The organism is Pseudarthrobacter sp. O4 (genome assembly GCF_050157025.1).
Taxonomy (GTDB): domain Bacteria; phylum Actinomycetota; class Actinomycetes; order Actinomycetales; family Micrococcaceae; genus Arthrobacter.
On sequence record NZ_CP189591.1, the window covers coordinates 3,622,697 to 3,736,243 of the forward strand.

At 66.1% G+C, this 113,547-nt stretch carries 101 protein-coding genes, 3 rRNA genes, 7 pseudogenes and 1 riboswitch (2 of these 112 only partly in view); of the genes and pseudogenes, 60 read left to right on the top strand and 51 right to left on the bottom strand.

Translation table 11 applies throughout. The features are described 5' to 3' along the window. From ACQCSU_RS16835 to ACQCSU_RS16855, 5 genes are all read left to right on the top strand, one after another. Positions 1-458: ribosomal RNA gene (locus tag ACQCSU_RS16835) — 16S ribosomal RNA — on the top strand; it begins 1,068 nt to the left of the window's first position. Between the two features lie 526 nt (positions 459-984). Further along, positions 985-4,130: ribosomal RNA gene (locus ACQCSU_RS16840) — 23S ribosomal RNA — on the top strand. A gap of 214 nt (positions 4,131-4,344) precedes the next feature. Beyond that, a 5S ribosomal RNA gene (rrf, locus tag ACQCSU_RS16845) occupies positions 4,345-4,461 on the top strand. Together the 16S, 23S and 5S rRNA genes form the textbook arrangement of a ribosomal RNA operon. Before the next feature lie 252 nt (positions 4,462-4,713). Further along, on the top strand, positions 4,714-6,216 hold the full coding sequence (locus tag ACQCSU_RS16850; protein WP_426976405.1) for a DUF7594 domain-containing protein: 1,503 nt from the start codon (positions 4,714-4,716) through the stop codon (positions 6,214-6,216). 154 nt (positions 6,217-6,370) lie between these two features. Further along, positions 6,371-7,216, top strand: a complete 846-nt coding sequence (locus tag ACQCSU_RS16855; RefSeq protein WP_426976406.1) for an SDR family NAD(P)-dependent oxidoreductase — start codon at positions 6,371-6,373, stop codon at positions 7,214-7,216. A gap of 20 nt (positions 7,217-7,236) precedes the next feature. Here ACQCSU_RS16855 and ACQCSU_RS16860 read toward each other — a convergent pair whose 3' ends face one another. From ACQCSU_RS16860 to ACQCSU_RS16885, 6 genes are all read right to left on the bottom strand, one after another. Then, positions 7,237-9,102: a putative bifunctional diguanylate cyclase/phosphodiesterase gene (locus ACQCSU_RS16860; RefSeq protein WP_426976407.1), complete on the bottom strand. Its 1,866-nt coding sequence runs from the start codon at positions 9,100-9,102 to the stop codon at positions 7,237-7,239. A 116-nt stretch (positions 9,103-9,218) separates the two neighbouring features. Then, positions 9,219-11,354 (bottom strand): putative bifunctional diguanylate cyclase/phosphodiesterase, encoded by a 2,136-nt coding sequence (locus ACQCSU_RS16865; protein ID WP_426976408.1) that lies wholly within the window; start codon positions 11,352-11,354, stop codon positions 9,219-9,221. 162 nt (positions 11,355-11,516) lie between these two features. Then, complete coding sequence (locus ACQCSU_RS16870) at positions 11,517-13,769, bottom strand: EAL domain-containing protein (RefSeq protein WP_426979822.1); 2,253 nt, start codon at positions 13,767-13,769, stop codon at positions 11,517-11,519. Positions 13,770-13,966: 197 nt separating this feature from the next. Beyond that, positions 13,967-15,361, bottom strand: coding sequence for a UDP-glucose dehydrogenase family protein (locus ACQCSU_RS16875; protein WP_426976409.1), 1,395 nt, complete (start codon positions 15,359-15,361; stop codon positions 13,967-13,969). Then, entirely contained in the window at positions 15,358-16,545 is a 1,188-nt protein-coding gene (locus ACQCSU_RS16880; RefSeq protein WP_426976410.1) for a glycosyltransferase family 4 protein, read from the bottom strand. The genes ACQCSU_RS16875 and ACQCSU_RS16880 overlap by 4 nt, the downstream gene beginning before the upstream one ends. A gap of 196 nt (positions 16,546-16,741) precedes the next feature. Then, the gene (locus ACQCSU_RS16885; RefSeq protein ID WP_426976411.1) at positions 16,742-17,479 is read right to left on the bottom strand and encodes a hypothetical protein; all 738 of its coding nucleotides are present in this window, start codon (positions 17,477-17,479) and stop codon (positions 16,742-16,744) included. 521 nt (positions 17,480-18,000) lie between these two features. Here ACQCSU_RS16885 and ACQCSU_RS16890 point away from each other — a divergent pair. Further along, the gene (locus tag ACQCSU_RS16890) at positions 18,001-18,309 is read left to right on the top strand and encodes a hypothetical protein (RefSeq protein ID WP_426976412.1); all 309 of its coding nucleotides are present in this window, start codon (positions 18,001-18,003) and stop codon (positions 18,307-18,309) included. A gap of 45 nt (positions 18,310-18,354) precedes the next feature. On the opposite strand, the gene ACQCSU_RS16895 is transcribed toward ACQCSU_RS16890, so the two are convergent. From ACQCSU_RS16895 to ACQCSU_RS16905, 3 genes are all read right to left on the bottom strand, one after another. Beyond that, complete coding sequence (locus tag ACQCSU_RS16895) at positions 18,355-18,603, bottom strand: hypothetical protein (RefSeq protein ID WP_426976413.1); 249 nt, start codon at positions 18,601-18,603, stop codon at positions 18,355-18,357. Then, positions 18,596-20,032, bottom strand: coding sequence for a flotillin family protein (locus tag ACQCSU_RS16900; RefSeq protein ID WP_426976414.1), 1,437 nt, complete (start codon positions 20,030-20,032; stop codon positions 18,596-18,598). Before ACQCSU_RS16900 ends, ACQCSU_RS16895 begins: the two co-directional genes overlap by 8 nt. Positions 20,033-20,235: 203 nt before the next feature. Then, the gene (locus ACQCSU_RS16905; protein WP_426976415.1) at positions 20,236-21,123 is read right to left on the bottom strand and encodes an HNH endonuclease; all 888 of its coding nucleotides are present in this window, start codon (positions 21,121-21,123) and stop codon (positions 20,236-20,238) included. A gap of 54 nt (positions 21,124-21,177) precedes the next feature. Between ACQCSU_RS16905 and ACQCSU_RS16910 the strand changes: the two genes are divergently transcribed. Next, on the top strand, positions 21,178-21,357 hold the full coding sequence (locus ACQCSU_RS16910) for a hypothetical protein (RefSeq protein WP_426976416.1): 180 nt from the start codon (positions 21,178-21,180) through the stop codon (positions 21,355-21,357). An 891-nt stretch (positions 21,358-22,248) separates the two neighbouring features. Here ACQCSU_RS16910 and ACQCSU_RS16915 read toward each other — a convergent pair. After that, positions 22,249-22,716: a DUF4383 domain-containing protein gene (locus tag ACQCSU_RS16915; RefSeq protein ID WP_426976417.1), complete on the bottom strand. Its 468-nt coding sequence runs from the start codon at positions 22,714-22,716 to the stop codon at positions 22,249-22,251. A 144-nt stretch (positions 22,717-22,860) separates the two neighbouring features. Here ACQCSU_RS16915 and ACQCSU_RS16920 point away from each other — a divergent pair, with 144 nt between their 5' ends. Next, complete coding sequence (locus ACQCSU_RS16920) at positions 22,861-24,177, top strand: DUF6350 family protein (RefSeq protein WP_426976418.1); 1,317 nt, start codon at positions 22,861-22,863, stop codon at positions 24,175-24,177. A 48-nt stretch (positions 24,178-24,225) separates the two neighbouring features. Here ACQCSU_RS16920 and ACQCSU_RS16925 read toward each other — a convergent pair whose 3' ends face one another. Then, positions 24,226-24,666 (bottom strand): hypothetical protein, encoded by a 441-nt coding sequence (locus tag ACQCSU_RS16925; RefSeq protein ID WP_426976419.1) that lies wholly within the window; start codon positions 24,664-24,666, stop codon positions 24,226-24,228. A gap of 39 nt (positions 24,667-24,705) precedes the next feature. Between ACQCSU_RS16925 and purN the strand changes: the two genes are divergently transcribed. The 3 genes from purN (at position 24,706) to ACQCSU_RS16940 (ending at position 27,074) form a co-directional block, all read left to right on the top strand. Next, a complete protein-coding gene (gene purN / locus ACQCSU_RS16930; protein WP_426976420.1) occupies positions 24,706-25,287 on the top strand; it encodes a phosphoribosylglycinamide formyltransferase in 582 nt (193 codons plus the stop codon). Between the two features lie 132 nt (positions 25,288-25,419). After that, on the top strand, positions 25,420-26,379 hold the full coding sequence (locus tag ACQCSU_RS16935) for a hypothetical protein (RefSeq protein WP_426976421.1): 960 nt from the start codon (positions 25,420-25,422) through the stop codon (positions 26,377-26,379). Beyond that, complete coding sequence (locus ACQCSU_RS16940) at positions 26,379-27,074, top strand: hypothetical protein (RefSeq protein WP_426976422.1); 696 nt, start codon at positions 26,379-26,381, stop codon at positions 27,072-27,074. Before ACQCSU_RS16935 ends, ACQCSU_RS16940 begins: the two co-directional genes overlap by 1 nt. A gap of 163 nt (positions 27,075-27,237) precedes the next feature. Here the strand turns inward: ACQCSU_RS16940 and ACQCSU_RS16945 are convergent, their stop codons facing one another. Continuing rightward, positions 27,238-28,590, bottom strand: coding sequence for an MFS transporter (locus tag ACQCSU_RS16945; RefSeq protein ID WP_426976423.1), 1,353 nt, complete (start codon positions 28,588-28,590; stop codon positions 27,238-27,240). A 151-nt stretch (positions 28,591-28,741) separates the two neighbouring features. Between ACQCSU_RS16945 and purH the strand changes: the two genes are divergently transcribed. After that, positions 28,742-30,436 carry a bifunctional phosphoribosylaminoimidazolecarboxamide formyltransferase/IMP cyclohydrolase gene (gene purH / locus ACQCSU_RS16950; protein WP_426976424.1) on the top strand — a complete coding sequence of 565 codons (1,695 nt, stop codon included), beginning with the start codon at positions 28,742-28,744 and terminating at the stop codon, positions 30,434-30,436. Between the two features lie 714 nt (positions 30,437-31,150). Beyond that, positions 31,151-33,370, top strand: coding sequence for an NADP-dependent isocitrate dehydrogenase (locus ACQCSU_RS16955; RefSeq protein WP_426976425.1), 2,220 nt, complete (start codon positions 31,151-31,153; stop codon positions 33,368-33,370). A 188-nt stretch (positions 33,371-33,558) separates the two neighbouring features. On the opposite strand, the gene ACQCSU_RS16960 is transcribed toward ACQCSU_RS16955, so the two are convergent. The 10 genes from ACQCSU_RS16960 to ACQCSU_RS17005 all read right to left on the bottom strand — a co-directional run bounded on the left by ACQCSU_RS16960 (position 33,559) and on the right by ACQCSU_RS17005 (position 46,228). After that, a complete protein-coding gene (locus ACQCSU_RS16960; protein ID WP_426976426.1) occupies positions 33,559-34,041 on the bottom strand; it encodes a mucin-associated surface protein in 483 nt (160 codons plus the stop codon). Continuing rightward, on the bottom strand, positions 34,038-35,249 hold the full coding sequence (locus ACQCSU_RS16965; RefSeq protein ID WP_426976427.1) for a serine/threonine-protein kinase: 1,212 nt from the start codon (positions 35,247-35,249) through the stop codon (positions 34,038-34,040). The genes ACQCSU_RS16960 and ACQCSU_RS16965 overlap by 4 nt, the downstream gene beginning before the upstream one ends. A gap of 206 nt (positions 35,250-35,455) precedes the next feature. After that, positions 35,456-35,674 carry a hypothetical protein gene (locus ACQCSU_RS16970; RefSeq protein WP_426976428.1) on the bottom strand — a complete coding sequence of 73 codons (219 nt, stop codon included), beginning with the start codon at positions 35,672-35,674 and terminating at the stop codon, positions 35,456-35,458. Positions 35,675-37,230: 1,556 nt separating this feature from the next. Then, positions 37,231-38,301 (bottom strand): Gfo/Idh/MocA family protein, encoded by a 1,071-nt coding sequence (locus ACQCSU_RS16975; protein WP_426976429.1) that lies wholly within the window; start codon positions 38,299-38,301, stop codon positions 37,231-37,233. A gap of 185 nt (positions 38,302-38,486) precedes the next feature. Continuing rightward, the gene (locus tag ACQCSU_RS16980) at positions 38,487-39,194 is read right to left on the bottom strand and encodes an ABC transporter ATP-binding protein (protein WP_426976430.1); all 708 of its coding nucleotides are present in this window, start codon (positions 39,192-39,194) and stop codon (positions 38,487-38,489) included. A gap of 2 nt (positions 39,195-39,196) precedes the next feature. Further along, the gene (locus ACQCSU_RS16985; protein WP_426976431.1) at positions 39,197-40,639 is read right to left on the bottom strand and encodes an ABC transporter permease; all 1,443 of its coding nucleotides are present in this window, start codon (positions 40,637-40,639) and stop codon (positions 39,197-39,199) included. 220 nt (positions 40,640-40,859) lie between these two features. After that, entirely contained in the window at positions 40,860-41,960 is a 1,101-nt protein-coding gene (locus ACQCSU_RS16990; protein ID WP_426976432.1) for a substrate-binding domain-containing protein, read from the bottom strand. A 66-nt stretch (positions 41,961-42,026) separates the two neighbouring features. Then, a complete protein-coding gene (mmsB, locus tag ACQCSU_RS16995) occupies positions 42,027-43,295 on the bottom strand; it encodes a multiple monosaccharide ABC transporter permease (protein ID WP_426976433.1) in 1,269 nt (422 codons plus the stop codon). A gap of 55 nt (positions 43,296-43,350) precedes the next feature. Continuing rightward, positions 43,351-44,907, bottom strand: a complete 1,557-nt coding sequence (gene mmsA, locus ACQCSU_RS17000) for a multiple monosaccharide ABC transporter ATP-binding protein (RefSeq protein WP_426976434.1) — start codon at positions 44,905-44,907, stop codon at positions 43,351-43,353. 130 nt (positions 44,908-45,037) lie between these two features. Beyond that, positions 45,038-46,228, bottom strand: coding sequence for an ROK family transcriptional regulator (locus ACQCSU_RS17005; RefSeq protein ID WP_426976435.1), 1,191 nt, complete (start codon positions 46,226-46,228; stop codon positions 45,038-45,040). 208 nt (positions 46,229-46,436) lie between these two features. Between ACQCSU_RS17005 and ACQCSU_RS17010 the strand changes: the two genes are divergently transcribed. After that, positions 46,437-47,228, top strand: a complete 792-nt coding sequence (locus tag ACQCSU_RS17010) for a nitrilase-related carbon-nitrogen hydrolase (RefSeq protein WP_426979823.1) — start codon at positions 46,437-46,439, stop codon at positions 47,226-47,228. Here ACQCSU_RS17010 and ACQCSU_RS17015 read toward each other — a convergent pair. Then, entirely contained in the window at positions 47,207-48,814 is a 1,608-nt protein-coding gene (locus ACQCSU_RS17015; RefSeq protein WP_426976436.1) for a PucR family transcriptional regulator ligand-binding domain-containing protein, read from the bottom strand. The two genes, ACQCSU_RS17010 and ACQCSU_RS17015, sit on opposite strands and share 22 nt — an antisense overlap. A 173-nt stretch (positions 48,815-48,987) precedes the next feature. Between ACQCSU_RS17015 and ACQCSU_RS17020 the strand changes: the two genes are divergently transcribed. Continuing rightward, on the top strand, positions 48,988-50,532 hold the full coding sequence (locus tag ACQCSU_RS17020) for an amino acid permease (protein ID WP_426976437.1): 1,545 nt from the start codon (positions 48,988-48,990) through the stop codon (positions 50,530-50,532). After that, the gene (locus tag ACQCSU_RS17025; protein WP_426976438.1) at positions 50,529-52,232 is read left to right on the top strand and encodes a flavin monoamine oxidase family protein; all 1,704 of its coding nucleotides are present in this window, start codon (positions 50,529-50,531) and stop codon (positions 52,230-52,232) included. Before ACQCSU_RS17020 ends, ACQCSU_RS17025 begins: the two co-directional genes overlap by 4 nt. Before the next feature lie 21 nt (positions 52,233-52,253). Here the strand turns inward: ACQCSU_RS17025 and ACQCSU_RS17030 are convergent, their stop codons facing one another. The 3 genes from ACQCSU_RS17030 to purU all read right to left on the bottom strand — a co-directional run bounded on the left by ACQCSU_RS17030 (position 52,254) and on the right by purU (position 54,178). Next, positions 52,254-52,775 (bottom strand): gamma carbonic anhydrase family protein, encoded by a 522-nt coding sequence (locus tag ACQCSU_RS17030; RefSeq protein WP_426976439.1) that lies wholly within the window; start codon positions 52,773-52,775, stop codon positions 52,254-52,256. A 107-nt stretch (positions 52,776-52,882) separates the two neighbouring features. Continuing rightward, on the bottom strand, positions 52,883-53,296 hold the full coding sequence (locus tag ACQCSU_RS17035) for a class I SAM-dependent methyltransferase (RefSeq protein WP_426976440.1): 414 nt from the start codon (positions 53,294-53,296) through the stop codon (positions 52,883-52,885). A 21-nt stretch (positions 53,297-53,317) separates the two neighbouring features. Continuing rightward, on the bottom strand, positions 53,318-54,178 hold the full coding sequence (purU, locus tag ACQCSU_RS17040) for a formyltetrahydrofolate deformylase (protein ID WP_426976441.1): 861 nt from the start codon (positions 54,176-54,178) through the stop codon (positions 53,318-53,320). Positions 54,179-54,241: 63 nt separating this feature from the next. Beyond that, positions 54,242-54,327: riboswitch (ZMP/ZTP riboswitch) on the top strand. 172 nt (positions 54,328-54,499) lie between these two features. Between purU and glyA the strand changes: the two genes are divergently transcribed. The 7 genes and pseudogenes from glyA to ACQCSU_RS17075 form a co-directional block, all read left to right on the top strand. Beyond that, a complete protein-coding gene (gene glyA, locus ACQCSU_RS17045) occupies positions 54,500-55,801 on the top strand; it encodes a serine hydroxymethyltransferase (RefSeq protein WP_426976442.1) in 1,302 nt (433 codons plus the stop codon). 4 nt (positions 55,802-55,805) lie between these two features. Beyond that, positions 55,806-56,741, top strand: coding sequence for a bifunctional methylenetetrahydrofolate dehydrogenase/methenyltetrahydrofolate cyclohydrolase (locus tag ACQCSU_RS17050; protein WP_426976443.1), 936 nt, complete (start codon positions 55,806-55,808; stop codon positions 56,739-56,741). A 137-nt stretch (positions 56,742-56,878) separates the two neighbouring features. Continuing rightward, positions 56,879-58,018, top strand: coding sequence for a sensor histidine kinase (locus tag ACQCSU_RS17055; protein ID WP_426976444.1), 1,140 nt, complete (start codon positions 56,879-56,881; stop codon positions 58,016-58,018). Next, positions 58,015-58,692: a response regulator gene (locus ACQCSU_RS17060; RefSeq protein WP_426976445.1), complete on the top strand. Its 678-nt coding sequence runs from the start codon at positions 58,015-58,017 to the stop codon at positions 58,690-58,692. The genes ACQCSU_RS17055 and ACQCSU_RS17060 overlap by 4 nt, the downstream gene beginning before the upstream one ends. 175 nt (positions 58,693-58,867) lie before the next feature. After that, positions 58,868-59,155: an SHOCT domain-containing protein gene (locus ACQCSU_RS17065; RefSeq protein WP_426976446.1), complete on the top strand. Its 288-nt coding sequence runs from the start codon at positions 58,868-58,870 to the stop codon at positions 59,153-59,155. Positions 59,156-59,380: 225 nt separating this feature from the next. Next, positions 59,381-60,331, top strand: a complete 951-nt coding sequence (locus tag ACQCSU_RS17070) for an ABC transporter ATP-binding protein (RefSeq protein WP_426976447.1) — start codon at positions 59,381-59,383, stop codon at positions 60,329-60,331. A gap of 28 nt (positions 60,332-60,359) precedes the next feature. Continuing rightward, a pseudogene (locus ACQCSU_RS17075) lies at positions 60,360-60,983 on the top strand (ABC transporter permease); the annotation flags it as partial. 62 nt (positions 60,984-61,045) lie between these two features. Here ACQCSU_RS17075 and ACQCSU_RS17080 read toward each other — a convergent pair. The 5 genes and pseudogenes from ACQCSU_RS17080 to ACQCSU_RS17100 all read right to left on the bottom strand — a co-directional run. Further along, positions 61,046-61,219, bottom strand: a pseudogene (locus ACQCSU_RS17080) (YunG family protein); the annotation flags it as partial. Positions 61,220-61,590: 371 nt separating this feature from the next. Continuing rightward, positions 61,591-61,869: a hypothetical protein gene (locus ACQCSU_RS17085; protein ID WP_426976448.1), complete on the bottom strand. Its 279-nt coding sequence runs from the start codon at positions 61,867-61,869 to the stop codon at positions 61,591-61,593. A gap of 619 nt (positions 61,870-62,488) precedes the next feature. Continuing rightward, positions 62,489-63,112, bottom strand: a complete 624-nt coding sequence (locus tag ACQCSU_RS17090) for a DinB family protein (RefSeq protein WP_426976449.1) — start codon at positions 63,110-63,112, stop codon at positions 62,489-62,491. 90 nt (positions 63,113-63,202) lie between these two features. After that, a complete protein-coding gene (locus tag ACQCSU_RS17095) occupies positions 63,203-63,511 on the bottom strand; it encodes a hypothetical protein (RefSeq protein ID WP_426979931.1) in 309 nt (102 codons plus the stop codon). Between the two features lie 112 nt (positions 63,512-63,623). Beyond that, positions 63,624-63,833, bottom strand: a complete 210-nt coding sequence (locus ACQCSU_RS17100; protein ID WP_426976450.1) for a maltokinase N-terminal cap-like domain-containing protein — start codon at positions 63,831-63,833, stop codon at positions 63,624-63,626. A 184-nt stretch (positions 63,834-64,017) separates the two neighbouring features. Here ACQCSU_RS17100 and ACQCSU_RS17105 point away from each other — a divergent pair, with 184 nt between their 5' ends. Beyond that, positions 64,018-64,311 carry a GNAT family N-acetyltransferase gene (locus tag ACQCSU_RS17105; RefSeq protein WP_426976451.1) on the top strand — a complete coding sequence of 98 codons (294 nt, stop codon included), beginning with the start codon at positions 64,018-64,020 and terminating at the stop codon, positions 64,309-64,311. 213 nt (positions 64,312-64,524) lie between these two features. Here the strand turns inward: ACQCSU_RS17105 and ACQCSU_RS17110 are convergent, their stop codons facing one another. After that, on the bottom strand, positions 64,525-65,919 hold the full coding sequence (locus ACQCSU_RS17110) for an IS1380 family transposase (RefSeq protein ID WP_426976452.1): 1,395 nt from the start codon (positions 65,917-65,919) through the stop codon (positions 64,525-64,527). 400 nt (positions 65,920-66,319) lie between these two features. Here ACQCSU_RS17110 and ACQCSU_RS17115 point away from each other — a divergent pair. Continuing rightward, positions 66,320-67,159: pseudogene (locus ACQCSU_RS17115) on the top strand (IS5 family transposase). A gap of 253 nt (positions 67,160-67,412) precedes the next feature. On the opposite strand, the gene ACQCSU_RS17120 reads toward ACQCSU_RS17115, so the two are convergent. From ACQCSU_RS17120 to ACQCSU_RS17135, 4 genes are all read right to left on the bottom strand, one after another. Next, positions 67,413-68,459 (bottom strand): LLM class flavin-dependent oxidoreductase, encoded by a 1,047-nt coding sequence (locus ACQCSU_RS17120; protein WP_426976453.1) that lies wholly within the window; start codon positions 68,457-68,459, stop codon positions 67,413-67,415. 35 nt (positions 68,460-68,494) lie between these two features. Next, positions 68,495-69,160 carry an NADPH-dependent F420 reductase gene (locus ACQCSU_RS17125; RefSeq protein WP_426976454.1) on the bottom strand — a complete coding sequence of 222 codons (666 nt, stop codon included), beginning with the start codon at positions 69,158-69,160 and terminating at the stop codon, positions 68,495-68,497. A 31-nt stretch (positions 69,161-69,191) separates the two neighbouring features. Then, complete coding sequence (locus ACQCSU_RS17130; RefSeq protein WP_426976455.1) at positions 69,192-69,536, bottom strand: DoxX family protein; 345 nt, start codon at positions 69,534-69,536, stop codon at positions 69,192-69,194. Between the two features lie 107 nt (positions 69,537-69,643). Next, positions 69,644-70,687 (bottom strand): Atu2307/SP_0267 family LLM class monooxygenase, encoded by a 1,044-nt coding sequence (locus ACQCSU_RS17135; protein ID WP_426976456.1) that lies wholly within the window; start codon positions 70,685-70,687, stop codon positions 69,644-69,646. Between the two features lie 99 nt (positions 70,688-70,786). On the opposite strand from ACQCSU_RS17135, the gene ACQCSU_RS17140 reads away from it, so the two are divergent. The 10 genes from ACQCSU_RS17140 to ACQCSU_RS17185 all read left to right on the top strand — a co-directional run bounded on the left by ACQCSU_RS17140 (position 70,787) and on the right by ACQCSU_RS17185 (position 78,557). After that, positions 70,787-71,485, top strand: a complete 699-nt coding sequence (locus ACQCSU_RS17140) for a TetR/AcrR family transcriptional regulator (RefSeq protein WP_426976457.1) — start codon at positions 70,787-70,789, stop codon at positions 71,483-71,485. Positions 71,486-72,388: 903 nt separating this feature from the next. Continuing rightward, entirely contained in the window at positions 72,389-72,925 is a 537-nt protein-coding gene (locus ACQCSU_RS17145; RefSeq protein WP_426976458.1) for a TQO small subunit DoxD, read from the top strand. Further along, a complete protein-coding gene (locus ACQCSU_RS17150) occupies positions 72,922-73,317 on the top strand; it encodes an Rv1678 family membrane protein (protein WP_426976459.1) in 396 nt (131 codons plus the stop codon). The genes ACQCSU_RS17145 and ACQCSU_RS17150 overlap by 4 nt, the downstream gene beginning before the upstream one ends. Further along, positions 73,295-74,446, top strand: coding sequence for an Rv1679 family acyl-CoA dehydrogenase (fadE16, locus tag ACQCSU_RS17155; RefSeq protein ID WP_426976460.1), 1,152 nt, complete (start codon positions 73,295-73,297; stop codon positions 74,444-74,446). Before ACQCSU_RS17150 ends, fadE16 begins: the two co-directional genes overlap by 23 nt. Further along, on the top strand, positions 74,443-75,255 hold the full coding sequence (locus ACQCSU_RS17160; RefSeq protein WP_426976461.1) for an Rv1680 family SBP-like protein: 813 nt from the start codon (positions 74,443-74,445) through the stop codon (positions 75,253-75,255). The genes fadE16 and ACQCSU_RS17160 overlap by 4 nt, the downstream gene beginning before the upstream one ends. Further along, on the top strand, positions 75,249-76,253 hold the full coding sequence (locus tag ACQCSU_RS17165; protein ID WP_426976462.1) for an Rv1681 family radical SAM protein: 1,005 nt from the start codon (positions 75,249-75,251) through the stop codon (positions 76,251-76,253). The genes ACQCSU_RS17160 and ACQCSU_RS17165 overlap by 7 nt, the downstream gene beginning before the upstream one ends. Before the next feature lie 103 nt (positions 76,254-76,356). Next, a complete protein-coding gene (locus ACQCSU_RS17170; protein WP_426976463.1) occupies positions 76,357-77,022 on the top strand; it encodes a glycosyltransferase family 2 protein in 666 nt (221 codons plus the stop codon). Then, positions 77,022-77,684, top strand: coding sequence for a TIGR04282 family arsenosugar biosynthesis glycosyltransferase (locus tag ACQCSU_RS17175; RefSeq protein ID WP_426976464.1), 663 nt, complete (start codon positions 77,022-77,024; stop codon positions 77,682-77,684). Before ACQCSU_RS17170 ends, ACQCSU_RS17175 begins: the two co-directional genes overlap by 1 nt. A gap of 264 nt (positions 77,685-77,948) precedes the next feature. After that, positions 77,949-78,116, top strand: a complete 168-nt coding sequence (locus ACQCSU_RS17180) for a hypothetical protein (RefSeq protein ID WP_426976465.1) — start codon at positions 77,949-77,951, stop codon at positions 78,114-78,116. A gap of 78 nt (positions 78,117-78,194) precedes the next feature. Then, positions 78,195-78,557, top strand: coding sequence for a hypothetical protein (locus tag ACQCSU_RS17185; protein WP_426976466.1), 363 nt, complete (start codon positions 78,195-78,197; stop codon positions 78,555-78,557). A gap of 243 nt (positions 78,558-78,800) precedes the next feature. Here the strand turns inward: ACQCSU_RS17185 and ACQCSU_RS17190 are convergent. Further along, positions 78,801-79,292: pseudogene (locus ACQCSU_RS17190) on the bottom strand (recombinase family protein); the annotation flags it as partial. Here ACQCSU_RS17190 and ACQCSU_RS17195 point away from each other — a divergent pair. Further along, positions 79,291-79,473: pseudogene (locus ACQCSU_RS17195) on the top strand (IS1595 family transposase); the annotation flags it as partial. The pseudogenes ACQCSU_RS17190 and ACQCSU_RS17195 overlap by 2 nt on opposite strands. A 690-nt stretch (positions 79,474-80,163) precedes the next feature. Here ACQCSU_RS17195 and ACQCSU_RS17200 read toward each other — a convergent pair. Further along, complete coding sequence (locus tag ACQCSU_RS17200; protein ID WP_426976467.1) at positions 80,164-80,478, bottom strand: hypothetical protein; 315 nt, start codon at positions 80,476-80,478, stop codon at positions 80,164-80,166. Between ACQCSU_RS17200 and ACQCSU_RS17205 the strand changes: the two genes are divergently transcribed. Continuing rightward, positions 80,464-80,613, top strand: coding sequence for a hypothetical protein (locus tag ACQCSU_RS17205; protein WP_426976468.1), 150 nt, complete (start codon positions 80,464-80,466; stop codon positions 80,611-80,613). The two genes, ACQCSU_RS17200 and ACQCSU_RS17205, sit on opposite strands and share 15 nt — an antisense overlap. A gap of 323 nt (positions 80,614-80,936) precedes the next feature. Here the strand turns inward: ACQCSU_RS17205 and ACQCSU_RS17210 are convergent, their stop codons facing one another. The 3 genes from ACQCSU_RS17210 to ACQCSU_RS17220 form a co-directional block, all read right to left on the bottom strand. Further along, on the bottom strand, positions 80,937-81,284 hold the full coding sequence (locus tag ACQCSU_RS17210; protein WP_426976469.1) for a Rieske (2Fe-2S) protein: 348 nt from the start codon (positions 81,282-81,284) through the stop codon (positions 80,937-80,939). After that, positions 81,281-83,716 carry a nitrite reductase large subunit NirB gene (gene nirB / locus ACQCSU_RS17215; RefSeq protein WP_426979824.1) on the bottom strand — a complete coding sequence of 812 codons (2,436 nt, stop codon included), beginning with the start codon at positions 83,714-83,716 and terminating at the stop codon, positions 81,281-81,283. Before nirB ends, ACQCSU_RS17210 begins: the two co-directional genes overlap by 4 nt. A 92-nt stretch (positions 83,717-83,808) precedes the next feature. Further along, positions 83,809-84,156, bottom strand: a complete 348-nt coding sequence (locus tag ACQCSU_RS17220) for a molybdopterin oxidoreductase (protein ID WP_426976470.1) — start codon at positions 84,154-84,156, stop codon at positions 83,809-83,811. A gap of 331 nt (positions 84,157-84,487) precedes the next feature. Here ACQCSU_RS17220 and ACQCSU_RS17225 point away from each other — a divergent pair, with 331 nt between their 5' ends. Continuing rightward, positions 84,488-84,913, top strand: coding sequence for a hypothetical protein (locus ACQCSU_RS17225; RefSeq protein WP_426976471.1), 426 nt, complete (start codon positions 84,488-84,490; stop codon positions 84,911-84,913). Between the two features lie 224 nt (positions 84,914-85,137). Here ACQCSU_RS17225 and ACQCSU_RS17230 read toward each other — a convergent pair whose 3' ends face one another. Continuing rightward, positions 85,138-85,569: a DUF309 domain-containing protein gene (locus tag ACQCSU_RS17230; RefSeq protein ID WP_426976472.1), complete on the bottom strand. Its 432-nt coding sequence runs from the start codon at positions 85,567-85,569 to the stop codon at positions 85,138-85,140. Positions 85,570-85,699: 130 nt separating this feature from the next. Beyond that, on the bottom strand, positions 85,700-86,095 hold the full coding sequence (locus ACQCSU_RS17235; protein WP_426976473.1) for a VOC family protein: 396 nt from the start codon (positions 86,093-86,095) through the stop codon (positions 85,700-85,702). 723 nt (positions 86,096-86,818) lie between these two features. On the opposite strand from ACQCSU_RS17235, the gene ACQCSU_RS17240 reads away from it, so the two are divergent. Next, on the top strand, positions 86,819-87,034 hold the full coding sequence (locus ACQCSU_RS17240) for a hypothetical protein (RefSeq protein WP_426976474.1): 216 nt from the start codon (positions 86,819-86,821) through the stop codon (positions 87,032-87,034). 102 nt (positions 87,035-87,136) lie between these two features. On the opposite strand, the gene ACQCSU_RS17245 is transcribed toward ACQCSU_RS17240, so the two are convergent. Then, positions 87,137-87,922, bottom strand: coding sequence for an oxygenase MpaB family protein (locus ACQCSU_RS17245; protein WP_426976475.1), 786 nt, complete (start codon positions 87,920-87,922; stop codon positions 87,137-87,139). A gap of 364 nt (positions 87,923-88,286) precedes the next feature. Between ACQCSU_RS17245 and ACQCSU_RS17250 the strand changes: the two genes are divergently transcribed. Then, positions 88,287-88,859: a recombinase family protein gene (locus ACQCSU_RS17250; RefSeq protein ID WP_426976476.1), complete on the top strand. Its 573-nt coding sequence runs from the start codon at positions 88,287-88,289 to the stop codon at positions 88,857-88,859. Positions 88,860-89,256: 397 nt separating this feature from the next. On the opposite strand, the gene ACQCSU_RS17255 is transcribed toward ACQCSU_RS17250, so the two are convergent. Continuing rightward, the gene (locus ACQCSU_RS17255; RefSeq protein WP_426976477.1) at positions 89,257-90,045 is read right to left on the bottom strand and encodes an SDR family oxidoreductase; all 789 of its coding nucleotides are present in this window, start codon (positions 90,043-90,045) and stop codon (positions 89,257-89,259) included. After that, complete coding sequence (locus ACQCSU_RS17260) at positions 90,042-90,923, bottom strand: helix-turn-helix transcriptional regulator (RefSeq protein ID WP_426976478.1); 882 nt, start codon at positions 90,921-90,923, stop codon at positions 90,042-90,044. Before ACQCSU_RS17260 ends, ACQCSU_RS17255 begins: the two co-directional genes overlap by 4 nt. A gap of 93 nt (positions 90,924-91,016) precedes the next feature. Here ACQCSU_RS17260 and ACQCSU_RS17265 point away from each other — a divergent pair, with 93 nt between their 5' ends. The 13 genes and pseudogenes from ACQCSU_RS17265 (at position 91,017) to ACQCSU_RS17325 (ending at position 102,077) form a co-directional block, all read left to right on the top strand. Continuing rightward, a complete protein-coding gene (locus ACQCSU_RS17265; RefSeq protein ID WP_426976479.1) occupies positions 91,017-92,477 on the top strand; it encodes an MFS transporter in 1,461 nt (486 codons plus the stop codon). A gap of 122 nt (positions 92,478-92,599) precedes the next feature. Beyond that, complete coding sequence (locus ACQCSU_RS17270) at positions 92,600-93,595, top strand: aldo/keto reductase (protein ID WP_426976480.1); 996 nt, start codon at positions 92,600-92,602, stop codon at positions 93,593-93,595. Positions 93,596-93,784: 189 nt separating this feature from the next. Beyond that, positions 93,785-94,816 carry a zinc-dependent alcohol dehydrogenase family protein gene (locus ACQCSU_RS17275; protein WP_426976481.1) on the top strand — a complete coding sequence of 344 codons (1,032 nt, stop codon included), beginning with the start codon at positions 93,785-93,787 and terminating at the stop codon, positions 94,814-94,816. 18 nt (positions 94,817-94,834) lie between these two features. Continuing rightward, positions 94,835-95,716: an aldo/keto reductase gene (locus tag ACQCSU_RS17280; protein ID WP_426976482.1), complete on the top strand. Its 882-nt coding sequence runs from the start codon at positions 94,835-94,837 to the stop codon at positions 95,714-95,716. A 35-nt stretch (positions 95,717-95,751) separates the two neighbouring features. Then, positions 95,752-96,780 (top strand): aldo/keto reductase, encoded by a 1,029-nt coding sequence (locus ACQCSU_RS17285; RefSeq protein WP_426976483.1) that lies wholly within the window; start codon positions 95,752-95,754, stop codon positions 96,778-96,780. Further along, positions 96,777-97,139 carry a nuclear transport factor 2 family protein gene (locus tag ACQCSU_RS17290; protein WP_426976484.1) on the top strand — a complete coding sequence of 121 codons (363 nt, stop codon included), beginning with the start codon at positions 96,777-96,779 and terminating at the stop codon, positions 97,137-97,139. The genes ACQCSU_RS17285 and ACQCSU_RS17290 overlap by 4 nt, the downstream gene beginning before the upstream one ends. 32 nt (positions 97,140-97,171) lie before the next feature. Further along, positions 97,172-97,423, top strand: a pseudogene (locus tag ACQCSU_RS17295) (ABC transporter permease); the annotation flags it as partial. After that, positions 97,420-97,653 (top strand): annotated as a pseudogene (locus tag ACQCSU_RS17300) (ABC transporter permease); the annotation flags it as partial. The pseudogenes ACQCSU_RS17295 and ACQCSU_RS17300, both read left to right, overlap by 4 nt. 84 nt (positions 97,654-97,737) lie before the next feature. Beyond that, a complete protein-coding gene (locus ACQCSU_RS17305; RefSeq protein ID WP_426979825.1) occupies positions 97,738-98,313 on the top strand; it encodes a hypothetical protein in 576 nt (191 codons plus the stop codon). Between the two features lie 10 nt (positions 98,314-98,323). Next, positions 98,324-99,157: an exodeoxyribonuclease III gene (locus ACQCSU_RS17310; protein WP_426976485.1), complete on the top strand. Its 834-nt coding sequence runs from the start codon at positions 98,324-98,326 to the stop codon at positions 99,155-99,157. A 17-nt stretch (positions 99,158-99,174) separates the two neighbouring features. Continuing rightward, a complete protein-coding gene (gene trpS / locus ACQCSU_RS17315; protein ID WP_426976486.1) occupies positions 99,175-100,314 on the top strand; it encodes a tryptophan--tRNA ligase in 1,140 nt (379 codons plus the stop codon). A gap of 4 nt (positions 100,315-100,318) precedes the next feature. Further along, on the top strand, positions 100,319-100,921 hold the full coding sequence (locus ACQCSU_RS17320; protein WP_426976487.1) for a 2'-5' RNA ligase family protein: 603 nt from the start codon (positions 100,319-100,321) through the stop codon (positions 100,919-100,921). Continuing rightward, on the top strand, positions 100,899-102,077 hold the full coding sequence (locus ACQCSU_RS17325) for a YihY/virulence factor BrkB family protein (RefSeq protein WP_426979826.1): 1,179 nt from the start codon (positions 100,899-100,901) through the stop codon (positions 102,075-102,077). Before ACQCSU_RS17320 ends, ACQCSU_RS17325 begins: the two co-directional genes overlap by 23 nt. Here the strand turns inward: ACQCSU_RS17325 and ACQCSU_RS17330 are convergent. The 5 genes from ACQCSU_RS17330 to sdhC all read right to left on the bottom strand — a co-directional run bounded on the left by ACQCSU_RS17330 (position 102,034) and on the right by sdhC (position 106,477). Then, positions 102,034-102,804 carry an alpha/beta hydrolase family protein gene (locus ACQCSU_RS17330; protein ID WP_426976488.1) on the bottom strand — a complete coding sequence of 257 codons (771 nt, stop codon included), beginning with the start codon at positions 102,802-102,804 and terminating at the stop codon, positions 102,034-102,036. The two genes, ACQCSU_RS17325 and ACQCSU_RS17330, sit on opposite strands and share 44 nt — an antisense overlap. 102 nt (positions 102,805-102,906) lie before the next feature. After that, a complete protein-coding gene (locus tag ACQCSU_RS17335; RefSeq protein WP_426976489.1) occupies positions 102,907-103,689 on the bottom strand; it encodes a succinate dehydrogenase iron-sulfur subunit in 783 nt (260 codons plus the stop codon). Position 103,690: 1 nt separating this feature from the next. After that, the gene (gene sdhA, locus ACQCSU_RS17340) at positions 103,691-105,499 is read right to left on the bottom strand and encodes a succinate dehydrogenase flavoprotein subunit (protein ID WP_426976490.1); all 1,809 of its coding nucleotides are present in this window, start codon (positions 105,497-105,499) and stop codon (positions 103,691-103,693) included. Between the two features lie 126 nt (positions 105,500-105,625). Further along, a complete protein-coding gene (locus ACQCSU_RS17345; protein WP_426976491.1) occupies positions 105,626-106,138 on the bottom strand; it encodes a succinate dehydrogenase hydrophobic membrane anchor subunit in 513 nt (170 codons plus the stop codon). A gap of 3 nt (positions 106,139-106,141) precedes the next feature. Next, complete coding sequence (sdhC, locus tag ACQCSU_RS17350) at positions 106,142-106,477, bottom strand: succinate dehydrogenase, cytochrome b556 subunit (protein WP_426979827.1); 336 nt, start codon at positions 106,475-106,477, stop codon at positions 106,142-106,144. Between the two features lie 338 nt (positions 106,478-106,815). On the opposite strand from sdhC, the gene ACQCSU_RS17355 reads away from it, so the two are divergent. From ACQCSU_RS17355 to ACQCSU_RS17385, 7 genes are all read left to right on the top strand, one after another. Next, positions 106,816-107,961, top strand: coding sequence for a mannose-1-phosphate guanylyltransferase (locus ACQCSU_RS17355; protein ID WP_426976492.1), 1,146 nt, complete (start codon positions 106,816-106,818; stop codon positions 107,959-107,961). 99 nt (positions 107,962-108,060) lie between these two features. After that, positions 108,061-109,260 carry an amidohydrolase gene (locus ACQCSU_RS17360; protein ID WP_426976493.1) on the top strand — a complete coding sequence of 400 codons (1,200 nt, stop codon included), beginning with the start codon at positions 108,061-108,063 and terminating at the stop codon, positions 109,258-109,260. A gap of 171 nt (positions 109,261-109,431) precedes the next feature. Next, complete coding sequence (locus ACQCSU_RS17365) at positions 109,432-109,881, top strand: MarR family winged helix-turn-helix transcriptional regulator (RefSeq protein WP_426976494.1); 450 nt, start codon at positions 109,432-109,434, stop codon at positions 109,879-109,881. Between the two features lie 28 nt (positions 109,882-109,909). Beyond that, positions 109,910-110,341 carry an organic hydroperoxide resistance protein gene (locus ACQCSU_RS17370; RefSeq protein WP_426976495.1) on the top strand — a complete coding sequence of 144 codons (432 nt, stop codon included), beginning with the start codon at positions 109,910-109,912 and terminating at the stop codon, positions 110,339-110,341. Continuing rightward, the gene (locus ACQCSU_RS17375) at positions 110,338-111,387 is read left to right on the top strand and encodes an NADP-dependent oxidoreductase (protein ID WP_426976496.1); all 1,050 of its coding nucleotides are present in this window, start codon (positions 110,338-110,340) and stop codon (positions 111,385-111,387) included. Before ACQCSU_RS17370 ends, ACQCSU_RS17375 begins: the two co-directional genes overlap by 4 nt. A gap of 307 nt (positions 111,388-111,694) precedes the next feature. After that, positions 111,695-112,804 (top strand): BMP family lipoprotein, encoded by a 1,110-nt coding sequence (locus ACQCSU_RS17380; protein WP_426976497.1) that lies wholly within the window; start codon positions 111,695-111,697, stop codon positions 112,802-112,804. 168 nt (positions 112,805-112,972) lie between these two features. Next, positions 112,973-113,547: the 5' end (the start) of an ABC transporter ATP-binding protein gene (locus ACQCSU_RS17385; RefSeq protein ID WP_426976498.1), read on the top strand. 1,045 nt of this gene lie beyond the right edge of the window; only the first 575 of its 1,620 coding nucleotides appear in the window; its start codon is at positions 112,973-112,975; its stop codon lies beyond the right edge, outside the window.

A 113,547-nucleotide genomic window follows, 5' to 3' on the forward strand; every position in this document is an offset into this window, starting at 1 on the left:
TTAAGTCCCGCAACGAGCGCAACCCTCGTTCTATGTTGCCAGCGCGTGATGGCGGGGACTCATAGGAGACTGCCGGGGTCAACTCGGAGGAAGGTGGGGACGACGTCAAATCATCATGCCCCTTATGTCTTGGGCTTCACGCATGCTACAATGGCCGGTACAAAGGGTTGCGATACTGTGAGGTGGAGCTAATCCCAAAAAGCCGGTCTCAGTTCGGATTGGGGTCTGCAACTCGACCCCATGAAGTCGGAGTCGCTAGTAATCGCAGATCAGCAACGCTGCGGTGAATACGTTCCCGGGCCTTGTACACACCGCCCGTCAAGTCACGAAAGTTGGTAACACCCGAAGCCGGTGGCCTAACCCCTTGTGGGAGGGAGCTGTCGAAGGTGGGACTGGCGATTGGGACTAAGTCGTAACAAGGTAGCCGTACCGGAAGGTGCGGCTGGATCACCTCCTTTCTAAGGAGCACCTACAAACGTTCCGCCCGTGTATGCGGGGTGTGGGGTTTGTCAGGAGTACGCCCGTTGCGCAGACGCTAGTTCTGCGGCGGGTGCTCACGGGTGGAATATCAGCAGATAGCGGCCGCGTGTTCTTCTCCTTACCCAGTACGGATCCTCTCTTGAGGGGTTCCTGGAACGGTGCGGGGGCGGGTTGCATGCGGTTTAGTGTTTGGCACACTGTTGGGTCCTGAGGCAACAGGACCATGGCACGGCCGGGTTTCCTTACGGGGAGGCTTGGTTGTGGTGTGGGTTTTGTTTGTTTCTGGTTTCCTGGCTGCACCGATCATACGGTTGTGCCCCTTATGCGGGGGTTCGTGTGGGGTGTGTGGTACGGGGTTGTTGTTTGAGAACTACATAGTGGACGCGAGCATCTTTTATAAGAAGCAATTTCCAAGAATATGAACCTGGATCTGTTGTTCTGCCTTTCTTAGGTGGAGTGATGGTTTTCATGGTTCTCTCGTGAATTAGTTTTTTGATCTTTTGTGGTCAAGTTTTTAAGAGCACACGGTGGATGCCTTGGCATTAGGAGCCGAAGAAGGACGTAGGAATCTGCGATAAGCCTGGGGGAGTCGATAACCGGACTGTGATCCCAGGGTGTCCGAATGGGGAAACCCCGCCGGGGGCGCGAGCTGCCCGGTGACCCGCATCTGAACACATAGGGTGTGTGGGGGGAACGCGGGGAAGTGAAACATCTCAGTACCCGCAGGAAGAGAAAACAATAGTGATTCCGTCAGTAGTGGCGAGCGAACGCGGATCAGGCTAAACCGTTCCATGTGTGATAGCCGGCGGGCGTTGCATGGTCGGGGTTGTGGGACTTCCCGTTCTGTCTCTGCCGGGACAGTGGGGTGAGTAGTACAGGCATAGGTGAACGGTCTTGAAAGGCCGGCCAGAGAGGGTGTGAGCCCCGTAACCGAAATGTTGTGTACCGCCTGGTGAAGTATCCCAAGTAGCACGGGGCCCGAGAAATCCCGTGTGAATCTGTCAGGACCACCTGATAAGCCTAAATACTCCCTAATGACCGATAGCGGACCAGTACCGTGAGGGAAAGGTGAAAAGTACCCCGGGAGGGGAGTGAAACAGTACCTGAAACCGTGTGCTTACAATCCGTCGGAGCAACCGCAGCTTGCTGTGTAGTTGTGACGGCGTGCCTTTTGAAGAATGAGCCTGCGAGTTAGTGTTACGTCGCGAGGTTAACCCGTGTGGGGAAGCCGTAGCGAAAGCGAGTCTGAACAGGGCGTTGCAGTGGCGTGATCTAGACCCGAAGCGAAGTGATCTACCCATGGCCAGGTTGAAGCGACGGTAAGACGTCGTGGAGGACCGAACCCACTTCAGTTGAAAATGGAGGGGATGAGCTGTGGGTAGGGGTGAAAGGCCAATCAAACTTCGTGATAGCTGGTTCTCCCCGAAATGCATTTAGGTGCAGCGTTGCGTGTTTCTTACCGGAGGTAGAGCTACTGGATGGCTAATGGGCCCTACAAGGTTACTGACGTCAGCCAAACTCCGAATGCCGGTAAGTGAGAGCGCAGCAGTGAGACTGTGGGGGATAAGCTTCATAGTCGAGAGGGAAACAGCCCAGACCACCAACTAAGGCCCCTAAGCGTGTGCTAAGTGGGAAAGGATGTGGAGTTGCGAAGACAACCAGGAGGTTGGCTTAGAAGCAGCCATCCTTAAAAGAGTGCGTAATAGCTCACTGGTCAAGTGATTCCGCGCCGACAATGTAGCGGGGCTCAAGTACACCGCCGAAGTTGTGGATTTCAGATGATAGCCAAGCCGCCCCCTCGTGGGGTTGGTTCAGGCGTCTGGAGTGGTAGGGGAGCGTCGTGTGGGCAGTGAAGTCGCGGTGTAAACCAGCGGTGGAGCCTACACGAGTGAGAATGCAGGCATGAGTAGCGAAAGACGGGTGAGAAACCCGTCCGCCGAATGATCAAGGGTTCCAGGGTCAAGCTAATCTGCCCTGGGTAAGTCGGGACCTAAGGCGAGGCCGACAGGCGTAGTCGATGGACAACGGGTTGATATTCCCGTACCGGTGAAGAACCGCCCATGCTGAACGGGGGACACTAACCGCCCGAAACCTGCCTGACCGCCCTTCGGGGCGGGAGGGTTTTGGTGGAGCGCGGGACCTGATCCCGGGAGGCAAGCGTATTAACAGGTGTGACGCAGGAAGGTAGCCGAGCCGGGCGATGGTTGTCCCGGTCTAAGGAGGTAGGGCGAACGGTAGGCAAATCCGCCGTTCATGATGCCTGAGATCTGATGGGACCCCCTCACGGGGGATTCGGTGATCCTATGCTGCCGAGAAAAGCATCGACGCGAGGTTCCAGCCGCCCGTACCCCAAACCGACACAGGTGATCAGGTAGAGAATACTAAGGCGATCGAGAGAATTATGGTTAAGGAACTCGGCAAAATGCCCCCGTAACTTCGGGAGAAGGGGGCCCCCATCGTGATGGACACTAGCTGTCCGGAGCGTGCAGGGGCCGCAGAGACCAGGGGGAAGCGACTGTTTACTAAAAACACAGGTCCGTGCGAAGTCGCAAGACGATGTATACGGACTGACTCCTGCCCGGTGCTGGAAGGTTAAGAGGACCGGTTAGCCGCAAGGCGAAGCTGAGAATTCAAGCCCCAGTAAACGGCGGTGGTAACTATAACCATCCTAAGGTAGCGAAATTCCTTGTCGGGTAAGTTCCGACCTGCACGAATGGAGTAACGACTTCCCCGCTGTCTCAACCATAAACTCGGCGAAATTGCAGTACGAGTAAAGATGCTCGTTACGCGCAGCAGGACGGAAAGACCCCGAGACCTTTACTATAGTTTGGTATTGGTGTTCGGAGTGGCTTGTGTAGGATAGGTGGGAGACGTTGAAGCCCGGACGCCAGTCCGGGTGGAGTCATCGTTGAAATACCACTCTGGTCACTTTGGACATCTAACTTCGGCCCGTAATCCGGGTCAGGGACAGTGCCTGATGGGTAGTTTAACTGGGGCGGTTGCCTCCTAAAAAGTAACGGAGGCGCCCAAAGGTTCCCTCAGCCTGGTTGGCAATCAGGTGTCGAGTGTAAGTGCACAAGGGAGCTTGACTGTGAGAGAGACATCTCGAGCAGGGACGAAAGTCGGGACTAGTGATCCGGCGGTACATTGTGGAATGGCCGTCGCTCAACGGATAAAAGGTACCTCGGGGATAACAGGCTGATCTTGCCCAAGAGTCCATATCGACGGCATGGTTTGGCACCTCGATGTCGGCTCGTCGCATCCTGGGGCTGGAGTAGGTCCCAAGGGTTGGGCTGTTCGCCCATTAAAGCGGTACGCGAGCTGGGTTTAGAACGTCGTGAGACAGTTCGGTCCCTATCCGCTGCGCGCGCAGGAAATTTGAGAAGGGCTGTCCTTAGTACGAGAGGACCGGGACGGACGAACCTCTGGTGTGTCAGTTGTACTGCCAAGTGCACCGCTGATTAGCTACGTTCGGATGGGATAACCGCTGAAAGCATCTAAGCGGGAAGCTCGCTTCGAGATGAGATTTCCATACACCTTGTGTGTGAGAGGCCCCCAGCCAGACCACTGGGTTGATAGGCCGGATGTGGAAGCGAGGACTAACGACTCGTGAAGCTGACCGGTACTAATAGGCCGATAACTTACACCACACACTCTCTTCGTGAACGGATTCAAAAGACGTTCACACCATGGGGAGGGTACAAAGAAACAAGACTGCTTGCGTCCACTATGTGGTTCCCAGACAACAAACCCGTTCACACGGCATGTTGTCCCAGGAACCGACAACTGAATAACAACACCACAGTTGTAACACCAGATTTCCCACCCCCACAGGCCACGGCCAGGAGGGTCGGGAGCAAGGGTTACGGCGGTCATAGCGTGGGGGAAACGCCCGGTCCCATTCCGAACCCGGAAGCTAAGACCCACAGCGCCGATGGTACTGCACCCGGGAGGGTGTGGGAGAGTAGGTCACCGCCGGACAACCATTAAACACGGTCGAGAGCCTCCAGACACTTCTCTGGAGGCTCTCCCGCATTTAACCCCCAAAACCGCTGATGAATCGGGTGAGCAGTTCTGGCACATGCGAATGGTCGATAGGCACCTTGGGAATACCTTTAAATGGCCATCTATTTTGGGCATGAGCATTGTGAGGCTCTATTTGGCAGGCTAGGGTTTGGAACTCCTACCGCCCACCAGGGCGTAGGGTGCGTGGACCTACCTAGGAGCCCCACGATGAGCCTTGAATCTGACGTCGCCCCAAGGAAGATCAGCACCAAGAGACACCGGCTGAACCGCACCACATCGCGGCACCGATGGATATCCGTGGCATCAATCTTTTTCCTCGTGGCCTCCACAGTTTCCCTCATGGCGGGCCCCGCGGAGGCCGCCACGTTGACCTTTTCCACTTCGGCGGATGCCGTAGTGAAGCGCGACAGTCCCACCATCAACTTCCGGACGGCAACAAGCCTTAAAGCTGACAATTCGCCGGTCGAGATGATCTATCTCAAGTTCACGGTAACTGGCACCGCGGGCAGCACCGTGACCGGCGCAAAGCTCAGGCTATTCGCTACGGATCCGTCCAACTCGGGCGGCCAATTCCGACGGGTCCTTAGCAACTCCTGGAGTGAAAACACGATCACATTCAACAACGCGCCCGTCGCGGAATCGCCAGTAGTGGCCTCGCGCGGCGCCGTTGGCGACAACACGTTTGTGGAGTTTGATCTCTTCAGCGTGATCAAGCGTGACGGGACGTACTCATTCCGCATCAGCAGCACCTCCTCCGACGGTGTCATCTACAGCTCCAAGGAGACTTCGGTCGCCACCCAGCGGCCTCGATTGACGATCACCACGAACGCCACGCCGCCACCACCTCCGCCTCCGCCCCCGCCACCGCCCCCGCCACCGCCCCCGAACCCCTGCGGCAAGACCTCGACGCCGCCGGCAAAATACGACCACGTCATCTGGATTCTCTTCGAGAATAAGACCTACTCGCAGGTCATCGGGAGCGCCAACGCGCCGTACATGACGCAAACTGCCAGGCAGTGCGGCTCAGTGTCCACGTGGAGCGATGCCGGGGCTGGCTTGCCATCGCTGCCGAGCTACCTGGCCATGACGTCCGGGAGCACACAGGGCGTCACGTCCGATTCGAGCCCGAGCGGTCTGCCGCCGATTACGGCCGACAACATATTCCGCCAGGTGAGAGCCTCGGGCCAGTCGCAGAAGAGCTATCTGGAAGACATGCCCTCGAATTGCCGGCTGAGCGCGTCGGGCCTGTATGCGGAGCGGCACAACCCGGAAGTGTATTACCAGGGGCCAGGAGACAGAGCAGCTTGCGCCACCAACAACGTGCCGATGGGAACTCCGGCGTCGGGAAACTTTGCACGGGACCTGGCCAACAACACGCTGCCGAATTTCTCCTTCATCGTGCCGAATGTCTGCAATGACATGCACGATTGCAGCATTGCGACGGGTGACGCCTGGCTTTCCCAGTGGTTGCCGGTCATCCTGGCCAGCCAAAGTTATCAAGCGGGGAAAACCGCGATATTCGTGCTTTTCGACGAAGATACCCCGGTGCCCAATTTCGTGGTGGCTCCGTCCGTGGTGCCGGGCACGGTTATCCAGGGTTCCTATAGCCACTACTCGCTACTGCGGACAACCGAAGAGATGCTGGGCATCGGTTTTAGATTGCTCAATGCCGGCACGGCGCTGAGTTTCCGGTCGCCGCTGCGTATCTAGCGGGTTCGTATTTAACGGCTGCGTATTTAGCCCGCTGCATCATTAGCCGCCCAGGAATTCAGGTCAATACCGGGGTCACGCCCCCGGCCGGGGAACATTACCCGGCCGGGGGCCGTTGTATGAGCGCCACCCTCCGCCATTCGAAGGACATTTCATGACCGCACGGACCATTGTCATCACCGGAGCCAGCGACGGCATCGGCGCGTCCGCGGCGCGGACCCTCAGCAAACAGGGCGAGCAGGTGGTCGTCGTCGGGCGTTCCGCGGAGAAGACCGCGAAGGTCGCGAAGGAGATCGGGGCGGACCATTACGTCGCCGACTTCGCGGAGTTGGCACAGGTTCGGCTGCTCGCCGAGCAGCTGAAGGACAAGTACCCGCGGATCGACGTCCTCGCCAACAACGCCGGCGGGATCATGGGCCGCCGCGAGCTCACCCTGGACGGCCACGAGAAGACGTTCCAGATCAACCACTTGGCACCGTTCCTGCTGACCACCGAGCTGATGGACGTGCTCACCGCCAGCAACGCCACTGTCATCAACACCTCCAGCGCCGCCAACGGCTTCGGCAGGCTGGATCTCGAGGACCTTGACTCCGCGCAGAACTACTCCATCAACCGCGCCTACGGCACCGGCAAGCTCGCGAACATCCTCTTCACCACCGAGCTGAACCACCGCTTCGGCGCCGAGGGCATCACGACGGCAGCCTTCCACCCCGGCGTCGTCGCCACCAACTTTGCGGCCGAGTCCACGAGTCCCATGCGGCACGCGTACAAGACCTTCCTGAACCGGTTCCTGCTGAGCCCGGAGCAGGGCGCAGACACGCTGGTATGGCTCGCCACCGCGATGCCGGGGCACGACTGGATCTCGGGTGCCTATTACGCCAAACGGGCGCTGGCGAAGGCCAACAGGCATGCGTACGACGCCGAGCTGGCGCGCCAGCTCTGGGAGCGCAGCGAGGCGATGCTGGCACAGGATCTCGACAAGCTCGATCACCGGGCGTAAACGTGGCGTAACCACTGGACTCAGCGCGCGGCGTCGACCTTGTCGATCGCGGTCAGCGCGCTTTCCATGGTCCCGGCCAGTTCGCTGGCCGGGGCCGGCTTGGCGAAGAGATAGCCCTGCAGGGAGTCGCAGCCGCGGTCCATCAGGTACTTGGCCTGCGCCGGGGTTTCGATGCCCTCGGCCGTGACGTGCAGGCCCAGGGCATGGGCGGCGTTGACCATGGTGTTGAAGAAGGGCAGCTGCTCCTGGCCGGTCTTGATCATCGCCACGAAGGAACGGTCGATCTTGACCTTGTCCAGCGGCAGTTCCTTGAGCCGGCCCAGCGACGAATAGCCGGTGCCGAAGTCGTCCATCGCGATCTGCACGCCGGCCTCCCGGAGCTGGCGAAGCTGCCGCAGCACGTCCGAATCGGCGTCGAAGAACACGCTCTCCGTCAGTTCCAGCATCAGCTGGCGCGGATCCACGCCGGTGGACCGCACAATGGCGAGCACATCCGTGCCGAAATCCCGGTTCTGGAACTGCAGGCCGGAGACGTTCACGGCGACGCTGTACGCGGCATCGCCGGCCAGCCAGGGGCGGATCTCGGCGCAGGCACGGCGCAGGACCTCGTCGCCGATCTCCCGGATCAGGCCGCTCTGCTCCGCCACCGGCAGGAACTGGTTGGGCGGAATCACGACGCCGCGCCGTTCCCAGCGCGCAAACGCCTCGAACTGCACCACGGCACCAAGCCCGGGGGAGACCACCGGCTGGTAGTGGACCGAGATCTGGCCCAGCTCGACGGCCCGCCGGAGCCCCTTTCCGCCGTCGGCCCGGTGTGCCGCCGTGGTCAGCATCTCCGGCCGGAACCTGAGCCAGCTGTGCTGGCCGCCTGTCTTTGCCGCCGTCATTGCCGTTTCGGCCTGCCGCAGCAGCTCCGCGCCGTCTTGCGTGTGTGGCGTCTTGGACGCAAGGCCCATGCTCAAGCCTGGCCGCACCCTGGAACCGCCCACGCGCAGCGGCTCAAGCAGGGACTCGGCAATCCGCGCGGCCACCGCGTCCGCGTTGAGGCATTCGGTCAGCAGCACCACGAACTCCTCGCCGCCGAGCCGGGCCACGGTGTCGTGCGGCCGGACGCAGTTGCGCAGCCGGCTTGCCACCTCCACGAGGAGCTCATCCGCGGACGAACGGCCCAGCATGCCGTTGAGGCTCTTCAAGTCATCGAGGTTCAGCAGCAGCACGTCCACGGGGTCCGGGCGGCGCATCGCGGCGGCCAGGCGCTCGTTGAACAGGGTCCCGTTGGGCAGCGCGGTCAATGGATCCCGCAACACTCCGGCCTTGAGCTGGTCATCGTGCTCGGCAACCGCCGCGGGAACCGCCGGTGAAGCAGCAGCAGTACGACGGCGTTGCGTCGCGGCATCTGCCGCAGCGGCGGCGTAGCCCTGGCGCTTGTCGGATGACGCAGCAACCGTGCGGTGGCCGGCGCCGCGGACCGACAGCGCAACAGACCGCGCGGGCTGCGCCCCGGCGCCATTGGAATCAGAGCCGGTGTTTTGGGCGATTGCCCCGCCGGTGGTCTCGGCAGTGGTCCCTGCAGTGGTCTCGAGGGGGAGCAGGGAACAGGTGATTTCGACCGGGAGCTCGGTCCCGTCCGCGCGGCGGCCGGAGCCGGCGAACGGCTCTCGGGAGCGGCGCCCGGTGACGCCCAGGCCGGCGAGCACGCCGTGGAAATCCTCCCGCGAGGCCTCGGCCAGCAGCAGGCTGGAATCGGCTCCCAGCAGCTGGGCGCGGGGGTAGCCGAAGAGCTCCTCCGCGGCAGCATTCAGGAACGAAATGGATCCGTCCGGAGCAAGGAGCAGCAGCGCATCCGGAGTGTGCTCCAGCAGTATGTGTGCGAATCCAGATTCCAAGATGTTGCCTGCCCCCAAGTGACGGATGCGGTTGCAGGCACCGGGCGGGAACACGGTGGGGCTGCGCTTCCTGAATCATATGTGGTGGAGCCCGCTGCCACGCTATCCGGGGTTCGCTACCTGGGGTTCGCTACCAGGGGGAGCGGGACGCCCTCGAGTGCCGCGATGGCCGCAACGGAGTTCCGTACCGCGAGTTGCCGCTGGGATTCAGGCACCGGGCGGGAGAACAGGAAGCCCTGCAGGGCGTCGCATCCGTGGTCCATCAGGTACCGCGCCTGCGCCGGCGTCTCGATGCCCTCCGCCGTGACCTTGAGCCCCAGGCTCCGGGCCATGTGGATCATCGAGGTCAGGATGGGAAGCTTCTCCACCCCGGTCTGCAGCATGGACACAAAAGACTTGTCGATCTTGACGACGTCCACCGGGAGCTCCTGCAGCCGGCCCAGGGAGGAGTAGCCGGTGCCGAAGTCGTCCAGCGCCACCCGGATGCCGGCCGCGCGCAGGCTGGAGAGCTGGGCGATGACGTGGGTGTCGGCGTCGAAAAATACGCTCTCCGTCACTTCCAGCACCAGCTGGTGCGGATCCACGCCGCTCCAGGCCGCAATGTCCAACGCCCGTTCCGCGAAATCTCGGTGCTGCAGCTGCACGCCGGAGACGTTCACGGCGAGGGTCCGGAAGGAGTCCTCCGCCAGCCACGGCTGCAGTTCGCTGCAGCTGCGCCGCAGCACCTCGGCGCCGATGTCCCTGATCAGGCCGCTGCGTTCCGCCGTCTGGATGAACTCGTCCGGGGCCATCAGCTGCCCGCCCCGCTCCCAGCGGGCCAGCGCCTCGAACTGCACCACCTCGAGCCGGTCGGTGGAGATGACGGGCTGGTAGTGCACGGTGATCTGCCCGAGTTCCACTGCCCGGCGCAGGCCGGCGGTCAGCTGGGTGCGCTCCAGGAGCGCCTCGAGCATCTCCGGCCGGAAGTGCACGTAGCAGTTCTTGCCGGCTTCCTTGGCCGCGTACATCGCCAGGTCCGCCTGCCGGAGCAGCTCCGAGGATGTCATTGCGTCGTCGTTCCTCGAGGCCACGCCCAGGCTCAGGGCCGGCCGCATCAGTGTGCCCTCGATGGACACCGGGGCGTTCAGCTGACTCACGACGCGCTGCGCGACGGCGTCGGCGTCCCGGCAGCCGACCAGCAGGACCACGAACTCGTCGCCGCCCAGCCGTGCGACGGTTCCGTGCGGACCCACACAGTTCTGCAGCCGCCGGGCGACCTCCACCAGCATCTCGTCGCCGGCGTGGTGGCCCAGCACATCATTGATTTCCTTGAAATCGTCCAGGTCCAGCAGCAGCACGTGCACCGGTTCCGGCGTCAGCAGTGCCGCCGCGGCCCGTTCGTTGAACAGTATCCGGTTGGCCAGGCCGGTCAGCGGATCCTGGAAGGCCAGCTCCTTGAGCTTGTCCGCCTGCTCGGCGAGTTCCTCCATCGCGCGCCGGGCTTGGTCCTGGGCGCGCTGCCGCGAGCTGATGTCCCGGAAGTTCCAGATCCGGCCGACGACCGCGTCCGCGACCCTCTGCGGACGCGAGTAGAGCTCCACGGTACGGCCGTCCTTGAACTCCAGCACGTCCTGGCTCTGCATGAGCGGGTCCGCATGGAGCGCCGAGACTTTCTGCAGGAAGTACTCCGGGTGGACCAGCTGATCGGCGATGAACGAGACCAGGGCCAGCGGGTCCTCGGCCGCCACCAGCTCCGCCGGCATGCCCCACAGCTTGAGGCACTGGTCATTGATCCCGGTGATCTGCCCTTCACAGGACACCACCACAATCCCGTCGGCGGTGGTTTCCAGCGTGGCGTCCAGCAGCGAGACGGCAAGACGCCGGCCGGAATCGGTGTCCAGCCGGTGGCGCGCATCCCGGACCGCGACCGCCATGGCCGTGCCGGCGTCGAACGTCACGAGCGAGCAGGTGATCTCCAGGGCGATTTCGGTGCCATCCCGACGGCGGCCTGCCGCCGCGAACGGCCGCTTTCCGGCCAGGCTTCCACGGCCGAGCCGGCCAAAGACCCGCAGGAATCCTCCGCGCCCGTCCCCGGAGAGCAGGATATGGTGCGGGACTCCCAGCAGCTGTTCGCGGCTGTAGCCAAACAGGCACTCCGCGGCGGCATTCACGTACGTGATGGTTCCGTCCGCGGTCAGCAGCAAGAAGGCGTCTGGACCCTGCTCAAGCAGGGTCTCTTGGAACCCAGTTCCCACGGCGATACCGGCTCCCATAGCGATGGTTGGTGACGAACTAATGTTGACGGACTCATGATGACGGGTGCCCGCAGGGATGCCGTGGACAATGCGTATCACTGATCTTAGGGTTACCGGGCGCCGAGTCCAGCACCAGGGCACCTGGTTTTTCTTGCGGCGTCCGGACGGACGCCTGGCGGTCTACCGGTTTCCGGGCACCCGGTCCCCGCGGAGCGAGGCGAAAGCCTCTGCCGATCGGCTGATGGCAGGCTCCAGTCCGGACCCCGGTTCCGGGGCGGAAAAGAAGAACCCCTGCAGCGAATCGCACTCCAGCCTGATCAGGTATTCGGCCTGGGCCGCGGTCTCCACGCCCTCCGCCGTGACCGTCAGGCCCAGTCCGTGGGCCATGCTGATCATGGACGTGAGGATGGGAAGCTTCTCTGCGCCGGTGTGGATCATCGCGACAAAGGACTGGTCGATCTTCAGGGTGTCCACCGGAAGCTCCTGGAGCCGGCCAAGCGAGGAGTAGCCGGTGCCGAAGTCGTCCAGTGCCACCCGCACGCCGGCCTTCCGGAGGGCCACAAGCTGCCGGATCACGTGGCAGTCGTCGCCGAAGAAGACGCTTTCGGTGACCTCCAGGACCAGCTGCCGCGGATCCACGCCGCAGGACTCAGTGACGGCCAGGACCAGCTCGGCGAAGTCGCCGTGCTGCAATTGCACCCCGGAAACATTGACGGCCAGGAACCGCGAGGAATCCTCCGCGAGCCAGGACTTCATTTCCGTGCAGCCGCGCAGCAGTACCTCCGTGCCGATCTCGACGATCAGGCCGCTGCGCTCGGCCGCGGGAATGAACTGCTGCGGCGGCACGATTTCGCCGTCCCGTTCCCAGCGGGCCAAGGCCTCGACCTTGACGACGACGCCGCGCTCCGCCGAGAGGATGGGTTGGTAATACACGGCGATCTGGCCGCTGTCCACGGCCAGCCGCAGCCCGGCTTCCATCTCGGTGCGCCGCACGAGGGCCGTCATCATCTCCGGCCGGAAGCGCAGGTACCGGTTCTTGCCTGCGGCCTTCGCCGCGTACATGGCGACGTCCGCGCGACGCAGCAGCTCGGAGGCGTCCACGGCGTCCTCGCTGATCGAGGCCAGTCCCAGGCTGAGGCTGGGCCGCAGCATGGTTCCGTCGATCCACAGCGGCACCTTCAAGGATTCGACGATCCGCGCGGCGGCGGCCTCGGGATCGAGTGAGCCGACGAGCAGGACGACAAATTCGTCGCCGCCCAGCCGTGCTACGACGTCGTGCGGCCGGACGCAGGCGCGCAGCCGCCGGCCCACCTCGATCAGCATCTGGTCACCGGCGTGGTGGCCCAGGATGTCATTGACTTCCTTGAAGTCGTCCAGGTCAAGCAGCAGGACGTCGACGGCGGTTCCGCGCGGCCCCAGCAGCGCGCTGACGAGGCGGTCATTGAAGAGCTGCCGGTTGGACAGCCCGGTCAGCGGGTCCTGGAACGCGAGGGACTTAAGCAGCGCGGCCTGCTCGGCGAGATCGGCCATGGCCTGGGTGATCTGGTCCTGCGCGATTCTGGCCGGAGTGACGTCACGAAAACTCCAGACCCGCCCCACCACCTCCTCCGCCACGAGCTGCGGCCGGGAGTAGCGTTCAAAGGTCCGGCCGTCGCGGAAGTCCAGGACGTCATGGCTTTCCGCGGCGGGATCGGCGTAGAGCGCGGTGACTTTCTCGATGAACTGGGCCGGGTCCACGAGCTGGTCCATGACGAAGCCCAGCACGGCATCATCATCCCGGGTTGCCAGCAGCTCCCGGGATATACCCCACATGGACAGGAACTGGTTATTGACGCCCGCTATCTGCCCCTCGCCGCTGACCACGAGGATGCCGTCCGCGGTGGATTCGAGCGTGGCCGTCAACAGCGACATCGCGGCGCGCAGACCCGCGTCCGCTGCCTGCCGGTGCGAGATATCCCGGACCATGACGGCCATGCAGACGGCGTCTGCACCGGCGGCCGCATCCGCGGCTGCGTCTGCGGGGGCGTCCGGGTGTCCCTCCGGGTGGTCCTCCGGGGCGACGAGCGAGCAGGCGATTTCGCCCTGGAATTCCGAGCCGTCCCGCCGCAGGCCGTAGGCCTCGACCGGCGGGAGGGCGGCGGCGTCGGCATCCCGGCGGAGGGCGAAGAACAGCCGCTGGAAACCGCTGCGGAAGCCCTCGGCCAGCAGCATGCGGTGGTCCTGGCCCACCAACTCGGCGCGGGAATAGCCGAACATGCGTTCCGTGGCCGCGTTGACCATGCGGATGGCGCCGTCCGCGGCAACCACCAGGAGGGCGTCCGGGCTGGATTCGAGGACGGCCCTGGAAGAAGGGGCGGCGCTGGACCCCGCGGGAGACGCGGGTGCGCCCAGGAACTCGGCGGCGTGGTGCGCGTCCGGGCGCCGTGACGCCATCACGCGGCCGCCCGAGCGTGCATTTGAGACCGATATGCCATTGACTGTCCTCCCCACAGGAAATCATAGGGGTGCCGTGCGGCTGCCCAGTGCTACGACTCAGTGCAACGGCCCAGTGCTACGACGCAGCGCAACGGCTCGTAGGGACACTGTTAGTGGTTCCCGCAAGGCGTGATCACGCGGGCGTGGCCGCTGGTTCAGGCGGTGGCTGAGCTTGCCGCAACCATCCGGCGCCCGGCTGCGGCGGTGGCGTCGGCAGCCACGCTGCTGCCCGCCCCGCGCCCGGGTACCCGCCCGAGGCTGCGGACGGTCCAGCCTTCCGCCTCCCACGCGGATGGATCGAGCGCGTTGCGGGCGTCCAGCAGCGTCCGGCGTCGAACGAGCGCTCCGGCGGAGGCGGGGGAGAGCGCGACGTACTCGTCCCATTCGGTCAACAGCAACACCAGTTCGGCGCCGTCCAGCGCCTGGGCGGTGGAGGGCTCGAAGCGCAGCTGCGGGTAGCGCTGCCAGGCGTTGTTGATGGCGGCAGGATCCGTGGCCGTGACGTGCGCGCCGGCAGCGGCGAGCTGCTGGGCGACGTCGAGGGCCGGGGAGTCGCGGATGTCGTTGGTGTCCGGCTTGAAGGCGGCGCCGAGCACGGTGATCCGGCGGCCGCCGAGCTGGCCTCCGCACAGTTCGCGGGCCAGGTCCACGGTGCGGGAGCGCTGGTCCTGGTTGACGGAGTCCACCACGTCCATCCAGCGGTCCACCGACGGCACGCCGAGGGCCTGTGCCTGGACCCGGAGGGAGCGGATGTCCTTGGGCAGGCAGCCGCCGCCGAAGCCCAGGCCGGCGTGGAGATACCGGCTCCCGATCCTCGGGTCCAGGCCCATTGCTCCGGCCAGCTGGGTCACGTCCGCGCCGGAGGCGTCGCAGAGCTCGGCCATGGCGTTGACGAAGCTGAGCTTGGTCGCCAGATACGCGTTCGACGCCGACTTGATCAGTTCCGCCGTGGCGAAGTTGCACACGATCCGCGGGATCCCGGCCGCCAGCAGGGGCTCGTAGACGGCGTCAAGGGCGGCGGTGACGGCGACGGCGTTGTCCTCGGGGACGCCGTAGACGAGACGGTCCGGCACGAGGGAATCCTTGACCGCCGTGCCCTGGCGCAGGAATTCCGGGTTCCAGCCAAGCAGCACGTCCGGCCGCGTGGACAGCTCCCCGCGGAGCATGTCCACTGTGCCCACGGGAACGGTGGACTTGCCCACGACGGCGGCACCCGGCAGCAGGTACGGGAGGAGCGCCCGGGTGGCGGCGACGAGGTAGCTGAGGTCGGCACCGTCGGACGTCTTGGACTGCGGCGTGCCGACGCAGAGGAAATGCAGCGTCGCGCCGGCCGCGTCGGCAATGTCCGCCGAGAAGCTGAGCCGTCCGGTGGCGCGGCCGTGCTGCAGGAGCTCGTCCAGCCCGGGCTCGAAGAAGGGGGCAACACCCCTGCCGAGCTGCTCCACCTTGGAGGGGTCGACGTCGATCCCCACCACAGTGTGTCCCATCGAAGCCAGGGTGGCGGCGTGCACGGCACCAAGGTAGCCGCAACCGATCACGGAAATTTTCACAGGGTTGCTCCTGAAATGGGTATGGACTGAGTGGTTGTGGGTTCGGAGTCTCGATGAGCTCGATCACCGGCGGTTTCGGAAATGACGGCTTTGTAGTGCTGGACAAGCTCGGCGCCCAGGGCGGACCAGGTCCGGCCCTGGACCGAAGCGTGGGCCGCCGCGGCGAACGCTCGGCGCTTGGCGTCGTCGCCCATCAGGTCCGCCACCCTCGCCCGCAGTGCCTTGAGATCGCCCGGCTCGTAGAGCCAGCCGGTCCGGGAGTTCTCCACCAGGTCCAGCGGTCCGCCGCGTCCCGTGGCGACCACCGGCACGCCCGAGGCCATGGCCTCCTGGATGGTCTGGCAGAAGGTCTCCAACTCGCCCGGATGCACAAAGAGGTCGAAGGAGGCCACGACGCGTGCCAGGTCCTCGCCGCCGAGGAAGCCGGTGAACACCGCCTGCGGCAAAACCGCCTGCAGGGCCTGCCGTTGCGGTCCGTCGCCCACAACCACCAGCCGCGTTCCGGGAATATCGGCCAGCACCGCGAGGTCTTCCACCTGCTTCTCGACGGCGAGCCGGCCCACGTAGCCGATGATGCGCTCGCCGTCCGGGGCCACGGAAGCGCGCCAGCCGCCGTCGCGCTTGTCCGGGCTGAACCGCCGGGTGTCGACGCCGCGGCGCCACATGTCCACGCGCGGAATGCCACGGCCGCGGAGCTGGTTGAATGCGAAGGTCGAGGGGACCAAGGTGCGGGTGGCCAGCAGGTGGATGTCCTCCACCCGGTTCCAGGCCCAGTTCTCCAGGAAGGGAACGCCGTAACGTGCCGCGTAGCTGGGGACCTCGGTCTGGTAGATGGCCACGCTGGGGATGCCGATCTGGTGCGCGGCCTGCGCCGCACGCCAGCCGAGCACGAACGGGGACGCCAGGTGGACCACGTCCGGCGCGTAGTCGGCAAGGATTCGCTTGACCCGATAGACACCGCCCAACGCCACCCGCACATTCGCGTAGCCAGCCAGCGGAACTGAGGGCAGCCGATGGACATGCGCACCGCAGACCTCCGCAGGAACGTCAGCGTCCTGCGTGGACGGTGCGATCACCAGCACCTCGTCCCCGCGCTCCTGCAGATGCTCCAGGACCCGCAGAATGGAATGCGTAACGCCGTTCATGAGCGGCAGGAATGATTCGGCCACGATTGCGATCCTCACCCCTCCACGGTGGGGGCGCGTGCTGTCCGGCCGGGGGAGTGGGCGTGACGCGTGGGGGAAGAGTGGGTTAACAGGAGGGCGCGGCAGCCCCGCACCACCCTTCCGGTGGTGCGGGTGGCCCGGCTTCCGTCAGTGGAACTTGCTGGGGAAGGCACCGCGGCGACGGGGTCAGTGGCCCGTCAGCGGAATCGTTCCGTCAGTGGAACTTGCTGGGGAAGGCGCCGATGAGTCCGGCGCTGAGAGCGTCCGCCATCATCATCATGTGTGCCTCGGCCTGGTCGTAAACGGCAATGCCGTGGGCGTACCTCCCGGTCAATTCGTTGCCGCCATACACGATGGTCTGGTCAATATGCCCCTTCATCATGTCCCGCATCGCCTTCTGCGGCCAGAACTTCGGGTTGGCCTTGGCGAGGAAGTCGGCGATCTCCTGGGCGTTCGCATAGACGGCGGTGGTTGCCGATTTGAGGGCTGCTGGGTCATTGGCCTTCGCCGCTTGGAACAGGGCCACGAAGTCCGTGATGTGGCCCTTCAGCAGGGTGGTCAGTTGCCCGCCGGCAGCGCTGCCGTAGAACGGCTTGATCGCGTTGCCGATGTCCACCTGGTTCTGCAGCAGCCGCGAGGCGGTAGTGGGGAAGCCCGCGGAGCCGGAGGCGAAGTCGACGACGGCGAGCCGCGTCCACTCCATATGCTGCGCCCACAGCGTGCGCATGCTCTGGCGGAGGGCGGTCTGCGAAGCGGGAATGTGGCCGGAATTGGCGTCAGTGCTGGCGGAGTGATCGTGGGCGAGGGCAAGAACAGGCACCTCCTGGGCGCCAGCGGCGGGTTGGAGGCCCTGCGCCGGGGAGTAGGCGATCAGCAGACCGGTCAGCAAGGCCAGCACGGCCAGCGGCGCGGCACTCCAGAGGCGCCGCGGACGCGAAGTGAAGTAACTCATGACATGTCTTCCTGTCTTTGCGTTGGGGAAACACCGGCGCCTCCGGAGGGCCAGGGAATGGCTGACGCTGCTGAAGTGTGCCGGTTGGGCGAAGACGTCCATGGCAAGTTAGTAGCGGCTCGACGGCGGATCTTACCGGAGAGGGGCCGCCGGATCTTGGGGGCGGGGGGATCCGGGTACGGGCTGCACGGAATGCCTTCAGTTTTCCGGGTAAGACGGCCGACGCCTCAGACACTAACTGGATATGAGAAACCATCACTCTGTCCCCCCGGCCGCCGGTGCGGCCGATGGGAATATCCACTCACCGGAAGCCGGTGGCAGGGACCAGGACAGTACCGTCGCCTGGCGCCGAAGGCTACTGCGGTCGGCAGGATTTCCTGATAGTCCGGCGCACCTGCTGGCAGCAACGCCCGGGACGGACATTCATGCCCTGCTCAATCTGGTGGACCGCGGCTGCCCGCCGGAACTGGCTGCCCGAATTCTCGGGCCGCGCCCTGACCCCGGATGGCGGGAGTGAGCCGATGGCTTCGTTGGATGGCCCCGAGCTGGCGGATGCGGATCCTGTGCGGACGGAACGAGTCCGGGACACTTGGGTGGAGCTGCTCAGCTCGCCGGGACCGGGCCGCGACGAGGCGTTGGCCAGGCGGCACGGACTCCTGCTGAAGGCCGCCCGCCATCAGGTGTCGCAGATGCTGTCCCGGCTGCCGGCTATCGGCCAGGCGCGCTGGGATGATTTGGTCAACCAGGCGGCGGACGAAGCCATGGTTGCGGTGCTGGCAAAGCTACCCAGCTTCCCTGCTGCTTCTTGTGGCGGAGGACGAGGGCATTGATCCAGGCCGCGGACTACGCCTCCTCACCTACCGGTGACATTTTTCTCAACCGCCCGGGCCCTTCTTGAGGACGTCCGGCAGTTCATCAACGTAGAGGGTTTGCGGCGGCTCGTAGTAGATGACCAGGACCTCCTCGCCGACTGCGAAGACACTGGTCTTGTCGAAGGGGTGGGCGTGGAACGCGCTGGTGCCGCCCCGGAACGGCAGCATGACTTCTCCGATGGTGCCCGGCCCGATGCGTCCGGTAACCCGTCCGATCCTGCCGGTGAGGCTGCGGTCAACGTCTTTATGCATCGGGGCTTTTCGGGGGCTGTTTGGTTGCTTCCTTGCCGTTCCGGAGCGCGGATCGGAGGGCCGGAAGGTAATCCCCCACCTGGGCCAGGATCCCGCCGATCATGCGGTTGATGCCTTCGCCGCCGTTGAGGACGGTGAGCTGCCCGACATGGGCAAACGGTTCGGCTGCGGCCGCGACGATGGCGGGCATGTTCTCGGCGAGCTGCTGGGAGATGACGGCCTCCTGGTTGGTACCAAGGGCTTCGGCGCGTGCCTTGATGCCGTCCGCCTCGGCCAAGGCCTTGGCTTTGATGGCGGAGGCAGCGGCATCACCGCGTGCTTTCGTGGCCGCCGCCTCCGCTTCGCCGGTGACCCGGGTGGCTCCGGCCGCGGCTGCCGCCGCCGTGGCGTTGGCCTGGGCCTGCAGTTCCGTACGCCTGGCGTTGACCTGTGCTTCGAGTTCCGTGCGCCGGGCCAGCGCTTCGGCCGCGCTGATGTCGGCCGACTTCTGGCCTTCGGCATCGGTGCGCTTGGCATAGGCCTTGGCATCGGCGGGCTTGCGGACGGTGGTCTGCAGCTTTTGCTCCTCACGGTCCGCCTCGAGCTTGGCCACTTCAGTCTCCTGGACCACCACCTGCTGGCGGGCTGTCGCATCGGCGAGCGGCCCGGCCTGGGCGGCATTTGCCTTGGCCCGTTCGGCGTTGGCCTGTGCCACGGACTGCCGGATCGCCGAGATACTCTGTGCGTCGGCGATCAGGGCCTCCGCTTCGGCTTCCTTTTCCGCTGCCTCACGGTTCCTGGTGGCCTCGGCGATGCGAGCCTCCATCTTGACCTGGGCAATATGCGGTTTGGCGATGTTCTGGATGTAGCCCGTTGGATCCTGGAGGTCCTTGATCTGCAGCGAATCGACCACCAGCCCGAGCTTTTCCATTTCAACACCGCTGGCGCCGCGGACTTGCGATGCCAGTTTGTCTCGCTCGCGGATGATTTCTTCCATCGTCATACTGCCGATGATGGAGCGCAGGTGCCCTTCAAAGACGTTGTACACCTGACTTTCCATTTTGGGCTGCTGGCCGAGGAACCGGCGTGCGGCGTTGGCAATGAAAGGCGGGGCGTCGCCGATCTTGTAGATGACCACGCCTTCGACGATCACCTGGATGCCCTGGGACGTCACGCAGGAGACTTTGAGTTCGGTTTCGTTCAGCGTCAGGGACAAGGTCCGAACGGTCTGCAGCCCCGGCAATACGAGTGCCCCCTTGCCGGTGACGATCTTGAAGTCCATGCCCTCCCTGGTGTCCAGGGTTCCCCGGGTCAGCCCCGAAATGATGAGGGCCTCATTCGGCTCGGCCACCTTCCACATCAGTTTTGTTGCAATCCAAATAACGCCGACGACGACGATCGCTCCAATGAGCGTGGAGACAAGCGGAAGGAATGCTGACACATCCGGCATATCCGGTCCTTTCACGATGCTGGAAAAGGTATCCGGCCAAGCCCCCCCCCCACGACGCCGCTGACAGAACCCGGCCGGACTTGAATGCGCAAGGCGGGGCCGCCAAGTCAGCTGTTGTAGACAGTCTGTGTGGCTCTTCGTCGGGAAGTCCATAGTGCGGTGCCGGTTTTTTGCTGTCGGCACGGGCTGCAAGGGACAAGCCGCTAGTCTCCCAGCATCTTCCGTGCTGCCTGCTGGGCCTCGAGTTCCCCGGGCGAGACGGTGCCTCCGCTCAGGAACCCGGCGCCGCCGATGATCCGGCGCAGCTCGGCCACCGTGCGCGGGGTGCCGACGCCGAGGTGTGCCATGGCGTGGCAGTTGGCGCAGAGCGGCACCAGGTCCGTGACCGGATCCAGTTGATAGCCGCTGCCCAGCTGGGATGCCGGCACGAGGTGGTGGACGTGGCTGAAGTCTTTGCCGATCTCTCCGTATGCGACTTCGAAGGAGAACCCGCAGGCCGCGCAGCTGGTGCCATGATGCGCCATGCAGGCGCGCCGGGCCTCCGGGCTTCTCTCGTAGCGGTTCACGAGGACCCGGGTGACCGCGGCTTCCGGGTAGGTGCCGGGGACGGGCTGCGTGGGATCGGGGCCATGCGGCGGCCCGAAGTCGCTCCAGACCGCCCGGATCGCCGCCTCGTCGCTGGGCCCGAGGGATTCGCCGGAACCGGGGACCGCATCCCACGGCACTTTGGGCACGGCCTCTTTGAGGACTGCTGCGGGAACCTGTTCGCCGAGGGGGAGGAGGGCATCGAAAGTCACCAGCACGGACAGCTCCCCGGTCCCGGTCTCCGCCTGCTCCGGCAGCTCGGCCTGCTCAGGCAGCTCGGGTGCGGGTTCGGGATGCTCCGAGACGACCACGCCGTGGCCGATCATTCCGCCGGCGTGGCCACCCTGGAGGACCAGCCAGGCATCGGCGCCGGCGGGGATGTTCCGGTGCTGGCCCACGCCCCAACGCTCCACGCGCAGGCCGGTCAACCCGATCTGGGCTACCGCTGCCGGGTAGTTCCAGCGGTCCCAGTTTTCAGGGTTCCACCCCAGAATGATGGCTGTCATCTGGCCATTCTCGCAGTAGTCAACGGCGGTAAAATTAACCTAGAGGTGTTGGACATGACTGGATCCATTGCAGTCTTTCTGATCATCCTGGCAGCGGTCGTCCTGCTCGCGGTCGTTGGCACGGTGGTGGTTGTCATCCGCGACGGCCGTGGCCAGGTTCCGGCGGAAAAATCGGAGCGCCCGTGGACCGCGGGAAACCTGCCGAGCCTGCCGTACTCCCTCATCCGCTTTTAGTTGCGGCGATCCGTGCGGGCACGGTGTGCCCTCCGGCGTGGGCGATCCTCGGGCGTGGGCGGTTTGCCACAATCGGCCGCTAAGCAGTGCCGCTTAGCGGCCGATTGCGGCAAACCGCAGTTCACTCGGCAGACCAAGGCCGCACCCGGCTTCACCCGGTAAAACCCCGGTCTGCTCGGCCCGGGCAGGCCACTTCGCCCAAGCCCCGGCCCGAGGCGGCAAAGGCGTCCGTAGCGGTCGGCCAGTTCTTCCGGCGTCGGCCCGCCGTCGAGCCGGCACCACGCCGGTACACATGGTTGTGACCGCCCGATTGCCCTCCCATGGGTGGGGCGTGTCGGACAGCAATGTGCTCCGCTCGTGCCGATCCGTCGAGGCCTCGGATCTCGCTGAGGGCGACAATGGCGGGCTCGCCGCGGTGGGCGTGGAACAGCGTGAGGCAACGGATGAGCCGGTCGAAGAGGTCCAGCGCCGGCTGCGGACCGTCGGCCTGGGCTGCCGTGCTCCGATCCCAGAGCCTGATACCGCCGTTGCGCGCCCAGGCGGGCAGGGCCGGGCAGGGCGGGGCAGCGGCGAGTCCTCGAGTCGCCGGAGATGGCCGCTAAGCGAGGGTACTTAGCGGCCGTTTGCGGCGAATGGCGGGGTCTGGGGGCGGGGAGGCCTCGGAACTCACAGGGTCGATCATCGCTCAGGCTCATCGACGGGAGACCTTGACCGCCCACCCGCGGAACCGTCCGCCCACCCGGCCCATCCACGGAACCGTCCGCCGTCGTCCGCTGGACATAGGGAAGCTGGTGCAGCCACCGCGAGGCGCCTGCACCAGCAGGTAGTACGAATTTTCAGATTGCTATGAAACGTTACTCATTCGCGGCTCCCTTTTTCCCGGTTGTTCACTTACCGGGTTTGTGCGTCGTCAGCCAGATGCCTCGACATCAGCCAACCGGCGCCAACCATTGCTACGCCCAGCACCATGTGGGTCCAGTTGTCCATGGTGTTCAGCGACAGGAAGTTGGCCGCCGACCCCACGCCGACGATAAGCCCATAAACGCTAAGGACGATGTACAGCAGACCGAAGCCCATGAGGAAATTCCGGGCGCCCATGGCGTTCCGGGACATGACCCAGCCTGTGGCGCCGATCGCGAGCTGAACGATATTCAGCAACATCGACACCTGGAACAGGTTCAGGAACATGGCCCTGGAATCGGGCCCGAAGAACCTTAGTTCGCTGTACTGCGTCGTGATGCCCGGGATGAACCCGAGGACACCTACGACAATGAGGACGATACCTACACCCATGCCGACATTCTGAACATCTGTCCGTCCGAAGTGAATGCCATGTGCATGTGGAGATGCGGTAGTCATTTTCTGCCTCCAACCACTGATTGCGGACACTCCAATTTTACGGCGGGCCTCTGGAAAAAGCTCGCTCAGTCCCGGCGCCGAATTCGGGTTTCTTGAGCCTGTCGCGACCGTTCCGGAGGCCCGTGCATGGCACCATGGAACACGATGAAACTGCGCGCTGATCAGACCGGAGAACGTGGACTTCCGATGCCCTTGTGGCTGCAGGGAGCCCTCGAATCCGCACAGGCCGCGGTTATCTCCGCCCTGGTGGTGGCAGCCCCGATCATCGCGGTGTGGGCCACGGCCGGTTTCCAGCACGGCGGTGCCGATGTCCTCGCGCGGCTCGCCGGCCAGGCCTGGCTGCTGATCCACGGCGTTCCGCTGATGCTGGACACCGTGGGAGCCGGCGCCGCAGCCCGGCCGGAACCGGGGGCCCTCTCGCTGATCCCGCTGGGATTGACCCTCATCCCGTTCCTGTTCGCCTGGCGTGCCGGCCGCCGGCTGGCCCGGGCCTCCTACACGGACCAGCTCTGGCAGGCGCTGCTGGGATCCTGGCTCGTCTACGCCGGCTTCGGGCTGGCCACGGGCTTCATCTGCCGCACTTCCGACGTCGGCATCAGCCTCTGGGCCGCCGCGCTGGCCCCGCTGGTGCCGTTTGCGCTGGGCATGGTGATCGGCGCCCGCCGGGAGGCCGGTTCCTGGAGCCGGCTGATCGGCGTCGACGCGGTGGCCTGGCTGTCCAAAACCAGCCAGCACTCGCGCTGGGCCGGCTCCTACCTCGGCTCCGCGATCAAGGCCGGCTCCGTGGCGCTGATGGCGAGCCTGGCGATGTCCGGCGTGCTGCTTGCCGTCGACCTGTTCATCCACTGGAACCTGGTCGTCGCCGTCTATGAAGCGCTCGACGCCGGAGCCATGGGAGGAGCGGTGCTCACCATCGCGCAGCTCGGCTTCCTGCCCAACCTTGCGGTGTTCGCGCTCGCCTGGATTTCCGGCTCCGGGTTCGCGCTGGGCGTCGGATCGCAGGCCGGGGCGCTCGGCACCGCCGTCGGGCCGCTGCCCTCCATCCCGGTGTTCGCGGCCCTGCCCGCCGGTTCGCTGGACTACGGCTTCGCCGCCCTGGTGGTGCCGGTGCTCGCGGGGACCCTGGCCGGCTGGTGGTTCCTGCGCGAAGGCGAAAACCACTTCGACGAATGGCTGTCAATCAAGATCCGCGCCCGCTGGTTCACCGCCGCGGCCTCCACCCTGGTCCTGGGCGTCATGATCGGCAGCGTTGCCGGGCTGTTCGCCGCGGGGCTGGCCTGGCTGGCCCGCGGCTCCGCCGGCGTGGGGCGGCTCACGGACATCGGCCCGGACCCGTTCCGGACGGCGCTGTTCGTGGCCGCGGAGGTGGGGATCGGCGTCGTGATCGGCTACGCGGCGGGACCCTGGCTGGAACGCCAGCAGAAGCTGCGCGAAGCGGACCTGGAAACCGCCGCCAACTGACGCGGCGGCGCCCTTTTCGGTGCTCGGCGCCGGATGTGGGGCGCTGCGCTAGCGTAGCTGCACCGGCATCGACTTCTCCAGCTGCGTCCTGCACCCGGAGGCGGCCTGCTCGGTGAGGGCGTGGCGGACGCACTGCTGGTAGTCCCGGACCTGGGTGAAGAACAGCGCCGAGGTCAGCACCAGCAGCACCTGCACCGCCGCGACCACCAGCCCGGAAATCGCCCCGAAAAGCACGAGCTTGGACTCCTTGAGCTTCGCGGCCCGGACGAGGACCATGATGCCAAGCACGATGGCGGCTGCGGTGAGGATCGCGCTCAGCCACAGGTAGTTGATGTCCAGCTGGTACACGAAGAACGATCCCAGGACCACCACGACGAAGGTGCGGAACAGAATGTGCGTCTTCAGCAGGGAGGCCTTGGCCGCGTCGCTGAGCGGCTGCTGGCTCCGCCGGCTGTCCTGCCTGTCGGCGGGGTCGTTCGGGGGTTTCATGTTTTCCAGCCTACGCGAGCGGCCCCATAAGCTAGGACCATGCGCATAGTTGTCCTCGTTTCCGGCACCGGCTCCAACCTCCAGGCTCTCATCGACGCCGTGACGGAGGGCAGGCTCGACGTCGAGATCGCCGCCGTCGGCGCCGACCGGCCTGGGACCTACGGCGTCGAGCGCTCCGCCGCGGCCGGAATCCCGACCTTCGTGGTGGACTTCAAGGCCTACCCGGACCGGGCGGCCTGGAACGGGGCGCTCACCGAAGCCGTGGCCGCCTACCAGCCGGACGTCGTGGTCTCCTCGGGGTTCATGCGGATCGTCAGCGCCGACTTCATCGATGCCTTCGGCGGCAAGTACCTGAACACCCACCCGGCGCTGCTGCCGTCCTTCCCCGGTGCCCATGGGGTGCGCGACGCCCTCGCCTACGGCGTGAAGGTCACCGGCTGCACGGTGCACTGGGCCGACACGGGCGTGGACACGGGCCCCATCATCGCGCAGGAGGCCGTGGCGGTCGGGGAGGGCGAGGGCGAGGAGTCCCTGCACGAGCGCATCAAGGTCGTGGAGCGCCGGCTGCTCGTGTCCACGCTGGCCGCGCTCGCCGCGGAGCAGTTCCTGAGGTACAAGTAGGCCGCTTCTAAAAGACGGGTGCCCCCCCACGGAAGACGGGTAGCGGAACAGCCGCAAGCCGCTGGTTGCAGTGTGATTTAGGCCATAGTCTGGCGCCCTCGAAACCATTTTTTCCTGACCAGGGGGGATTCCATGTCTTCAATCAGCTTTGTCAAAACCAGTCCGAAAATTCTTTGTCTTACAGCGGCGCTCGTGCTCGGCACGGGTGCCGTGGTCTATGCAGCGGGGACAACGACCGCCGTCAGCGGTGAGATTAAGGGGTGTTACAACAACAACGGCGGCGGACTCCGGGTGCTTTCCGCCGGCGCGGGCTGCGACCTCAAAAAGGAGACTCCGATCACCTGGAACAGCCAGGGCGTGCCGGGCTTGCAGGGCCTCACCGGCGTAACTGGCGCTGCTGGGCCGGCTGGGGCGATTGGTGCCATGGGCCCGGCCGGCGCTGATGGCGCGATTGGTGTGATGGGTCCAATGGGTCCGGCCGGTGCTGATGGCGCGATTGGTGCCATCGGTTCCCAGGGCGTTCCGGGCGACGCTGGTGCGGCTGGTGCGCAGGGCGAGAAGGGCGACGTAGGTGCGCAGGGCGAGAAGGGCGACGTGGGTGCGCAGGGCGAGACTGGTGCGGCTGGTGCTGATGGCGCGATTGGTGCGACAGGTGCGCAGGGTGAGACTGGTGCGGCTGGTGCTGATGGCGCGGCTGGTGCTGATGGCGCGATTGGTGCGACAGGTGCGCAGGGTGAGACTGGTGCGGCTGGTGCTGATGGCGCGATTGGTGCCACAGGTGCGCAGGGTGAGAAGGGCAACGTCGGCGAGACCGGCGCAACGGGTTCCCAGGGTTTGATGGGGCTCCTGGGTCTCACGGGTGCAACCGGTGAGACCGGTGCTATGGGTCCGATGGGCCTCCAGGGCGACAAGGGCGACAAGGGTGACGTCGGCGAGACCGGCGCGACGGGCTCCCAGGGTTTGATGGGGCTCCTTGGCCTCACGGGTGCAACCGGTGAGACCGGTGCTATGGGTCCGATGGGCCTCCAGGGCGACAAGGGCGGCGACAGGGTGACGTCGGCGAGACCGGCGCGACGGGCTCCCAGGGTTTGATGGGGCTCCTTGGCCTCACGGGTGCAACCGGTGAGACCGGTGCCATGGGCCCGACGGGCCTCCAAGGCGACAAGGGCGACAAGGGCGACAAGGGTGACGTCGGCGAGACCGGCGCGACGGGCTCCCAGGGTTTGATGGGGCTCCTTGGCCTCACGGGTGCAACCGGTGAGACCGGTGCCATGGGCCCGATGGGCCTCCAAGGCGACAAGGGCGACAAGGGCGACAAGGGTGACGTCGGCGAGACCGGCGCAACGGGTTCCCAGGGTTTGATGGGGCTCCTGGGTCTCACGGGTGCAACCGGTGAAACCGGTGCCATGGGTCCGATGGGCCCCGTGGGCCTCAAGGGCGACACCGGTGCGCAGGGAGCAGCCGGAGCAGTTGGTCCGGCTGGTGCAACGGGCGCTGTTGGTGCCACAGGTGCAATCGGCGCGACAGGGGCCACCGGAGCGGCAGCTTCGACTAGCGTGACCGTGGTGACTGTCAGCGGTACCGGAAGCAACACGTCGGCCACGGCCACGTGCCCGGCCGGCCGTGTCGCGGTGGCCGGAGGCTTCACCATCACCGAGAGTAGCCAAAACGCGGTGAGTTCAAGCAAGCCGGTACCAACCACAGGGGTGCCCACAGGCTGGACAGTGACCCAGTCCAAGGCAGCGAACGCGTCGGCCTTCACGGTCTACGTGACCTGCATCCAGTAGTTCACAACCGACACAAGCGCGACGGCGCCCCCAGCAGCGAAGCTGAGGGGCGCCGTCGTACGTTCTGCTCAGCTACGCTCCAGTCCCCATGTAGCTAGCAGTTGTTGTCGTTCAGGGCGCTCCAAACGACAACAACTGCGAGCCAGTTGGGGAGAGCCCACCGTTACTCGAGCCGGCGCTGCTTGGTCTCGGGGGAGAAGAAGGCCATCCACAGCACGGAGAGAAGCACCAGCCCGCCGGCCAGGGCGAACGATGTCGCGAGCCCCAGTTCGGGCCACAGGAAGGCCGCGAAGACCAGCGGGCCGAAGCCGGCGCCAAGCCGGGAGAACGTCGAGGCCCAGCCGAAGCCGGAGCCGCGGAGCTCGGTCGGGTACAGCTCGGAGACGTAGGCGTAGAGCACGGGGATGGCCACCTGGACCACGAAGCCGAACACCAGCAGCCAGAACACGGCCGCCGTCGGGATGTCCACCACGATCGCCACGATCACCAGGGTCAGCGCGGACAGCGGGCCGGTGACGGCCAGGATCCATTTCCGGCCCACCCGCTCCACCAGCAGTGCGGCCACCACCACGCCCAGGAGCCCGACGGCGGCCATGGACGCCGTCGTGAGGAAGGCCTTGTACTCCTCGAAGCCGGCACCGATCAGGATCCGCGGCATCCAGGTCAGGGACAGGTAGTAGACCAGCAGGATGCTGAAGAACAGCAACCAGGCCGCCGTCGTGATCTTCCAGCTGAACTTCCACAGCAGGCTCAGCTGGGTCCACGCGCTCCCGGCGGAAAGCCGCGGGGCGTCCAGGGCCTCGGGCAGGCTGTAGGCGCGGGGCTCGGCGCCGGTGGCGTCGACGAGGTCGTCGATGACCTTGGCGGCCTCCTCGCGGCGGCCCTTGCGGATCAGGAACAAGGGGGACTCGGGGACGCTGCGCCGGACCCAGAACACCAGCAGCGCGGGAAGCACCATCACGAGCATGGTCAGGCGCCAGTCGGCGAAGGCCGCGATGAGGCCGGCGGAGACGAAACCACAGAGTGCTGCGCCGATCGGCCACCAGCCGTCCATCGCCGTGAGGACCCGGCCGCGCTGCTTGCGGGGCGTGAATTCGCCCACCAGGGCGTAGTCCACAGGGATGCAGCCGCCCAGGCCGAACCCGGCCATGAACCGGAATGCGCAGAACCAGAGGAAGTCGGGGGAGAAGGCGCCCAGCACGGTGAAGAGCGAGAAGATCAGCAAGGTGGCGGTGAAGGCCTTCTTGCGTCCGATGGTGTCGGCGATGGTGCCCCAGATGAAGGCGCCGAGTGCCATGCCGATCAGGTTCGAGGCCCCGATCCAGGCGGCCTCGCCCGGGCTGAGCTGCCAGTGCTTCGAAAGCAGCGGGATCAGGATGCCGTTGAGCGTGACGTCCCAGGCGTCGAACATGAAGCCCAGTCCGCCGATCAGGAAAATCCGTCCCTGCACTTTCCAGCGCCACGGCAGTTCCTGGACCACCTGTTCGCCGCTCGGCACAGTGGTGTATGTATTCATCTCAGCCTCCTGTGAAAACTCTACGTTGCGGCGCTCGTCCGGGCATGTGCTTCACACTCCGGCGCGCGGGAAGCACCCAGGTCGTGACGCGATAAACTGGGCCCATCCCCACCACCCGCGGCCGCGCCGCGATATAAGACGGAGACTTTTTGTGAGCTTTACGCCGCTTGACCGTGTATCCATCGACCGTGTTCCCATCCGCCGGGCGCTCATCTCGGTCTACGACAAGACCGGTCTGGAGGAGCTCGCCAGGGGCCTGCACGCCGCCGGCGTCAAGATCGTCTCCACCGGCTCCACCGCCAAGAAGATCGCCGCCGCGGGGATCCCGGTGCAGGAAGTCGAGGAAGTCACCGGCTCACCGGAAATGCTCGACGGCCGCGTCAAGACCCTGCACCCGCGCGTCCACGGCGGCATCCTCGCGGACCGCCGCGTCCCGGCGCACATGGAAACCCTCCAGTCCATGGGCATCGAGCCGTTCGACCTCGTCGTCGTGAACCTCTACCCCTTCGTGGAGACCGTGAAATCCGGCGCCGCGCAGGACGACGTCGTCGAGCAGATCGACATCGGCGGCCCCGCGATGGTCCGCTCGGCCGCGAAGAACCACGCCGCCGTCGCGATCGTGGTGGACCCGTCCTCCTACGGTGCCGTGGTGGCGGCAGCCGCCGCTGGCGGTTTTGACCTGAAGACCCGGCGCCGGCTCGCCGCCAAGGCCTTCGCGCACACCGCTAGCTATGACAACGCCGTGGCGACCTGGACCGCGAGCCAGTTCCTCGATGAGGACGGCGACGGCGTGATCGACTGGCCCGCCTACGCCGGCCTCGCGCTGGAGCGCTCCGAGGTGCTCCGCTACGGCGAAAACCCGCACCAGCAGGCCGCGCTCTACGTCGACAGGGCAGCCCCGGCCGGCATCGCCCAGGCCGACCAGCTGCACGGCAAGGCGATGAGCTACAACAACTTCGTCGACGCCGACGCCGCCCTCCGCGCCGCCTTCGACTTCGCCGGACCCGCCGTGGCGATCATCAAGCACGCCAACCCCTGCGGCGTGGCCGTTGGCTCCGCCTCAGCCGCGGATCCGATCGCCGACGCCCACGCCAAGGCCCACGCCTGCGACCCGGTCTCCGCGTTCGGCGGCGTGATCGCGGCCAACCGCACCGTGACCGCCGGCATGGCCAGGACCGTGGCGGACATCTTCACCGAGGTTGTCATTGCGCCGGGCTTCGAGGACGAGGCCGTGGAGATCCTGTCCAAGAAGAAGAACATCCGGCTCCTGGCGTTGCCCGAGGGCTATGGCCGCTACCCGTCCGAGATCCGCCAGGTCTCCGGAGGCGTGCTGGTGCAGATGTCAGACCGGGTCGACGCCGAGGGCGACAACCCCGCCAACTGGACCCTCGCCGCCGGCGAGGCAGCGGACGCTGCCACCCTGGCCGACCTCGCGTTCGCGTGGACCGCCTGCCGCGCCGCCAAGTCCAACGCCATCCTGCTCGCTGCTGATGGCGCCGCCGTGGGCATCGGCATGGGCCAGGTCAACCGGCTGGATTCCTGCAAGCTTGCTGTCGAGCGGGCCAACTCCCTGGGCGTCACCGTCACGTCCGACGTCGATGCCGCCGGCGGCGCGGCTGGTGCCTCAAATGCAGATGCGAGCGGGGCCCCCGAGCGCGCCCGCGGTGCCGTGGCGGCGTCGGACGCGTTCTTTCCGTTCGCGGACGGGCTGCAGATCCTGATCGACGCCGGCGTCCGCGCCGTCGTCCAGCCCGGCGGATCCGTCCGGGACGAGGAAGTCATCGCCGCGGCCAACGCCGCCGGCATCACGATGTACTTCACCGGAGCCCGCCACTTCTTCCACTAGGACCTTCGCGGTTCCGTGGTCCCCCAGCTTCATGGTTCCCGGTTCCCGGTTCCCCGCGCCGCCAAGAATGGACATGCCCTCCCTTCCCGGAGGACATGTCCATTTTTCGTGACCAGGGCTGCGCATATTGGGATTGTGTCCACGCCCCGTCCCGGGGGGAGGGCATGTCCAGTGGTGGCGCGGGTGCGGATGGGAGCCCGGGCGGGGGACATGCTAATTGTTTGCGCCAGAGGCTGGGCGCATCGGGTCTGTGTCCCCGCCCCGTCCCGGGGGGAGGGCATGTCCAGTGGTGGCGCGGGTGCGGATGGGAGCCCGGGCGGGGGACATGCTCATTGTTTGCGCCAGCGGCTGGGCGCATCGGGTCTGTGTCCACGCCCCGTCCCGGGGGGAGGGCATGTCCAGTGGTGGCGCGGGTGCGGATGGGAGCCCGGGCGGGGGACATGCTCATTGTTTGCGCCAGCGGCTGGGCACATCGGGTCTGTGTCCACGCCCCGTCCCGGGGGAGGGCATGTCCAGTGGTGGCGCGGGTGCGGATGCGAACCCGGGCGGGGGACATGAGGAACTGTCAATTCTTGTCACAGCGCGTTGCGATGGTCATGGAGGGACAGGCCCACGACGCCGGTAGGCGGCAATCCGGCGACCTCGGGTAAGTTAGAGCTGTCGAAATACACAAGATTCCGGAAATACCCAGACCTTCAGGGAGACGCCCGAGCAATGGCCAAGATTATCTATACCCACACCGACGAAGCGCCGATGCTGGCCACCTATTCGTTCTTGCCGATTGTCGGGGCGTTCGCCTCGACGGCCGGTGTGGAAGTGGAGACCCGCGACATTTCGCTGGCCGGCCGCATCATCGCCGCGTTCGGCGACTACCTCACCGAAGAGCAGCGCGTCAGCGATGCTTTGGCTGAACTGGGCCAGCTCGTCAAGAAGCCCGAAGCCAACATCATCAAGCTGCCGAACATCAGCGCTTCGACACCGCAGCTGAAGGCCGCCGTCGCGGAACTCCAGGGCCAGGGCTACGCCCTCCCGGATTACCCGGACAACCCCTCCTCGGACGAAGAGACGGACATCCGGTCCCGCTACGACAAGATCAAGGGTTCCGCCGTGAACCCGGTGCTGCGCGAAGGCAACTCCGACCGGCGGGCGCCGCTCTCGGTCAAGGCGTACGCCCGCCAGAACCCGCACAGCATGGGCGCCTGGACCCCCGAGTCCAAGACCAACGTCGCCACGATGGGCGCCGATGACTTCCGCTCCAACGAAAAGTCCGTCGTCATCGAGTCGGCCACGAACATCAAGATCCAGCTGGTCAAGGAAGACGGCACGGTCAAGGTCCTCAAGCGCGCCTTCCCCGTCCTCGCCGGCGAGATCATCGACGGCACCGTCATGCGCGCCGCCGCGCTGGATACGTTCCTCGCCGCACAGGTTGCCCGCGCCAAGGAAGAAGGCGTCCTCTTCTCCGCCCACCTCAAGGCCACCATGATGAAGGTCTCCGACCCGATCATCTTCGGCCACGTCGTCAAGGCCTACTTCTCCGAACTTTTCGACACCTACGGCGCCCAGATTGCCGCCGCCGGCCTGAGCCCCAACAACGGCCTGGCCTCCATCCTCAACGGCCTTGCGGACCTCCCCGAGGAGATCCGCGGCGAGGTCGAGGCGGCCATCAAGCAGGGCCTGAATGAGGGCCCGGAGTTGGCCATGGTGGATTCGGACAAGGGCATCACCAACCTGCACGTGCCGTCCGACGTGATCGTGGACGCCTCCATGCCGGCCATGATCCGCAGCTCCGGCCACATGTGGGGCCGGGACGGACAGGAAGCCGACACCCTCGCCGTCCTGCCGGACAGCAGCTACGCCGGCATCTACCAGGTGGTCATCGATGACTGCCGCGCCCACGGCGCCTTCGATCCGACCACCATGGGCACCGTCCCGAACGTCGGCCTGATGGCCCAGGCAGCCGAGGAATACGGCAGCCACGACAAGACCTTCGAGATCCAGTCCGCCGGCACCGTCCAGATCATCGACGACGCCGGCACCGTGCTGATCGAACACCAGGTCGCCCCCGGCGACGTCTGGCGCGCCTGCCAGACCAGGGACGTGCCGATCCGCGACTGGGTCAAGCTGGCCGTCACCCGCGCCCGCGCCTCCGCCGTGCCGGCCGTCTTCTGGCTGGACAAGGGCCGCGCCCACGACGCCCAGATGATCGCCAAGGTCGAGGAATACCTCAAGGACCACGACACCGAGGGCCTGCAACTCGAGATCATGTCCCCGGACGAAGCCACGGCCTTCACCCTGGAGCGCGTCCGCAAGGGCGAGGACACCATCTCGGTGACCGGCAACGTACTGCGCGACTACCTCACGGACCTGTTCCCGATCCTGGAACTCGGCACCAGCGCCAAGATGCTCTCGGTCGTTCCGCTGATCAACGGCGGCGGGCTCTTCGAGACCGGTGCCGGCGGTTCCGCCCCGAAGCACGTCCAGCAGCTGCTCAAGGAAAACCACCTCCGGTGGGACAGCCTGGGTGAGTTCCTGGCCCTGGCCGTGAGCTTTGAACACCTCGCCAGCAGCACCGGCAACGCCCGCGCCCAGATCCTCGCGGACACCCTGGACCGTGCCACCGGCACCTTCCTGCTGGAGGACAAGTCCCCCAAGCGCAAGGCCGGCGAGCTGGACAACCGCGGCAGCCACTTCTACCTGGCCAAGTTCTGGGCCCAGGAGCTCTCCCGCCAGGGCGACGACGCCGAGCTGGCCGCCGCTTTCGCTGCGGTCTCCGGCGCGCTGGACTCCAACGAGGACACCATCGTCGGCGAGCTTCTCGCCGTACAGGGCTCCCCGGTCGACATCGGGGGCTACTACCGCCCCGACGAGGCCAAGGTCTCCGCAGTGATGCGCCCCTCGGCCAAGTTCGGCGAAGTGTTGTCCATGCTGGGCTAAGCACCACGCCAGCACGCAGCGCCTGATGAGCGCACCGCCTGAACGGCGCACCGGGAGTTCCCGGTGCGCCGTTCAGGCGTTTAACGGTTCCCTGCCACCGGGGCCTGATCCCGCGAACTCCGTGTAGCCGGAAAACCGGCAGGGAAAACCTCAGGGGTTCCTCCCTGGCGCCCGTCCGGGGGAGGGCGTCAGCCGTTTCCCTTGCCCTTGTTCTTCGGCTTGTCGCCCTTGTCCGAGTTACCCGGCGCCGGCGCCACCACAGGCGCCTGGGCTGCGGCTGCCTGCGCTGCCGCCTCCCGTTCGGCCGCGACCCTGGCCGCTTCGGCGGCGGCCTGCTGGGCCGTGAGGTCCGTCCGGACAGCGTCGATGGACGTCCTGACACTCTGGCGGCGTTTGAAGGACACAGCGCCGCGGTCGGCGGCCTCATCCAGCTGTGTCACCAAGTCATCCAGCAGCTTGAGGGAGGTTGACGGATCATTGGCGGCGGCGGCCTGCGTCACGGCGAGCACCTTGGACTGAAGCTGGGAGGCCGCATCGCGGTCCAGCTCAGGCGCCGGAACGCCGCAGCCGGCCAGCGCACCAGTCAGTAAAGCCGTGCTGAGCAGGCATCCCGCGAGCACCATGCCCGGCGTGCGTCGGCCCGGGCCTGTCCCGGGTGTGCGCGGCTTCATGGCTGCACGCCCTTCTGCAGCTGCTCCAGATGTTCGCCCAGGCTGCCCGTGACGGCCGGATAAGGCACGACGGCGGGCGCTTCCGGCGTCGTGAAGGCGACGGCCGCGGCAGCGGCCACCGCCAGCACGGCCAGCATGGCGAGGAGTACGACGCTCCGGGTGCGACGGCGGGCCTGCCGGAAGCGGGAGACGGTGCGGGACGCGAAGGAATCCGCTCCCGTCCGCCGCGGTGCCGCAGCATCCGGGTCCAGCACGCGCAGGGCGCGCGTTCCGGCGTCGTTCTGCGGCAACCGCGGAAGCCTGCCGGGCGGCGCCGGCAGCACCCGGGTGCGCTCCTCGGCCAGCGGCCCGGGCAGCGACTGCGGCGAGATCAGGGCCTGCCGCAGTGCCGCTTCCAGATCCGCGGCGGCCGGACGGTCCATCGGGTCTAAGGCCGTCATGACCCGGATCAATTGCGCCCACTCGGCCGGAACGGTGTCTGGGATGGCGGGGGCCCGGTGCAACCGGGCGACGGCCGATTCCACGGCGCTGCCGGGGTACTCGACCTCGCCCTTCAGGCATTCGAGCATCACCAGGCCCAGCGAGTAGATATCGCTCGCCCGTCCCAGATCGGCGCCCCGGGCCTGTTCCGGACTCAGATAGGCGGCGGTACCCACTATGGTGCCGGTCGCCGTGAGCCTGGTCCCATTCATGATCCGGGCGATTCCGAAGTCGGTGAGTTTTGGCCGCAGCGGCTCGCCTGGGCGGACCGGAACCAGCAGGATGTTGGCTGGCTTGATGTCGCGGTGGATGATGCCGAGCGCGTGCACATAGGCCAGAGCGTCAGCCACACCGGCACCGACGACGGCCAGTTCGGTGAGGGACAGCGTGCGGTGCCGGATCCTGGTCCGGAGGTCCTGGCCGTCCACCAGCTCCATGGTCAGGAACGTCCGCGGCTCGTCGGGGATACGGCTGTCTGTCCCGGCGTCGAAGAGCGTGACGAGGCTTGGGTGGTTCAGCGTCGCGAGGAGTTCAATCTCGGCCTCGTGGCGCCTGAGTTCGTCAGGATCGGCCGACTGTGGAGCGAAGAGCTTGAGTGCCACATCGCGGCCCAGGTTCTCGTCCTTGGCGGTATAGACGGATGCCATGCCGCCCCGGCCGATCACTTCCCCCAGCCGGTAGCGGCCGCTCACTAGGTCAACCGCGACGCTGTCGGGTGAAATGCCCACACTATCCCCGTCCTTCCCCGGGCGCCTCGGCGGCGCTACTCAAGACTAGTACGGGGACGGGTGTGCGCCGCCCCGCCGCGGCCGCGTCAAGCGGCCGCGGTGGGGGCGGAACTCCGCCGCAGCGAGTGAATGCCGTTGAGTCCCCCAGCGGACCCAACGACTTCGCTCCGGCGGTCACGGAACCTCCACGCGAGCGGTTAGTTGCGCTAGGGCGGATGTTCGTCCTGCTGCGGAGATGGTTTTCGTTGCCGCAGCAGCGGGGCCGTCCAGGCCCGGCGGGGCTTTCGGAGCGTGGCCGAGCGGCGCGCGTACGGGGCGGACGCCGGGTGCGGCGAAACCGTGAGCCGCACCGGAAGAGGGGTGCCGGAAAAGGGAGGGACGGAAAAAGGGGTGCCGGAAATCCGGGCGGGGACGAGGGCGTCCATTGGAAATCTCCTGAATGACTGTTGGCGGGCGCCTCAAGGCAACCCGATTGGCCGTGCTCTGTGGAGGGCAGAGACGGCTAGCTAGTCAGGAGATGAACCGGGGTCAGCAGCGAACGCTGAGTGTTCGTTCTGAAGCGGGCCCCGGATTGGATCTGCGTCGGCAATGGGGATGAACAAGTACAGGCTTGGAAGCCAGGCTGCCGCACCGGCGGGTCCGTTGGACGGGTGGGCGTTGCCCGAGCCCGAGCCGGGGGCCGCCGGAAGGGCGTCAGGTGCGGGTAGTCCGGGCGCACCGTGCCACGGGCCGGGCCCATCATCGCCAGGAGGGCCCGGGTCGCCGGGGGCGGCCGGTGGATCCGCCGCGCCGGAAGGAGGCGGTGGGGCTGCGACAGGGACTTCACTCGAGGCTCGCGGCGGGACGTAAACGGTACGGATGGCGCGGGCGGGTTCAGCCCGGGCTGTCATCACTTCCCGCGGGGATGAGCCGGTTTGTGGCTTGACGCTGCACTTTGGCCGCGACCCGTAGGCGGCCGGCGACGCGGCAACCGGCTGCGACACAACCACAGAGTCCGTCGCGGGTACGGGGACGCCGGACGGCGCCGGGGTAACGGAACCCGGAAGGTTGGGGTCCTTAACGGGGCCGCCGGGGAGGGGACCGGCCGGGTCAGGAAGCGGCTTCGTGGGGTCCGCGACGGGCGGTTTACCGCCGGGGGGCGGTGTGTCGTGGTCTGTGGCCGGCGTTGTGGGCTCCGGCGCAGGCTTAGTGAGGTCCGGAGCGGGCTTCGTTGGATCTGAGACCGGGACGCCGGGGACCGCGGGGCCCGTGGCAGGAGTAGTGGGGACAGTCGCCGGAAGCGTGGGCTTCGGTGCCGGGACAGTAGGCGTAGCAGCCGTAGCGGTCGGAACGGGAGCCGGCACGCTCGGACTCGGACTCGGAGGCGTCGGCGACGGTGCGGCGGCTCGTTCGGACACCCTCGGGGACGGTGCGGGCTTTGACGGTGCCGGTGTCGTGGCGGGAGGGGACGGTGCTCCGCTGGGCGCGGGATGGCTGGGTGCCGAGCCTGCCCGCCCCGTGCCCGGAACAGGGGCGCTGGGGCTCGGGACGGCGGCATGCGCGGGAGCCGTGGGTACGGCAGGCGCCGGCCCGGGCTGCAGGGTGGGCGCCGGATACGGAGCGGTTGGCCAGGGGGTCTGCGTCGCGGAGCCGGATGGAATCTCGGGCGTTCCGGCAATGTCGGACGGGACGGCAACCGCCGTCGTGACAGTGACACCGGAGAGGCCCGTCATGGCAACCGAAGTGGCGGCGTCGTCGGCGTTTGCGGCCGTCGCGGAAAGCGCCAGCCAGGCGAATCCGGCGACGCCAGCCAGAATCACCCGCCGGATTGGGTGGCGCGCGCGCATCAGGACTGACACTGAGTCCATGCGCACACCCCATTCCCCGAAGCTCGACGATTGCCTACAGGGTAAGTCCGCGCGCCCCGGTGAGTCCAGAGTGCGCCGAACAAACGGCGGATCCACACGGAATAATAGGCGGATTCACGCCGCTCGGGGCACCGTCAGCGAGCGTCGTTCGCGTAGCTCACACCTAGTTGGGCGCGGACCCCGTCGAAGAGCCGCATGGTGTTCAGCGAGTCCTCCAGCGGCATGACCGGGCTCTCGGTCAGCCCCTGCTGGATGCAGCGTGTCACTTCGCGCAGTTCGTAGCAGTAGCCCCTTCCGACGACGTCGAACCGTTCGCTGCGCACGTCGTCGAATCCGACCCGGACCTGAAGTTCCTTGGGGTTGTTGATCGAGCCGATGGCCTGCAGGAAACCTGCGCTGCCGGCCACGGTGGCGGTGCGGGGACCGTGCGCCAGCAGCGACGAGGTCAGCTGGGCCTGGCCTCCGTGGTGGTAGCCCAGGGTGAGGGCATTCTGGGCGTCCACGCCGTCGTCGTTGACCCAGCCGGTGGCACTCACGGTCTGCGGGAATCCCAGCGTGCCGAGCGCCCACAGCAGCGGATAGACGGTGATGTCCAGGAGGGCGCCGCCGCCGTCCTTGCGAGCCCACAGCCTGGACGTGGGCGAATAGGGCGCCGGGAAGCCGAGATCGGCCCCCACCCACTTGACCTCGCCGATTTCGCCGGAGGCGGCGATCTCGAAGGCCCGCTGCATGCTCGGCAGGAAGCGGCTCCACATGGCCTCCATCAGGAACAGCCCCCGGGCGCGGGCCAGTTCCACCAGTTCACCGGCCTCCCGGGCGTTCACGGTGAGCGCCTTCTCGCACAGCACATGCTTACCGGCGTTCAGGGCCGCCAGGGCAATCTCATGGTGATGGGCGTGCGGAGTCGCCACATACACGACGTCCACAGCGTCGTTGGCGAGCAGCCGCTGGTAGCCGGGCTGCCCGCCGTCGTCCCCGTACGCCCGGGCAAAGCCGTAGTCGGCGGCGAACGCGTCGGCTGCCGCCTGGGTCCGGGAGCTCACGGCGTAGAGCTCGGCGTCGGGCAGGAGCTCCAGGTCCCGGGTGACCGAGGCGGCGATGCCGCCGGTGGCGATGACGCCCCAGCGCAACCTGGCGCCGGTGGCCGTTCGGGGGTCCTGGTCCGGCTGGCCGGAGAGCCAGGGCGTCGCGATGAGGGCAGTCATGGTGCCATCCTCTCACCCTGGAGAGGGATGGTTTCGGATTCGACGGCGGGAAGTCGGGGAGGGCCGGCGGAGGGGCGGAAGGAGCGGGGTCGGGGGAGACCCGCCCCCGACTTCCGGCCCCCGCGCCCGGCTTCCCGCCCCCGGCGTCCGGTCCCCGCGCCTGTCCGGCGCCCGCGCCTGTCCGGCTACCCGGCTACACCTGCCCCGGCCCGGCTGCGCGCGGCTTCCTCGGTGAGCAGGCCCTGCTGCAGCCGGAACCGCCGCTCGGTCTTGTCGGCCAGCGAGCGGTCATGGGTCACTACGAGGATGGTGGTGTTGTGGTCCCGGCTCAGCGAGCTGAGCAGCTCGATGATGTGCCCGCCGGTCTGTTCGTCCAGGTTGCCGGTGGGTTCGTCGGCCAGGATCAGTTTCGGTTCGTTGGCGAGGGCGCGGGCGATCGCCACCCGCTGCTGCTCGCCGCCGGAGAGTCGGTTGATGCGGCGGGCGTGCTTCTCCGAATCAAGCTGCACCTGCTCGAGCAGCTCCCGGGCGCGCTGCAGGCGGGCGGCCCTGCGGATCCCGGCGAACTCCATCGGCAGCATGACGTTGTCCACGGCGGAGAGGTTGGGGATCAGGTTGAACTGCTGGAACACAAAGCCGATGTCCCGCCGGCGGTACTCGGTCAGTTTGCCGTCCGGCATGCCGGCCAGGCTCACGCCGTTGACCAGCACGTCGCCGCTGGTGGGCTTGTCGAGCGCGCCCAGCAGGGACAGCAGCGTGCTTTTGCCGCTGCCGCTCTTGCCCACGATCGAGGCGAGCGTTCCCTGCTCGAGCTGGAAGCTGACATCGTTGACCGGCTTGATGGTCCGGTCGCCGGACTTGAACGTGCGGACCAGGTTCTTGACTTCGATCATGGCTACTCTCCTCGGAGGACTTCGATGGGACGGATGCGGGCGGTCAGCAGGGCTGGAACCAGGGCGCCGATGATGGCGACGCCGAACACCGCGGCGATGCCGGCGCCAATTACGCCGGGGGAGGCGCTCGCCGTCACGGACGTCAGCAGCTGGGAGGCACCGCCGAAGGGCCCGCCGGCGGGGAGGCCTGCGCCGCCGCCGGGGAATCCGCCGGCCGCTACGCCTGGGAGGCCTCGCTGGCCGGCTGCGCCGCTGGCCGCGGTGGTGCTGTTGGTACTGATCAGCGCCGAGGCGATGCCGCCGCTGGCGAACGAGGCGACGGCGGCACCCACCACGCTGCCCAGCGCCACAAGGACCAGCGCCTCCAGCACGAATTGCAGCCCGATGATGCGGTTGGGGGCGCCAATTGCCTTGAGCACGCCGATTTCCCGGCGGCGCTCGCGGACCAGCGTGACCATGATCAGCAGGATGATCAGCCCGGCGGTCGCCAGGGCGGCGACAAAGGCGGTGAACGAGATGTTCTTGACGCTGCCGAGCGAGCTGACGGCGGTCTCAAGGTTGCGCTGGCCCTGGCTGACGTCGGCGGCGTCGGTGCCCAGCGCGTCCTGCAGGGCGGTCTTCGCGGCGTCAACGTTGTCCAGGCTGTTCACGGTGACGATCATCGTGGACAGTTCCCCGGGCAGTTCCGCCAGGCTCTGGGCCGTCGGCAGCGTGAGGTACAGGGCGTTGTTGCCGAAGGCGGTGCCGGCGTCGAACAGGCCGGCCACGGTGAAGGCCTGGTCCTTGATGGTGAAGGTGGAGCCCACCGCCAGACCGTTTTTCTCGGCCAGGGTGGTGCCCAGCAGGGCGCCGGTGGAGGCGGCGTTGTAGTCGCCGAGGCCCGCGCCGCCGGTCAGCTGCAGGGCTTTGCCGGTCGCGTCGACTTCGGCCCCGATGCCGGTTGCCGTGACGGGCAGCGAGAACGCCGGCGCTGCCGGCGTCGTTCCGGTGCCTGTGGTCCCGGTGGCTGCCTGATTGCGGGAGCCGAGCGTGCCGGCGTCGACGGCGGCCGTGAGGCTTGTGGTCACGGTGGTGGCCGCTTGCCCGCCGGGACCGCCTCCCCCGGGGCCGCACTGGCCCGTCTGGGCAGCGGCGGCGTCGGCGTTCCGCAGTCGCAGCGCCTTGGTGCCAATGACGGCGCTGACGTTCGGTACCGCGGCCGCCGTCGCGGCCTGTACTGCGGTGAGCGGTTCGCCGCCGCCCTCGAAGCCTTGGCCGCCGGCCGGGTTGACGGTGAGCACGGTGCCGACCGAGGCATTCAGCTCCGCGACCTTGGCGGCGACGGCCTGGTTGGCGACGAGCATGGCAAGGGCGAGGCCGATGGCTACGGCCAGCACGGCCACCACCGCCGCGGTCCTGACCTTGTTTCTAAAGGCGTTGCCTACACTCCGGGCAAGGACGCTCACGGGACTCCTAGGATCAGGCCGGCTCGAATGGCCGGCGGCTGCTCCCACACTGGTACGGGCTGCTGTGCGGAGATCACAGCCAAGCTATGGATGGGCTGTGAAGGCGTCTGGAAGGGGTCTGGCAGGGCACACAAAAGCCCCGGCCCTCCCTTTCCGGGGGAGCCGGGGCTCTGGTGTTGCCTGCGGCTCAGCGCCTCACGCTGTGGCGACTACACGGGCACTACTTCGTCAGCGGTCCGAGTACCGGATCGTCGGCGTAGGCCGTCTTGACGTTTTCCTTGGTCACGATGACCGGCTCCAGCAGGTACGCCGGAACGGTCTTGACCTTGTTGTTGTAGGACTTGTCATCGTTGATCTCGGGCTTCTTGCCGGCCTGGAGGTCCTTGACCATGGTGATCGCGTGCTCAACGAGCTTGCGGGTGTCCTTGTTGATGGTGGAGTACTGCTCCCCGGCGAGGATGGACTTGACGGACTCAACCTCGGAGTCCTGGCCGGTGATGATCGGAAGCGGCTTCCCGGCGGCCTTGACGGAGGTCAGGACTGCGCGGGCCAAGAGGTCGTTCGGGGACAGGACGCCGTCAAGCGTGGCGCTGCCGTAGCTGCCGCTCAGCAGGGTGTCGGCACGACGCTGCGCGTTCTCAGCCTTCCAGCCCTGCGTGACGGCCTGCTCGAAGGACATCTGGCCGGAGAGGACCTTGAGGGTGCCGTCGTCGATCTTCGGCTTCAGGACGCTCATGGCGCCGTCGAAGAAGACCTTCGCGTTGGCATCATCCGGGGAGCCGGCGAACAGCTCGATGTTGTACGGACCGCTCGCCTTCTTGGCCTTCATCCCGTCCAGCAGCGCCTGTCCCTGGAGGACACCGACCTTGAAGTTGTCGTAGGCCACGTAGTAGTCCACGTTCTCGGTGTTCAGGAGCAGACGGTCATACGCGATGATCGTGGCGCCGGAGTCCTTGGCCTGCTTGAGCTGGGTGCCCAGCTGCGCACCGTCGATGGCGCCCACGATGAGCACTTTGGCGCCCTTGGTGACCATGGCGCTGATCTGGTTCTGCTGCTCCGAAACGCCGCCGTTGGCGAACTGCACATCCGCCTTGAAGCCGGCACCGCTGAGGCCGTCGTTGAACAGCTTCTCCGCCAGGACCCAGTTTTCGCTGGTCTTCTGCGGGAGCGCGACGCCGATCGAGGAGTTCTTCGGGAATGCCTCGCCGCCGGCAGTCGAGCCGCCGGAAGTTCCGGTGTCGGAACGGCCGCAGGCTGTCAGCGCCAGTGCCGCAATAGCAGCGATTGCTGCTGCCTTTCCTGCTTTACCAATCAGTTGCATTGCTTGGTTCACTTTCTTTAGGTGGTGTGCGGAGAATCTGGGGGAAATGGGACCAGAGGGAGCCGCTCAGGCTTCCTTCGAGATGACCTCTTTGACAGACGTGGTCTCGTCGGGCTTGATCTCGCTGCTGCGGCCGAAGTTCTTCATCATCAGGCCGATGATGGACCGCTTGCCCTGGCTCTTGTTGTAGACGTCGAACGCGACGGCGATCAGGAGCACCAGGCCCTTGATGATCTGGGTCAGGTCGGCGCCGACGCCCAGGAGCTGCAGACCGTTGTTCAGCACGGCCATCACGAGGCCACCGACGATCGAGCCGATCACGGTGCCCACGCCGCCTGTCACAGCGGCGCCGCCGATGAACACGGCCGCGATGGCGTCCAGTTCCCAGCCGACGCCGTCGAACGGGCCCGAGGCGGTGGAGCGGCCGACGAAGATCATGCCGGCGAGGCCGGCCAGGATCGACATGTTCATCATGACCAGGAAGTTGACCTTCTTGGACTGGACGCCGGAGAGCTCGGCGGCGTGCCGGTTGCCACCGACCGCGTAGATGTGGCGGCCGATGATGGTCTTGGAGGAGATGAAGCCGTACACGATCACCAGGACCGCGAGGATGAGTCCGGGGACGGGGAAGGAGGTGCCCGGACGGCCGGTGGCGAACAGGTACGTCGCATACAGGATGGCGCCGCAGACCAGGACCAGCTTGGTGATGGTGACCCAGGCCTCGGGCACCTCGGCGCCGAGGGCCTTGGCGTTGCGGCGGGAGCGGATCTCGCTGAAGACCACGAAGGCGACGGCGAGCAGGCCCAGCAGCACGGTGAGGTTGTTGAAGCCGGTGTTCGGCCCGACCTCCGGCAGGTAGCCGGAGCCGATGTACTGGAAGTCAGCCGGGACCGGGATGGTGTTGGACTTCCCGACGAACTGGTTGAAGCCGCGGAAGAGGAGCATCCCGGCCAGCGTCACGATGAACGCCGGGATGCCGACGTAGGCGGTCCAGAATCCTTGCCAGGCGCCGATCAGGGTCCCGAGCAGCAGCCCCAGCAGGATGCCCAGGTACCAGGGGATGCCCCAGTCGCGGATGAAGAGCGCCACGCTGACGCCCACGAAGGCTGCGACCGAGCCGACGGAGAGGTCGATGTGGCCGGCGATGATCACCAGGACCATGCCGATGGCGAGGATCAGGATGTAGGAGTTGCCGTTGAAGAGGTTGATGACGTTGCCCGGGGTGAGCGTGCGTCCCTCGGTGAAAATCTGGAAGAAGACGATCAGTGCAACCAGGGCGAAGATCATGCCGAATTGGCGGGTGTTGCCGCCAAAGAGCTTCTTGAGCGCGTTCATTATGTCAGTCCTTGTTTTCCGGGGTGATCGGAGTGTTCTGGATGGTCCCAGGGGGTCAGGCGGTCCTGCGGGCGGAAGTCATGAGTTTCATGAGGCTTTCCTGGCTGGCTTCGTCCTTGTTGAGCACGCCGGTGATGGCGCCCTCGAAGATGGTGTAGATGCGGTCCGAGAGGCCCAGCAGCTCGGGGAGTTCCGAGGAAATGACGATGACGCCCTTTCCCTGGTTGGCCAGCTGCTGGATGATGCCGTAGATCTCGTACTTGGCGCCGACGTCGATCCCCCGGGTGGGTTCGTCCAGGATCAGCAGGTCCGGATCGGTGAACATCCACTTCGCCAGCACCACCTTCTGCTGGTTGCCGCCGGAGAGCTTGGCGACACCCTCCTCCACTGACGGCGCCTTGGTCCGCAGCGATTTGCGGTACTGCTCGGCGACGGTGAATTCCTGGTTGGCATCCACCACGTTGTGCTTGCTGATCTTCCTCAGGTTGGCCGAGACCGTGGTGGCCTTGATATCGTCCAGCAGGTTCAGCCCCAGGGACTTGCGGTCCTCGGTGACGTAGCCCAGCCCGGCGTCGATGGCCTGGCGGACCGTGCGGAGGTTGACCTCCTTGCCGTCCTTGTAGATGTGACCGGAGATGAACCGGCCGTACGAGCGGCCGAAGACGGACCGTGCGAGTTCGGTGCGTCCGGCGCCCATGAGTCCGGCGACGCCGACGATCTCGCCGCGGCGGACGAAGAGGCTGGAGTTCTTGCAGACCATGCGGTCCTGGATCTGCGGGTGGCCCACGTTCCAGTTCTTCACTTCGAAGAACACGTCACCGATCTTGGGCTCGTGGTCCGGGAACCGGGATTCCAGGGTCCGGCCCACCATGCCCTTGATGATGCGGTCCTCGTCGACGCCGTCCGCCTTGACGTCGAGCGTTTCGATGGACTTGCCGTCGCGGATGATGGTGATGGAATCCGCGATCTGCTCGATCTCGTTGAGCTTGTGGGAAATGATGATGGACGTGATGCCGCGGCCCTTCAGGCCGAGCATCAGGTCCAGCAGGTGCTGTGAATCGGATTCGTTCAGCGCGGCGGTGGGCTCGTCCAGGATCAGGAGCTTCACGGACTTGTTCAGCGCCTTGGCGATTTCGACGAGCTGCTGCTTGCCGACGCCGATTTCCTTCACGGGGGTTGCCGGGTCGTCCCTGAGCCCCACCCTGGCCAGCAGCTCGGTGGAGCGGATCCGGGCCTCGGCCCAGTCGATCACCCCGCGTTTGGTGGGTTCGTTGCCGAGGAAGATGTTCTCCATGATGGACAGCTCCGGAATGAGCGCGAGTTCCTGGTGGATGATCACGATTCCGGCGTGCTCGCTGGCACGGATGTCCTTGAATTGCTGGACTTCGCTCTGGTAGACGATGTCCCCGGTGTAGCTGCCGAAGGGGTACACCCCGGAGAGCACCTTCATCAGGGTGGATTTCCCTGCGCCGTTCTCACCGCAGATGGCGTGGATTTCACCGGCCTTCACCCGCAGGTTCACCTCGGCCAATGCTTTAACGCCGGGGAATTCTTTGGTGATGGAGCGCATCTCGAGGATTATCGGATCGCTGTGCGTGTTGAGGGACGTCATCTGCCCTTACGCCTCCAATGCATGACTTCGTTGTCCGCCCCTGCAAACCGCAGGGCCGTCTGATGAAAAAGTAAACTGGATCACAGGCCTTGTCGTCAAGTCTTTAACGCAACGGGCCGGTAACGAAACACTAGTTCCGCCGGATTCCGGCGTGTTGGAAGACCAGGGCCGTGGCCCCGAGGGCTTCGGCCCGGTCGCCCAGTGAGGACATGGTGAGGGTGGTGGTCTCGCCGATCACGGGCACCGCGTGGCGGACCAGCCCCCGCCGGATCGGGTCCAGCAGCAGCTCTCCCAGCCCGGCCAGCGGACCACCCACCACGATCACTTCGGGGTTGATCAGGTTCGCCACATTGCCCAGCGCACGGCCGGCGGCAAGGCCGGCGTCGTCCACCACCCGCAGGGTCGCGGAGTCCCGGGCGAGGGCCTTCCGGACGATGTCCTCCGGGGTCAGCGGCTTGTCCTCGCCGCGGCCCAGGAGCTCGATCATGGTGGTGGTGGACGCGATGGTTTCCAGGCAGCCCCGGTTTCCGCAGCGGCAGACGAGCCCGTGCTCGTGGATGGTGGCATGTCCGATTTCACCGGTGATGCCGACGTTGCCGTAGTAGGGCAGCCCGTTGAGGATCAGCCCTGCGCCGATGCCCGAACCGATCTTGAGGAACATCAGGTTGCTGATGCCGCTGTGAGGTCCCCAGGTGACCTCGGACAGGGCGCCCAGGTTGGCGTCATTGTCCACGAAAACCGGGAGATCCAGCGCTTCCTCGAGCCGCTGCAGGATGTTGATGCCCACCCATTCGGGCAGGATGGCGCCTTGCGCCACGGTCCCCGTGCGGCGGTCGATGGGTCCCGGGATGCCGACGCCGGCCCCCACCACGGCGCTGCGTTCCACGCCGCTGTCCGCCAGCAGCCGGTCCAGCAGTCCGACGGCGGCGGCGATGCCCTCCTCGGCATGGTGGCCCAGCGGCAGCAGCACCGTTTCCTCCGCGATCACGTGGTAGCTGAGGGATGCGAGGACCACCCGCAGGTGCCGGCGCCCGAAGTCGATGCCGACGGCGACTGCGCCCTTGCTGTTGAGCCGGACGTTCAGGGCGCGCCGCCCGGAGCTGGTGATCGGCTCGGTGGACGCCAGTCCGGCGTCCTGCATGATCCTGACGATGTTGGACACCGTGGCGGTGGAGAGGCCGGTCTGCCGTGCCAGTTCGGCCTGGGTCGACGGGCCGTTCAGCAGGCATTCGATGATCCGCTGCTGGTTCAGATGCCGCAGGGCGGATTGCGATCCGGGGTTTTTGGTTCGGCTCCTCGTTGAGCGCGTTGGTGAGGGCATGGAAAGAAGCGTGCACCATTCATGGCTTGCAGTCAAGAAGTTAACGCATAGCCGCGCGGTGTGTCTTCGGCAACGGCAGGGCATTCCGCCCCGCGGACGCCCGGGATGGGCGGAAATGCACCGGAGCCACGGTGGCGTCGCGTGGCTAGGCTGGAGGAAACGCGCGTCCGCCGCCCCGGTGCGGACCTCCCGAGATGCCGAGGTGGTAATGGTGCTGCTGGCCCTGATGCAGGCGAATGCCGCCGTGCTGGACGTAGAGGCAAACTGTGCCGCGGTGGATGAGGCCGCCCGGAAGGCCGCCGCCGCGGGCGCGCAGCTGCTCCTCACCCCGGAACTGTTCCCGGTGGGTTACGCGCCGTTGAGGATCCGCGCGGAGCTGGACCCGGCGGCGCTCCCGGCCATCCGCCGGACAATGGCCGGTATCGCCACCCGCCATGGCATCGCCCTGGTCTACAGCCTGCCGGCCGTCACCGGGGAGGGGGACTGGCAGATCACGGCCACTCTCGTGGACGCGCAGGGCACCGAACTCCTGAGCTATGCGAAAGTCCAGTTGTTCGGAGCGGAGGAACAGCAGGCCTTCACCCCGGCCGGCGACGCCCCGGGGGTGGTGGACTTCCAGGGGGTCAGGACCTCCCTGGTGATCTGTTACGACGTCGAATTCCCCGAGACCGTCCGTGCCGCCGCCGTCCGGGGTGCCCGGCTGGTGCTGGTGCCGACAGCCCTTTCCGAGGGGTTTGAGGCCGTACCCCAGCTGCTGGTCCGGGCGAGGGCGCTGGAGAACCATGTCACGGTGGCCTATGCCAACCACTCCGGCACGGAGGACGGCTGTGATTTCCTGGGCGGCAGCGTGATCGCAGCTCCGGATGGCTCGCTGCTGGCCGGCGCCGGGACAGGTCCGGAGCTGCTGTTCGCCGAGCTGCCGGAGCCGGCCGGCGGCGAAGAGCCCGTGGCGTACCTGGATGACCTCCGGCCGGAGACCTACCGCTCCTGGGGCAGCTGAACGTACTGCAGGGCAATCCAGAGCTCCGCCCGGGCCTGCGCCTGGTTGAGGTCCAGCTCGAGCAGCTCCGCGAGCGTCCGGATGTGGCGGCGCACGCTGTTGCGGTGAAGTCCCGTGACCTTCGCCGTGGAATCCCAGCTGCCGTTCGCGCCCAGCCAGGCGCGGAGAATCCCCAGCAGGGTGTCCCGGCGCTCGGGTTCCAGCGCGAGGACGGGAGCCAGCAGCCGCGCGGCGAGCATGGCACCCGCCTCGCTGCCCAGCAGCCCCGTCAGGGACCAGGTGACGTCGTCAACGCGGACGCTGTGCCCGCTGGTCCGCACCCGGCCGCGTAGGGACGACGTCCGCTGGTAGGCCTCCGCCAGGCCGGCGAATTCAGTGGCACTCCCGACCACCAGGCGCCAGCCCAGCCGCTCGACGTCGGCCAGCAGGGCGTCGTCGACCTTCAGCCTGGTGATGGCTGCGAAGCCGAAGTCGGTGATCTCCACCAGCTTGGTGTCGAACATCCTGCGCCATTCCAGCAGTTCCCTGACCGGGCTGTCGCCGGTGCCGCGCACCGCAGCGGCCAGGTTGATTCCCTGGACAACGCGCAGCTGCCCGGAGCGGGTGGAAGAAACGCTCTGTGCCAGCAGGTCCTTCAGGCCGTTGACGTGCCGGGTCCCGCCGGTGCTGTGACTTTCCGGGTGCAGGAGCAGGGCCGTGGCGAGCTGGCTGGGGGCCAGCGAGCCGCTGGTGCGCTGGCGTACCAGCAGCTCCAGGAGGCCGACGGCGGCCGAGACCACGCTGTTCTGCGCCGGTGTCAGCGGCGCCTCCGTGCCGAGGACCAGGGCGCCCAGGTTGGCATCGCGGGAGCTGCGCAGCGGATGGCCGAAGACGAGCGCCGAACCGGCGTCGTCGAAGGAATCCAGCTCCACCCGGGGACCGCTGCCGCTCAGCAGCTTGGCCAGCAGTGGCTGCAGCGCGGCTGCTTCCACGCCCGGTACCGGGCCGGTTCCGTGCGTACCGGCGGAGCCGCGGGCACGGACCCGTCCGTCCGCACCGACGAGGACGGCCCAGACCGGGACGCGCTGCACGAGTGCCGCCAGGAGCTCGTGTTCGGGCCTGGCCGACAGTACCGCGCGCATGAGCTGCCGGTTGGTGTCGGCCAGCTGCCGGAAGGTCTTGGCGTTGTCCGATTCCAGCAGCTGCGAGAATTCGAGTCCGATGGCGGCGAACGGGACGGTCTGGGGGATGGCGACCAGCGTGAGGTTGCGCCGGCTGCAGGCCTGGATGACGGCGGCGGGTACGGCGTTGAAGTAGGGTTCGAGGCCGAATCCGAGCGCGCCGACGCGAGCCCGGACCAGCCGCTCCACATAGGCGTCAACGCGTTCAGGGTCGCCGCCTTGGTCCAGGAACGGCAGCCCCGCGGTCAGCAGGAATTCGCCGTCGAGCAGGTAGGGGGTGGGGTCCTCGAGTTCGCTGGGCTCCACCCAGCGCAGGCGGTCCGCTCGGTTGCCGCCGTCGTGAAGGACAGTGAGTTCCGGCGGCAGTTGCCGGAGGAACTGCTCCAGGGTGACGAATCCGAGCCGCTCCCCGGCGTCAGCAGGCATGGCTGTCCCCGTCCGGCAGGCCGCGGCCGGCCGATTGGGACCGAACCGTCCGTTGTGGTGCAATACGTCTCATGCCTGAAGACTATAGGTCATTTTGCACAACCTTGAGAGCTGGCTCACAGCCCTAGGCTGAAACGGGGAACTCAACCACTACTCACGAATGGACGTCAACGATGACTGTGCCTACCCTCAACCGGGAACGGCCCGCGGCCGCCGCCAGCCGTCCCGGCCTGACGACGCAGCTGCTTCGGCGGAAGCCGATCGGACAGCTCGTCAGCGAAGCCGAATCCGGTCACGGCGGCACGCGGCTGGTCCGCAGCTTCGGTGTGCTGCAGCTGACCATGATCAGCGTCGGCGCCACCCTCGGCACCGGCATCCTGGTCATCCTGGGCGAATCCGTCCCGCTGGCCGGCCCGGCCATCTGGATCTCCTTCGCGATCGCCGGACTCGCTGCGCTGCTCTCCGCCGTCTCGTATGCCGAGATGGCCGGACTGGTGCCCGCAGCAGGTTCGAGCTACTCCTACACCTACGCGACCATGGGCGAAGGCATGGCCTGGATCTGCGGCTGGTGCCTGGTGCTGGAATACGCCGTCTCCGTGGCGGCCGTCGCCGTCGGCGCGGGCCAGTACGTCAACGAAGCCCTGGCCGTCTTCGGCCTGGCGCTTCCGGACGCCATCTCGCAGCCGCCCGGCGGCGGCGGGGTGCTGAACGCACCGGCGATCGTGATTGTGGTCCTCGCGATGGTCCTGCTGGTCCGCGGCGCCAAGGAAAGCGCCTGGATCAACACGGCCATCGTGCTGATCAAGGTCGGCATCCTGCTGTTCTTCTGCGCGGTGGCGTTCACCGCCTTCAACGGCGCACACTTCGAGCCCCTGCTGCCGATGGGCGCCGCCGGCGTCTCCGCCGCCGCCTCCCGGGTGTTCTTCTCCTACATCGGGTTCGACGCGGCGTCCACGGCCGGCGAGGAAGCCCGGAACCCGAAGCGCGACCTGCCGCGGGCCATCCTGCTCTCGATGCTGATCGTCACCACCATCTACGTGCTCGTGGCCGTTGCAGCGATTGGCGCGCGGCCGTGGGGCTGGTTCGACGGCACCGAGGCCGCGCTCGTGAAAATCCTTGAGGAAACCACCGGGCAGCCGTGGATTGCGTTCGTGTTCGCGGTCGGAGCCGTGCTGGCCATCGCCAGCATCGTGCTGACGGTCCTCTACGGACAGACCCGGATCCTGCTGGCGATGGCACGGGACGGCCTGATTCCCAAGATCTTCGGCCGCGTTTCGGCCCGCACCGGCACCCCGGTTGCCGGGACCCTGATCGTGGGGGCCGCCGTAGCACTCACCGCGGGCCTGGTGCCGCTTGGCGCGCTGGCGGACGCCACCAGCATCGGCACGCTCTTCGCCTTCGCCCTGGTCAACGTCGCCGTCATCTACCTGCGGCGCACCCGGCCGGAGCTCAAACGCAGCTTCCGCGTCCCGCTGTTTCCGCTGACGCCGATCCTGGGCGCCCTGATGTGCGCCTACCTGATGGCCAACCTGGGCGCCGAGACCTGGGCGGTCTTCGGCATCTGGATGCTGGTGGGCCTGGCAGCCTACTTCGGCTACGGCCGCAGGAATTCGAGGGTAGCGGCCCTGAGCCACGAGGAATACCGTGAACTGTCCGGCACCACCCCCTCCGAGCCCACCACGTCCGAAACCGAACCGATGAAAGCAAGCCACTCATGACCACCGCCACCGAACTTCCGGCCCCCGGACCGAACGCGCCGGGCAGCGGCGCCGAAGCACCCATCACCATGCTGAATCCGGACTTCCCCTTCAGCTACGACCACTACCTGGCCCATCCCGCGGGCCTGGGCAGCATCCCCGCCGGGCTGTACGGGACCGAAGTTGCCGTGGTCGGCGCAGGACTCTCCGGGCTCGTCACGGCCTACGAGCTGATGAAACTTGGCCTCCGCCCGGTCGTGTACGAGGCGGACCGGATCGGCGGCCGGCTGCGGACCGCGAGCTTCCCCTCCGCCGCCGGCGTTGTCGCCGACCTCGGCGGGATGCGGTTCCCGGTCTCCGGCAAGGCCTTCTACCACTATGTGGAGCTGCTCGGGCTGGAGACCGACGAGTTCCCCAACCCGCTGGCGGCGGCGACCTCCAGCACAGTGATCGAGCTCGCCGGGCAGAAGTACTACGCCCGGACCTCCGCGGACCTCCCGCCGTTCTTCCGGGAGGTGGCGGACGCCTGGAAAGCCGCCGTCAACGACGGCGCCAGGTTCACCGAGATGCAGGAAGCCATCCGGGCCCGGGACACCGCCAGGATCAAGGAGCTTTGGAATGAGCTGCTTCCGCTCCTGGACGAACAGACGTTCTACGGCTTCATCGCCGGCAGCGACTCGTTCAAGCAGGCCGGATTCGCCCACCGCGAGGCGTTCGGCCAGGTGGGATTTGGAACCGGAGGCTGGGACACGGACTTCCCCAACTCCATCCTGGAAATCCTGCGCGTTGTCTACACCGACGCCGACGACCAGCACCGGCTCATTGCCGGCGGAGCGCAACGGCTCCCCGAGGCGCTCTGGCGGCACGCGCCGTCGGGCATGGCCCACTGGCCGGAAGGGACCTCCCTGGCGAGCCTGCACGCCGGGGCCCCGCGCGGCGCCGTGGACCGGATCGCCCGGGACGGCAGCGGTGACTTCCGGATCCGGGAGCGGTGGGGCCGCGAGGCCGCCTTTCCCGCCATCGTGACCACCTGCCAGTCATGGCTGCTGTCCACCCGGATCCACACCGAGGAAACGCTGTTCCCTGCCGAACTCTGGACGGCGATCGAGCGCTCGCACTACATGCAGTCATCCAAGACCTTTGTGATGGTGGACCGGCCCTTCTGGAAGGACATCGATCCCAGGACGGGCCGCGAGGTCATGTCCATGACGCTGACGGACCGGCTGAACCGTGCCACGTATCTCCTGGACAACGGCCCGGACCAGCCGGCAGTGATCCTGCTGTCCTACACCTGGAACGACGACGCCCTGAAATGGCTGGCCCTGGACGCCGACGAGCGCGTGGAGCTGATGCTGCACTCGCTCGCCCAGATCTACCCCGACGTCGACATCGCCAGCCACATCGTCGGCCAGCCGATCACCGTCTCGTGGGAAGCGGACCCCAACTTCATGGGGGCGTTCAAGGCAAACCTGCCGGGCCACTACCGCTACCAGCAGCGGCTCTTCACCCATTTCAAGCAGGACAAGCTGCCGGCGGAGCAACGCGGGATCTTCCTGGCCGGCGACGACGTCTCCTTCACGGCAGGGTGGGCGGAAGGCGCCGTCACCACCGGGTTGAACGCGGTCTGGGGCGTCGTCAACCACCTGGGCGGCCGGACGTCGGCCGGGAATCCGGGGCCGGGGGAGTTGCTGGACGAAATGGGTCCGATCCCGCTGGATTAGCCCTTCCCGCGGCCGGGCCCTTCAGGAGCCGTGCAGCTCCCGGTGGGCCCGGGCCAGCTCCTGGTAGTGCGCCGCGTTGTGCTGGACGCCGGCGAATTCCTCGTCGCTCAGCGCGCGCCGGACCTTGGCCGGCACCCCGGCGACCAGCGAGCGGGGCGGCACGACCGTTCCTTCCAGCACCACCGCTCCGGCGGCGACCAGGGAGCCCGCACCGATCACGGCGCCGTTGAGGATCGTGGCGCTCATGCCGATCAGGCAGTCGTCCTCGACCGTGCAGCCGTGAACGACGGCGCTGTGGCCGACGCTGACGCGCGAGCCGACGGTGCAGGGGAAGCCGGGATCGGCGTGCAGCACCACGTTGTCCTGCAGGTTGGTCCCGGCGCCCACGGTGATGGCGGCGGTGTCTGCCCGCACGGAGACGCCGTAGAAGGCGCTGGAGTTCTCGGCCAGCGTGGCCTTGCCGATCACGGAGGCCGTGGGCGCGATGAAAGCGGAGTCATGGACGGCCGGGCTGTCGCCGGCGAATGCGTAGAGAGGAGCCATGCCTCCAGCCTAGGACACGCCCCCGGCCGTTGAGCTATCAGTTGTGGTCCTTCAGCCCGGCTGGGAACCACCACAACTGATAGCTCAACGGGTGTTGCCGGGGAGGGTCAGGCGGGGGAGCGGAGGACCGTGAAGCCCTCGCTGTGTTCCGGGAGGCCGGGATCGGGGAGTACGACGGCGATCGGGGCGCCGGGTTCCGCCACGCGCCCGAGTTCGCGGACGACGTCGTCCCACTTCTCCGGCGGCAGTCCCGCCAGGGCATCCACCGCCCACACGGAACGGAACGCCGAGTCGGCGAACGGAAGGGCGGCGGCTGCGGCCACCGAGGCCTCCAGACCGCGGGCACGCGCCGAATGGATGTGTTCCTCCGAGGCATCCACGCCGGTGAAGTGGATGCCTCGCTGGACGAAGAGGAGCCCATCCGCGCCGGGGCCGCAGTCGAGGCCCAGCACCGAGTGCCTGCCCTCGGACTTGAGCAGGGATACGAACGCGGCCAGCCGGTCCTCCCGCAAACGTGCCATACCTCTCATTAAATACCAGGGTCAGCTAAAGACAACGGTCCGGTTCCCGTCGAGCAGGACGCGGTGTTCGGCGTGCCACTGCACGGCCTGGGCGAGGGTGCGGCCCTCGACGTCCCGGCCCATCTGGACGAACTGCTCGGCGCTGCGCCGGTGGTCCACCCGGATGACCTCCTGCTCGATGATCGGCCCCTCATCCAGGGCGGCCGTGACGTAGTGCGCCGTGGCGCCGATGAGCTTCACGCCGCGGGCGTGCGCCTGGTGGTACGGCCTGGCGCCCTTGAAGGACGGCAGGAAGGAGTGGTGGATGTTGATCGCCTTGCCGGTCAGCTCGGTGCACAGCTCGTTGGAGAGGATCTGCATGTACCTGGCCAGGACGGTGAGCTCGATGTCGTGCTCCGCCATCAGCGCCCGCAGCGCGTCCTCTGCCTGGACCTTGGTGTCCGGCGTGACCGGGATGTGGTGGAAGGGGATGCCGTAGAACTTCGCCAGTCCCTCCAGATCCTGGTGGTTGGACACAATGGCCGGGATCTCGATCGGCAGGGTTCCGGAGCGCTGCAGGAACAGCAGATCGTTGAGGCAGTGCGCCGAGGTGCTGGCCATCAGCAGGGTGCGGACCTTCCGGCCTGCCGGGTTGAGGCTCCACTGCATGCCGAAGGCCTGGGCCACGGGCTCAAGGGCGGCATGCAGCTCGGCGTGGGAGGCCGCCGTCGTGGACTCGACCCGCATGAAGAACGTGCCGGTGCTCTGGCTGCCGTACTGCTGGGAATCCGTAATATTGCTGCCCGCCACCAGGAGGGCCCCGGCGACGGCATGCACGATTCCCGGCCGGTCAGGGCAGGAAAGAGTCAGGATGTAGGAAGCAGTCAGCTGGTCGTCAGTCACGAAGGACAGCCTACCCGCGGGTGCGACGGGCCTGGGGCAACAGCCTCGGGCCCTGGGGTAGGCTTAAACGGTCGCAACTGGCGTTGGGTGGTTAACCACCAGGGAGCGGCACTCACGAAGACCACGGATCGTACGCCTGGGCCGAGGGTCATGTTTTGCCGGTCGGCAGCGCCTGCTGCCGCCCCGCCGTCGGCACCCCTGAACGGGTGCCAGCCCTTGGCGCGTGCCCCGGATCTCCGGGACCGTAATCTAGGGGCGCGGCAGCGGGCCAGCCGGTAACCTGACCTTAAGCAGTGACCGTTGCCTAGCCAGGAGTTCTTCGTGACTACTTCCGTAAACCTTTCCTCGACCGCCGTGAGCAACCAGCCGCTGGCCGAACTTGATCCCGAGATTGCCGCCGTCCTCGCCCAGGAGCTTGGCCGCCAGCGCGGCACCCTGGAAATGATCGCCTCCGAAAACTTCGCGCCGCGTGCCGTGATGGAAGCCCAGGGCTCGGTCCTGACCAACAAGTACGCCGAGGGCTACCCGGGACGCCGCTACTACGGCGGCTGCGAATACGTCGACATCGCCGAGCAGCTCGCGATCGACCGGGTCAAGGACCTCTTCGGCGCCGAATACGCCAACGTCCAGCCGCACTCCGGCGCCCAGGCCAACGCCGCCGCCCTCTCCGCCATGATCACCCCGGGCGACAAGATCCTGGGCCTCTCGCTGGCACACGGCGGCCACCTGACCCACGGCATGAAGCTCAACTTCTCCGGCAAGCTCTACAACGTCGCCGCCTACCAGGTCGAGGAAGACAACTTCCGGATCGACATGGACAAGCTGCGCGAGCAGGCCATTGCCGAGAAGCCGCAGGTCATCATCGCCGGCTGGTCCGCCTACCCCCGCCACCTCGACTTCGCCGCCTTCCGCTCGATCGCCGATGAGGTCGGCGCCCTGCTCTGGACGGACATGGCACACTTCGCCGGCCTCGTCGCGGCAGGCCTGCACCCGAGCCCGGTGCCGCACTCCGACGTCGTCACCTCCACGGTGCACAAGACCCTCGCCGGCCCCCGCTCCGGCGTGATCCTGGCCAAGAAGGAGTGGGCCAAGAAGATCAACTCCAACGTCTTCCCGGGCCAGCAGGGCGGCCCGCTCATGCACGTGATCGCAGCCAAGGCGGTCGCCTTCAAGATCGCCGGCACCGAGGAATTCAAGGAACGCCAGGAGCGCGTCCTGGAAGGCGCCCGGATCATCGCCGACCGCCTCAGCCAGGCGGACGTGTCCGACGCCGGCGTCTCCGTCCTCACCGGCGGCACCGATGTGCACCTGGTCCTGGTGGACCTGCGCAACTCCCAGCTGGACGGCCAGCAGGCCGAAGACCTGCTCCACTCCGTGGGCATCACCGTCAACCGCAACGCCGTGCCGTTCGATCCCCGCCCGCCGATGGTCACCTCCGGCCTGCGGATCGGCACTCCCGCCCTGGCCACCCGCGGCTTCGGCGCCGAGGAATTCACCGAGGTGGCGGACATCATCGCCACCGCGCTGAAATCCGGTTCGGCCACGGATGTGGAAGCCCTGCAGGCCCGCGTGGACAAGCTCGCCGCGGACTTCCCGCTGTACCCGCAGCACGAGCAGTGGTGACCGTATGACCACTACCAACGCCGCAAACACCGCTGCTAAGACAGCACAGGTCCTCGACGGCAGGGCCACCGCCGCCGCGATCAAGGCCGAACTGACCGAACGCGTGGCCGCACTCAGGGCCAAGGGCATCGTCCCCGGCCTCGGCACCATCCTGGTGGGCTCCGACCCGGGCAGCACCTGGTACGTGGGCGGCAAGCACAAGGACTGTGCCGAGGTAGGTATCACCTCCATCCGCCGCGACCTGCCGGAGGAGACCAGCCAGGACGAACTGCTGGCCGTGGTCCGGGAGCTCAACGAGAACCCGGAATGCACCGGCTACATCGTCCAGCTGCCGCTGCCCAAGCACATCGACCAGGACGTCATCCTGGAGGCCATGGACCCGGAGAAGGACGCCGACGGCCTGCACCCGATGAACCTGGGCCGGCTTGTGGCCAACGTCGGCGGACCCATGAAGTCGCCGCTGCCCTGCACGCCCAAGGGCTGCGTTGAACTGCTGACCCGGCACGGGATCAGCCTCCGCGGCAAGCGCGTGCTCGTGGTGGGCCGCGGAGTGACCATCGGACGCCCGGTGGGGCTCCTGCTCACCCGCAAGGACGTCAATGCCACAGTCATCCTGGCCCACACCGGAACGGTGGACCTGCCCGCCGAGCTCCGCCAGGCCGACGTCGTGATCGCCGCGGCCGGCCAGCCGCACATGATCAAGGCGGAGGACCTCAAGCCCGGGGCCATAGTGCTCGACGTCGGCGTCAGCCGGGTCGATGACGGCAACGGCAAAGCCGTGGTCACCGGAGACGTGGACCCCGCCGCGGCCGGCGTCGCCGCCTGGCTGTCCCCGAACCCCGGCGGAGTGGGGCCGATGACCCGGGCCATGCTGCTCGCCAACGTGGTGGAGACCGCGGAACGCCAATTGGCAGAGAAAAGCAGCTCAGGCATCGCCTGACGGGTATCCCGCCGTCGAGCTTGGCCGGCGGTCGAGCTTGGCCCGGAACCGAAGGTAGGGCGCCTACTCCCGCGGGAGTAGGCGCCCTACCCCGTTCAGCAGACGACGCCGGCCGGCTCCGCCGCTAGGCTCGGAGTATGCCGCGCCGATTCCAGGGTCCGCCCACCAGCTTCATGGTGATTGCGGTGGCCGTGGTCCAGGTGGTGGGCACGGTTTTCGCCGCGGCACGGCAGCCTGATCACCGGCCGCTGGACGTGCTGGCCTTCGCGCTGCTGCTGGCCGGGCCGGCCGCGCTCTCGCTCCGGCGGCGAGCACCGGCAGCCACGCTTCCGGTGGCCGCCGCGGCAACCATCATCTACCTGGCCTCCGGCTATCCCTGGGGGCCGGTGCTGCTCTCACTGGCACTGGCCATCGTGTTCTCGGCAGCCGCGGGCAGGCGGTGGCAGACCTGGACGGTGGCGGGCACCTGCGCCGCCGCACTGGTTGCCTTTTTTCTGGCCAGGGGCGATGAAGGTGCACTGATCCGCGCGGTGGCCGGAACGTCCTGGCTGGCTATCCTGGTGCTGCTGGGGGAAGGAGCCCGGCTGCGCGGCGAACGCGTGGCCGAAAGGCGCCGCCAGCAGGAAACCCGGGAGCAGGCCGCCCGGGACGAATACCGGCTGGCGCTGGCCCGTGACATCCATGATGTGGTGGCCCATTCGCTGTCCATGATCAACGTCCGCGCCTCGGTTGCCCTGCATCTGGGGGACCGGGATCCGGACCAGTTCCGCCCTGCCCTGGAGGCCATCAAGACGGCCAGCAAGGAATCCCTGGACGAGGTCCGCCAGTTGCTGGGCGTGCTGCGTGACGACGCTCCGCTCCGCCCCGCCGCGGGTCCGGGGCTCCAGAGACTGCCCGAACTCGCCGACAACGCCCGCCGGGCCGGGCTGGAGGTGCGGCTGGACCAGCGGATCGACAGGCCGCTCAGCGCAGCCGTGCAGGAGGCTGCCTACCGGATCGTGCAGGAGGCGCTGACCAACGTGGTGAGGCACTCCGGAGCCAGCCGGGCCGCCGTCGTTCTTGAGGCCCCTGCCGGCCCCGATGCCGGACGTCTCACCTTAACGGTCGACGACGACGGCCGCGGCTCTGCCGGCGCCCCCGAAGGAAACGGTGTGACCGGCATGCGGGAACGGGCCGCCGCGCTGGGCGGAGCCGTGGAGTTCCTGTCCCTGGAGCCGGGCTGGCGCGTGCGGGCGGTCCTTCCGCTGGCCGGGGCCCCGGGGGAGGAACCGCGATGATCCGCATCCTGATCGCCGACGACCAGACGCTCATCCGCGCCGGATTCCGGGCACTCCTGGGCGCCGAGCCGGACATGGAAGTCGTGGCCGAATGCGGCACCGGGGACGAGGCCGTGCGGCTGGCGGCACGCGACAAACCCGACGTCGTGCTGATGGACATCCGCATGCCGCACGGAGACGGGCTGGAGGCGACCCGCCGGATCCTGGCTGATCCGGGGCTCGCGGGAACCCGGGTCATCATCCTCACCACTTTTGAACTGGACGACTACATCGCGGAGGCCGTGCGCGCCGGTGCGGCGGGGTTCCTCGTCAAGGACACCGAGCCGGAGGAGCTGCTCCGCGCCGTGCGCGTGGTGCACGACGGCGACGCCCTCCTGTCGCCGTCGGTGACCCGCCGCATCATGGCGCAGCTGGCGGTGCAGTCCCGCGCCGCCAGCCGGCCCAAAGTCACGGACCAGATCACGGACCAGATCACGGACCGTGAACGCGAAGTCCTGCAGCTGGTGGGCGAGGGACTCAACAACGCGGAAATCGCGGAGCGGCTCTTCATCACCCCGCTCACGGCGAAGACCCACGTGTCGCGGATCATGGCCAAGCTGCAGGTCCGCGACAGGGTGCAGCTGGTGGTCCTCGCGTACGAATCGGGCCTCGTCCGCCCCGGCTGGACCGGCTGACGGTCCCGTTGGGGTGCAGCCGGCCGGCGCGGCCTGCGGTCTCCCGGTGGAGTACGCCGCGCGGCGGAAGTGACTCCCCGCGGCGGATGCGGAGGGCGCGGCTGCGGAGAAGACTCGATGCAGAGCCGGGAAACGGCTCGAACCGAGAGTTTGGACGACTGACATGCTTACCTCAATGACTGCCGCGATTGCCGCCCCTGCCGCCGCCATCGCAACCCACGGGCCCTGGTCCGACGGCGGGTTCTCACCATGGTTCCTGCTGTTCCCGCTGTTCTGGATCCTGGTCATCGGCCTGCTGATCTTCATCGGCAGGCGCACCTGGCGCGCCAACCGTCGCTGGGCCGCGGCGCAGGGCGGCGAAGGCGTGCTGCGGGAACGTTATGCCCGCGGGGAAATCGACGAAAACGAATACCGGAAGCGCCTGCAGGTACTGCGCGGCGGAGAGAAAAGCGCAGAGAAATAGGCGCAGAGAAATAGGCCGGCCTGGGGTTGGGCCAGCGGAGTTCCTTCGGGGATTTCGCTGGCCCCGCTCCGCCACCACGAGCCCCAACCTGACCATCGGAAAACGTCTGGATTTTTAGCGGTCGGGCTCTTTCCTTGTTCGAACGCACCTACTAACGTGGGGCGGGTGCGTGAACTTGTGTCGAAAGAATCCTCTCCCAAGGAATCATCTCCCAAGGATGCGCCGTTGAGCAGCCCCTCCGAAACCGGCCCGCCGCAGTATGTCATCACCGCCGAGAACCTGACCAAGCGCTACGGCGAGGTCACCGCCGTCGACGGTATCTCCTTCCGCGTGCCCGCCGGGGAAGCCTTCGGGCTGCTTGGACCCAATGGCGCCGGCAAGTCCACCACCATGAAGATGATCGGCGGGGTGTCCCAGCGGACCTCCGGAACCCTCAGCATCATGGGCCTGGACCCCGACCTGAACGGACCGGAAGTCCGCGCGCACCTGGGCGTGGTGCCGCAGCAGGACAACCTCGACGAGGAACTCAAGGTCCGGGACAACCTGCTGGTGTACGGCCGCTACTTCGGCCTGCCGATGAGCTACCTCAGGCCCAAGGCGGATGAGCTGCTGGAGTTCGCCCAGCTCACGGACAAGGCCAAGTCCAGGGTGGACGCCCTCTCCGGCGGCATGAAGCGCCGGCTCACGATCGCCCGTTCCCTCATCAACGAGCCCCGGATCCTGCTGCTGGACGAACCGACCACGGGCCTTGACCCGCAGGCGCGCCACATCCTGTGGGACCGGCTGTTCCGGCTCAAGGAGCAGGGCGTCACCCTGATCCTGACCACCCACTACATGGACGAGGCCGAGCAGCTCTGCGACCGCCTGATCGTGGTGGACAAGGGCAAGATCATGGCCGAGGGCTCGCCCGCGAGCCTGATCCGCGAATACTCCACGCGTGAGGTCCTCGAACTGCGCTTCGGTTCGGAGCGCAACGCCACCGTTGGCGCCGAGCTCGAAGGCATCGGCGAGCGGGTCGAAACCCTCCCGGACCGCGTCCTGATTTATGCCCACGACGGCGAGGCCGCCCTCGAGCAGGTCTCCGCCCGGGGACTCCGGCCGGTCACCTCGCTGGTGCGCCGGTCCTCGCTGGAGGACGTCTTTCTGCGCCTGACCGGCAGGAGCCTGGTTGACTAAAAAAGCAGAGTTGACTAAAAAAGCAGAGTTGACTGAGCGGGCCGTCACTGGAAAAGACGGAACCGCGCAGGCGGCAACGCTCCACGCCCACCCGCCGGCCGTTTCGGCGGCCCGCGCCAGGAAGTGGGGCGCGTTCTACTACGCCGAGCAGGTCCTCCGGGTGATGAAGGGCTACGGCTGGACCATCATCATGTACGGCGTCGGGCAGCCGGTGGCGTACCTGTTTGCGATGGGCGTGGGCCTCGCCACCCTCGTGGAAAGGAACAGCACCTCGGCGTTCGGCGGCGTCAGCTACCTCACCTTCATCGCCCCGGCCCTGCTGGTCTCGGCCACGGTCATGACGGCGGCCAGCGAGTTCACGTTCCCCGTGATGGACGGCTTCAAATGGCGCCGGGTCTACTACGGCCCGCACGCCTCGCCGCTGCCGCCGGAGCAGATCGCTGGTGGGCAGGTCATTGCCGTCACCGTGCGTTTCCTTCTGCAGTCTGCCATTTACTTCGCCGTCGTCGCGCTGTTCGGGGCGTCCCCGAGCGGCTGGGGCTGGGTCTCGATCCTGGTCGCCACCCTCGCCGGGCTGTCCTTCGGGCTGCCGCTGATGGCCCACGCGGCAGCCATCAAGGACGACAAGGGCCAGTTCGCCATGGTCATGAGGCCACCGGGGAACCGGTTCCAGTAATGGACTTCGTCCTCCTCGTTGCCGCCGCTGACGTCTGCGATGAGCAGATCACCGCCGAGCAGGTCTTGAACGATGAGAGCTGTAGGTCCGCACTGGCCATGTGCCGCATTGCCGGGGTGCCACTTCGTGAGGCTCCTGGCATCGAGACAGGTTGTATCCGCACTCCAAGACAGACGGAATGCGCGTTCGAGCTCGAGCAACGTATGGGTCATGGCGACAGCGTAGCAAGGGACCTACTGAACAGTGACGGATCGGCTAACTGGCGCTGGTGCGACATCGAGCGATCACAGAATGCCGCCACGAAACGATCAAATCCACAGAGGACCGTCAATCGGACAGTCCCCAAAGCGTCGCCTGTGCTGCTTGCTCATTGCACACGAACTCGAATCCCAGGACGTCAGCACCTCTTCAATCCGGATCGTGGACCACGAGGTGAAGCGAGGCGTGCAGATCGACATGGGCAACGGCGACGAGTGGCCCGCTATCCGCGAAAGAATCCTCGCCTCCGACATCATCGTCCTGGCCACCTCGATTTGGATGGGCCATCCCTGCAGCGTGGCCCAACACGGTGGCAGCCCTGCCATTAACCGCGCTTTTCGGGGTGAGCTGCATCGAAAAAACGGAATTGATCGTTGGGTTGACCGGCATCCAGGCCTGTTCCCTTTTCTCGGATGAAATCGAGGTCCTCGCGGGTAAGGATCATCTGTCCGTGCCCGTCTACTTCGATGTGCCCTACGGAATTGTGCTGGATCGCGGCGGTGACCGCGTGCGGCACTAGCACGCATCCGGGATTGTCCAGAAGCCACTTGCGCGTCTCTGAATCAAGTCTGTCCCACTCGTCGTTGAGTGTCATCTTGTTCATGCCATCCTTTCGCATTCCACGGAACCCGACTTCCTGAAGAATTCCGCTAAGAGTACGTTGCAGGTTACGAGAAAAACAGTATGTTCACCCATCGGCAGAACCCTCATGGCATGGACGGTCACCGGACAACTCCTGACCGCCGGAGGCCGGATCGCCCCCGAGATTCCCGAGATCAAGGATCAGGCAACCTGGCGACGGATGGTGCAGTTGTCGTTGGCGACCTTGCCCCGGCCTGGAGCGAAGATACTCTGCCTCCTGGTTATCCTTGTTTGCTGCCCAAAAATGGCGGTAGGCATAACGGTCACGGACGGGGGCTTCCCCCTTTTCGGGTGGGGGAGTGGCCGGACCCACAAGGTCACTTCCGCGACTTGCGTTAGGGTCAAAAACGGCGGTTTCACTGCGCTGTGCATCCGTGCCGCGACACTGTGGATTTGATCGCTTCGTGGCGGCATTCTGTGATCGCTCGATGTCGCACTTGCGCTCGTAAGCCGATCCCTCAGCGGGACAGTCGGTTCTAACGCCACCCGCTATTGGACAAGAACAGATCCTGATCGAGCCGCCATCAGAGTGTGAAAACTGTTCCAGTGTCCGAGTTTCACGCGGTTGGCGGGTAACGCCGCTATCGGTGCTGGTGAGAGTCGGTTGCGCGCGGTTGGGTCTGGCCCCCGTAACCGCGCGCAACCGACTCTAGGTGATCGCAGTACTCGTGCCACCACGCCGGGTCCACGGCTGCCATATTGTCGTTGCCGTCCCGGTGTCCGACGCTGCCGTCGGCCAACTCACGCACGATGTCTGCATGACCGGCATGCCGATGCGTTTCGGCAGTCACGTGGACCAATATGCGGGCGAGGCTGACCGGGTTGCTCGCCTCACGCCACCACGGCACGTAGCCGGAAGCATCAAGCGGCAGCAGGGAAATTGTTGCGTCGGCATGTGCCCACACCCGTTGATATAGGCCGACGATCGCGTCGCGGGACTCCTCAGACCGCGCCCACATGTCCTCATTCGGCTCGGCATTGGGCGAAATCCATTTTAATTCCTCAGCGAAGGGTCGGTTGAAGACTACGCCGAAGTACTCGGCTTCGACCCCGGCTAGGTGCTTGACCAGCCCGAGGAGGTTCGTGCCGGTCGGTGTCAAGGGGCGGCGTAGATCGTACTCAGACAGGCCCTCAAGCTTCCACACAATCGCATCACGGCCATCCTGCAAATACCGGCGCAACTCCGCCTTGGCAACATCAGTCATGTGTGTCAGCTTGTAACGGTTGACGGCCGATGGCAAGCCAACATGAACCCGGTGTCAGGAAGGGAACCTTGGGCGGGCGCCATCGGTTTGTCAGACTCGGACCACGGAAGCGAGTTGCACCGGGATGGTCTGCTCATCCCACGTGGCTGTCAGGAGCCTCTGCCCAAAAGGCTCGCTGATGAGATCGAGTACCCGACTAACCGACAGGTCCAGTTCCCCTGCATGGATGGTTGTTACGCCGTCCACAATATCGGGAACTGCCGAGCAGATGATGGGAATGCTGGTCTCTGGCGTTCCCGTGCTCTGCAGGTGTACGGACTCAGGAATTAATTCAAGCCTCCCGTCGACCTCGAAGGATTGGTCGGCCTGTGGCTGTCCGGTCAGGATGGTGGCGGCCAAGGCGGACGCATAGACGGGATCACCAGCGGCATCGTAAACCCATCTCTTTCCGAGAAACGAGTGCTCCATAGTGCCAATCAGGCACGGGTCGGCACCTTGAAGAGGGGAGTCTCTACGTCATCGGAACCTGAAAAACTGCGCTCTCACTTGCAATGATAAGTGTTTCGATGCCGACCTCACCGTCGGGATCATCAAAACGGAAGGAGCCGACACGCCCTAGGTTCGTTGGCCCGTTCTCCTTGAACCACGGTTGGTTGGGCAGCCAGCGTGTGAGGAGTTTCATTTTCGACGGAATCAACGTAGCTCTGTGAACGATTGCCATGACGCCCAGCCTAAGGCCAGGCGACTCTTGTGCCGTCGGCTCCATATGCCACCTTGTCGACTGTCGCTCTCTTGCGGGTTGCCTCTGATTGACTAGTCGTGTGATCAGGGAAGCGCGGGGAGAAGACCTCCCGAGAATACGGGACATCGAAGTCGCAGCCGGCGAAGCATTTCGAACTATCAACATGGCAGCCATCGCTAACGACTCGCCACCGGACTTGGATGACCTGGCCGCGTACCAGCGAGAAGGCAGGGCATGGGTCGCCACGGACTCGGGCGATGAACCGGTCGCTTACATTTTGGTTGAAGACGTTGATCGGCACGCCCACATCGAGCAGGTGACCGTCCACCCTCTGTACGCCCGCCAGGGTCTTGGTCGGTCACTCATCGAAGAAGTGGCTCGCTGGGCTGTGGCACGAGGACTCGAAGGAATGACGTTGACGACCTTTGAACAAGTTCCCTGGAACGCCCCTTATTAGGGGTCGCTTGTGAATTAGTGGAATATCCGACGCTAACCTCGATCTTTCATGAGAGACGGTTTCTGAGGTTTCAGGGCTTACCGGCTGCCTGACGCTGCTGATTCTTGCGGATGGGTATGACAATTTGACCGCTGACCGGTGGCGGCTGGGCGTGATGGTTCCACGTCCATCGTTCTTATGGTTCTTCCTTTGGTGGGTGCCGGATGTGCGTGGCTATGGTGGGCTGAGCGCCGCGAGCCGTGTCAGGGCCTTGAGGAGCAGTCCCGTTTCGGGTGCTTTCGCTGCCAGGTGAACGGTGACTGCGCGGGCGTGACGGCTGATCTTGGCGGCGATTTCAAAGATCCGGGCACGGAGTTTCTTCGGCTCCCACCTGCGTGCTTTGGTGCCGGTGAACGCGAGCATCTGGGTCCAGGCCATGAGCTCGGCGGCCATCATGACCAGGTGGCACCAGAGCGTGTTCGCTGCGAAGGAATGCAGGGGCAGGTTGGCCAGCCCGGTGTCCTTGGCGTTACGGATCCGGTCCTCACACCGGGCACGGAGCCGGTGCCGTACTTCGAGGTCGGCGAGCTGGCCGCCTTTTTGGTTGGTGGCGAACGCTGTGTAGCGCATCCCGTCGATGTCCGTAATACGCAACTGCGCGCCGGGGTGGGGTTCTTCCTTCCGGACGATGACCCGCATTCCTGCAGGCCAGGGCGCAAGGTCCAGCATGCCGGTGATTTCCGCGACCCAGGCACCGTCGCGTTCAATGCCGTCACTGTTGTAGGCACGGGTCCAGGCCTTCTTCGGGATCCGTGGCAGGGCCACTTCAACGGCGCCGTGGATCGGGAACCCCACCGAGTAGCCCAGGTTCCGGGACGGGGCGGTGAGCCAGCGCAGGAAACCCTGGGTGCTGCCGGCCGAATCGGTGCGGATCATGACTTTCCGGCCCGAACGGTACCCGGCGGGCAGTTGCTTCAGTGCGTCCCTGACCACGCTGATGTGGTCGGCGGCGGTGTTCGACCCGGCGTTACCCGGGCGCAGTAACATGGCCAGAGGTTCCCCCGTCCCGGTGGCCCCGTGGTCAATGAACGCGGCCAGCGGGTGGAACCCGAAGCCTTTCTTCCATGTCGGCCGGGCGTCCTCTTTCTCCGAATGAGAGGCGATGAGTGTCGCGTCAAGATCCACGATGAGCGGGCTCTTACCGGTGACACCGTGCAGGGGCGAGTCGTCCCCGGCCGCAGCCCAGACGTGGGCGCGGGCAGCGGCCCGGGCGGTATTGATTGCTGCCAGTGCCTTGCCCGGACCGGCCGTGGAGAGGGTCCTGATCAGCCGGCTGATCGTGGGGTCCGACGCCACCAATCCATAGACCTGGGGCTGGGAACGAAGCCGGTCAACATCAGAGACACAGTCCCCGCCGGTAGCCAGCGACAAAGCCACGTCCGTGAGGATCTTGCCCGGATCATGGCGAGCAAAAGGCTTCCGCCACGGCCCCAAAGCCTCCGAAAGCCCGGCGCCGAGACCGGATACGTGCACCGTCCGGGCCAATACCAGCCCGCCAGCCTGGGACACCACACCCCCACCAGCAGAATCAACGCGGACAGACGGGTAGAACCCGGTAGAGTTACTCACCAGAAAGGTGCTCCTTTGAACTGGGGATAATGCGGCTTAGACACCATCATTTTCCCAGTTCAGGAGCACTTTTCGTCGCTTAACCACGCGGCGAATCGCTCGCCCTCATGAAAGGCCGAGGCTAAGGGTTCCGAGCGTCGTAGTGGCTTGTATTTGCCGGGGCTTGAGGTGGCTGGTGCGGGCAAGGTGCAGGTGTCAGACGTCCGATGCGGTCCGGCTTGATGATGCCGAGCTCCTGTGCCTGGTCGTGGCCCAGCAACTGCTGCACGGTGCGTCCGGGCGGCCGCTCTCGCCTAGGGCGTGTCTCCTAATGCTGGGGGTGGCTTGTTGGCAAAATTGAGTGGTGAGTTCGCGTTATGCCTTGTTGTCCGATGCCCAGTGGGAGTTCATTGCCCCGTTGATGCCTGATTCGTCGGGGAAACCGGGTCGGCCGTTCAATGATCACCGGTTGATGACGGAGGGCATCATTTACCGCTACAGGGCAGGTATTCCATGGCGGGATCTCCCTTCCCATTTCGGGTCGTGGAAGACCGTGTGGAAGCACCATCGCCGCAACAGCGCCAGCGGGATCTTGGACAGGGTACTGGCTGCGTTGTTGACCCGTGCCGATGCGCAAGGGCTGATCAACTGGGAGGTGTCGGTGGACTCCACGGTGAACCGTGCCCACCAGCACGGCACGAACCTTCCCCGCCACACAGGGGGACCTCTCGAATTACATGAATCTGTTTGATGAGCCTGATGATCATGCCATCGGCCGCTCCCGCGGCGGGCTGACCACCAAGATCCATGCCCTGGTTGACGGCAACATGCGCCCTTTGGTCCTGCTGCTGGGGCCCGGGCAGGGTGGTGACTCGCCCATGTTTGAAAACCTCATGGATGCCCTGAAAGTCGAACGGGAAGGTCCCGGACGGCCCCGCAGCCGCCCGGACCGGGCCATGGCTGACAAGGCCTACTCATCCAAAGCGATCCGGAGCTACCTGCGCGGGCGGGGCATTGAATGCGTCATCCCAGAAAAGGACGACCAGAAAGCCAACAGGAAACGCAAGGGCTCCTCCGGCGGACGGCCCGTCACCTACGACAAGGACGCTTACAAGCGCCGCAATGTCGTCGAGCGCAATTTCAACACCCTCAAGCAATGGCGATCCCTGGCCACGCGCTACGACTGGCCCTCACCTACCGCTCAGCGGCCGTTCTGCACGCCGTCGTCATCTGGAGCGCACTATTAGGAGACACGCCCTAGCGGACTTACCGCTGGATGGCTGCCTGGACTACAACGTGCACCGCGACGAGCAGGGGGCCGAACGCACCACTGCCGTGCTGGTGCACCGCATGTCAAAGGTTGGAATCATCGGCTACCGCCTCCCCATCAGCTCGGACACGGCAGCTGTCATCGAAGATCAACGCAAACGGGTACTGGAAGCCTTTCCCGATGCTAATCGGGCGCAGCTCCCGCTTTTCCCATAGTTGACTTTTGCCGGCGTTGGCGCAACGGGTTAGTTGCTGCGGGCGAGCAGGCGTTCAACGCGGGGTTTGACCTCGGTCGCCAGCAGAGTGAGGGATTCAAGGTAGTGCTCCTGGGGCAGGCCGCCGACGTCCATCTGCAGAAAGTGGCGCATATGGCCCATGTAGTCATGGAGATGGACGATGCGTTCGGCGACTTCGTCCGGGTTCCCGATGTAGTAGGCGCCGGGCGCTTCTGCTTGGGCGAGGTAGGCCTTTTTGTCCGGGGCCGGCCAGCCGCGCAGTCGGCCCATCTCGACGTTGACGTTGTGCCAGCCGGGGTAGAAGCGTTCCAAGGCTTCCTTTTTTGTCGGGGCGACCAGGCCCAGGGCGGCAACGGAGACCTTGATGTTCTCGCCGGTGTGTCCTGCCTGCTCGGCGCTGGCCCGGTAGAGCTGGGCGAGCGGGGCGAAGCGGTGGGGGACGCCGCCGATGATCCCGTAGGAGATGGGCAGTCCGAGCTGTCCGGCGCGGGCGGAGGAGCCGGCGTTTCCTCCGGTGGCCAGCCAGATCGGCATGGGGCCGTTCACGGGCCGGGGTACCACTGCGAGATTGTCCAGGGCGGGGCGGACAGACCCGGACCAGGTGAGGTATTCGTCCTTGTTGGTGTTGATCCTCATCAGCAGGTCGAGCTTTTCGGCGAAGAGCTGGTCGTAGGCGGCCATGTCGTAGCCGAACAGCGGGAAGGTTTCAACGGAGGAGCCGCGGCCGGCGGTGATCTCCACGCGTCCGCCGCCGGAGATCGCATCGGCGATGGCGAACTGCTGGTAGACCCGGACCGGGTCGTCGGTGCTGATGATGCTGGCGGCGCTGCCGAGTTTGATCTGGGTGGTGGCGCCGGCAGCAGCTGCGATGACCGCCCCGGGTGAGGAGGCGGGCATGCTGACCGTGTGGTGCTCGCCCACGCCGAAGTAGTCCAGTCCGGCGGCGTCGGCGTGCACGATGGCATCGAACAGGTTGCGGAGGGCTTCTGCTGTGGATCGGTGGCTGCCGTCCGGGTTCAGTGGTGTGTCGCCAAAGCTATAGGCGCCGATTTCCATGGTATCTCCAGGTTTTCGTAGGGTTTGGTGGGGGTTTAGGCGTTGGCTGGTTCGGCGGCGACGCTGAACAGTGTTTGGAGTTGTTCGGCGGTGTGGGATCCGTTGAAGATTTCGGTGCCCGGCTGGAAGGCGCGCCCGGCGGTGAGCGGGCCGGCGTCGACGGGGTCGTAACCGAGTCGGTCGAGGAAACCGGCGACGAGTGCCTTGGCCTCGTCGCGGTCGCCCGCCAGGGCCAGTGCCCGGCGGCCGGGGGTGCCGGGTTCGGTGCCGTCTTCTTCGAGTTCGTGGTAGCCGATGTGATTCAAAGTTTTGACCACTTTCGCACCGGCAAGGAAGTCCTGGATGATTTCGCTGCTGGTGCGGTGGTCGTTTTCGAAGTCGTCGACCTCGCCGTCAATGGGGGCCCAGTAGTTCATGACGTCGATAACGGTCTTCCCGGCCAGCAGGCCTGCATCAAGCGTGCGGTATTTGTGCAGGGGAACGGCGACCACGACGAGGTCAGCCGAGGCGGCTTCGGCGGCTTCGGCCGCGAGGGCGCCGGGGGTGATGATCTGCACGAGCAAAGAGATCTCGTCGACGGGCTTGGCGGTCGCGATCTTCACCGCGTAACCGGCTTTGAGGGCCTGCCGGGCGATGGCGGTGCCGACCCTGCCGGCACCGAGAATGCCGACGGTGCGCAGTTCAGGGGTGGGGGTGTTCATGCGGTGACTCCTTCGGGACAGTGGGGCGGGTTTAGATGGACAAGACCCTGAGAAGGACGACGGCGACGCTGACTCCGAGCAGAACGGCAGAAGCGCTCACGGCGCGGTCCCCGACGCGCAGGTGCGCAACGATCGCCCCGGCGAAGTAAAGAAGGGCACCGATACCAGCTGCGATTCCGATGGGCCACCAAGCCAAACCGGCGAGCAGGCCGGCTGCTGCGGCGATTTCGAGGGCGGCGAGCAGTGGCGCCGCAGTGGTGGCTTGCACAACTCCCAGGACGGCCATTTGCTGAGGGTCTTTGCGGATCTTGCCGACCGCGGAAAAAACGAGCACGGCCGCGAAGAGGACGCTGAGAATGATTGCTGTAATGAACACGAGAGGTGTTGCCCCGTTCTGAGGAAGATGGATGGCTATGGATGTGAATGGTTCAGTGGTGCTGCAGGCGCACGGAGTCGCCCGTCGGGTGAGGTGGTGGAGGGTGGTCAGGCTGCAGAGGTGAGCGATGCGGCGCGAACGATCGGGGCTACACGGGTTCCCAGGAGTTCGATGGATCGCATGACCTCTTTGTGGGGCATGGTTCCGACGCTGATCTGCATGAGGAAGCGCTCGTTCCCGAAGACGCTCTGCTGGAACAGGATCTTCTCGGCCACTTCCTCCGGGGATCCTGCGACGAGGGCTCCCTGTAGCGAGGTGTCCCTGGCGTAGTGCTGCTTCGTAGGCAGGGCCGAGGAGGGTGCGTTGAGGAAGGCGCTCATGGCGGACTGGAAGTACGGGAAGCTCAGGTCGACGGCCTGCTCCATGCTGTCAGCAACATAGCCGTGGGCGTTGATGCTGACCTTGATGGCGCTCTCTGGGTGGCCTGCGTCGAGGGCGGTCGCCCGGTACAGGTCAGCCAGAGGGGCGAAGCGGCGCACGTCACCGGCGATGATGCCCAGGGACAGAGGAAGTCCGAGCTTGCCGGCACGGACGGCCGAGGATGGTGATCCGCCGACCCCTACCCACACGGGCAGCTGGTCCTGGACCGGACGGGGGTAGACGCCTTGGTTCGACAGCGGCGCACGGTGCCGGCCCGCCCAGGTCACCTTCTCATCGGCGCGGATCTTCAGCAGTAGGTCCAGGTTTTCCTCGAAGAGAGCGTCGTAGTCCGACACGTCGTACCCGAACAGCGGGAACGACTCCGTGAAGGCACCGCGGCCGGCCATGATTTCCGCCCTTCCGCCCGAGAGCAGATCGAGCGTAGAGAAGTCCTGGTGCACGCGCACCGGATCCGATGAGCTCAGCACGGTCACCGCGCTGGTCAGCCGGATCTTCTCCGTTTTCGCGGCGGCAGCGGCAAGAACAACAGCCGGACTCGCGGCGGCAAAGTCCTCGCGATGGTGCTCCCCGAGCCCGTAGACATCGAGGCCGACCTGGTCAGCGAGCTCAATCTCCTCGACGAGGTCTTTGAGGCGTTCCTGAGGACTGACCCGACGACCGGTCTTCGGGTCTCCGACGACCTCTGCGAAGGAATAAATGCCCAGCTCCATAATGAATCTCCCATGTCTGGTGTTGCGGAGGGTTGTCTCCGTTTATTGTAAGGCGGAGATGCGTCTCCGTATTCCCGGTGACGCAGATAAGGTTGTGTTGTGACCAGTGATGCATCAGAAAACAAGGTCGGTCGGGCCCGTGCCCCCCGCAGGGACGGGCTGCGCAACCGGGAGGCGCTGATCGAGGCGGCGCGCGTCGCGTTCGCCGCGGAGGGCCTTAACGCCTCCCTGGATGCCATCGCGGCCTCGGCCGGGGTCGGCGCTGGGACACTGTACCGGCACTTCCCGACCCGGCTGGACCTATGGAGCGCCGTTCTGGTCGACCCCCTAAAGGAGCATCTGCGCATTGTCGAAGAAGCCCTGAGCAACCCCGACAGATGGACCGGCCTGTCCGGCTACATCATCGCCAGCTGCGCGCTTGAGGCTGACAGCCGCGGCTACCTGAACCTCATGACAACCAGATTCGATGAATCAGAACCCCTTCTGAAACTCCGGCGGCAGATCCAGGTCGGCATCGAGGAGTTGATTCGCCAGGCGCGTGACACCGGCGCTGTTCGCCCGGATTTCCGGGCCGAGGATCTTCCGTTCATCCTGCTCGCCAACAGTCGCGTGGCCGAAATCACCAGAGACATCGCCCCGACCGCATGGCGGCGCAACGTCGAACTCTTCCTCGACGCTATCCGGCCAGACAGAGCCACCCCCCTCACGGAACCGCCGATGAAGCCGAGTCAGGTCGCGCGAATGATGATGCGCCCGCGGCTACGGGATCCCCGTCGATCTGAGAAGCACACGCGATAGGCGATGGGAGAGCCCGGGCGTGCGTGAGGCACGCTACTTATCGCTGCGATCTACAGCAACGCTGCGGGGGCGTTTACACCCCGGTGTGCTGGTCCACCGCTGCGGCTGGGAAGGAGCTACCCCGACGGCTCCAATTTTCAGCGTGGATAACCCGGATTGACGCACAGCTGTGGACAGTGGGTGCTGGGCGGGCACTCCTGCTCGTGGGCCCGCTCTACAGCATGCCTTGAGGGTTTCTGGTGCTCGCTTTCACGCCTTAGCACTTGGTCCTGTTCTAGTTCTCGGTTGACAGTGAAGTATTGCCGGTGTGTTTGGCGGCGACGGCTTGGACAACGGCGGGTATGTCCCTATAGCGCCGACACGACGATGTAGGGTCGAAAAACAACTGTTGCGTCGACCGCTGGAAACCGCCGCAGCGGGCATTTCTGCTGGCCGCCCATGGGCACAAACTTATGGCCATTGACACACTCGCACCAGGAGCGCCAAAAACTTGGTCTTGAACCTGACATATATGTCGGCACCCGCGAAGTGGCAACGGGCGGCTCCTGACCTGGCGCCGTCCGGGCACTCACACGCCACGGCCTTGGGGACCATCGGTACAGCCGTTGGCGCTAAGCGTGTGACGCGATCGCTGGCTGCCCGGGTTGGGTGTCGGGGACCAATGCGCGGGAACCCGGCGCTAAGGTATTCCGTGGTGTCCGATAACGATCGTTACCCGACACTCCTAAACAGCCTTGACGCCGGTTTCCCATGCATTGGTCCACGACCCCTCGTCGATCTGGCCGTACGCCCCCGCATCTGACTGCCATCTGCAGTGGAGGCCGTTCGGGATATTTAAGGACTTTGATGTTGCGCGTCCCCGGGCGCGGGTCCTTAATGAGAGCCATGGGAACGGAGCCGGTCATGGCTGCTGCGACGGCCGCCCCCGCTGAGGCGGGCGGGGACTCACGGCTGGCCCGCGGGGGTGTCGCCGCGTTGCGCATCGGCGTGGCGCTGCTGTGGATCCAGAACGTGGCCTGGAAGGTGCCACCGGACTTCGGTGAGCACGCGAACACCGGATTGTATTTTTTCACCCGTTTCGCGGTCGACTACCCGGTGTTCCCCCCTTATTCATGGTTCGTTGAACACGTGGTGCTGCCGAATTTCCCCTTTTTCGGGTGGATGACGCTGCTCATCGAGGCCGGCCTCGGCGCGTTCCTGCTGATCGGGCTAGCCACCCGGTTCTGGGCGGCGGTCGGGTTGGCCCAGTCGCTGGCGATCATGCTGTCCGTCCTGAACGCACCCAACGAATGGCACTGGTCCTACTACCTGATGATCCTCGCGCACGTCGCGGTGTTCGCCACCGCCGCCGGGCGCAGCTTCGGGGTCGACGGTGTCCTGCGCCCCGGCTGGCAGACATCCACCGGACGCCTCGGCTCCCTGCTGGCCAGGCTCTCATGAGCGGGCGCCGCTTCGATCTTCCCGCGCTGGTCCTGGGTGTGGCCGCCCTGCTGGGCTCCCTGTTCGCCTTCTCCACCGGCGGACCGGCGCCGGTGGACCTCATCCATGTCCGCGGTGCGGGCCTGATCGTGATCGTGGCGCTGGGGGTCCTCGCGGTGCTCGGCGGGGTGCTGCGCCTCCGTGTTCTGGTGATTGTGGCCGGTACGGCTTTCGTGGCGGCCGCGGTGATTCAGCTGCTGCAGGCCGGCCAGGCGGTCAACTTGCTCGGCGGGGATGGCTCCACCCTGGCGCTGATGGGCGGTCTGGGGCTCGGGCTGCTCGCCGTCGCGTTGACGCCGCGTCCCCTCTCCACAGACAGGAAGACACACGATGAATCTGAACGCACGGCTTGATCCGGTCCTCGCCATTGCGGGCGAGCATGCCCGCGACGTCGACGCCGATGCCCGGTTCCCCGGGGAAGCCGTCGCGGCCCTGCGGGAGTCCGGGTTGCTCGGGCTGACGCTGCGGGTGGAGGCGGGTGGTCTCGGTGGCGGCCCGCACGAACTGGTCGAGGTCCTGGGTGCACTGGCCGGGGTCTGCGGGTCGACCGCGATGATCTATCTGATGCATGTCAGTGCCGCGATGCCGGTGGCGGCCGCACCACCGCCGGGACTGCCGGATCTGGTGGCCGATCTGGCCGGCGGCAGGGCCCTGGGCTCGCTGGCGTTCTCGGAGGCCGGATCCAGGTCGCACTTCTGGGCGCCCGTGTCCCGGGCACGGCTCAACGGTGCGGGGGTGCGGCTGAACGCCCGGAAGAGCTGGGTGACCTCGGCCGGCCATGCCGATGTCTATATCGCTTCGACGCTGACCGCCGATGCCGACACCGTTGACCTGTTCGCGGTCCCGGCGGGCACACCCGGCGTCGAGGTGGCCGGGAGATGGCACGGCATGGGGCTGCGGGGCAACGCCTCGACCCCGATGACCTTCGACGCCGAGGTGCCCGAGAGCTACCGCCTCGGTGCGGTCGGCGCCGGGTTGGACCTGATGCTCCAGACGGTGTTGCCGTGGTTCAACCTGGGCAACGCGGCCGTGTCGGTCGGGTTGTCCCGGGCCGCGGTGGACGCCGCCATCCGGCACACGAGCGCCGCCCGGCTGGAACATCTGGACGAGAGCCTCTCGGCCCTGCCGACCATCCGCGCCCGGCTGGCCAGGATGTCGATCGAGCTGGCGTCCACCTCGGCCTATCTCACCCAGGCCGCCGGCCGGATTGCCGAGCCGCGCGAGGACACGCTGCTGCACGTGCTGGGGGTCAAGGCCGCGGCCAACGACGCGGCCCTGCGCATCACGGACTCCGCGATGCGCGTCTGCGGGGGTGCGGCGTTCTCGGAGCATCTGCAGATCGACCGGTACTTCCGCGACGCCCGGGCCGGCCACGTCATGGCCCCCACCGCCGACGTGCTCTATGACTTCTACGGCAGGGCCATCACCGGACAGCCCCTGTTTGAGAGCCAGCCGTCCGCCCCGGAACAGGCCCCGGCGTGAGCGCCCCGCTGATCGTGGGTTCGGTCGCCTACACCCCTAACGTCGTCACCATCTGGGAGGGGATCCGCGACTACTTCGCCGGCTCCCCGGCCGAGATGGATTTCGTGCTCTTCTCCAACTACGGGCGGCAGGTGGACGCGCTGCTTCAGGGCACGATCGACGTGGCCTGGAACACGAGCCTGGCCTGGGTCCGCACGGTCGCGCAGACCGATGGTGTCTGCCGGGCGCTGGCCATGCGGGACACCGACACCGTGTTCCGGACAATGTTCGTGGCCCGTGCCGGCAGCGGGCTGGGCGGCCTGGAGGACCTGAAGGGCCGCCGCCTGGCGCTGGGGTCCAGGGATTCGGCCCAGGCCGCGATCCTGCCCGTCCATTTCCTTTCCCGCGCCGGGCTCGGGACCGGCGACATGGACTTACTGCGGATCGACAGCGACGTCGGCAAACACGGCGACACAGGCCGCAGCGAGCTCGATGCCCTGCGCGCCGTCCTCGATGAAAGGGCCGACGCCGCCGCGATCGGCATCAACACCTGGGATGCGATCGGGCGTGATGAGCTGATGCCCGGGGCACTCGAGGTGTTCTGGGAATCCCCGCTCTACAGCCACTGCAACTTCACCGCACTGCCCGCCCTCTCCGAGGAGCGCTCCGCACCCTGGGTCGAGCACCTGTTCGCGATGGACTGGGACAACCCCTCACACCGGCCCATCCTTGAAATGGAAGGCCTCCGCCGCTGGGTGGCCCCCCGGCTGGAAGGATACGAGTCGCTGTTCGAAGCCGTACACGAACAAGGCATCGGGCCCCGATGGTAAACCACGGTATCGTCCTGGATCTGGTGGAGCGCCTCGCCGCCGTGGCCGACGGCGCCGCCGTGGCCGTGCCGCTGGGACCCGGCGACCAGGGCCCGCTGACGCAGACTGTGGCCGCATGGTGTGCCCGGACGGGCAACGAACTTCTCGCCGTTCGGGACGGGGCCGCCATTATCCGCCGTGGCCACGCCCCGGACCCGCTCGCCGGGCTGGCGTCCGGGCAGATGCCCGGGACCCGGTTGTGGATGTACACCAATTTTGACTGCAACCTGGCCTGCGACTACTGCTGCGCCCGGTCCTCACCGCAGACCGCCCGGCGGGCGCTGGGCATCGACCGTGTGCGCCGGCTGGCCGGCGAGGCCGTTCAGGCCGGGGTCAGCGAGCTGCTGCTCACCGGCGGGGAACCCTTCCTGCTGCCGGACCTCGATGACCTCGTGGAAGCATGCACGGCCGCGCTGCCGACCACGCTGCTGACCAACGGGATGCTCTTCCGCGGGAACCGGCTCGAACGCCTGCGCCGGATGGACCGCAGCAGGCTCGCGCTGCAGATCAGCCTCGACTCCGCCACCCCGGACACCCACGACAGCCACCGCGGAACCGGATCGTGGGCCCGGGCCGTGGCCGGCATCCGGATAGCGCAGGACGAAGGATTCCGGGTCAGGGTCGCCGCAACCCTGCCCGCCGGACAGAGCCACGAGCTCCAGCCGTTCCACAGCTTCCTCGACTCGCTCGGCATCGCGCCCGTTGACCAGGTCATCCGCGCCCTCGCCCACCGCGGCAACGCCGACGCCGGCCTGGAACTGACCATCGAATCGCTCATCCCCGAAGTGACCGTCACCGCCGACGGCGTCTACTGGCACCCCGTCAGCGCCGACGACACCGATCAACTCATCACCTCCGAGATCTTCCCGCTGGCCGAGGCCATCGCTGAGGTCCGCCGGCGGTTCAGCGAATACCGCGCACGCGCCAACGCCGCCGCCAAATGGTTTCCCTGCGCCTGAGCACACCGGCCGTGGGCCGGGCCACCCGGCGCCGGCATCCCCGGGCCGGGGATGCCGCAGGCGCCGCGCCCCGGCCGCGCCCTTTAGGGACCGGGGTCAAAACATGACCGAAAAAGGGCCGGGCATCGACGTTGTCCTGCCCTGCCTGAATGAGGCGGCCGCGCTCCCGCGTGTTTTGGCCGGGTTACCTGCCAACTTCCGCCCCATCGTGGTGGATAACGGGTCCACCGACGGCTCCGCCGCCATTGCCCGCGCACTCGGGGCCACCGTGGTGTTCGAGCCGCGGACGGGTTTCGGGTGGGCAGCCCACGCCGGCTTGCTCGCCGCAACGTCGGATTACGTGGCATTCTGCGATTGCGACGGGTCGATGGGCGGGGAGGACCTGCGACGCGTTGCTGCACCGGTGCTGGCGGGACGGACGGATCTAATGCTGGGACGACGACGGCCCGCCCGGGGCTCCTGGCCCTTTCACGCCCGGCTGGCGAACGCCGTCCTGGCCCGCCGGCTCCGCCGACGCCTGGATATCAGCATTCATGACCTCGGCCCCATGCGCGTGGCCTCGCGCCAACGGCTGCTGGACTTGGATCTGCAGGACCGGCGCAGCGGGTACCCGCTGGAAATGGTCCTCAAGGCCGCGCGTGCCGGGTGGAGGATTGAGGAAATCCCGGTTGCTTACCGGCCACGCACCGGACGGTCCAAGGTCACCGGCACCGTGCGGGGCACCATCACGGCCGTGATCGACATGTCACGCCAGCTGCGGAGCAGGTAATGCACCCGACCTACCGGCTCACCCTCGTCGTCATGGCCAAGGAATGCATACCCGGACAGGTCAAGACCCGGCTGACGCCGGCGCTGAGCCATGCCCTGGCCGCGGATGTTGCCGCCGCGAGCCTGGATGACACACTGGCCACCGTCGCGGCCCTGCCCGTGGCACGCCGGGTCCTTGCCTACACCACCGACCGACGCCCGGCCCTGGCTGCAGGCTTTGAACTGCTTCGTCAGCCGGACGGCGACCTCGACCAGCGCCTCGCCGCCGTCTTCGACGCCGCCCGCGGATGCGGATGGGGCACCACGCTCCTGATCGGCATGGACACCCCCCAGCTACGAGCCGATCACCTTGCGGCCTGCCTCAGACCGGCACCCGGCGTCGACAGCTGGATCGGCCTGGCCGGTGACGGCGGCTTCTGGGCACTGGCACTGCGCAACCCCGACGGGGACCTGATCCGCGGCGTGCCCATGTCCGCGTCCGCCACCGGAGCCCGGCAGCTGGAACGCCTGCTCCGGGCCGGCCACCGGGTCCGTCTGCTCCCCCAACTGACCGACGTGGACACCATCGGCACCGCGGCTCAAGTCTCGGCACAAATCCCCCACAGCCGATTCACCCGGGCCCTGCAGGCAGCACTCGCAGAACGCCCGGCCGGAAGACCATGAGACCCGTTGAAATCCGGGATTGCGGACTGCTTCGAAGGAGAAACCACGAATAACCCACCGTCAGTCATTGCTTCTGATGTGAACGAGACGCCCGCGCTTCCACCGATTCCCGCTGTTTATTCCCCGGCCCGGGCGACTTCGAGGCAATGCTTGCAGCACGCCCGCCCGTTGCCCGGCCGCGGAGCAGATCAGCCGGCCGTTGCTGGATGAAGCAGCAGACGGTCGGGTTCCTTACCGCAGCGCACGCTTGCTGCGATACTCGGCGTGCAGCGGCCAGCCCCGAATAAGATACTCAAGGACCTCGAACGCGACGGAATCATCTCCATCGGCCACTCCACGATCGACATCACCGACCCTAAGGAACTCAGCGACAGGGCCGTCACCGAAGCCGCATCGCCCTGGGCCGGCTACGCACCAAGCGACCACGACTAACCAACCGCAGCCGGGACTCAAACACCGCACGAATACAGACCACTTGAATAACGGCCGCTACCAGTAAGGGATCCCACCATGACCAGTGCCGACCCCGCAGCCGCCGCCGCCCTCCAGGCCGGATCCCCGGCCCTGGCCGGCTTCGGCCTGGATTCACTGATTGAGATCTTCGCCTCGCGGGTCGTGGTGTGGCAGCTCAAGGGCGTCCACACGGACCGGGAGGCCCGGGCCATGCGGCTCATCGGCGCCGGATTCATGCTCCTCGTCGCCTACCTGATCATCCAGCTCATCGTGGTCTTCGCCACCGGAGGCCGGCCCGCCGTATCAACGTCGGGCATCATCTGGACGGCCATGACGTTCCTCGTCATGCTCGCCCTGGCCCGGGGTAAGATCCGCACCGGACAAGCCCTGGGCCCGCGAACGCTCATCATCGGAAGCTAACCCGCCAAATAGCACTGATAAAAAACCGCCACTTACCAATGCGATTCACAGCTGAGACGGGGCAGGGTCCCGGAGCCACCGGAAAGCCGGGGGCTTCGACCCACTTCCGAGGGCCGGCCGCCCCGTCCTGATATAGGATCCCTTGCTGAGACGGCTGATGCTCGTTCGGCTCCAACGTCGAACCCACGGCCCCCGCCTGTAGTTGTGGATTTGATCGCTCTTTGGCGGCGTTCTGTGATCGCTTTATGGCGCTAGTGCAGAGGACGAGGTCGGTGCTGCGCGCTGGATGGCCCGGTAGACCGTGGAACGGGCGACGCCAAAGAGTTCAGCGATCTCGCTCGTCGTGTGTGCTCCCTTTCGGTGGAGGCTGACCAGGTGGGCCTCTTGGGCTTTGGAAAGTTTCGGCTTCTTCCCCCGGAGCCGGCCCTTGGCGTTGGCCACGGCCATCCCCTCCCGGGTCCGGGCACGGATCAGGTCGGCTTCGAACTCCGCCACCATCCCCAGGACGTTGAACAGGAGCTTGCCCACTGGATCGTGGGGATCGTAGATGCTGCCGCCAAGGTTCAGGGCCACACCTTTGCGGGTGAGCTCGTCAGCGATGTCCCTAGCATCGGGCAAGGAACGGGCAAGACGATCAAGCTTGCTCACGACGAGAGTATCCCCGGCGCGGCACGCGGCCAGCGCCTTTCCCAGCCCAGGACGCTCACGCTTGGTGCCTGTGAATCCGTGGTCGACGCACCGCTCCGTGGGCAATGAACACCTGCAGGTGTACCTCGACGAGTTCACGTTCCGCTACAACCGGCGCAGCACACCCATGGCGGCCTTCCAATCCCTGCTCGGTCTCGGCGCGCAGCAGGCGCCAGCCACCTATCGCCAAATCGTCGCCCACGGTCCGGGATCGAACAGCACAACCTGAGCTAACCGGATACCCACTAACAGTCTTTTCCTTCGCCCCGTGTACCGGGAACCGTTTCCTGCTGAAACGTCCAATATTGTGGAGGATTCGGATACTCTGCCGGACTCTCTTGACGACGAATCGACCGTCGCTGATTCGAAGTCGGACGATATTCAACGAGAACCCGCCGACGCCGGACGAACTCACTCTGTTGGTATCCAGGGAGAGGCTGTGCTGCCGGCCACCGTCCCGGAGCCGATCAGGAAACCGATGTTCATCTCATTCAAAGATCCGGAAGGCGCCTTCTGGTACCGGTTCGACGAACCAAACGGTCGAACCACTGTGGGTGGCCCATATTCCAGCAAGGCCCCCATGTGGGAGGGCATTGAATCCCTAAGAAGTTACGCAAGTGCTGCTGCCACTAGCGACGTCGAGAAGCCCTAGGGGAAGCCCGTTCACCAGGGGACGCGGACACACCTCGCGAACCTCCAGCTGGGTTGAGGCCGACTAGACGAGGGGAGAGTACGTTATCGCTCCTATTCTTTTACCTCTGACAGAACAGCGGCCAAATACCGCTGCGCCTCAGAGTTCCCGCGGAACCTGTCAATAGCTAACGCCCCAGCGGCCTGGTCTTAGCAACCGATCCTTTGCTGAGATGTCCCCATAGACAAGCGTCCTTTAGATCGCATCCCGTGTGCCGGGGATATTTGGCTACCTGAAAGCCTCGAGTGCCATGCCGACAAAGGCCAGGACTCCCATGCACATGTACATGAAGCCCATGAACTTTATCGTCGGAACATCGGCGAAGGTGAAGCCTTCCGGCGGTATTCCTTTGCTCTCTTTGTACATGCGGGACCAGCCAGTTGCGGCGCCGTTGACGTCCCTGAAAATGCAGAGGCCAAAAAGAAAGATTGAGAGTCCAATGACGGAGACAATCAGCAGCAGCAACCATTCCGGACCCTTCAGCGCTCCAACGAGAAGGCAGAGGACGAAAGACGCGAGGTGGCGGGTGTGGAGGGTGAACACGTGGCCCGGCTGTGGTTTGTCGGCGCGAACCCCTGGCTGGGCGAGGTCTCCCCGATCGAAGCAATCCGGGACATGCGCGCCAAGGATGTCATGGGCGCGGCTGCCGCCATGACCGACGACAGGTTCTCCGCTTGACGCAGGTCTGTGCCGCCAAGGGGCCGGCCTTCGTAGAGGGCCCAGTTCTCCTGAAGGTGTCGTGAGCCGCCAAGTTTGTAGGCCCTGTGCTCCTGGAGGTGTCCTCAGGGGCAATGCGGTGAATCAGAACCCGCCTGTAACCCGTCGGGGTATGGCCGGGACCGAAACGCGGAGTTCAGGGACACATAATTCGGGTTAATCCCGCGTTTGGGGAAATTATCTGGACAAAAACTCACAACGCGTCGAAGGTTCGCGCGGCCTGCCCAGCTTACAAGACCCGGGCGGCTGTCCGTGACGCGGGCAACACCAAACCGGCGCCATCCCTAATTAATGACGCCACTCCGGACAGTTTTCAGAACGATGTTCTGTTCACCGTCGGTATGAACCTCGTAGCTGCGCAGCGGCTCAGCCCCGGTAGTGGAGCTCCCGGTGTCCAGCTCGAAGGCATTCTGGTGCAGCGGGCACATCACCACCCGCTGGTCGATGGTGCCGTCAGCGATCGGCCCGCCCCGGTGGGGGCAGACGGCGGACAGCGCGCGCAGGGTTCCGTCGCGGAGCCGGAAGACCGCCACCTGTTCGCCGTCGACTCCAAAAGCCCGTCCCTCCCCGAAAGGGATCTGATCGACGGGGCCGAGGTTGCGAAGGCCGGCACTCATCGGACGCGTACTCATCGGACCGGCACCTGCGGCAGGACCGTGAGCGGCAGGGAGGTGCGGAACTGGCCCGGCGTGAGCGGATCTTCGCGCTCACTCCACGGATCCACGTAGCTGTCCACGGAGGCTTGCATGGCGGCGTCCAGTTCGGCGGCGATGCCGTCCGCGTCATCAACCACCACGGCACGGATGTGCTCAATGCCCACCCGTGGCACAAAGGCATACGTCCGTTCCAGCCAGTTGGCGTTCTGCCGGTAATACTGCATGAAGCGGCCGGTCAGCAGCTTAACGTCCTCCGGATCATCCACGGTGGCCAGCAAGTCGCCCTTGCGGATGTGGGCTCCCGCCGCTCCCCCGACGTAGACCTCCCAGCGGCCGCCTTCCACCGCCACCACGCCCACGTCCTTGACCAGCGACTCGGCGCAGTTGCGCGGGCAGCCGGACACGGCCAGTTTCAGTTTCGCCGGCGACTCGATGCCCTGGAACCTCGACTCGATCTCGATGCCCAGCCTCGTGGAATCGCCGGTGCCGAAGCGGCAAAAGTCCTTCCCAACGCACGTCTTGACCGTGCGGAAGCTCTTCCCGTACGCATACCCGGAGGGCATGTCCAGGTCGGCCCAGACGTGTGGCAGGTCCTCTTTGGGAACGCCCAAAAGGTCGATGCGCTGCCCGCCCGTCAGTTTGATCATGGGGATGTTGTGTTTTTCGGCGACGTCGGCAATCCGGCGCAGCTGCTGCACGGAGGTCACGCCGCCCTTCATCTGCGGAACCACGGAGAACGTGCCGTCGCGCTGGATGTTTGCGTGCACGCGGTCGTTGATAAACCGGGCATCGCGCTCGTCAATGTACTGGTCTGCCAGCATCATTTTCATCAGCGAGGCGAGGCCCATTTTCGACTTCGCGTCTTCTGCGCTGTCCGGCGCCAGGGCGGCAAACACCGCTGACACCGAGCGGAGCCCCTGCTTCCGGATGGCTGCCATCAGCGAGGGCTTGTCCAGCGGAATGCCCGGTACGTAGTAGCTGGCTGCCGGATCCTCCTCCACGTCACCGTCGGCCGCCCATTCCACCACCTGCTTGACCAGGAGCTTGCAGGAGCCGCAGCCTTTGCCTGCCCGGGTGGCGTCCATGGCGCCCGCGACGGTATTGCAGCCGCCCTTGACAGTGTCCACCAGCGATTTCTTGCTGACGCCGTTGCAGTTGCATACCTGGGCGTCGTCGTCCAGTTCAGCCACGCCCTGCTCCTCGGCCGGGCCGCCCAGATCAAACATCAGCGAGATCCGCTCCTCCGGCAGCGGCAACCCCCTGTCGAAAGCCTGGGTGAGATAGGCGACCTTGCGGCTGTCGCCCAGCAGGGTCGCGCCCACCATTTTGTTGTCCCGTATGACGATCGACTTGAACACGCCCCGGCTCGGTTCGGAGAAAACGATGTGCTCGTCCGTGTCGCGCTCCGGGCCGTGCAGGCCCATCGACGCCACCTCGACGCCGGCCACCTTGAGCTTGGTGGCGATCCGCGAGCCAAGGTACGCCGCGGAGGTATCCGCACCCGTGATGTGGTCTGCCAGGACAACGGCCTGCTCCCACAGCGGCGCCACGAGTCCGTACACCTCCCCCCGGTGCTGGACGCACTCACCCACCGCGTAGATGTCATCCTCGTCCAGGACGCGCAGCTGGTCATCCACCACAATGGCACGTTCAACGGGCAGGCCGCTGAGGACGGCAAGATCGACATTGGGGCGGATGCCCGCGGCCACCACCACCATGTCGCACTCAATGTCCGGCTGGTCCCGCAGCCGGACCCCGGTCACCTTATCCGCGCCGAGGACAGCGGTGGTGCGGCTCCCGGTGTGCACCCTGATGCCGAGGGCTTCCACGCTCCGGCGAAGGATGGCCCCGCCGTCGGGTCCCATCTGGGCATTCATCAGGTGCGCGCCGGAGTGCACCACGTCAACACCGACGCCATGGCTCTGCAGCCCGCGGGCAGCTTCCAGGCCCAGCAGCCCGCCGCCGATCACCACTGCCCGGTGGTGGTGATCATGCCGCGCGTGCTGCACCATGTTGCGGGTGTCATCGATGGTGCGGAAGGTGAACACGCCGGGCTTGAGCGATCCGCCGGGTGTGTACAGACCGTCCATCGGAGGCATGAAGGACCGGCTGCCCGTGGCGATGATCAACACGTCGTAAGGAATGACGTGGCCGTTGTTGGCGAAGACGTACTTGGTGAACCTGTCGATCCGTTCAACCCGGACGCCGGCGTGCAACGTGATGTTGTTTTCCCGGTACCAGGGCAGGGAGTTCAGGAAGATTCCGGAGTCGCTCTCCTCGCCGGACAGGACATGGCTGAGCATGATCCGGTTGTAGTTGCCGTAGGGCTCATCACCGAACATCGTGATGGTGAACTGCTCCGCACCGCCGCGGGCCAGGATTTCCTCCACGGCACGGGCCCCCGCCATCCCGTTGCCGATCACCACAAGCCGGCGGCGTGCGGCGCGCTTCCCCTGCAGCGCCTGGGGCTTGGGCTTGCCCTTATCCAAGATGGTGGTCATCAGTGTTCCACCATGCCCAGGTCTATGACCACGGATCCCTCGACGCCGTCCGCTGCCAGGAGGAACAACTCGATCACCGACCCGCCTTCGATGTCCTCCACCACCCTGAGGGGCACGTGCACGTCGCTCTTGGCGCCGATGGGGAAATACCGCATGGGCACGCCGTCGCGCATCAGGACGATCGTGATCAGCTCGGAACAGGAGTTGCCGCCGCGAAAATAGAGGGTCTGGTTGATGACCCCGTCCGGAACGAAGTGCGCGAGCTCCCGGTGGATGGGAACCGGCTTTTGAAGTCCGGCTCCCTCAAAGCGGAAGACGCCCTGCAGGAAAAGGTTCTTGGTGATCACGGGACAGATCCTTTCGGCCGGCTGAGTACACCCCCGCAGTCGAGCCGCACGGGTGCTACATGAGCGTGGGAATCACAGACTCCCCCCATCCTGCTCCGCGGTTGTTTCGGCCCGGCGCGCAGGGCGTAACGATTCCTTAACGCAAATCTCACCGTTTCCGGAGGCTACGCCAGGGCACCGTCCCGCATGGCGTACCGGAGCCAGTTCCCGGCTTCGGCGCCGCGCTCGTTCCCGATTTCCCGGGCGCAGTTGCTGAACCATTCCCCCAGGGCCCGGTGCGCCTATTCGTGTCCTCATGTGACAAGTAAGGGCGGACTCGGAGTCGCTACCGATGGTTTCCGTTCCAATGTTCCCCATGGGCCGGTCCCTGCAGGATCTGGGCTCATTCTTTGAAATTGACCGGATCCTCTCCGCCCCGGCCGCCCGGTGCATGGAAACCGTGGTTCCGCTGGCGCACCGCGAATCACTGACGGTGGAAGTCACCCACGATCTCTCCGACAGCCGCATCGAACATGCGATGCGGCTTGTCGACGACGCCCGCGGTACCGGCACCGTGCTGTGCACACATGAGGATGTCGTCTCCGGGGTCCTGGCCCGCCTGGCCGACCGCGACCGGACCACCCTGGAGCCCCGCGCCGGCCGGCGGCGCGGCTCCGTCTGGGCTCTGACCGGCGACGCATCGCGCTACACCTCCGCGTACTACCTCCCCATGCCCGAACCGGTCCACGCCCCTGACCTGGGCCCGGCGAATAATTGACGCGACGGAACTCAACAACCAGGTTCGTCAGACGGGACCGCCGCACCATGTGACGTCACGCGGCCGGAAGGCCCGTGTCTGACTTAACTGTCACAACGCGGCGGAAGTCATTCCTGGCTGGCAGAGGGTTCCGCTAACGGGACAAGTTATTGGTCAAGCAAACTCTCAGTAGTCCCCCGGAAATAGTGCCTCCGCCGCCTGCCGCGAGGATGCTGGTCGCCAGCTCAGCGGCCGGTGCGCATCCGATCACGTGCGCAACTCACAACGGCGGACAAGTCGAGCCCGTAGGTCGGCCCTTCGCCGGAACCGTACTCCTCGAGTCGGGCCGCACCGCGCTCGAAGAGCCGGAGCGCGCCAACGCTGTTGCCCCGGGCGGCGTGGGTGAGCCCGACGCAGATCTGGGCGAGACCTTGCCAAAGGTTGCGTTCTTCGGCCGGCCCAGCTTTCCAGCGGGACTCGAGTACCTCATGGGCGGCGAAGGGCCGGCCAGCTTCCACCAGACTCCGGGCCGAGACCAACGTCTGCGCCGGCGGCAGCGGCTCCTCCGAGACCGGCTCGACGCCAGCGCTTCCGTACGGCAGCGGCCGCCCAAGAGCGTCACGTGGCCGGGCCTGCCGCGGGCGCCTTGAAGCATCCCGATCCCTGTCACCGGTCATTGCAGTTTCCGCCCTGAGCGTCCGTGGACCTCACCAACCTTCATACGACCAATGCTAAGACCCTGCCCTTCGAACATCCGTTCCGCCGCAAAGGATGCCGTCGGGACGGCGGCCGCGAGAGAAGAAATGATCACCGCTGGTCGCGTCGCAGGGGGTGATCCTTCGGAACCTCAACGAGCACGATGCGCACCCCGTCGGGGTCCGCGATCCACATCTCCACCAGCCCCCACGGCTCCTGCTGCGGCTTGCGGATCACCGGTACCCCGGCCGCCCGCAGCCGATCGTACTCGAGCTGCACGTCGCGGACCTGAATCCAGATCGCCAGGGCACCCCCCTGCGGATCAGTCGACCGTCCGCTGACCTCGAGAAAACCGTTTCCCAGGAAGAACACCAGGCCCGGCGCATCACGACTCCCGAACTCTCGGTAGATCGCCAAGCCCAACGTGTCCCGATAAAACCGGTGGCTCCGCTCAGGTTCGGACGGATGAAGCAGGATGCGGCTCCCAAGGACTTCCATGTTCTCCATCCTGCCCTCGAGCCATGCACTTCGCTCGCCGCGTGCTTGTGAATTCTTGGTGTTGCGTTCAAGGATCCCGTTGGGCGGCGAGCTGCCACATCGATCGGGGCGCCACGGTCGACGCCGAATCTGCTGCACCGACCGTTCCCCTTACGGACGCACACTGACTAGTTTCCTTGGACAAACTGCCGGTTGAAACTGACTGTGTCCGTGCCAAGCGGCATCTGAGAGGGCGTCATCGCCAACACCCGGCGCGCGTTGTCTTTCCGCTTCTTGAGCTGACCCGGTAGATACCTGCCTCCGAACGCCCTTAGCGTACGATTTTTTCCGTTTTCTGAAGCGACCCCCTAACCGCCGCAAACGCACCAGATGATCCCTCGCCCACATGTGGACGGCCTGAGCTTCCGCATGGCTCCACCCGCCCACATGATGGACGACCGACCACCAACACCTCTAATAGTTCCATTAGAGGCGGTCCGGAAGGGCACCCCGTGGCCCGTTCCGGACCACCCACGGGGACGGCCGCAAGCGCGGCCGGTACGTGATGGCCGGGGCAACAGATGATCTTCCTGGGCTGTTTCGACGCCCTGGAAGCCGAGGGCCGCGCCACCCGCGGCCGCGGGCTTGCCGTAGCTGATCCGGCCGTTACGATGTGAGTCGCAGCGCCTGCCGTGTCCAGGACCGGAGGTTCAGCGATGCCGCACTACCCCGACGAAGTGGTCAGCTGAGCGCGTGAGGATCTGCTGCAGGCACTGGCCGACGAGTCCGGATCCCCGGCCGAGGCACCCGAGGATCCTGGACGCCTACGACCAGGTCATCAGCGGATGGACGCTGAGCGCGGAGGACCCCGACGCCGGGTACGCGCGTTACTTCCAGGATGGGCCCGTAGCCACCCGGCGGGAGCTTGTCGCCGTGCAGGACCGGGCCAACGGGCGCGTCCTGCTGTAGCCGGGGCGCTGCACCTGGTTACGGCCGGGAGACGTATGCGCTGTTATCGGCGTTGGGCTGCCGGCCCCTTACCTCCGGGGCAGCCGCAAGGTGTCGGCCTTGCTATGTGTGCCCCAACGCTGGGGCGAGCTGGCCAAGGTAATAGTTCTTCGGCCAGTGTCTGAGCCGTTGCGGAAGCAGCGGATAAACCCTGGCCAAAAGATTTATCGTGCGTTCGAAACACAGACGGTGCCGCCGGTTCCACGGCAGCCGGAAGTCCTTCCGAAGCTGGCGCGGCAGGAGCCCTGCCGTGATCAGGCGCGCCAGGGGCATGACCAGGCGCATCACGGCCGGTCCGGCTGACGGATAAAGCAGGTCACGTGCGACGCGCACCGCGACCTCGTCGGCTTGCAGTCCGGCCAGGGTGCGGTTCCAGTATTCGCGGAAGGCCGCCCTGTCAGCCGGCCACATCTTCTCCGGCAACTGCAGGGCAGTGCCGATCTTGGCGTACTCGCGGTAGACAACATCGGCCGAGGCGTCGTCGAGCGGACCGTGGATTTTCTCGTGGACCGTGACCATTGTGTCGTACAGGGTTGCAACTACCCAGAGCTGGGTTTCGGCGTCGAAGGCGTTGTACCCCCTCGAGGTGGCGTCCGGCTGGCGGAGGACACGGGCATGGGCCCGGTTCACGACACGCCTGACGGCGGCCACCTGGCCCGAGGTGCCGTAGACCACGGCGTAGACATAGCTCATCGTGCTGCGGAGCCTGTCCAACGGGCGCTCGGAGAAGTTGCTGTGCTCAGCGATGGCATGACCGATGGCAGGATGGGCGATCTGCAGCAACACGGCGCGCCCCGCGCCGGCAAGCAAAACACCCTCCGCCCCGATGTCGGCAAGTCCACGAACCATTCAAATACTGTACCCGAGCGGTTTTCTGGGGCTGTGGCAGGTCCGGATGGCCCGGCAGGACGTTCTCATTCCTAGCCCCCGGTTCACTGCAAGGCTCGTACTCGGATGGGCGCCGCTGGCACGGCCCCGGCTGCTGGGATCAGGTGCGTCGATGCAGTGTGTGGACACCTTTTGTAGGGACTATCGGCCCCTGTCTCAGTAAAGGATCCTTTATCAGGACGGGGCGGTCGGTCGGTCGGTCGGTTGCAGGATCCCAGCAATGCCGGTGTCTACCTGGACGGTGCGTCGTCTCAACAATGTGTCTCACATGGACTATTCTCAACAAAAGGGAAATTGGCCTTTGATGAGCATTTGAGGAGTCGGCGTGGGGAGTATCGGATATGCCAGGGTCAGCACCGTGGACCAGAACGCCGGTCTGCAGCGTACGGCATTGACTGCGGCGGGCTGCCACCGGATCTTCACCGACCACGGCGTGAGCGGAACGAGAGCCAACCGGCCCGAACTGGAGAAGATGCTTGATCACCTGCGGGACGGCGACGAGGTAGTGGTCTGGAAGCTGGACCGGTTGGGACGCAACACCCGCAACCTGCTGGCTCTCATCGACGACCTGGAACACCGGGGCGTGCACTTCCGCAGCGTCACGGAGGGCATCAGCACAACTGGACCGATGGGCAGGGCCATGCTCACCGTCATGTCCGCGTTCGCCCAGCTCGAGCGCGACCAGCTGGCCGAGCGGACCAAGGCCGGCATGGCCGCAGCCGCCGAACACGGACGCAAGGCCGGCCGGCGGGAAGTCACCGCCGCTCATGCAAAGGTCAAGCGAGCCCGTGATCTGAAGGCGCAGGGGCTCACGCCGGCCGACATCGGGAAGATCATTGGGGCCAGCCGCGCCACCGTGTACCGGTATCTGAGGATGGAAAGCAACGAGCTGCCCTGACGAGGGCCGAGGCGATGCCATAGACGGCCGGACGGGCGTTTGACCGGGGCGCCGGGGGGACTGCTGCCGCGTCGATGTGTCTCGTAACTAACGGTGAATACACCGGTTCAGCGGGAAGGTTTCGAGACATAGTTACGGGAATCGCCAGCGACCGACGAACCCAACTGTTTCGCAAAATGAACATTGCCCGGCGACCGTCGACGAGACGCCTCTTGTCCCTAGCGTTTCGAGACGCAATGGTTTCGACACTGAGTCCGTTAAGGAAGGAGCCCGCCGCCGGTGAGGTGGATCGTCTGCGGACTGAGTGGGGGCAGCCAGAGCTTGCGCATCGCGGACCGTCCTGCACGGCTCCAAGCATGCCGGGCCAGGTCTTCACTTCTGAAGAGGACCCCGGGCGCTACGGTTCCCTTTTAATGTTTCCTGCCGAGACGGTGGCGAGGTCCTGTCGGAACGTTTCTGGTTCATTGGCGACGGGGAGGTTGACGTTGTCTTCGGCGGCGTCGAGTGATCCGTCTGTGTCTGCCGTCAATGAGTCAAAGACTGCGGTGAGGTCGTCTTGTTCCGGTCCGTGATCTGCGATGAGTTCGAGAGTTTTGTGGTCGGCGGCATCGATGCGCAGGCTGTCAATGAGGACGCGGGCGATCTGATCGCGGGCGATGACGCCGTCAGCGGGTGAACCGGCCTGGCGTTTGTCGCCTTGGAGCATGACGATGGTGCGCTGGTCGGGTTGGTTGTAGTCGAACCAACCCGGGCGCACGATCGTGTACGGGTTGCCGCTCGCCCGGACAAGCCGCTCGCTCCGGAGCTTCCAGGTAGCATAGGCGACTCCCGGGCGGGTAGTGCCGATGGCTGTCATCAGGGCGATACGGACCCGCCGGCCACGCAGAGCCTTGAGGACGTTGGCGACGCCGGCATAGTCGTTATCCCGGACGTCGCGTTCGCTGGTGGTGGACCCGTGGGTGAAGACAATCGCGTCCACCTCCTGGACAGCCGCGGCAAGGGTTTCGGGACGGGTCAGGTCGCCGACGACGAGTTCGACGCCGTCGGGAAGGATTTTGGCGGCGCGGGCCTTGTCGCGGACGAGGGCCCGCACGGTGTAGCCCTGCCGCAGCGCTTCGGCCGCGGCGTAGCGGCCGATGCTGCCGGTGGCACCGGCAATCAATACCGTTGACGGACGATTGGTCATCGTTTCTCCTTGACTGAGGCTTCTGTTGTTTCACGCTGGGTGGCGGCCCAGCTGGCGAGGACTTTCAGTGCGTCCTCTGAGGGTGTGTTGGGGTCGGCCGTGTAGACGTTGATGCGCAGTCCCGGATCGGCGGGAAGTTCCATTGCCTCGTAGCTCAGGTCCATGTCTCCGACGATCGGGTGGTGCAGGCGCTTGCGGCCGGCGCGGTGGTACTTCACATCGTGGCGGGCCCACCGGGTGCGGAACTCTTCGCTGCGGGTCGAGAGTTCACCGACCAGGTCGGTGAGGTCTCTGTCGTAGGGGTTTTTCCCGGCGGCGGACCGCAGGACAGCGACGACGTCGTCAGCGGCCCGCTCCCAGTCGATGAAGAATTCGCGTGCTTTCGGGTTCAGGAAGGTGAACCGCGCGCTGTTCGGCGGAGCGGCCCCCTCTTTCATCATGTCCAGATATAGTGCCCGGCCCAGCTCATTGGCAGCGAGGACATCCCCGCGGTCGTTGCGTACCCAGGCGGGCGCCGTCGTGATGGCATCGATGACGCGTTGCACGCTCGGCCGAACTGTGTGCGGGCTACGCTTGCGCCGGACCCGGGGGGAAGCGGTCGCGGCGCGGGCCAGGTCGAAAAGGTGGGCCGTTTCGGCGTCGTCAAGTTTCAAGGCGCGGGCGAGGGCTTCGAGGACACTGTCGGAGGCGCCGGAGAGGTTTCCGCGTTCAAGGCGGATGTAGTAGTCGATGCTCATCCCGGCGAGCATGGCAACTTCCTCGCGGCGCAGCCCGGTGACGCGGCGGTTGCCGCCATAGGCCGGAAGCCCGGCTTCCTCGGGCGTGATCCTTGCACGGCGGGAGCTGAGGAACTTCCGCACGTCATCGCTGTGTGTCATGGCAGCCACGCTACGCCGCCGTCCCGAGGGGAGGGAGGGACTGTCATTACCCGGAACGTCAGTGACTCCCGGACCGTAAGAATTCGCGGTTGCATGGAAAGCATGAAACCGGCACCTACCACCGCCCCTCATCCGGGAGCGATCCTGGCGATCATCCTCGCCAGCTACTTCATGATCCTGCTGGACAACTCGGTCATCTTCACCGCGCTGCCCAGCCTTCAAGCCGACCTGCAGCTGAGCACCAGTGAGCTCTCCTGGGTCCAGGATGCCTACACGCTGGTCTTCGGCGGCCTGCTGCTCCTCGGCGCCCGGGCCGGTGACCTGCTGGGCCGGCGGCGCGTGTTCGTGTTCGGGCTGGTGGTGTTCTCACTCGCGTCGCTGCTGATCGGACTGGCCCCGGCGGGCTGGTGGGCGATCGCCGGCCGGGCCGTGCAGGGTATCGGGGCTGCGATCGTGGCCCCCGCGTCCCTGTCCTTGCTCACGGCGAGCTTCCCGGAAGGCCGTGAGCGCACCCGGGCGGTGTCCCTCTACGGTGCGACCGCAGGGATCGGTGCCAGCCTCGGCCTGGTCATCGGCGGCGCACTGGCGCACTGGATTTCCTGGCGCGCCGGGTTCTTCGTCAACGTACCCATCGGCGCGGCGATGATCGCGCTTGCTCCCCGATTCCTCCCGGAAAGCGGACGTGCCAGCGGCCGCTTCGACGTTTCCGGGGCGCTGACTGCGACCCTCGGGGTGGGTGCATTGGTATTTGGGATCATCAATACCGCTGAAGTGGGCTGGACCTCGCCGGTCACCGTTACGGCTGTGGGCGCCGGTGTCGTACTCCTGGTCTTGTTCGTGCTGATCGAACGCAAGGCGGCCCAGCCGATCATGCCGTTGCGGCTGTTCGCGAGCCGCCGGCGCACCGGCGCCTATGTGGCACGCTTCCTCTACCTCGGTGCGATGATCGGGTTCTTCTTCTTCACCACACAGTTCATGCAGGAAGTCCTTGGCTTCGACCCGCTGCAGGCCGGTCTCGGATTCCTGCCCATGACCGCCGTAAACTTCGCCGTCGCGATGAGCATTCCGCCGTTGGTCAGGCGGATGCCGGGCTCGGTTGCCCTGCTGGCCGGTATCCTGATCACCCTCGCCGGGATGTTCTGGCTCAGCCGCGCCGGTGTCGACTCCAGCTATTCGACGGGAGTCGCCCTGCCGATGGTCCTCATTGGCGCCGGCCAGGGCTTCGCCTTCGCGCCGCTGACCTCATTCGGCATCATTGGTGCCCCTGCGGCCGACGCCGGCGCGGCTTCGGGCCTGGTGAACACCTTCCACCAGGTTGGTACCTGCCTGGGGCTCGGCATCGCGGTCGCGGCCGCCGCCACCGTCCCCACCGGAGACCCTGCTGCGGAGCACCTGGCCGCACAGGTCAGTGCCGCACTCACCACGGGCAGCGTCCTCCTCTTCCTGGCCCTGGTCACCACAGCGGCCCTCATCCTGCCCGCAGATCTCGCGGTCCGGCGAGCCGGGAAAACAAGGTCGACCGTGCCCGCACCGGAGGCTGAGCCGGCCCGCTGAACTGTCTGAGACCCGGTCCTCTGGGCTCCACGGACAGAACTTGTCCGCGTTCTCTACCTCCTGAAGGGCAAGCCCTTCATTTCCCTCAACCCAAGCGTTCAACACCACAAAGGAAAAATGCGATGAAAACACGTAAGCTCGGCGACGGCCTTGAAACATCGGCCATCGGCCTCGGCTGCATGGGACTGAGCTTTGGCCTTGGCCCCGCTACCGACCGGACCGACGCCCTTGCCGTCATCCGCTCCGCCGCCGAACGCGGCGTCACCTTGTTCGACACCGCCGAGGGCTACGGCCCCTACGTCAACGAAGAGCTGGTCGGCGAAGCGCTGCAGCCCATCCGCGACGGCGTTCAAGTGGCCACCAAGTTCGGGTTCGACATCAACGCCGACGGGGAAACGGTCGGACTCAACAGCCGCCCCGGGCACATTCGGGACGTGGTTGAGGCGTCACTGCGCCGGCTGCGCACCGATCACATCGACGTGCTGTACCAGCACCGGGTCGACCCTAACGTCCCGATGGAGGACGTCGCAGGCACCGTCAAGGAACTCATCGCCGAAGGCAAGGTACGCCACTTTGGCCTGTCCGAGGCGAGCGAGACAAGCATCCGCCGTGCCCACGCCGTCCAACCCGTCGCCGTCATCCAGGACCACTACTCACTGTGGATGCGGGAACCGGAAACCACGAAGTTCGGGGTCTGCGAAGAACTGGGGATCGGGCTGGTCGCCTGGGGCCCGCTCGGACAGGGCTTCCTCACCGGCGGCATCACCCGGGACATGAAGTTCGACAACCCAAATGATCTCCGGGCGGACTTCCCGCGCTTCACGCCTGAGGCACTTGAGGCGAACTTCGCCCTCGTCGACTTCCTCAAGAATTTCGGAGCCGAAAAAGGCGCCTCCCCGGCGCAACTGGCACTGGCCTGGCTCCTCGCCCAGAAACCGTGGGTCGTTCCGATCCCCGGCGGCACCCGCCTGACCCACCTGGACGACAACCTGCCCGCGGCCGACCTCGAACTCAGTGCGAACGACCTGCAGCGGATCGACGAAGCCCTCGCCGCGCTCGACCTCGTCGGCGCACCGCTTTCGGCAGGGCTGGACGCCGCCATCGACCGCGACCACTAACCACAGGGTCAACTGCTGGCCAATCATCGGCACCCCCGGGGCGCCCACAATTGGCCAGCCCCGACTCTCACCGAAACCGCCCGCTGAACCAACACACCTGCACTTCATGGGGGTACTGACATGCACTCCCAAGCGGTCCGTGACCGGTGTTGACTGGAAGCCGGCAACAACCACTAAGGAACCCTGACCATGCGAGCAACACTGATGTACGGCGCCGGAGACGTGCGCGTCGAAACCGTTCCCAACCCCACCATCCAGGAGCCCACTGACGCTATCGTGCGCATCCTCGCCGGCTGCATCTGCGGCAGCGACCTGTGGCCCTACGCCTCCAAGCCGGAAACCTCCGAAGGCGCCCGGATGGGCCACGAGTTCGTCGGCGTCGTCGAAGAACTCGGCTCCGAGGTGACCGGCCTGTCCGTGGGTGACTTTGTCATCGCACCATTCGTGGCCTCCGACGGCACCTGCGATTTCTGCAAGGAAGGACTGCAGACCTCCTGCCGCCACGGCGCCCACTGGGGCGGTCACGACGACGGCGGCCAGGGCGAATTCGCCCGGGTCCCGCAGGCGTCGGGCACCCTCGTCGTGGTGCCGGGGGGCTTCGACGAGAAGCTGATCCCGTCACTGCTGAGCCTCTCCGATGTCATGTCCACCGGATACCACGCGGCCAAGAAGGCCGGTATCCAGCCCGGCCAGACGGTCACCGTGATCGGTGACGGCGCTGTGGGACTCTCAGCGGTTCTCTCCGCCAAGCTCATGGGCGCCTCGCGCATCATCCTCATGGGCCGCCACCAGGCCCGCACCGACCTCGGCCGCGAATTCGGCGCCACCGACGTCGTCGCCGAGCGCGGTGAGGAAGGCATCGCCAAGGTCAAGGAACTCACCAACGGCGACGGAACCCATGCCGTGCTCGAAGCCGTGGGCCTCAAGCCAGCGATCGAGATGGCGATCGGTGTCGTGCGCGACGGCGGCGTGATCAGCCGCGTCGGAGCACCCCAGTTTCCTGAGGTGCCGTTCGGCTTCCCCGAGTTCATGCGCAACATCACGCTCACCGGCGGCGTCGCACCGGCCAGGGCCTACATCGAGGAGCTGCTGCCGCTCGTGCTCGACGGCACCATCGAACCCGGCAAGGTCTTCGACCGCACCATCGGCCTGGACGACGTCCCGGCCGGCTACAAGGCCATGGCCGACCGCCAAGCACTCAAAGTACTCGTCCGCCCGTAACGAAAGGACCAGGACCTTATGGACATCAGACTCAACAACGGGGTCGTCATGCCCGCCCTTGGGCTCGGAGTCTTCCAAAGCCCACCGGAAGAAACAACGGCCGCGGTCGAGGCCGCCCTTGCTGCCGGTTACCGGCACATTGACACTGCCGCCGCCTACGGAAATGAGCGGGAGGTCGGCGACGGCATCCGCAGCTCCGGGCTCGACCGGTCGGACGTGTTCATCGAGACCAAGGTCTGGGTCAGCGACTACGGCTACGACCAGACGCTGCATGCCTGGGACAAGGCGACCGGCAAGCTCGGGGTGGACTACCTGGATCTGCTGATCCTGCACCAGCCGGTCCCGAGCCGCTTCGAGAAGACCATCGCCGCGTACAAGGCGCTGGAGACCCTGCTCGCCGACGGGCGCGTGCGGGCCATCGGTGTAAGCAACTTCATGCCGCACCACCTCAAGCAGCTGCTCGCCGAGACCGACATCGTCCCGGTCGTGAACCAGGTGGAGCTGCACCCGTACTTCAGCCAACCGGATGTCCGGGCAGCCGACGCCGAACACGGCATCACCACCCAGGCATGGTCACCGATCGGCGGCATCACCTTCTACCCCGGCTGGGGCGAGAACCGGAAGAACGTCATGCAGGACCCGGCCATCGCCGCCATCGCTGAAGCGCACGGCAAGACGCCCGCGCAGGTCATGCTCCGCTGGCACCTGCAGCAGGGCCGCTCAGCCATCCCGAAATCGACCAACCCGGCACGCATCGCCGAGAACTTCGACATCTTCGACTTCGACCTGTCCTCCGACGAGCTTGCGGCCATCGACGCGTTGGACACCGGCGTGCGCAACGGCCCGGACCCGGACCTCTCCCGCGACCAGTGGTTCGACGTGTCCATCCCCGAAGCCTAAGCACGGCAGAACCAGACCAGAGAGAAGGTACCAGCATGGACTACCGCCCGCTTGGCCGCACCGGAGTCAAAGTCAGTCCCCTGTGCCTCGGTGCGATGATGTTCGGCCCCTGGGGCAACGAGGACCGCGCTGACAGCATCCGCATCATCCACCGTGCCCTTGATGCAGGGATCAATTTCGTCGACACCGCGGACGTCTACTCCGGCGGGGTATCCGAAGAGATCGTCGGGCAGGCGCTGGAAGGCCGGCGTGATGACGTCTTCCGCGCCACCAAGTTCTTCATGCCCATGAACCAGGATGACCCCAACCAGCGCGGCGGCTCCCGCCGGTGGATCATCCGGGAGGTGGAGAACTCGCTGCGTCGGCTGAACACCGACTACATCGACCTCTACCAGGTCCACCGGCCCAGCCCGGACACCGACGTCGAGGAAACCCTCGGCGCGCTCACCGACCTCGTCCGCCAGGGCAAGGTCCGGTACATCGGATCCTCGTCCTACTCCGGATCCCAGATCGTCGAAGCCCAATGGGCGTCACGGGAACGGAACCTGGAACGGTTCGTCACAGAACAGCCGCCCTACTCGATCCTCGTCCGCGGCATTGAGGAAGACATCCTCCCTGCCGTGCAGCGCCACGGAATGGGCACCCTCACCTACAGCCCGCTCAGCGGCGGCTGGCTCTCCGGCCGCTGGCGCAAGGACTCAGCCTCGGCACCCACGTCAAGTGCCCGCCCGAGCGCCCGCTTCGACCTGACGAGCCCGGCCAATCAGCGCAAGCTCGACATCGTCGAAGAACTTTCCCAGCTTGCCGAACAATCAGGTATGACGCTCATTGAGCTGGCTATCGCGTTCGTGATCAACCACCCCGGCGTCACGTCCGCGATCGTGGGCCCGCGCACCATGGAGCAGCTGGAGTCCTACCTCCCCGCGGCGGCCATCACGCTGTCAACTGATGTGCTGGATAGGATCGACAAGCTCGTAGCCCCAGGTGTCACCGTTAACCCCGATGACAACAGCTACGGCGCACACGAACTCACCGCACAGGCACGGCGACGGCACCAATCATGAGCGACAAGTTGATGGGTGCGCTCTACGAAACCATGTGTGATGCGATGGTGGCTGCTGATATCGCCGAGCTGGACGGCCTTCTCGCCGACGAATTCACGCTCACCCACATGACGGGCTACGTGCAGTCAAAGGCTGAATGGCTGGACGCCATCGAAACCGGCCAGATGCAGTACCACCGGATGGAGACAGTCGAGGCAACCTCGAGCCCGGAGGGGACCACGCCCGGGCTGACCGCCCGGACGCTTACCGACGCCACGATTTGGGGGTCGAGGGCCACGTGGCGGCTGACGCTACGTTCCTGGTTCGAGCCTCGAGGCGAGGAATGGGTCATCGCAAGAACGGTCGCATCGACCTGGTAACAACCCACCACACAACGGTGACGGTGCGCTGCATGCGGTTCATCGTGATGCCGCTGTTCCTGTTCTCCGGTACCTTCTTCCCGCTGGACACCCTGCCGCTGGGCGTCCGCTGGATCGGCTGGATCTCACCGATCTGGCATGGCACTGAGCTCGGCCGGGTGGTCAGCTACGGCTACCTGGAGGCCCCGCTGCTGACCGTCGCGCACCTCGTGTTCCTGCTGGTCCTCGCCGTCGTCGGCTGGATCCTGACCAAGCGGCAGTTCGCCAAAAGGCTGGGCTCATGAGCGCCGTCGTCGAAAGCCCCAATTCCGGGAACTCCAGCGTCACGGAGGCCGCCCGCAACCGGCGCCTCGGGCCGCTCTACTCGCGCAACGTGCGCGCCGTCGTCGCCCGCGGGCTGATGGCCACCAAGAGCAGCAACTGGATGGTGATTGTCTCTGGCTTCTTCGAGCCGGTGCTGTACCTGATCGCCATGGGCGTGGGCTTGGGCGCGATCGTCGGTGCCGTGCGGGGGCTAGTTGGGATTGCCCCCCCGCGGATACGTTCGCCCGGGGTGGAAGCGGGGCGGCGGGCGGCGCGGGTTTGCGATAATGGGGGAATGCGATCTCTGGGCAACTCCGCGTCTTCCAAGCCGTCCGCGTACAACGCCGCCACGGGCAAGTTCTCGATGTTCCGGATCGGCGGTCTTGGCATGACCGTCTTCATCATCGCGTTCCTGGTCGCGGTCATCTTCGCGGCCAACCAGAACGACGTCGTGGGATGGGTCGTGGCGATCATCGCCGCCTTCTGGCTGGCCCTGGCATCCTTCGTGGTCTTCAGCATCCAGAAGGCCGCCAGGAAGGCCGCCGCGAAGCTCAACGAAGCGCAGAACGCGTTCAACGCGGCGACCGGCCGGGCGCCGTCGTCGGGCAGCGTTGACCACGGCAACACCCGCCTCGTGGCCCAACGCCGCGAAGCCGACGAGGTCCGCGACCTCAAACTGGACCACTCCTTCAAGATCGTCCAGGTGCAGGTCCGCGTCGTGGAGCAGGAACAGGCCAAGGGCGCCGCCTCGGACCAGGACACCATCCGCCGGGCGCTCGACACCATCGAAATCACCGCCACCAACGCGCGGGACATGATCAAGTCCTCCGGCGGAAGCGACGAGCCCGTCTCCGGAACCATCATCGACTAGAGTGGATCGGGTGAGCTCGGCATTGGAGAAGGAAAACCTTCGCATCGCATCTGTCAACGTCAATGGCCTTCGCGCCGCCTACAAGAAGGGCATGGCGGAATGGCTGGAGCCCCGCGGAGTGGACATCCTGTGCCTGCAGGAAGTCCGTGCCCCTGACGCGATCGTCCACGAACTGCTCGGCGAGGGCTGGTACATCCTGCACGCCGAAGCCGAGGCCAAGGGCCGCGCCGGCGTCGCCATCGCCTCCCGCGCCGAACCCGTCGCCACCCGGGTGGGCATCGGCGAGGACTACTTCGCCACCGCCGGCCGCTGGGTCGAGGCCGACTACATCGTCCGGGACGCCCAAGGGCAGGCCTCCCGGCTGACGGCGGTCAGCGCCTACGTGCACTCCGGTGAGGCCGGCACTCCGAAGCAGGACGACAAGTTCCGCTTCCTGGACGTCATGATCAACCGGCTGCCCGAGCTGTCCAAGCACAGCGACCATGCCCTCGTGGTCGGCGACCTGAACGTGGGCCACACCGAGCTGGATATCAGGAACTGGAAGGGCAACGTCAAACGTGCCGGCTTCCTGCCGGAGGAGCGCGCGTACTTCGACCGCTTCTTCGGCGAGGAGATCGGCTGGAAGGATGTTCACAGGGGCCTGGCGGGTAACGTCGACGGCCCCTACACCTGGTGGTCGCAACGGGGACAGGCCTTCGACACCGACACCGGCTGGCGCATTGATTACCACATGGCCACGCCCGCTCTCGCTGCTGCTGCAGTGTCAGCCGTTGTTGACCGGGCACCGTCCTGGGATACCCGCTTCTCTGACCACGCCCCGCTGGTAGTGGACTACCGGCTCTAGTCTTAAGGCTTCAACGAATGACCTCTCCTTCAACTGCGACCACCGGCACCGAACCCGCGCCCGCCGCCACGGCGGCAGTGCCCGTCGCCACCTCACCCGGCACGTCCGCTCCTGCCCCGGCCGCCACCGCCACCGCCGCCAGGCACCGCATCCTGTCCGGAATGCAGCCCTCCGCCGACTCCCTGCACCTGGGCAACTACCTCGGCGCCCTGGTGAACTGGGTCCGGATGCAGGACGAGTACGACGCGATCTTCTTCATCCCGGACCTGCACGCGATCACGGTCCCGCAGGATCCGGCGGAGCTGGCCCACCGCACCCGGGTCACGGCCGCGCAGTACATCGCCGGCGGCGTGGACGTGGACAAGTGCACCCTCTTCGTCCAGTCCCAGGTGCCCGAGCACGCCCAGCTGGCCTGGGTCCTGAACTGCATCACGGGGTTCGGCGAGGCCTCCCGGATGATCCAGTTCAAGGACAAGGCCGGCAGGCAGGGCTCCGACCACGCCAGCGTCGGCCTGTTCACCTACCCGGTCCTGCAGGCCGCGGACATCCTCCTGTACCAGCCGCACGGCGTCCCGGTGGGTGAGGACCAGCGTCAGCATGTGGAACTCAGCCGCGACCTCGCCCAGCGCTTCAACACGCGCTTCGGAGAGACCTTTACAGTTCCCCAGCCCTTCATCCAGAAGGAATCGGCGAAGATCTATGACCTGCAGCACCCCACTGCCAAGATGTCGAAGTCGGCGGAGTCACCGGCCGGCCTGATCAACCTCCTGGACGATCCCAAGGTCACGGCCAAGCGGATCAAGTCAGCCGTGACGGATGCCGAGACCGAGATCCGCTTCGACCGCGAGGCCAAGCCCGGCGTCTCCAACCTCCTCGCCATCTATTCGGCCATCACGGGGCAGAGCGTCGAGGCACTCGTCGCCGCCTACCAGGGCAAAATGTACGGCCACCTCAAGGTCGACCTGGCCGAGGTCGTGGCCGATCGCCTGACACCCATCCGGAACCGGGCCAACGAGCTGCTGGACGACCCCGCAGAGCTGGACCGTCTGCTGGCCCTCGGCGCGGACAAGGCCCGCGAGATCGCCTCCGTCACCCTCCGTGACGTCTACGCCAAGGTGGGTTTCCTGCCCTACGCCGGAGCCCACGGAGTCCGCTAGGCCGATGTCCTCCGTCAGCAAAGTCACCGCGAAAGACACCCCGCGAGCCGGCACTGCCCCCTCCGGCAACGGGCAGTCCCGCAGCGAAGGCATCAGCATCGGTGTGATCCTGGGGTTTCCGCCGGAGATCGCCGAGGAGCTCCAGCGCTGGCGTGCCTCCTTCGGTGACCCCATGGCCGGCGTCATCCCTGCCCACATCACGCTGGTGACCACCACCATGACCCAGGACTGGGAAGCGACGCGCCACCATGTGCGTGAGATCGCGAGCAAGCAGGAGCCCTTCGACGTGACGATCGCCGGCACCGGAACCTTCCGGCCCGTGTCTCCCGTGGTCTTCCTCAACGTTGAAGACGGCTTCGGTCACTGCGTCAGCCTGCACCAGCAGCTCCAGACCGGCCCGCTGGAGCGGGAACTGCCGTTTGCGTACCACCCGCACGTCACCGTCGCCCACGACGTCGCGCCGGAAAGTCTCGATGAGGCCGAAACTGCGCTCAGGGATTACAGGGCCACATTCCCGGTGGCTAGCATGGGACTTTACGAGCACGACGACAACGGCATTTGGCAGCTACGGGAAGAGCTTGACTTTGGGACCGAACCTGACCACTGAGCCGCGCTCGACGCAGGCGCGGCCGGGGCGGCAGCCGCCCGCCGAGCCGCCCCCTCCCACCGAGCTGGCCCGGCTGAAACTGGAAGTCATCCGGAAAAAGGTTGACTGGGGCAAGGCCCGCCGCTCCGGCGGCGGGGGACTGGCGTCGCTGGTGCCGATGGTGCAGTGGCTGCTGGCCCGGCTCAACGTGTTCTTACCCGTGCGCGCCCTCCAGCATTACGGGGTCCAGCACGGCCCGCTGATGAGTGCCGGCATCGGCTTCAGGATGTTCTTCTCCATCACGGGTCTGCTGGCCACCGGATTCTCCCTGGCCGGACTCGTTCTCCGCGGACAGCCGGCCCTGCTGGAACGCGTGGTCAGCAGTGTTGCCACGGGCGCGCCCGGCCTCTTGAAGGTCGACGGCGGCGAGGGGCTGGTTGATCCCCAGGAGCTGCTGAACCCCAACGGCCTCGGCTGGACCGCCGTGATCGCCGCCGTGGTGACAGTGGTGACCTCGCTGGGCTGGATCGACGGCCTGCGCGACGGCGTGCGCGGCGTGATGCAGCTCGGCCCGCTGAAGATGAACCCGATCCTGCTGAGACTGCACGACGTCGGCACCCTGCTGTTGATGGGCGTCGCCCTCGTGATCAGCGCCGGAGCCTCACTGGTGTTCGGTACGGCCGCGGGCTGGGCGACCGAGCAGCTGAGCCTCGATCCGCTGCTTGCCGGGCCCCTGACTACCTCCGTCAAGATCGCCGTGCCGCTGCTGCTGGGCTGGGCCACCGCGCTGATCATGTTCCGGCTGGCCGCGGGGCTGAAGCTGGCCCGGCGTTCCCTGCTGGAAGGGACCATCCTCGCCGCGGTGGGCACCGGTGGGCTGCAGATCTTCAGCGCCGAGCTGCTCGCCAGCGCGGGACGGAACCCCATCCTGGCACCGTTCGCCATCATCATCGGCCTGCTGATCTGGTTCAACCTGGTCAGCCAGGTCTACCTGCTGTCCGCGGCCTGGGCGGCGATCCGGGATGAGGACCTCAAGGCCGAGCCCGCCAACAAGACGACCGGTTGGGGCGCCCGCCAGGTGCAGCCGGGCAAAACACCGGTGGAGTCCGGCCAGCGCCGCCGCCCCGCCGCGCCTACAAGCCCGCGTCGAGGTACTGATCGGCCCACGCCGAAATAATCTTCGCGGCACGCGCCGCCTGGCCCTTGCCGGTCAGCAGGTGATCGCTTCCCTCCAGCGAGACGAAGCTGCGTGGGTGGCGCGCCGTCTGGAAGATGGTGCTGGCGTTCTCAATGCCGACGGTGTTGTCCGTGGGGGAGTGCAGCACCATCAGCGGCTTGTGCAACTGCCGGATGCAGTCCGTCAGGTCCGCATTTTCCAGGTCCTCCACGAAATGCCGGCGGATCTCCACCCGTTTGCCGCCCAGGTCCACCTCGGCGCTGCCTTCGCTGAGGATCCGGTCCAGGGCCGCGTCAAAGACGTGCGCCACATGCTTGGGCGAGAACGGAGCGCCCACCGTTGCCACGGCGTCGAGCTCCGGAATCTCCCGGGCCGCTGCCAGGACGGCTGCGCCGCCGAAGGAATGGCCCACCAGCAGCGAGGCCGGCCTGCCTGACTCCCGCATGAACTCGGCGGCCCGGACAGTGTCGGCCACCTTGTGGCTGAAGGAGCCCTCCGACCACAGCCCGGCTGATCCGCCCAGCCCCAGGTTGTCGAAGCGGAGCATGCCCACTCCGTTGTCCGCCAGCGCCTTGCATATCCGCGAGGCCGAGGGGCTGTCCTTGCCCAGCGTGAAGCCGTGCGAGAACACGCCCCAGCCTTTCACCGGCCCCGCCGGGACGTCGATGATGCCGGAGAGCAGCTCGCCGGTGGAACCCTGGAAGGAGACTTTTTCAGATCGGGACATGGGGAGCCTTTTCGTTGAACGGGAAGACGACGACGGCGCCCCCACCCGTAAGGTGAGAGGCGCCGTCGTCGTGGTTCTTTTGGTTCTTGCGGAGACCGGTTGCTAGATCTTGCGGGACAGAATGGCCTGCTTGACCTCGGCGATCGCCTGCGTGACCTGGATGCCGCGCGGGCATGCCTCGGTGCAGTTGAAGGTGGTGCGGCAGCGCCACACGCCTTCCTTGTCGTTGAGGATCTCGAGGCGCATGTCGCCGGCATCATCACGGGAATCGAAGATGAAGCGGTGCGCGTTCACGATTGCCGCGGGGCCGAAGTACTGTCCGTCGGTCCAGAACACCGGGCAGGACGAGGTGCACGCGGCGCAGAGGATGCACTTGGTGGTGTCGTCGAACCGCTCGCGTTCCTCGGCGGACTGCAGGCGCTCCTTGGTGGGTTCGTGGCCCCGGTTGATCAGGAAGGGCATGACCTCGCGGAAGGACTGGAAGAACGGTTCCATGTCCACGATCAGGTCCTTCTCCACCGGCAGGCCCTTGATCGGCTCGACCGTGATGGGCTTGGACGTGTCCAGGTCCTTCAGCAGGGTCTTGCAGGCGAGGCGGTTGCGGCCGTTGATGCGCATGGCATCGGAACCGCAGACGCCGTGGGCACAGGAACGGCGGAAGGAGACGCTGCCGTCGATTTCCCACTTGATCTTGTGCAGGGCGTCGAGGACACGGTCGGTGCCGTACATGGTGACCTTGAAGTCATCCCAGGTGGATTCGTCGGAGACCTCGGGGTTGTAGCGGCGCACGCGCAGCGTCACGTCGAAGGAAGGGATCTCCCCGCCGCCTCCGATATGGGCGGGCAGTTCGATCTTGGAGGCCGGCTCAGCAAGTTCAGCGGTCATCTTAGTACTTCCTCACCATCGGCTCGTAACGCGTAAAGACCACCGGTTTGGTGGCAAGCCGGATCCCAGCTGTTGTTTCTGCGGTTCCCGCAGCCCCATCCGCCGGAGCATGCTCATCCTTGTACGCCATCGAGTGCTTCATGAATTTTTCGTCGTCGCGCTCGGGGAAGTCCTCGCGGAAGTGTCCGCCGCGGGATTCCTCGCGGTGCAGGGCCGCCACGGTCATGACCTTGGCGAGCTCCAGCAGGAAGCCCAGCTCCACGGCCTCGAGGAGGTCCAGGTTGAAGCGCTTGCCCTTGTCCTGGACGCTGATGCGCTGGTACCGCTCCTCGAAGGAGGCGATGTCCCTCAGGACCTGGTTCAGCGTGTCGGCGGTGCGGAACACCTGCATGTTGGCATCCATCGTGTCCTGCAGTTCCTTGCGGATTGCAGCGACCTTCTCGGTGCCGTCCGAGGTGCGGACGTGGTCCAGCAGGTTCAGCGTGTAGGCCTCCGGGTCAGCGGGGAGCTCCACGAAGTCAGCGGTCTTGGCGTACTCCGCGGCGGCGATGCCGGCGCGCTTGCCGAAGACGTTGATGTCCAGCAGCGAGTTCGTGCCCAGTCGGTTGGAACCGTGCACGGAGACACAGGCGACCTCGCCGGCGGCGTAGAGGCCCGGGACGATCGTGTCGTTGTCCTGGAGCACCTCGGCGGTGATGTTGGTGGGGATGCCGCCCATGGCGTAGTGCGCCGTCGGGAAGACCGGAACCGGCTCCGTGTACGGCTCGACGCCCAGGTAGGTGCGGGCGAACTCGGTGATGTCCGGCAGTTTGGCGTCGATGTGCGCCGGCTCAAGGTGGGTCAGGTCCAGGAGGACGTAGTCCTTGTTCGGGCCGCAGCCGCGTCCCTCACGGACTTCGTTGGCCATGGAGCGGGCCACGATGTCGCGGGGGGCGAGGTCCTTGATGGTGGGGGCGTAGCGCTCCATGAAGCGCTCACCCTCGGAGTTGCGCAGGATCGCTCCTTCGCCGCGGGCGGCCTCGGAGAGGAGGATGCCCAGGCCCGCGAGGCCTGTCGGGTGGAACTGGAAGAACTCCATGTCCTCCAGGGGGATGCCGCGGCGGAACGCGATGCCCATGCCGTCACCGGTGAGAGTGTGGGCGTTGGAGGTGGTCTTGAAGACCTTGCCGGCGCCGCCGGAGGCGAACACCACGGACTTGGCCTGGAAGACGTGCAGCTCACCGGAGGCGAGGTCGTAGGAGACGACGCCGGCGACGCGCTTCTGCTTGTACGGCGTGCCGTCCTCGCGGACAGCGTCTTCCTCGACGGTCAGCAGGTCAAGGACGTAGTACTCGTTGTAGAACTCGACGTTGTGCTTGACGCAGTTCTGGTACAGGGTCTGCAGGATCATGTGGCCGGTGCGGTCGGCGGCGTAGCAGGCACGGCGGACCGGAGCCTTGCCGTGGTCGCGGGTGTGGCCGCCGAAACGGCGCTGGTCAATCCGGCCCTCGGGCGTGCGGTTGAACGGCAGGCCCATCTTTTCCAGGTCCAGGACGGCGTCGATCGCTTCCTTCGCCATGACCTCGGCGGCGTCCTGGTCAACCAGGTAGTCGCCGCCCTTGATGGTGTCGAAGGTGTGCCACTCCCAGTTGTCTTCCTCGACGTTGGCCAGGGCCGCACACATGCCGCCCTGGGCCGCGCCGGTGTGGGAACGGGTGGGGTACAGCTTGGTCAGTACTGCTGTTTTCGCGCGCTGACCTGATTCGATCGCCGCGCGCATCCCGGCGCCACCGGCACCGACGATGACGACGTCGTACTTATGGACCTGCATACCAGACGCTCTTTCTCTCAAAATTCGCTATCAAACACCGGCCGGCGGAGCCTGCCCGGTGAAGTCTCGTGGAAATCCTTGCCGGCACCGGGCAGGCAAGGATCGGTTGCCGCTTGGGCTGCGCCGTTACGGCGCGGGGCAGAAGCCGCCGGGCAGCTGGGCACCGTTGACCACGGGGCACGGGTCGAAGGTGAAGATGACCATGGTGCCCAGGACGATGATGACGGTGGTGGCCGCGTAGAGAACGATCTTCAGCCAGAGACGCGTGGCGTCCTTCTCCGCGTAGTCGTTGATGATGGTGCGGACGCCGTTGGTGCCGTGCAGCATGGCCAGCCACAGCATGGCCAGGTCCCAGACCTGCCAGAACGGGTCGGCCCACTTGCCGGCCACGAAGCCGAAGTCGATGGCGTGGATGCCCTCGCCCACCAGCAGGTTGACGGTCAGGTGGCCGAAGATCAGGACCACCAGGACCACGCCGGAAAGCCGCATGAAGAGCCAGGCGAGCATTTCGAAATTGCCCCTGGAAGAGCCGCTGCGGCGGTACTGCGGGGCAATGCGGCCGCTGCCGACCTTTGCACTCCTGTTTTGTCCACTGCTGTTTTGTCCACTTCGTGGGGTCTGAATCTCAGTTGCACTCATGGCTTAGTGACCTCCAAAGGCAAGGGAAAGGTGGCGGATGGAGAAGCCCACCATGACGACGACCCAGAGGGCCAGTACCGTCCACAGCATCTGGCGCTGGTACTTTGCGCCCTTCTTCCAGAAGTCGACGGCGATGATCCGCAGGCCGTTGAAGGCGTGGAACACAATCGCAGCGACAAGGCCCGTTTCACCCAGGGCCATCAGGGGGTTCTTGTAGGTTCCGATCACGGCGGTGTAGGCCTCCGGGGACACACGCACCAGTGAGGTGTCCAGCACATGGACCAACAAGAAGAAAAAGATCACTACACCGGTAATGCGGTGTCCAACCCAGGACCACATGCCTTCACGGCCGCGGTACAAGGTGCCAGCTGGTTTTGTCGGCACTGAATAAACCTCCCTGCAACACAGCGGCGCTGGCATGGGATCCACGCGGGGGGAACGCCTGCTGCGAGAGCACTCATAAACTCAAGCCTAAATCTAGGCTTCGCCCACAGCTTATTCAATTCAGCCACCCGTTGGTGACGGGCCCCGGCGCGGTTTTCGAACCGTTTTGAGACTAACGCCACATTGCCCGCGCTGGGCGGAGCGGTCGCGGGAGTGCCCCGCAGGAGCGGCAGGTGCCGTGTCCTGGCCCCTGATCAGGGGCGGCCGGGCCGGATTCGGCTAAAGTAGCCGTGATGACTACAGACAAAGTGACAAGCCAGGACTCACCACAGGGTTCGGCCCTGAGCCGATTCATTGCGGTGATTCCGGCAGGCGGTGTGGGGACCCGCCTCTGGCCTCTGTCGCGGGCAGCAGCCCCCAAATTCCTTCACGACCTCACGGGCTCGGGCAGCACACTGCTGAGATCCACCTACGACCGGCTGGAGCCGCTCGCCGGCAAGCACATGCTCGTGGTGACCGGGATGGCCCATCGTGACGCTGTCTGTCGCCAGCTCCCCGAGATTGACGACGCGGACCTTGTGCTGGAGAGCGAACCCAAAGACTCCGGCGCCGCCATCGGTTTGGCCGCAGCGATCCTGCACGAGCGTGATCCGGACACCATCATGGGGTCTTTTGCGGCGGACCAGGTGATCAGCCCCGACGAGCTGTTTCATGAGGCCGTCAGGGAGGCCATCCACGCAGCCGCGGCCGGCAAGATCGTCACGATCGGCATCAAGCCCACGCACCCCTCCACCGGCTTCGGCTACATCCGGGCCGGGAAGAACCTCGGCGTGGACGGCGCCCCCAGTGCCCAGGCCGTCGTCGAGTTCGTGGAGAAGCCCAGCGAAGAGGTCGCCCAGGAGTATCTCGACAGTGGCGAGTATGTCTGGAACGCCGGTATGTTCGTGGCTCCCGTCTCGCTGATGCTCAAGCACCTCGAGGCCAACCAGCCCGAGCTTTTCGCCGGGGTTCAGGAAATCGCCAAGGCCTGGGACACCCCGCAGCGCGAGGAGGTCAAGGCCCGCGTCTGGCCCACCCTGCCCAAGATCGCCATTGACTACGCCGTGGCCGAACCGGCCGCTGCCGCCGGCGACGTCGCCGTCGTGCCCGGAACCTTCCGCTGGGACGACGTCGGGGACTTTGCCTCGGTGGGCCGGCTCAACAGCGCAAAGGAAGTCAAGGACGTCACCGTGATCGGTGAGGGTGCCCGCGTCTTCACGGAGGACGCGAGCGGCGTGGTGGTCTCTGATACCAAGCGCGTGATCGCGCTGATCGGGATCAAGGACGTCGTCGTGGTGGATACCCCTGACGCCTTGCTCGTGATGCACAAGGAACACTCCCAGCGCGTGAAGCAGGCCGTCGACGCCCTCAAGGCCAGCGGCGACACGGACGTCCTGTAGCCGCCAGCCGGGCCTTGCCTGCCGGCGGCGAACGTTCATTCATCTGTAACGCGCCGTACCCGATGCCGCTATTCTTTGTGCGCTCGCTAGAGTTATTCCGTGCGCAATTACACTACTGAAGCTGAGCCCACCACACTGGTGGGGCCGTGGCTGGAGCCCCTCCTGCCGGAGCTGATCGCTTTCCGCCGTGACCTGCATGCGCACCCGGAGCTGTCCTTCAAGGAGTTCCGCACCACAGACAAACTCGTCAAGCGACTCCAGGACGCAGGCCTCACGCCCCGCCGCCTCGAGGGCACCGGCCTGACGGTGGACATCGGTGAGGGCCCCATCGCCACCGCCCTCCGCGGCGACATCGACGCCCTGCCGATCATCGAGGAAACCGGGCTCGAGTTCGCCTCGAAGAACCACGGCGTCACCCACGCGTGCGGACATGACGTCCACACCACCACCATGCTCGGCGCGGCCCTGGTCCTGCAGCGGATGCACGAGGAGTCGCCGCTGCGCGGTTCCGTGCGGATCATCTTCCAGCCGGCCGAGGAAACGATGCCCGGCGGCGCCCAGAGCTGCATCGAACAGGGCGTCCTGGCGGGTGTTCCCCGGATCCTGGCCCTGCACTGTGACCCCCGGATCGAAGTGGGCAAGATCGGCACCCGGATCGGCGCCATCACCTCCGCCTCGGACACCATCAAGATCGAACTGACCGGCCGCGGGGGACACACCTCACGCCCGCACCTGACCGAAGAGCTCATCTTCGCCCTGGCTCAGATCGCGGTCAACGTTCCGGCCGTGCTCTCCCGCCGCGTTGACGTCCGCAGCGGCGTCTCCGTGGTCTGGGGCCACATCTCCGCCGGCTCCGCCCCCAACGCGATCCCTGCCAGCGGCTACATGGCGGGCACCATGCGCTGCCTGGACCGCGACGCCTGGCACAGCGCCGGTGTAATCCTCGACGAGGTCGTGCAGCAGATCGCGGCACCGTACGGCGTCGACGTGCACCTTGAACACACCCGCGGTGTGCCTCCCGTGGTGAACTCCGAACACGAGACAGCCCTGATCGAGGCCGCAGCCCGCGCCGAAATCGGCGAGGGTGCCGTGGTCCTGACGCCGCAGTCGATGGGTGGCGAGGACTTCGCCTGGTTCCTCGCGGAAACCCCCGGCGCCATGATGCGCCTGGGCACCAAGACCCCCGGCGGCGAAGAATACGACCTCCACCGCGGCGACTACATCCTGGACGAACGCGCGCTCGGCCTCGGCATCCAGGTCCTCACGGCCGCGGCGCTGCGCACCATCCGCGACCTCTAGCCCTCCGCGACCTCCAAGGCCCGGCCACACCCAAACCCAGGCGCGAACGTACACTTCAGGCCCCGATTTCTGCGATTTCGGGGCCTGAAGTGTACGTTCGCGCATGGGGTGGGCGTCCGGCGATGCGCTGATTAGGTTGTGCACAATGCAATTGTGGACTACGGTGGTGGCATGACCAACGAGCCGAGCGTCAACGCCCCCCGCCTCAACAGGCAGGTTTGCTTCGCGATGTACTCGGCGTCGCGTGCCGCCACCGCGGTCTACCGGCCGATGCTCGAGGGGCTGGGCCTGACCTACCCCCAGTACCTCGTGATGCTGGTGCTCTGGGAGGAGCAGCCCCGCAGCGTCCGGGAGCTGGGGGAGGAGCTCGGGCTCGACTCGGGCACGCTCTCACCGCTGCTCAAGCGGCTCGAAGCCCTGGGCCTCGTGGAACGGCGCCGATCCGCGGAAGATGAGCGCCGGGTGGAAGTATTCCTGACCGACGCCGGTGCCGCCCTGAGCGCTGAAGCCACCGGCATTCCGCAACGGCTCGCGGTCGCCGCCGGGCTGTCGCCCGCAGAACTTGACCAGCTTCGGGACACCCTCGGCCGGCTGACCGCCGCGCTGCATTCCTCCCGCTGAGCACATACCCCCAACAGAACGGAACCACTTGAAGACTCTCTACACGGCAGAAGCACTCGCCACAGGTGTTGGCCGGGACGGCAACGCCCGGAGCCAGGACGGCAGACTCGATGTGACCCTGGCCAGCCCGGTGGAACTCGGCGGCACCGGCGAAGGTACCAACCCCGAGCAGCTGTTCGCCGCCGGCTACGCGGCGTGCTTCCACTCGGCACTGCGGCTCGTGGGGCGCAAGGAACGGGCGGACCTAACGGACTCCGCCGTCGCCGCCAAGATCCACTTCGGTGCCCTCGCCGACGGCGCCGGCTACGGGCTCGCCGCAGAACTGGAGATCGCTTTGCCCGCAGTGGACTGGCGGACCGCCGAGGCCCTCGTGGCAAAGGCGCACAAGATCTGCCCGTACTCCAACGCCACCCGCGGCAATATCAACGTCGACATCAAGATTCTGGAGGTCGCCGCATGAGCGCCAACACGGCAGAAACCACCGCCGTCCCCACCGGCCCGCTCCCCACCACCACTCGGGAAGTCCAGCTGGCGTCCCGGCCGCACGGCCGCCCGGTGCCGGAAAACTTCCGCCTCGCGGAAGCGCCGCTGCCGGAACTGCAGGACGGCCAGGTGCTGGTCCGCAATCTCTACATCTCGGTGGACCCGTACATGCGCGGCCGGATGAACGACGTCAAGTCCTATTCCGCTCCGTTCGCCCTGGACGCGGCGCTCGACGGCGGTGCCGTCGGTGAGGTGATCGCGTCCCGGGCCGAGGGGCGAACGGTGGGGGACGCCGTCGTGCACCAGCTCGGCTGGCGCGAGTACGCCGTCGTGGACGCCAAGGCCACCACCCTGGCGCGCACGGACCTTGCCCCGGCCTCCGCCTTCCTCGGAGCCCTCGGCATGACGGGACTCACCGCCTATGCAGGCCTGCTGAAGGTAGCCGACTTCAAGCCCGGCGACGCGGTGTTCGTCTCCGGTGCCGCCGGCGCCGTGGGCTCGCTGGTGGGCCAGATCGCCAAAGCCAAGGGCGCCTCCCGCGTGATCGGCAGTGCCGGCAGCCCCGAGAAGGTGGCACGGCTGCTGGAGCTCGGCTTCGACGCCGCCTTCAACTACCACGACGGCCCGGTCCGGGACCTGCTGCAGGAAGCCGCCGGAGAAAAAGGAATCGACGTCTACTTCGACAACGTCGGCGGAGACCACCTCGAGGCGGCGCTCTCGGTCCTCAACGTGGGCGGACGGGTGGCCCTGTGCGGCGCCATCTCGCAGTACAACGCCACCGAGGCCCCGGCCGCCCCGCGCAACCTGGCCGTCGCCATCGGCAAGCAGCTGACCCTGCGCGGCTTCCTCGTCGGCGGGCAGCGGCAGCACTCGGCGGAATTCGCCCAGCAGATGGCGGACTGGCTCGCGGACGGCACGGTCCGCTACGACGAGACAGTCGTGGACGGGCTGGAGAACGCGCCGCAGGCCTTCATGGACCTGCTCGACGGCGCCAACACCGGCAAGATGCTCGTCCGGATCTAACACGAAAGTAAAGTTAGTCAGCCTGCGCGAGCGGACACTTGAGGCCCCGGAATCCACGATTTCGGGGCCTCAAGTGTCCGCTCGCGCATCCTCGACTACCGCTTGGTAACAAGTTCTCAACAATCTAGGGAAATGCCGTGAACTGTGTTATCCGGACGTGTTGCAGGACACTAAAGTAGCTTGCATCAGTGCGCCTCGGCGCAGTGCTGCGAACTTCTCATTGAAAACAGCGTTGCAGCGGCAATACCGCCAACAGACACTCATTGAACTCCTGTCGTAGCGCCTACTCTTTCTTCCTGGAGGAAAATTGAAGAACTCACTACGTGCAACCTTCAAGCGCGGTTCAATGGCCGGAGTCGCCACCGCGGGTGCGGCTGCTCTCCTGCTCACGGGTTGCGGGGCTGCCCCGGAGGCAGGCAGCAGCGCCACCAACACCGCCGGCAACTACACGGGTTGCATCGTGTCCGACTCGGGTGGATTCGACGACCAGTCGTTCAACCAGTCCTCCTGGGAAGGCCTGAAAAAGACCGAGAAGGACCTCGGCATCAAGGTCAACCAGGTCGAGTCCAAGACCAACAACGACTTCGAGCCGAACCTGCGCGCCATGGTCACGGCCGGCTGCAACCTGACCATCACTGTCGGCTTCCTTCTGGGCGACGCCACGAAGGCCCAGGCCACGGCGAACCCGGACAAGCACTTCGCGATCATCGACTTCGGCTACGACACCCCGATCTCCAACGTCAAGCCGATCATCTACGACACGGCCCAGGCCGCCTTCCTGGCCGGCTACCTCGCGGCAGGCACCACCAAGACGGGAACGGTCGCCACCTTCGGCGGCATCAAGATCCCCACCGTCACCATCTTCATGGACGGCTACGCCGACGGCGTGAAGTACTACAACGAGCAGAAGGGCAAGGACGTCAAGGTTCTTGGCTGGGACAAGGCGAAGCAGGACGGCTCCTTCACCGGCGACTTCGAAAAGCAGGACAAGGGCAAGCAGTTCACCCAGAACTTCCTGGACCAGGGCGCGGACATCGTCATGCCCGTCGCCGGACCGGTCGGCAAGGGTGCGGGCGCGGCCCTGAAGGAAGCCAAGGCGGCAGGCAAGGACGTCAAGCTCATCTGGGTTGACTCCGACGGCTTCCTCACGGCACCGGATTACAAGGACATCATGCTCTCCTCCGTCATGAAGCAGATGGGCGAAGCCGTCGAGACCGTTGTGAAGGAAGACAAGGACGGCAAGTTCACCGGCACGCCGTACATTGGCACCCTCGCAAACGACGGCGTGCGGCTGGCTCCGTTCCACGACCTGGATTCCGCGGTTCCGGCCGAGCTGAAGACCGAGCTGGACCAAATCAAGAAGGACATCGCCGACGGCAAGCTGAAGGTTGAATCCGCAGCAAGCCCGAAGGCCTAGCCTCCTCCTCCGAGCGCCACGGCCCGTCCGGTCATTCACCGCACGGGCCGTGGCGCTTTTCGTTGAGCGGACCCCGCTCCGCCTCCGGCCGCAAGCACTAGGCTGGTGCTGCAGCCCCATTACGCGTCCGGGCCACGTCTTCCGGGCACCTCGAGATTGGTCAGAGTTTTGAAACTTGAACTCAAGGGGATCACCAAACGCTTCGGCTCCCTGGTAGCCAACGATCACATCGATGTGGTTGTTGAACCCGGGCAGATTCACTGTCTGCTCGGCGAGAACGGCGCTGGCAAGTCCACGCTGATGAACGTCCTATACGGGCTGTACGAGCCCACCGAGGGTCAGATCCTCGTTGATGGCAAACCCGTCACCTTCCGCGGCCCGGGGGACGCCATGGCTGCGGGCATCGGCATGGTGCACCAGCACTTCATGCTGGTCCCGGTCTTCACAGTGGCCGAGAACGTCGCCCTCGGTGCTGAAACCACCAAGGCCGGCGGTTTCCTGAATCTGGATGACACCCGGCGCAAGATCCAGGAGATTTCCGACCGGTACGGCTTCGACGTCGACCCGGACGCCCTGATCGAAGACCTCCCGGTCGGCGTGCAGCAGCGGGTGGAAATCATCAAGGCACTGGTCCGCGACGCCAAAGTCCTCATCCTGGACGAGCCCACCGCCGTGCTGACGCCGCAGGACACCGATGAGCTGCTGGACATCATGCGGCAGCTCAAGAGCCATGGAACGTCCAT

Coding starts and splice junctions, on each gene's coding strand:
- fadE16 (WP_426976460.1), top strand. CDS start 73,295: ATGAATCTGAACGCACGGCTTGATCCGGTCCTCGCCATTGCGGGCGAG.
- ACQCSU_RS16970 (WP_426976428.1), bottom strand. CDS start 35,674: ATGGACGCCCTCGTCCCCGCCCGGATTTCCGGCACCCCTTTTTCCGTC.
- purN (WP_426976420.1), top strand. CDS start 24,706: ATGCGCATAGTTGTCCTCGTTTCCGGCACCGGCTCCAACCTCCAGGCT.
- ACQCSU_RS16855 (WP_426976406.1), top strand. CDS start 6,371: ATGACCGCACGGACCATTGTCATCACCGGAGCCAGCGACGGCATCGGC.
- ACQCSU_RS17185 (WP_426976466.1), top strand. CDS start 78,195: ATGACCAGTGCCGACCCCGCAGCCGCCGCCGCCCTCCAGGCCGGATCC.
- ACQCSU_RS17365 (WP_426976494.1), top strand. CDS start 109,432: ATGACCAACGAGCCGAGCGTCAACGCCCCCCGCCTCAACAGGCAGGTT.
- ACQCSU_RS17015 (WP_426976436.1), bottom strand. CDS start 48,814: ATGCCTGCTGACGCCGGGGAGCGGCTCGGATTCGTCACCCTGGAGCAG.
- ACQCSU_RS16895 (WP_426976413.1), bottom strand. CDS start 18,603: ATGCATAAAGACGTTGACCGCAGCCTCACCGGCAGGATCGGACGGGTT.
- ACQCSU_RS17235 (WP_426976473.1), bottom strand. CDS start 86,095: ATGGAGAACATGGAAGTCCTTGGGAGCCGCATCCTGCTTCATCCGTCC.
- ACQCSU_RS16980 (WP_426976430.1), bottom strand. CDS start 39,194: ATGATCGAAGTCAAGAACCTGGTCCGCACGTTCAAGTCCGGCGACCGG.
- ACQCSU_RS17330 (WP_426976488.1), bottom strand. CDS start 102,804: ATGTCCCGATCTGAAAAAGTCTCCTTCCAGGGTTCCACCGGCGAGCTG.
- ACQCSU_RS17020 (WP_426976437.1), top strand. CDS start 48,988: ATGACTGTGCCTACCCTCAACCGGGAACGGCCCGCGGCCGCCGCCAGC.
- ACQCSU_RS17150 (WP_426976459.1), top strand. CDS start 72,922: ATGAGCGGGCGCCGCTTCGATCTTCCCGCGCTGGTCCTGGGTGTGGCC.
- ACQCSU_RS17260 (WP_426976478.1), bottom strand. CDS start 90,923: ATGACACACAGCGATGACGTGCGGAAGTTCCTCAGCTCCCGCCGTGCA.
- ACQCSU_RS16915 (WP_426976417.1), bottom strand. CDS start 22,716: ATGACTACCGCATCTCCACATGCACATGGCATTCACTTCGGACGGACA.
- ACQCSU_RS17305 (WP_426979825.1), top strand. CDS start 97,738: ATGCGATCTCTGGGCAACTCCGCGTCTTCCAAGCCGTCCGCGTACAAC.
- ACQCSU_RS16905 (WP_426976415.1), bottom strand. CDS start 21,123: ATGACAGCCATCATTCTGGGGTGGAACCCTGAAAACTGGGACCGCTGG.
- ACQCSU_RS17105 (WP_426976451.1), top strand. CDS start 64,018: ATGGCAGCCATCGCTAACGACTCGCCACCGGACTTGGATGACCTGGCC.
- ACQCSU_RS16920 (WP_426976418.1), top strand. CDS start 22,861: ATGAAACTGCGCGCTGATCAGACCGGAGAACGTGGACTTCCGATGCCC.
- ACQCSU_RS17100 (WP_426976450.1), bottom strand. CDS start 63,833: ATGGCAATCGTTCACAGAGCTACGTTGATTCCGTCGAAAATGAAACTC.
- sdhC (WP_426979827.1), bottom strand. CDS start 106,477: ATGTGGTCCTGGGTTGGACACCGCATTACCGGTGTAGTGATCTTTTTC.
- ACQCSU_RS17135 (WP_426976456.1), bottom strand. CDS start 70,687: ATGGAGCTGGGCATTTATTCCTTCGCAGAGGTCGTCGGAGACCCGAAG.
- ACQCSU_RS17145 (WP_426976458.1), top strand. CDS start 72,389: ATGGCTGCTGCGACGGCCGCCCCCGCTGAGGCGGGCGGGGACTCACGG.
- ACQCSU_RS16910 (WP_426976416.1), top strand. CDS start 21,178: ATGACTGGATCCATTGCAGTCTTTCTGATCATCCTGGCAGCGGTCGTC.
- ACQCSU_RS17355 (WP_426976492.1), top strand. CDS start 106,816: ATGACTACAGACAAAGTGACAAGCCAGGACTCACCACAGGGTTCGGCC.
- ACQCSU_RS17210 (WP_426976469.1), bottom strand. CDS start 81,284: ATGAGTACGCGTCCGATGAGTGCCGGCCTTCGCAACCTCGGCCCCGTC.
- ACQCSU_RS17010 (WP_426979823.1), top strand. CDS start 46,437: ATGGTGCTGCTGGCCCTGATGCAGGCGAATGCCGCCGTGCTGGACGTA.
- ACQCSU_RS16865 (WP_426976408.1), bottom strand. CDS start 11,354: ATGGGAGCCGGTATCGCCGTGGGAACTGGGTTCCAAGAGACCCTGCTT.
- ACQCSU_RS17270 (WP_426976480.1), top strand. CDS start 92,600: ATGAAAACACGTAAGCTCGGCGACGGCCTTGAAACATCGGCCATCGGC.
- ACQCSU_RS17255 (WP_426976477.1), bottom strand. CDS start 90,045: ATGACCAATCGTCCGTCAACGGTATTGATTGCCGGTGCCACCGGCAGC.
- ACQCSU_RS17030 (WP_426976439.1), bottom strand. CDS start 52,775: ATGGCTCCTCTCTACGCATTCGCCGGCGACAGCCCGGCCGTCCATGAC.
- ACQCSU_RS16925 (WP_426976419.1), bottom strand. CDS start 24,666: ATGAAACCCCCGAACGACCCCGCCGACAGGCAGGACAGCCGGCGGAGC.
- ACQCSU_RS17285 (WP_426976483.1), top strand. CDS start 95,752: ATGGACTACCGCCCGCTTGGCCGCACCGGAGTCAAAGTCAGTCCCCTG.
- ACQCSU_RS16975 (WP_426976429.1), bottom strand. CDS start 38,301: ATGACTGCCCTCATCGCGACGCCCTGGCTCTCCGGCCAGCCGGACCAG.
- ACQCSU_RS17275 (WP_426976481.1), top strand. CDS start 93,785: ATGCGAGCAACACTGATGTACGGCGCCGGAGACGTGCGCGTCGAAACC.
- ACQCSU_RS16945 (WP_426976423.1), bottom strand. CDS start 28,590: ATGAATACATACACCACTGTGCCGAGCGGCGAACAGGTGGTCCAGGAA.
- mmsB (WP_426976433.1), bottom strand. CDS start 43,295: ATGAACGCGCTCAAGAAGCTCTTTGGCGGCAACACCCGCCAATTCGGC.
- ACQCSU_RS16960 (WP_426976426.1), bottom strand. CDS start 34,041: ATGAAGCCGCGCACACCCGGGACAGGCCCGGGCCGACGCACGCCGGGC.
- ACQCSU_RS17050 (WP_426976443.1), top strand. CDS start 55,806: ATGACCACTACCAACGCCGCAAACACCGCTGCTAAGACAGCACAGGTC.
- sdhA (WP_426976490.1), bottom strand. CDS start 105,499: ATGCAGGTCCATAAGTACGACGTCGTCATCGTCGGTGCCGGTGGCGCC.
- ACQCSU_RS17035 (WP_426976440.1), bottom strand. CDS start 53,296: ATGGCACGTTTGCGGGAGGACCGGCTGGCCGCGTTCGTATCCCTGCTC.
- ACQCSU_RS16955 (WP_426976425.1), top strand. CDS start 31,151: ATGGCCAAGATTATCTATACCCACACCGACGAAGCGCCGATGCTGGCC.
- ACQCSU_RS17170 (WP_426976463.1), top strand. CDS start 76,357: ATGACCGAAAAAGGGCCGGGCATCGACGTTGTCCTGCCCTGCCTGAAT.
- ACQCSU_RS17225 (WP_426976471.1), top strand. CDS start 84,488: ATGGTTTCCGTTCCAATGTTCCCCATGGGCCGGTCCCTGCAGGATCTG.
- ACQCSU_RS16890 (WP_426976412.1), top strand. CDS start 18,001: ATGGCTTCGTTGGATGGCCCCGAGCTGGCGGATGCGGATCCTGTGCGG.
- trpS (WP_426976486.1), top strand. CDS start 99,175: ATGACCTCTCCTTCAACTGCGACCACCGGCACCGAACCCGCGCCCGCC.
- ACQCSU_RS17280 (WP_426976482.1), top strand. CDS start 94,835: ATGGACATCAGACTCAACAACGGGGTCGTCATGCCCGCCCTTGGGCTC.
- ACQCSU_RS17125 (WP_426976454.1), bottom strand. CDS start 69,160: ATGAACACCCCCACCCCTGAACTGCGCACCGTCGGCATTCTCGGTGCC.
- ACQCSU_RS16900 (WP_426976414.1), bottom strand. CDS start 20,032: ATGCCGGATGTGTCAGCATTCCTTCCGCTTGTCTCCACGCTCATTGGA.
- ACQCSU_RS17055 (WP_426976444.1), top strand. CDS start 56,879: ATGCCGCGCCGATTCCAGGGTCCGCCCACCAGCTTCATGGTGATTGCG.
- ACQCSU_RS16935 (WP_426976421.1), top strand. CDS start 25,420: ATGTCTTCAATCAGCTTTGTCAAAACCAGTCCGAAAATTCTTTGTCTT.
- ACQCSU_RS17320 (WP_426976487.1), top strand. CDS start 100,319: ATGTCCTCCGTCAGCAAAGTCACCGCGAAAGACACCCCGCGAGCCGGC.
- ACQCSU_RS17345 (WP_426976491.1), bottom strand. CDS start 106,138: ATGAGTGCAACTGAGATTCAGACCCCACGAAGTGGACAAAACAGCAGT.
- ACQCSU_RS17090 (WP_426976449.1), bottom strand. CDS start 63,112: ATGACTGATGTTGCCAAGGCGGAGTTGCGCCGGTATTTGCAGGATGGC.
- ACQCSU_RS17230 (WP_426976472.1), bottom strand. CDS start 85,569: ATGACCGGTGACAGGGATCGGGATGCTTCAAGGCGCCCGCGGCAGGCC.
- ACQCSU_RS17025 (WP_426976438.1), top strand. CDS start 50,529: ATGACCACCGCCACCGAACTTCCGGCCCCCGGACCGAACGCGCCGGGC.
- ACQCSU_RS17175 (WP_426976464.1), top strand. CDS start 77,022: ATGCACCCGACCTACCGGCTCACCCTCGTCGTCATGGCCAAGGAATGC.
- ACQCSU_RS17060 (WP_426976445.1), top strand. CDS start 58,015: ATGATCCGCATCCTGATCGCCGACGACCAGACGCTCATCCGCGCCGGA.
- ACQCSU_RS16990 (WP_426976432.1), bottom strand. CDS start 41,960: ATGCAACTGATTGGTAAAGCAGGAAAGGCAGCAGCAATCGCTGCTATT.
- nirB (WP_426979824.1), bottom strand. CDS start 83,716: ATGGCGGGGGCCCGTGCCGTGGAGGAAATCCTGGCCCGCGGCGGTGCG.
- ACQCSU_RS17375 (WP_426976496.1), top strand. CDS start 110,338: ATGAGCGCCAACACGGCAGAAACCACCGCCGTCCCCACCGGCCCGCTC.
- ACQCSU_RS16940 (WP_426976422.1), top strand. CDS start 26,379: ATGGGGCTCCTTGGCCTCACGGGTGCAACCGGTGAGACCGGTGCCATG.
- ACQCSU_RS17335 (WP_426976489.1), bottom strand. CDS start 103,689: ATGACCGCTGAACTTGCTGAGCCGGCCTCCAAGATCGAACTGCCCGCC.
- ACQCSU_RS17265 (WP_426976479.1), top strand. CDS start 91,017: ATGGAAAGCATGAAACCGGCACCTACCACCGCCCCTCATCCGGGAGCG.
- ACQCSU_RS16850 (WP_426976405.1), top strand. CDS start 4,714: ATGAGCCTTGAATCTGACGTCGCCCCAAGGAAGATCAGCACCAAGAGA.
- ACQCSU_RS17085 (WP_426976448.1), bottom strand. CDS start 61,869: ATGAACAAGATGACACTCAACGACGAGTGGGACAGACTTGATTCAGAG.
- ACQCSU_RS17120 (WP_426976453.1), bottom strand. CDS start 68,459: ATGGAAATCGGCGCCTATAGCTTTGGCGACACACCACTGAACCCGGAC.
- ACQCSU_RS16870 (WP_426979822.1), bottom strand. CDS start 13,769: ATGGCGTCACGGCGCCCGGACGCGCACCACGCCGCCGAGTTCCTGGGC.
- ACQCSU_RS16885 (WP_426976411.1), bottom strand. CDS start 17,479: ATGAGTTACTTCACTTCGCGTCCGCGGCGCCTCTGGAGTGCCGCGCCG.
- ACQCSU_RS17245 (WP_426976475.1), bottom strand. CDS start 87,922: ATGGTTCGTGGACTTGCCGACATCGGGGCGGAGGGTGTTTTGCTTGCC.
- mmsA (WP_426976434.1), bottom strand. CDS start 44,907: ATGACGTCCCTCAACACGCACAGCGATCCGATAATCCTCGAGATGCGC.
- ACQCSU_RS17290 (WP_426976484.1), top strand. CDS start 96,777: ATGAGCGACAAGTTGATGGGTGCGCTCTACGAAACCATGTGTGATGCG.
- ACQCSU_RS17005 (WP_426976435.1), bottom strand. CDS start 46,228: ATGCCCTCACCAACGCGCTCAACGAGGAGCCGAACCAAAAACCCCGGA.
- ACQCSU_RS17165 (WP_426976462.1), top strand. CDS start 75,249: ATGGTAAACCACGGTATCGTCCTGGATCTGGTGGAGCGCCTCGCCGCC.
- ACQCSU_RS17065 (WP_426976446.1), top strand. CDS start 58,868: ATGACTGCCGCGATTGCCGCCCCTGCCGCCGCCATCGCAACCCACGGG.